This window comes from Methylobacterium sp. CB376 (assembly GCF_029714205.1).
Taxonomy (GTDB): Bacteria; Pseudomonadota; Alphaproteobacteria; order Rhizobiales; family Beijerinckiaceae; genus Methylobacterium.
In genome coordinates, this window is record NZ_CP121648.1 from 2,103,516 (window position 1) to 2,214,051 (window position 110,536).

General features: G+C 68.0%; 106 protein-coding genes, 1 tRNA gene and 14 pseudogenes. 57 read left to right on the plus strand and 64 right to left on the minus strand.

Going from position 1 to position 110,536, the window contains the following annotated elements; translation table 11 throughout:
• The first annotated feature begins 56 nt into the window (after positions 1 to 56).
• The 3 genes and pseudogenes from QA634_RS09315 to QA634_RS09325 all read left to right on the plus strand — a co-directional run bounded on the left by QA634_RS09315 (position 57) and on the right by QA634_RS09325 (position 3,842).
• Complete coding sequence (locus tag QA634_RS09315) at positions 57 to 2,774, plus strand: bifunctional diguanylate cyclase/phosphodiesterase (protein WP_012331738.1); 2,718 nt, start codon at positions 57 to 59, stop codon at positions 2,772 to 2,774.
• Positions 2,775 to 2,955: 181 nt separating this feature from the next.
• A pseudogene (locus QA634_RS09320) lies at positions 2,956 to 3,150 on the plus strand (hypothetical protein); the annotation flags it as partial.
• 128 nt (positions 3,151 to 3,278) lie between these two features.
• On the plus strand, positions 3,279 to 3,842 hold the full coding sequence (locus QA634_RS09325; protein ID WP_012331739.1) for a cysteine hydrolase family protein: 564 nt from the start codon (positions 3,279 to 3,281) through the stop codon (positions 3,840 to 3,842).
• Here QA634_RS09325 and QA634_RS09330 read toward each other — a convergent pair.
• The 5 genes from QA634_RS09330 to QA634_RS09350 form a co-directional block, all read right to left on the minus strand.
• The gene (locus QA634_RS09330) at positions 3,782 to 4,786 is read right to left on the minus strand and encodes a hypothetical protein (protein WP_283027437.1); all 1,005 of its coding nucleotides are present in this window, start codon (positions 4,784 to 4,786) and stop codon (positions 3,782 to 3,784) included. The two genes, QA634_RS09325 and QA634_RS09330, sit on opposite strands and share 61 nt — an antisense overlap.
• Entirely contained in the window at positions 4,776 to 5,678 is a 903-nt protein-coding gene (locus tag QA634_RS09335; RefSeq protein ID WP_012331742.1) for a ParA family protein, read from the minus strand. The genes QA634_RS09330 and QA634_RS09335 overlap by 11 nt, the downstream gene beginning before the upstream one ends.
• A 150-nt stretch (positions 5,679 to 5,828) precedes the next feature.
• Positions 5,829 to 6,212 carry a hypothetical protein gene (locus QA634_RS09340; protein ID WP_283027438.1) on the minus strand — a complete coding sequence of 128 codons (384 nt, stop codon included), beginning with the start codon at positions 6,210 to 6,212 and terminating at the stop codon, positions 5,829 to 5,831.
• A complete protein-coding gene (locus QA634_RS09345) occupies positions 6,209 to 6,499 on the minus strand; it encodes a hypothetical protein (protein ID WP_283027440.1) in 291 nt (96 codons plus the stop codon). The genes QA634_RS09340 and QA634_RS09345 overlap by 4 nt, the downstream gene beginning before the upstream one ends.
• 168 nt (positions 6,500 to 6,667) lie before the next feature.
• A complete protein-coding gene (locus QA634_RS09350) occupies positions 6,668 to 7,300 on the minus strand; it encodes a 2OG-Fe(II) oxygenase family protein (RefSeq protein WP_012331744.1) in 633 nt (210 codons plus the stop codon).
• A gap of 235 nt (positions 7,301 to 7,535) precedes the next feature.
• On the opposite strand from QA634_RS09350, the gene QA634_RS09355 reads away from it, so the two are divergent.
• Complete coding sequence (locus QA634_RS09355; protein ID WP_012331745.1) at positions 7,536 to 9,326, plus strand: ABC transporter ATP-binding protein/permease; 1,791 nt, start codon at positions 7,536 to 7,538, stop codon at positions 9,324 to 9,326.
• 85 nt (positions 9,327 to 9,411) lie between these two features.
• Here QA634_RS09355 and QA634_RS09360 read toward each other — a convergent pair whose 3' ends face one another.
• From QA634_RS09360 to QA634_RS09375, 4 genes are read right to left on the minus strand one after another with little or no spacing between them, the layout of a single operon-like run.
• Complete coding sequence (locus QA634_RS09360) at positions 9,412 to 10,128, minus strand: LrgB family protein (protein WP_012331746.1); 717 nt, start codon at positions 10,126 to 10,128, stop codon at positions 9,412 to 9,414.
• Complete coding sequence (locus tag QA634_RS09365) at positions 10,125 to 10,496, minus strand: CidA/LrgA family protein (RefSeq protein WP_012331747.1); 372 nt, start codon at positions 10,494 to 10,496, stop codon at positions 10,125 to 10,127. Before QA634_RS09365 ends, QA634_RS09360 begins: the two co-directional genes overlap by 4 nt.
• Positions 10,493 to 11,242: a glutamine amidotransferase gene (locus QA634_RS09370; protein WP_012331748.1), complete on the minus strand. Its 750-nt coding sequence runs from the start codon at positions 11,240 to 11,242 to the stop codon at positions 10,493 to 10,495. Before QA634_RS09370 ends, QA634_RS09365 begins: the two co-directional genes overlap by 4 nt.
• Positions 11,239 to 11,739, minus strand: a complete 501-nt coding sequence (locus QA634_RS09375) for a tellurite resistance TerB family protein (protein ID WP_036270901.1) — start codon at positions 11,737 to 11,739, stop codon at positions 11,239 to 11,241. The genes QA634_RS09370 and QA634_RS09375 overlap by 4 nt, the downstream gene beginning before the upstream one ends.
• A gap of 175 nt (positions 11,740 to 11,914) precedes the next feature.
• Between QA634_RS09375 and QA634_RS09380 the strand changes: the two genes are divergently transcribed.
• A tRNA-Thr gene (locus QA634_RS09380) sits at positions 11,915 to 11,990 on the plus strand.
• A gap of 248 nt (positions 11,991 to 12,238) precedes the next feature.
• Here QA634_RS09380 and QA634_RS09385 read toward each other — a convergent pair.
• The 3 genes and pseudogenes from QA634_RS09385 to QA634_RS09395 all read right to left on the minus strand — a co-directional run.
• Positions 12,239 to 12,712, minus strand: a pseudogene (locus QA634_RS09385) (DDE-type integrase/transposase/recombinase); the annotation flags it as partial.
• Positions 12,713 to 12,845: 133 nt separating this feature from the next.
• Entirely contained in the window at positions 12,846 to 13,097 is a 252-nt protein-coding gene (locus QA634_RS09390; RefSeq protein WP_150108612.1) for a hypothetical protein, read from the minus strand.
• A gap of 34 nt (positions 13,098 to 13,131) precedes the next feature.
• Complete coding sequence (locus QA634_RS09395; RefSeq protein ID WP_012331750.1) at positions 13,132 to 13,338, minus strand: CsbD family protein; 207 nt, start codon at positions 13,336 to 13,338, stop codon at positions 13,132 to 13,134.
• Positions 13,339 to 13,449: 111 nt separating this feature from the next.
• Here QA634_RS09395 and QA634_RS09400 point away from each other — a divergent pair, with 111 nt between their 5' ends.
• From QA634_RS09400 to QA634_RS09420, 4 genes and pseudogenes are all read left to right on the plus strand, one after another.
• Positions 13,450 to 13,581 (plus strand): hypothetical protein, encoded by a 132-nt coding sequence (locus tag QA634_RS09400; protein WP_415926904.1) that lies wholly within the window; start codon positions 13,450 to 13,452, stop codon positions 13,579 to 13,581.
• A gap of 1,638 nt (positions 13,582 to 15,219) precedes the next feature.
• A pseudogene (locus tag QA634_RS09410) lies at positions 15,220 to 15,990 on the plus strand (IS256 family transposase); the annotation flags it as partial.
• 142 nt (positions 15,991 to 16,132) lie between these two features.
• Entirely contained in the window at positions 16,133 to 16,342 is a 210-nt protein-coding gene (locus QA634_RS09415; protein ID WP_265576571.1) for a hypothetical protein, read from the plus strand.
• A gap of 508 nt (positions 16,343 to 16,850) precedes the next feature.
• Positions 16,851 to 17,087, plus strand: a complete 237-nt coding sequence (locus tag QA634_RS09420) for a hypothetical protein (protein WP_012331753.1) — start codon at positions 16,851 to 16,853, stop codon at positions 17,085 to 17,087.
• A gap of 400 nt (positions 17,088 to 17,487) precedes the next feature.
• On the opposite strand, the gene QA634_RS09425 is transcribed toward QA634_RS09420, so the two are convergent.
• The 3 genes from QA634_RS09425 to QA634_RS09435 form a co-directional block, all read right to left on the minus strand.
• Positions 17,488 to 17,619, minus strand: a complete 132-nt coding sequence (locus QA634_RS09425) for a hypothetical protein (RefSeq protein ID WP_018261856.1) — start codon at positions 17,617 to 17,619, stop codon at positions 17,488 to 17,490.
• A gap of 1,854 nt (positions 17,620 to 19,473) precedes the next feature.
• Positions 19,474 to 19,719 (minus strand): hypothetical protein, encoded by a 246-nt coding sequence (locus QA634_RS09430; RefSeq protein ID WP_012331755.1) that lies wholly within the window; start codon positions 19,717 to 19,719, stop codon positions 19,474 to 19,476.
• An 88-nt stretch (positions 19,720 to 19,807) separates the two neighbouring features.
• Positions 19,808 to 20,017 carry a hypothetical protein gene (locus QA634_RS09435; RefSeq protein WP_012331756.1) on the minus strand — a complete coding sequence of 70 codons (210 nt, stop codon included), beginning with the start codon at positions 20,015 to 20,017 and terminating at the stop codon, positions 19,808 to 19,810.
• A 1,371-nt stretch (positions 20,018 to 21,388) separates the two neighbouring features.
• On the opposite strand from QA634_RS09435, the gene QA634_RS09440 reads away from it, so the two are divergent.
• The 3 genes from QA634_RS09440 to QA634_RS09450 all read left to right on the plus strand — a co-directional run bounded on the left by QA634_RS09440 (position 21,389) and on the right by QA634_RS09450 (position 23,066).
• Positions 21,389 to 21,595: a hypothetical protein gene (locus QA634_RS09440; RefSeq protein WP_236728750.1), complete on the plus strand. Its 207-nt coding sequence runs from the start codon at positions 21,389 to 21,391 to the stop codon at positions 21,593 to 21,595.
• A 345-nt stretch (positions 21,596 to 21,940) separates the two neighbouring features.
• Positions 21,941 to 22,165, plus strand: coding sequence for a hypothetical protein (locus QA634_RS09445; RefSeq protein WP_085984460.1), 225 nt, complete (start codon positions 21,941 to 21,943; stop codon positions 22,163 to 22,165).
• 148 nt (positions 22,166 to 22,313) lie between these two features.
• Positions 22,314 to 23,066 carry an IS6 family transposase gene (locus tag QA634_RS09450; protein WP_012331758.1) on the plus strand — a complete coding sequence of 251 codons (753 nt, stop codon included), beginning with the start codon at positions 22,314 to 22,316 and terminating at the stop codon, positions 23,064 to 23,066.
• Between the two features lie 553 nt (positions 23,067 to 23,619).
• Here QA634_RS09450 and QA634_RS09455 read toward each other — a convergent pair.
• Complete coding sequence (locus tag QA634_RS09455) at positions 23,620 to 23,802, minus strand: hypothetical protein (RefSeq protein WP_012331759.1); 183 nt, start codon at positions 23,800 to 23,802, stop codon at positions 23,620 to 23,622.
• 420 nt (positions 23,803 to 24,222) lie between these two features.
• On the opposite strand from QA634_RS09455, the gene QA634_RS09460 reads away from it, so the two are divergent.
• The 4 genes from QA634_RS09460 (at position 24,223) to QA634_RS09475 (ending at position 27,312) form a co-directional block, all read left to right on the plus strand.
• Positions 24,223 to 24,579: a DUF2382 domain-containing protein gene (locus QA634_RS09460; RefSeq protein WP_445928383.1), complete on the plus strand. Its 357-nt coding sequence runs from the start codon at positions 24,223 to 24,225 to the stop codon at positions 24,577 to 24,579.
• A gap of 3 nt (positions 24,580 to 24,582) precedes the next feature.
• A complete protein-coding gene (locus tag QA634_RS09465; protein ID WP_012331761.1) occupies positions 24,583 to 25,488 on the plus strand; it encodes a YsnF/AvaK domain-containing protein in 906 nt (301 codons plus the stop codon).
• A 935-nt stretch (positions 25,489 to 26,423) separates the two neighbouring features.
• A complete protein-coding gene (locus QA634_RS09470) occupies positions 26,424 to 27,107 on the plus strand; it encodes a hypothetical protein (RefSeq protein ID WP_012331762.1) in 684 nt (227 codons plus the stop codon).
• The gene (locus tag QA634_RS09475) at positions 27,100 to 27,312 is read left to right on the plus strand and encodes a hypothetical protein (RefSeq protein ID WP_012331763.1); all 213 of its coding nucleotides are present in this window, start codon (positions 27,100 to 27,102) and stop codon (positions 27,310 to 27,312) included. Before QA634_RS09470 ends, QA634_RS09475 begins: the two co-directional genes overlap by 8 nt.
• Before the next feature lie 487 nt (positions 27,313 to 27,799).
• Here the strand turns inward: QA634_RS09475 and QA634_RS09480 are convergent, their stop codons facing one another.
• The 3 genes from QA634_RS09480 to QA634_RS09490 all read right to left on the minus strand — a co-directional run bounded on the left by QA634_RS09480 (position 27,800) and on the right by QA634_RS09490 (position 29,480).
• Entirely contained in the window at positions 27,800 to 28,183 is a 384-nt protein-coding gene (locus tag QA634_RS09480) for a helix-turn-helix domain-containing protein (protein ID WP_083784653.1), read from the minus strand.
• A 450-nt stretch (positions 28,184 to 28,633) separates the two neighbouring features.
• Positions 28,634 to 28,813 (minus strand): hypothetical protein, encoded by a 180-nt coding sequence (locus QA634_RS09485; protein ID WP_018261847.1) that lies wholly within the window; start codon positions 28,811 to 28,813, stop codon positions 28,634 to 28,636.
• A 151-nt stretch (positions 28,814 to 28,964) separates the two neighbouring features.
• Positions 28,965 to 29,480 carry a hypothetical protein gene (locus QA634_RS09490; RefSeq protein WP_150108615.1) on the minus strand — a complete coding sequence of 172 codons (516 nt, stop codon included), beginning with the start codon at positions 29,478 to 29,480 and terminating at the stop codon, positions 28,965 to 28,967.
• Positions 29,481 to 29,546: 66 nt separating this feature from the next.
• Here QA634_RS09490 and QA634_RS09495 point away from each other — a divergent pair, with 66 nt between their 5' ends.
• Positions 29,547 to 29,804: a hypothetical protein gene (locus tag QA634_RS09495; protein ID WP_012331765.1), complete on the plus strand. Its 258-nt coding sequence runs from the start codon at positions 29,547 to 29,549 to the stop codon at positions 29,802 to 29,804.
• Between the two features lie 59 nt (positions 29,805 to 29,863).
• Here the strand turns inward: QA634_RS09495 and QA634_RS09500 are convergent, their stop codons facing one another.
• Complete coding sequence (locus tag QA634_RS09500) at positions 29,864 to 30,082, minus strand: hypothetical protein (RefSeq protein ID WP_236728748.1); 219 nt, start codon at positions 30,080 to 30,082, stop codon at positions 29,864 to 29,866.
• Positions 30,083 to 30,342: 260 nt separating this feature from the next.
• Here QA634_RS09500 and QA634_RS09505 point away from each other — a divergent pair, with 260 nt between their 5' ends.
• Positions 30,343 to 30,717 carry a hypothetical protein gene (locus tag QA634_RS09505; protein WP_265576573.1) on the plus strand — a complete coding sequence of 125 codons (375 nt, stop codon included), beginning with the start codon at positions 30,343 to 30,345 and terminating at the stop codon, positions 30,715 to 30,717.
• A gap of 385 nt (positions 30,718 to 31,102) precedes the next feature.
• Here the strand turns inward: QA634_RS09505 and QA634_RS09510 are convergent, their stop codons facing one another.
• Positions 31,103 to 32,410, minus strand: coding sequence for an MFS transporter (locus QA634_RS09510; RefSeq protein WP_012331767.1), 1,308 nt, complete (start codon positions 32,408 to 32,410; stop codon positions 31,103 to 31,105).
• Between the two features lie 248 nt (positions 32,411 to 32,658).
• Between QA634_RS09510 and QA634_RS09515 the strand changes: the two are divergent.
• Positions 32,659 to 33,412, plus strand: a pseudogene (locus QA634_RS09515) (IS6 family transposase).
• 328 nt (positions 33,413 to 33,740) lie between these two features.
• Complete coding sequence (locus QA634_RS09520) at positions 33,741 to 33,941, plus strand: hypothetical protein (protein WP_012331768.1); 201 nt, start codon at positions 33,741 to 33,743, stop codon at positions 33,939 to 33,941.
• A gap of 52 nt (positions 33,942 to 33,993) precedes the next feature.
• Here the strand turns inward: QA634_RS09520 and QA634_RS09525 are convergent, their stop codons facing one another.
• From QA634_RS09525 to QA634_RS09545, 5 genes and pseudogenes are all read right to left on the minus strand, one after another.
• Complete coding sequence (locus QA634_RS09525; protein ID WP_168169147.1) at positions 33,994 to 34,143, minus strand: hypothetical protein; 150 nt, start codon at positions 34,141 to 34,143, stop codon at positions 33,994 to 33,996.
• 804 nt (positions 34,144 to 34,947) lie between these two features.
• Positions 34,948 to 35,670, minus strand: a pseudogene (locus QA634_RS09530) (IS256 family transposase); the annotation flags it as partial.
• Positions 35,671 to 35,723: 53 nt separating this feature from the next.
• Positions 35,724 to 36,464, minus strand: coding sequence for an IS6 family transposase (locus tag QA634_RS09535; RefSeq protein ID WP_012331769.1), 741 nt, complete (start codon positions 36,462 to 36,464; stop codon positions 35,724 to 35,726).
• 41 nt (positions 36,465 to 36,505) lie between these two features.
• Positions 36,506 to 36,907, minus strand: coding sequence for an ABC transporter substrate-binding protein (locus QA634_RS09540; protein WP_012331770.1), 402 nt, complete (start codon positions 36,905 to 36,907; stop codon positions 36,506 to 36,508).
• A 76-nt stretch (positions 36,908 to 36,983) separates the two neighbouring features.
• Complete coding sequence (locus QA634_RS09545) at positions 36,984 to 37,475, minus strand: AAA family ATPase (RefSeq protein WP_012331771.1); 492 nt, start codon at positions 37,473 to 37,475, stop codon at positions 36,984 to 36,986.
• A 911-nt stretch (positions 37,476 to 38,386) separates the two neighbouring features.
• On the opposite strand from QA634_RS09545, the gene QA634_RS09550 reads away from it, so the two are divergent.
• Entirely contained in the window at positions 38,387 to 38,605 is a 219-nt protein-coding gene (locus QA634_RS09550; protein ID WP_150108616.1) for a hypothetical protein, read from the plus strand.
• A gap of 134 nt (positions 38,606 to 38,739) precedes the next feature.
• On the opposite strand, the gene QA634_RS09555 is transcribed toward QA634_RS09550, so the two are convergent.
• Positions 38,740 to 38,925, minus strand: a complete 186-nt coding sequence (locus tag QA634_RS09555) for a hypothetical protein (protein WP_150108617.1) — start codon at positions 38,923 to 38,925, stop codon at positions 38,740 to 38,742.
• 1,509 nt (positions 38,926 to 40,434) lie between these two features.
• Between QA634_RS09555 and QA634_RS09560 the strand changes: the two genes are divergently transcribed.
• Entirely contained in the window at positions 40,435 to 40,623 is a 189-nt protein-coding gene (locus QA634_RS09560) for a hypothetical protein (protein WP_150108618.1), read from the plus strand.
• A gap of 386 nt (positions 40,624 to 41,009) precedes the next feature.
• The gene (locus tag QA634_RS09565; protein ID WP_012331773.1) at positions 41,010 to 41,762 is read left to right on the plus strand and encodes an IS6-like element ISMtsp2 family transposase; all 753 of its coding nucleotides are present in this window, start codon (positions 41,010 to 41,012) and stop codon (positions 41,760 to 41,762) included.
• A 122-nt stretch (positions 41,763 to 41,884) separates the two neighbouring features.
• On the opposite strand, the gene QA634_RS09570 is transcribed toward QA634_RS09565, so the two are convergent.
• The 3 genes from QA634_RS09570 to QA634_RS09580 form a co-directional block, all read right to left on the minus strand.
• Positions 41,885 to 42,301, minus strand: a complete 417-nt coding sequence (locus QA634_RS09570; protein WP_150108619.1) for a hypothetical protein — start codon at positions 42,299 to 42,301, stop codon at positions 41,885 to 41,887.
• A gap of 591 nt (positions 42,302 to 42,892) precedes the next feature.
• Positions 42,893 to 43,351: a hypothetical protein gene (locus QA634_RS09575; protein ID WP_012331774.1), complete on the minus strand. Its 459-nt coding sequence runs from the start codon at positions 43,349 to 43,351 to the stop codon at positions 42,893 to 42,895.
• Positions 43,352 to 43,427: 76 nt separating this feature from the next.
• Positions 43,428 to 43,622, minus strand: coding sequence for a hypothetical protein (locus QA634_RS09580; protein ID WP_012331775.1), 195 nt, complete (start codon positions 43,620 to 43,622; stop codon positions 43,428 to 43,430).
• A 127-nt stretch (positions 43,623 to 43,749) separates the two neighbouring features.
• On the opposite strand from QA634_RS09580, the gene QA634_RS09585 reads away from it, so the two are divergent.
• Positions 43,750 to 44,220, plus strand: coding sequence for a MucR family transcriptional regulator (locus QA634_RS09585; protein ID WP_012331776.1), 471 nt, complete (start codon positions 43,750 to 43,752; stop codon positions 44,218 to 44,220).
• A 239-nt stretch (positions 44,221 to 44,459) separates the two neighbouring features.
• Complete coding sequence (locus tag QA634_RS09590; RefSeq protein WP_012331777.1) at positions 44,460 to 44,891, plus strand: MucR family transcriptional regulator; 432 nt, start codon at positions 44,460 to 44,462, stop codon at positions 44,889 to 44,891.
• Here the strand turns inward: QA634_RS09590 and QA634_RS09595 are convergent, their stop codons facing one another.
• Together QA634_RS09595 and QA634_RS09600 are read right to left on the minus strand one after the other, a co-directional pair.
• Positions 44,892 to 45,239 (minus strand): hypothetical protein, encoded by a 348-nt coding sequence (locus tag QA634_RS09595; RefSeq protein ID WP_012331778.1) that lies wholly within the window; start codon positions 45,237 to 45,239, stop codon positions 44,892 to 44,894.
• 78 nt (positions 45,240 to 45,317) lie between these two features.
• Positions 45,318 to 46,070, minus strand: a pseudogene (locus QA634_RS09600) (IS6 family transposase).
• An 862-nt stretch (positions 46,071 to 46,932) separates the two neighbouring features.
• Between QA634_RS09600 and QA634_RS09605 the strand changes: the two are divergent.
• The 3 genes from QA634_RS09605 to QA634_RS09615 all read left to right on the plus strand — a co-directional run bounded on the left by QA634_RS09605 (position 46,933) and on the right by QA634_RS09615 (position 48,582).
• Positions 46,933 to 47,178, plus strand: coding sequence for a hypothetical protein (locus QA634_RS09605; RefSeq protein WP_012331779.1), 246 nt, complete (start codon positions 46,933 to 46,935; stop codon positions 47,176 to 47,178).
• A gap of 783 nt (positions 47,179 to 47,961) precedes the next feature.
• Complete coding sequence (locus tag QA634_RS09610; protein ID WP_050777474.1) at positions 47,962 to 48,198, plus strand: hypothetical protein; 237 nt, start codon at positions 47,962 to 47,964, stop codon at positions 48,196 to 48,198.
• A 135-nt stretch (positions 48,199 to 48,333) separates the two neighbouring features.
• Positions 48,334 to 48,582 (plus strand): hypothetical protein, encoded by a 249-nt coding sequence (locus QA634_RS09615; protein WP_012331781.1) that lies wholly within the window; start codon positions 48,334 to 48,336, stop codon positions 48,580 to 48,582.
• A 1,015-nt stretch (positions 48,583 to 49,597) separates the two neighbouring features.
• On the opposite strand, the gene QA634_RS35840 is transcribed toward QA634_RS09615, so the two are convergent.
• From QA634_RS35840 to QA634_RS09645, 7 genes are all read right to left on the minus strand, one after another.
• Positions 49,598 to 49,846, minus strand: a complete 249-nt coding sequence (locus QA634_RS35840; protein ID WP_157182194.1) for a PilZ domain-containing protein — start codon at positions 49,844 to 49,846, stop codon at positions 49,598 to 49,600.
• Positions 49,847 to 50,328: 482 nt separating this feature from the next.
• On the minus strand, positions 50,329 to 50,526 hold the full coding sequence (locus QA634_RS09620) for a hypothetical protein (protein ID WP_012331783.1): 198 nt from the start codon (positions 50,524 to 50,526) through the stop codon (positions 50,329 to 50,331).
• A gap of 67 nt (positions 50,527 to 50,593) precedes the next feature.
• Positions 50,594 to 50,812 carry a DUF6481 family protein gene (locus QA634_RS35550; RefSeq protein ID WP_012331784.1) on the minus strand — a complete coding sequence of 73 codons (219 nt, stop codon included), beginning with the start codon at positions 50,810 to 50,812 and terminating at the stop codon, positions 50,594 to 50,596.
• A gap of 165 nt (positions 50,813 to 50,977) precedes the next feature.
• The gene (locus QA634_RS09630) at positions 50,978 to 51,157 is read right to left on the minus strand and encodes a hypothetical protein (protein ID WP_415926905.1); all 180 of its coding nucleotides are present in this window, start codon (positions 51,155 to 51,157) and stop codon (positions 50,978 to 50,980) included.
• 125 nt (positions 51,158 to 51,282) lie between these two features.
• Positions 51,283 to 51,492, minus strand: a complete 210-nt coding sequence (locus QA634_RS09635) for a cold-shock protein (RefSeq protein ID WP_018261828.1) — start codon at positions 51,490 to 51,492, stop codon at positions 51,283 to 51,285.
• 318 nt (positions 51,493 to 51,810) lie between these two features.
• Positions 51,811 to 51,942 (minus strand): hypothetical protein, encoded by a 132-nt coding sequence (locus QA634_RS09640; RefSeq protein ID WP_265576574.1) that lies wholly within the window; start codon positions 51,940 to 51,942, stop codon positions 51,811 to 51,813.
• A gap of 14 nt (positions 51,943 to 51,956) precedes the next feature.
• A complete protein-coding gene (locus tag QA634_RS09645; RefSeq protein WP_012331787.1) occupies positions 51,957 to 52,340 on the minus strand; it encodes a hypothetical protein in 384 nt (127 codons plus the stop codon).
• 133 nt (positions 52,341 to 52,473) lie between these two features.
• Here QA634_RS09645 and QA634_RS09650 point away from each other — a divergent pair.
• Positions 52,474 to 53,330 (plus strand): annotated as a pseudogene (locus tag QA634_RS09650) (transglutaminase family protein).
• A gap of 103 nt (positions 53,331 to 53,433) precedes the next feature.
• Here the strand turns inward: QA634_RS09650 and tnpC are convergent.
• The 4 genes and pseudogenes from tnpC to QA634_RS09670 form a co-directional block, all read right to left on the minus strand.
• A pseudogene (tnpC, locus tag QA634_RS09655) lies at positions 53,434 to 54,712 on the minus strand (IS66 family transposase); the annotation flags it as partial.
• 459 nt (positions 54,713 to 55,171) lie between these two features.
• Positions 55,172 to 55,423 carry a hypothetical protein gene (locus QA634_RS09660; RefSeq protein ID WP_236728744.1) on the minus strand — a complete coding sequence of 84 codons (252 nt, stop codon included), beginning with the start codon at positions 55,421 to 55,423 and terminating at the stop codon, positions 55,172 to 55,174.
• 350 nt (positions 55,424 to 55,773) lie between these two features.
• On the minus strand, positions 55,774 to 56,028 hold the full coding sequence (locus QA634_RS09665) for a hypothetical protein (protein ID WP_150108620.1): 255 nt from the start codon (positions 56,026 to 56,028) through the stop codon (positions 55,774 to 55,776).
• 527 nt (positions 56,029 to 56,555) lie between these two features.
• Positions 56,556 to 57,620 carry an alpha/beta fold hydrolase gene (locus QA634_RS09670; RefSeq protein ID WP_012331788.1) on the minus strand — a complete coding sequence of 355 codons (1,065 nt, stop codon included), beginning with the start codon at positions 57,618 to 57,620 and terminating at the stop codon, positions 56,556 to 56,558.
• Positions 57,621 to 57,956: 336 nt separating this feature from the next.
• On the opposite strand from QA634_RS09670, the gene QA634_RS09675 reads away from it, so the two are divergent.
• Positions 57,957 to 58,151 carry a hypothetical protein gene (locus QA634_RS09675; RefSeq protein WP_150108621.1) on the plus strand — a complete coding sequence of 65 codons (195 nt, stop codon included), beginning with the start codon at positions 57,957 to 57,959 and terminating at the stop codon, positions 58,149 to 58,151.
• Positions 58,152 to 58,409: 258 nt separating this feature from the next.
• Here the strand turns inward: QA634_RS09675 and QA634_RS09680 are convergent, their stop codons facing one another.
• The 5 genes from QA634_RS09680 to QA634_RS09700 form a co-directional block, all read right to left on the minus strand.
• On the minus strand, positions 58,410 to 58,679 hold the full coding sequence (locus QA634_RS09680; RefSeq protein WP_012331789.1) for a hypothetical protein: 270 nt from the start codon (positions 58,677 to 58,679) through the stop codon (positions 58,410 to 58,412).
• A 304-nt stretch (positions 58,680 to 58,983) separates the two neighbouring features.
• Entirely contained in the window at positions 58,984 to 60,183 is a 1,200-nt protein-coding gene (locus tag QA634_RS09685; RefSeq protein ID WP_012330728.1) for an IS256 family transposase, read from the minus strand.
• A gap of 174 nt (positions 60,184 to 60,357) precedes the next feature.
• On the minus strand, positions 60,358 to 61,380 hold the full coding sequence (locus QA634_RS09690; protein WP_012331790.1) for a lytic transglycosylase domain-containing protein: 1,023 nt from the start codon (positions 61,378 to 61,380) through the stop codon (positions 60,358 to 60,360).
• Between the two features lie 304 nt (positions 61,381 to 61,684).
• The gene (corA, locus tag QA634_RS09695; protein ID WP_012331792.1) at positions 61,685 to 62,689 is read right to left on the minus strand and encodes a magnesium/cobalt transporter CorA; all 1,005 of its coding nucleotides are present in this window, start codon (positions 62,687 to 62,689) and stop codon (positions 61,685 to 61,687) included.
• 445 nt (positions 62,690 to 63,134) lie between these two features.
• A complete protein-coding gene (locus QA634_RS09700; protein ID WP_012331793.1) occupies positions 63,135 to 64,505 on the minus strand; it encodes a phytanoyl-CoA dioxygenase family protein in 1,371 nt (456 codons plus the stop codon).
• A gap of 420 nt (positions 64,506 to 64,925) precedes the next feature.
• Here QA634_RS09700 and QA634_RS09705 point away from each other — a divergent pair, with 420 nt between their 5' ends.
• Both QA634_RS09705 and QA634_RS09710 read left to right on the plus strand, forming a co-directional pair.
• Positions 64,926 to 65,306: a hypothetical protein gene (locus QA634_RS09705; RefSeq protein WP_036270426.1), complete on the plus strand. Its 381-nt coding sequence runs from the start codon at positions 64,926 to 64,928 to the stop codon at positions 65,304 to 65,306.
• A 177-nt stretch (positions 65,307 to 65,483) separates the two neighbouring features.
• The gene (locus tag QA634_RS09710) at positions 65,484 to 66,593 is read left to right on the plus strand and encodes a PQQ-dependent sugar dehydrogenase (protein ID WP_012331795.1); all 1,110 of its coding nucleotides are present in this window, start codon (positions 65,484 to 65,486) and stop codon (positions 66,591 to 66,593) included.
• Between the two features lie 427 nt (positions 66,594 to 67,020).
• Here QA634_RS09710 and QA634_RS09715 read toward each other — a convergent pair.
• Positions 67,021 to 67,290 (minus strand): annotated as a pseudogene (locus QA634_RS09715) (IS3 family transposase); the annotation flags it as partial.
• A 47-nt stretch (positions 67,291 to 67,337) separates the two neighbouring features.
• Between QA634_RS09715 and QA634_RS09720 the strand changes: the two are divergent.
• A pseudogene (locus tag QA634_RS09720) lies at positions 67,338 to 68,737 on the plus strand (IS30-like element ISMtsp4 family transposase).
• A 7-nt stretch (positions 68,738 to 68,744) separates the two neighbouring features.
• On the opposite strand, the pseudogene QA634_RS09725 reads toward QA634_RS09720, so the two are convergent.
• A pseudogene (locus tag QA634_RS09725) lies at positions 68,745 to 69,661 on the minus strand (IS3 family transposase); the annotation flags it as partial.
• A gap of 778 nt (positions 69,662 to 70,439) precedes the next feature.
• Between QA634_RS09725 and QA634_RS09730 the strand changes: the two are divergent.
• Positions 70,440 to 70,592: a hypothetical protein gene (locus QA634_RS09730; protein ID WP_168169148.1), complete on the plus strand. Its 153-nt coding sequence runs from the start codon at positions 70,440 to 70,442 to the stop codon at positions 70,590 to 70,592.
• A gap of 300 nt (positions 70,593 to 70,892) precedes the next feature.
• Here QA634_RS09730 and QA634_RS09735 read toward each other — a convergent pair whose 3' ends face one another.
• A complete protein-coding gene (locus tag QA634_RS09735; RefSeq protein WP_018261800.1) occupies positions 70,893 to 71,135 on the minus strand; it encodes a hypothetical protein in 243 nt (80 codons plus the stop codon).
• Positions 71,136 to 71,391: 256 nt separating this feature from the next.
• On the opposite strand from QA634_RS09735, the gene QA634_RS09740 reads away from it, so the two are divergent.
• Both QA634_RS09740 and QA634_RS09745 read left to right on the plus strand, forming a co-directional pair.
• Positions 71,392 to 72,324 (plus strand): AEC family transporter, encoded by a 933-nt coding sequence (locus QA634_RS09740; RefSeq protein WP_012331798.1) that lies wholly within the window; start codon positions 71,392 to 71,394, stop codon positions 72,322 to 72,324.
• A gap of 466 nt (positions 72,325 to 72,790) precedes the next feature.
• Positions 72,791 to 73,237 carry a thiamine pyrophosphate-binding protein gene (locus QA634_RS09745; RefSeq protein ID WP_012331799.1) on the plus strand — a complete coding sequence of 149 codons (447 nt, stop codon included), beginning with the start codon at positions 72,791 to 72,793 and terminating at the stop codon, positions 73,235 to 73,237.
• Here QA634_RS09745 and QA634_RS09750 read toward each other — a convergent pair.
• From QA634_RS09750 to QA634_RS09780, 7 genes and pseudogenes are all read right to left on the minus strand, one after another.
• Positions 73,219 to 73,639 (minus strand): annotated as a pseudogene (locus QA634_RS09750) (IS66 family transposase); the annotation flags it as partial. The gene QA634_RS09745 and the pseudogene QA634_RS09750 overlap by 19 nt on opposite strands.
• 91 nt (positions 73,640 to 73,730) lie before the next feature.
• The gene (locus QA634_RS09755; protein ID WP_012331800.1) at positions 73,731 to 75,086 is read right to left on the minus strand and encodes an MFS transporter; all 1,356 of its coding nucleotides are present in this window, start codon (positions 75,084 to 75,086) and stop codon (positions 73,731 to 73,733) included.
• Positions 75,087 to 75,128: 42 nt separating this feature from the next.
• Positions 75,129 to 76,055: a hydroxymethylglutaryl-CoA lyase gene (locus QA634_RS09760; protein ID WP_012331801.1), complete on the minus strand. Its 927-nt coding sequence runs from the start codon at positions 76,053 to 76,055 to the stop codon at positions 75,129 to 75,131.
• Positions 76,052 to 77,293: a CaiB/BaiF CoA transferase family protein gene (locus tag QA634_RS09765; protein ID WP_012331802.1), complete on the minus strand. Its 1,242-nt coding sequence runs from the start codon at positions 77,291 to 77,293 to the stop codon at positions 76,052 to 76,054. Before QA634_RS09765 ends, QA634_RS09760 begins: the two co-directional genes overlap by 4 nt.
• Positions 77,294 to 77,321: 28 nt before the next feature.
• Positions 77,322 to 77,582 carry a hypothetical protein gene (locus QA634_RS09770; RefSeq protein ID WP_236728742.1) on the minus strand — a complete coding sequence of 87 codons (261 nt, stop codon included), beginning with the start codon at positions 77,580 to 77,582 and terminating at the stop codon, positions 77,322 to 77,324.
• A gap of 664 nt (positions 77,583 to 78,246) precedes the next feature.
• Positions 78,247 to 78,447 (minus strand): transposase, encoded by a 201-nt coding sequence (locus tag QA634_RS09775; RefSeq protein WP_043701033.1) that lies wholly within the window; start codon positions 78,445 to 78,447, stop codon positions 78,247 to 78,249.
• Positions 78,448 to 78,629: 182 nt separating this feature from the next.
• A pseudogene (locus QA634_RS09780) lies at positions 78,630 to 78,896 on the minus strand (transposase); the annotation flags it as partial.
• A gap of 434 nt (positions 78,897 to 79,330) precedes the next feature.
• On the opposite strand from QA634_RS09780, the gene QA634_RS09785 reads away from it, so the two are divergent.
• The 15 genes from QA634_RS09785 (at position 79,331) to QA634_RS09855 (ending at position 95,468) form a co-directional block, all read left to right on the plus strand.
• On the plus strand, positions 79,331 to 80,143 hold the full coding sequence (locus tag QA634_RS09785; RefSeq protein WP_012331804.1) for a GntR family transcriptional regulator: 813 nt from the start codon (positions 79,331 to 79,333) through the stop codon (positions 80,141 to 80,143).
• A complete protein-coding gene (locus QA634_RS09790; protein WP_012331805.1) occupies positions 80,140 to 81,360 on the plus strand; it encodes an ABC transporter substrate-binding protein in 1,221 nt (406 codons plus the stop codon). Before QA634_RS09785 ends, QA634_RS09790 begins: the two co-directional genes overlap by 4 nt.
• Before the next feature lie 4 nt (positions 81,361 to 81,364).
• Positions 81,365 to 82,237 (plus strand): branched-chain amino acid ABC transporter permease, encoded by an 873-nt coding sequence (locus tag QA634_RS09795; protein ID WP_012331806.1) that lies wholly within the window; start codon positions 81,365 to 81,367, stop codon positions 82,235 to 82,237.
• The gene (locus QA634_RS09800; RefSeq protein ID WP_012331807.1) at positions 82,234 to 83,190 is read left to right on the plus strand and encodes a branched-chain amino acid ABC transporter permease; all 957 of its coding nucleotides are present in this window, start codon (positions 82,234 to 82,236) and stop codon (positions 83,188 to 83,190) included. The genes QA634_RS09795 and QA634_RS09800 overlap by 4 nt, the downstream gene beginning before the upstream one ends.
• A 3-nt stretch (positions 83,191 to 83,193) precedes the next feature.
• Positions 83,194 to 83,937, plus strand: coding sequence for an ABC transporter ATP-binding protein (locus tag QA634_RS09805; protein WP_012331808.1), 744 nt, complete (start codon positions 83,194 to 83,196; stop codon positions 83,935 to 83,937).
• Positions 83,930 to 84,631, plus strand: coding sequence for an ABC transporter ATP-binding protein (locus QA634_RS09810; RefSeq protein ID WP_012331809.1), 702 nt, complete (start codon positions 83,930 to 83,932; stop codon positions 84,629 to 84,631). The genes QA634_RS09805 and QA634_RS09810 overlap by 8 nt, the downstream gene beginning before the upstream one ends.
• A 1-nt stretch (position 84,632) precedes the next feature.
• Positions 84,633 to 86,036 carry an MmgE/PrpD family protein gene (locus QA634_RS09815; protein WP_012331810.1) on the plus strand — a complete coding sequence of 468 codons (1,404 nt, stop codon included), beginning with the start codon at positions 84,633 to 84,635 and terminating at the stop codon, positions 86,034 to 86,036.
• A 63-nt stretch (positions 86,037 to 86,099) separates the two neighbouring features.
• Complete coding sequence (locus QA634_RS09820) at positions 86,100 to 86,999, plus strand: isocitrate lyase/PEP mutase family protein (protein ID WP_012331811.1); 900 nt, start codon at positions 86,100 to 86,102, stop codon at positions 86,997 to 86,999.
• Positions 86,996 to 88,681, plus strand: a complete 1,686-nt coding sequence (locus QA634_RS09825) for a hydantoinase B/oxoprolinase family protein (RefSeq protein ID WP_012331812.1) — start codon at positions 86,996 to 86,998, stop codon at positions 88,679 to 88,681. Before QA634_RS09820 ends, QA634_RS09825 begins: the two co-directional genes overlap by 4 nt.
• Positions 88,678 to 90,750 (plus strand): hydantoinase/oxoprolinase family protein, encoded by a 2,073-nt coding sequence (locus QA634_RS09830; RefSeq protein WP_012331813.1) that lies wholly within the window; start codon positions 88,678 to 88,680, stop codon positions 90,748 to 90,750. Before QA634_RS09825 ends, QA634_RS09830 begins: the two co-directional genes overlap by 4 nt.
• The gene (locus QA634_RS09835; protein WP_012331814.1) at positions 90,747 to 91,370 is read left to right on the plus strand and encodes a cysteine hydrolase family protein; all 624 of its coding nucleotides are present in this window, start codon (positions 90,747 to 90,749) and stop codon (positions 91,368 to 91,370) included. The genes QA634_RS09830 and QA634_RS09835 overlap by 4 nt, the downstream gene beginning before the upstream one ends.
• Positions 91,367 to 92,761: an FAD-dependent oxidoreductase gene (locus QA634_RS09840; protein ID WP_012331815.1), complete on the plus strand. Its 1,395-nt coding sequence runs from the start codon at positions 91,367 to 91,369 to the stop codon at positions 92,759 to 92,761. Before QA634_RS09835 ends, QA634_RS09840 begins: the two co-directional genes overlap by 4 nt.
• Positions 92,762 to 92,783: 22 nt before the next feature.
• Entirely contained in the window at positions 92,784 to 94,190 is a 1,407-nt protein-coding gene (gene leuC / locus QA634_RS09845; RefSeq protein WP_012331816.1) for a 3-isopropylmalate dehydratase large subunit, read from the plus strand.
• A 2-nt stretch (positions 94,191 to 94,192) separates the two neighbouring features.
• Complete coding sequence (gene leuD, locus QA634_RS09850; RefSeq protein ID WP_012331817.1) at positions 94,193 to 94,795, plus strand: 3-isopropylmalate dehydratase small subunit; 603 nt, start codon at positions 94,193 to 94,195, stop codon at positions 94,793 to 94,795.
• 226 nt (positions 94,796 to 95,021) lie between these two features.
• Positions 95,022 to 95,468 carry a DUF3617 domain-containing protein gene (locus tag QA634_RS09855; protein WP_012331818.1) on the plus strand — a complete coding sequence of 149 codons (447 nt, stop codon included), beginning with the start codon at positions 95,022 to 95,024 and terminating at the stop codon, positions 95,466 to 95,468.
• Positions 95,469 to 95,672: 204 nt separating this feature from the next.
• Here QA634_RS09855 and QA634_RS09860 read toward each other — a convergent pair whose 3' ends face one another.
• The 3 genes from QA634_RS09860 to QA634_RS09870 form a co-directional block, all read right to left on the minus strand.
• Positions 95,673 to 95,987 carry a hypothetical protein gene (locus QA634_RS09860; RefSeq protein WP_265576576.1) on the minus strand — a complete coding sequence of 105 codons (315 nt, stop codon included), beginning with the start codon at positions 95,985 to 95,987 and terminating at the stop codon, positions 95,673 to 95,675.
• Between the two features lie 275 nt (positions 95,988 to 96,262).
• Positions 96,263 to 97,855 (minus strand): hypothetical protein, encoded by a 1,593-nt coding sequence (locus QA634_RS09865; RefSeq protein WP_012331819.1) that lies wholly within the window; start codon positions 97,853 to 97,855, stop codon positions 96,263 to 96,265.
• A 492-nt stretch (positions 97,856 to 98,347) separates the two neighbouring features.
• A complete protein-coding gene (locus QA634_RS09870) occupies positions 98,348 to 98,530 on the minus strand; it encodes a hypothetical protein (protein ID WP_012331821.1) in 183 nt (60 codons plus the stop codon).
• Between the two features lie 486 nt (positions 98,531 to 99,016).
• Here QA634_RS09870 and QA634_RS09875 point away from each other — a divergent pair.
• Positions 99,017 to 99,203, plus strand: a pseudogene (locus tag QA634_RS09875) (DDE-type integrase/transposase/recombinase); the annotation flags it as partial.
• A gap of 251 nt (positions 99,204 to 99,454) precedes the next feature.
• Complete coding sequence (locus QA634_RS09880) at positions 99,455 to 101,440, plus strand: multicopper oxidase family protein (RefSeq protein ID WP_012331822.1); 1,986 nt, start codon at positions 99,455 to 99,457, stop codon at positions 101,438 to 101,440.
• Positions 101,441 to 101,912: 472 nt separating this feature from the next.
• On the opposite strand, the gene QA634_RS09885 is transcribed toward QA634_RS09880, so the two are convergent.
• Positions 101,913 to 102,206 carry a hypothetical protein gene (locus tag QA634_RS09885; RefSeq protein ID WP_012331823.1) on the minus strand — a complete coding sequence of 98 codons (294 nt, stop codon included), beginning with the start codon at positions 102,204 to 102,206 and terminating at the stop codon, positions 101,913 to 101,915.
• Positions 102,207 to 102,946: 740 nt separating this feature from the next.
• Between QA634_RS09885 and QA634_RS09890 the strand changes: the two genes are divergently transcribed.
• Positions 102,947 to 103,204, plus strand: coding sequence for a hypothetical protein (locus QA634_RS09890; RefSeq protein WP_012331825.1), 258 nt, complete (start codon positions 102,947 to 102,949; stop codon positions 103,202 to 103,204).
• Between the two features lie 806 nt (positions 103,205 to 104,010).
• Here QA634_RS09890 and QA634_RS09895 read toward each other — a convergent pair.
• Positions 104,011 to 104,301 (minus strand): hypothetical protein, encoded by a 291-nt coding sequence (locus QA634_RS09895; RefSeq protein WP_198293083.1) that lies wholly within the window; start codon positions 104,299 to 104,301, stop codon positions 104,011 to 104,013.
• Between the two features lie 108 nt (positions 104,302 to 104,409).
• On the opposite strand from QA634_RS09895, the gene QA634_RS09900 reads away from it, so the two are divergent.
• Positions 104,410 to 106,815 carry a M10 family metallopeptidase C-terminal domain-containing protein gene (locus QA634_RS09900; protein WP_283027462.1) on the plus strand — a complete coding sequence of 802 codons (2,406 nt, stop codon included), beginning with the start codon at positions 104,410 to 104,412 and terminating at the stop codon, positions 106,813 to 106,815.
• Between the two features lie 117 nt (positions 106,816 to 106,932).
• On the plus strand, positions 106,933 to 107,259 hold the full coding sequence (locus tag QA634_RS09905; protein ID WP_012331827.1) for a hypothetical protein: 327 nt from the start codon (positions 106,933 to 106,935) through the stop codon (positions 107,257 to 107,259).
• A gap of 110 nt (positions 107,260 to 107,369) precedes the next feature.
• Here QA634_RS09905 and QA634_RS09910 read toward each other — a convergent pair whose 3' ends face one another.
• Positions 107,370 to 107,918, minus strand: coding sequence for a hypothetical protein (locus tag QA634_RS09910; protein ID WP_236728740.1), 549 nt, complete (start codon positions 107,916 to 107,918; stop codon positions 107,370 to 107,372).
• A gap of 430 nt (positions 107,919 to 108,348) precedes the next feature.
• On the opposite strand from QA634_RS09910, the gene QA634_RS09915 reads away from it, so the two are divergent.
• The gene (locus QA634_RS09915) at positions 108,349 to 110,283 is read left to right on the plus strand and encodes a PHA/PHB synthase family protein (RefSeq protein WP_012331829.1); all 1,935 of its coding nucleotides are present in this window, start codon (positions 108,349 to 108,351) and stop codon (positions 110,281 to 110,283) included.
• The last annotated feature ends 253 nt before the right edge of the window (positions 110,284 to 110,536 follow it).

Here is a 110,536-nt window from a genome sequence, read left to right on the forward strand (position 1 = left end):
CTCTCCGGGGTGCCAGGTCGCCGCCGCCGGAGCCCCACTGACGCCCGGGAACGACGATGGATCGCGTGGCTCTCTCCTGGCTCAAGCGCGGCACGACGGCCCTCTGCGCGGCCCTGCGCTGGCGGCCGGTCTGGGTTCTGGCGGGTGCCGGGGCGCTGCTGGCCGTGCTGATCGCCTCCGCCGCGCTGCTGCTCGTCCGCGACCTGCACGCGCGGGCGGTGGAGGACGCCCAGCAGAGCCTCGCCGGCCTGTCGATCAGCCTCGGCGAGCAGGCCGACCGGGCCCTGCAGGCAATCGAGCTCGTGCAGCAGGGCATCATCGAGGAGATCCGCGCCAACGACGTGGTCACCGAGGAGGAGTACGTCGCGCAGGTCTCCTCGCGGGCGATGCACGACCTGCTGCGCGCCCGGATCGCCGCGCTGCCGCAGGTGAACGCCATCACGCTGATCGACGAGACCGGCAAGCTGCGCAACTTCTCGCGCTACTGGCCGATCCCCGACGTCACCATCTCCGACCGGGATTATTTCAAGGCCCTGGTGGCGGACCCCGCTTTGCAGCGCTTCATCAGCAAGCCGGTGCAGAACCGGGGCGACGGCGCCTGGACGATCTACATCGCCCGCAAGGTCTCGGGCTCGGACGGCCGCTTCCTCGGCCTCGTCCTCGGGGCGGTCGAGCTGCAGTATTTCGAGCGCCTCTACCGCCAGACCGCCCCGGCCCCCGACTACGTCCTGTCGATGTTCCGCCAGGACGGCGTGCTGCTGGTGCGCCACCCGGCCCGGGAGGGCACGATCGGCCGCAGCTTCGGCAATGCCGGCGCGGCGCTGATCGCGGCGCTGGGCTCGCGCAGCGGCGTGATCCGCAACGTGAGCCCGATCGACGGCCAGGACCGTCTCATCGCCGTGCGCGGCCTCGCCAATTACCCGGTGCTCCTCAGCATCAGCCGCACGGCCGAGGCCTGCCTCGCGGCCTGGAGCCGGCAGGCCGGGGCGCTCGGGGCCGCGGCCCTGGGCCTCGATCTCGGCCTCCTCGGGCTCGTCGTCCTGGGCGCGCGGCAGATCCGGGGCCGGGAGCGGCTGGCCGAGGCCGAGGCGGCCCGCGCCGCCGCGGAGGAGCGCGCGCGCGGCGAGTGCGACCTGCGCACCCAGTACGCCCGCTTCGGCATCGCCCTCGACAGCATGACCCAGGGCCTCTGCCTGTTCGACAGGGACGACCGGCTGATCCTGATGAACGCGCGCTTCGCCGCCATGCACGGCGTGCCGGCCGACCTCGCCCGGCCGGGGACGCCGCTCGCCGACCTCCTCGCCCGCCTCGCGGCGCACGGCACCGAGGGCGCGCTGCGGCGCCGGCCCGAGGGGGCGGACGACCCGGTCGCCTTCACGGTCGACCTCGCCGATGGGCGGGCGATCAGCGTCGTGCAGGCGGCGATCCCGGCCGGCGGCTTCGTCTGCACCCACGAGGACGTGACCGAGCGGCGCCGCAGCGAGGAGCAGATCGCCTATCTGGCGCGCCACGACGCGCTCACCGGCCTGCCCAACCGCATTCCCCTGCGGGAATGGATGGAGGAGGTCTTCGCGAGGCGGCCCTACGGGGATGTCGGGGCGGTGCTCTGCCTCGACCTCGACGGGTTCAAGGTCGTCAACGACAGCCTCGGCCACCCGGCCGGGGACGAGCTCCTGCGCCTCGTCGCCCGGCGGCTGCGGGGGGTGGTGAGCGCGACCGACCGCGTGGCGCGGCTCGGCGGCGACGAATTCGCCATCGTGCAGGTGGGGGCCGAGCAGCCCCGGCAGGCCGCCCTGCTCGCCGAGCGCGTCGTCGCGGTCCTGCAGCAGCCCTTCGAGATCCAGGGCCAGCAGGTGGTGATCGGCGCCAGCCTCGGCGTCGCCACCGCGCTCAGCGCCGACCCCACCCCCGACGCGCTCCTGCGCAGCGCCGACATCGCCCTCTACCAGGCCAAGGCCGCCGGCCGGGGCACGTGGCGGTTCTTCGACGCGGAGATGGACCTCGAGATCCAGCGCCGCCGCCGCCTCGCCGCCGACCTGCGCCGCGCCCTCGACGAGGGGCAGTTCGAGGTGCACTACCAGCCGCTCGTCGAGGCGCGCAGCCGCGCGCTGCGCGGCTTCGAGGCGCTGCTGCGCTGGCGCCACCCGGAGCACGGCAGCGTCAGCCCCGCCGTGTTCATCCCGCTCGCGGAGGAGACCGGCCTGATCCGGCCCCTCGGCGCCTGGGTGCTCGCCCAGGCCTGCGCCGAGGCCGCGAGCTGGCCCGAACCCCTCAAGATCGCCGTCAACCTCTCGCCCGTGCAGTTCGTGCAGGGCGACCTCGTCGCGGAGGTGCGGCGGGTCCTGGCCGAGACCGGCCTCGGCCCGGGCCGGCTCGAACTGGAGATCACCGAATCCGTGCTCCTGCAGGACAACGAGGTCACGCTCGCCGTGCTGCACGAGCTGCGGACGCTCGGCGCCCTGATCTCGATGGACGATTTCGGCACCGGCTACTCGAGCCTGAGCTACCTGCGCAGCTTCCCCTTCGACAAGATCAAGATCGACCAATCCTTCGTGCGCAACCTCGCCCGCGAGACCGACAGCGTCGAGATCGTACGGGCCGTGATCGGGCTCGGCCGCGCCCTCGGCATGGGCGTGCTGGCGGAAGGCGTGGAGACCACCGAGCAGCTCGACATCCTGCGCCAGGAGGGCTGCGACGAGCTGCAGGGCTACCTGTTCAGCCGGCCCCGGCCGGTCACCGAGATCCGCAGCCTCTTCAACGCGAAGGCGGCCTGAGCGGTCGCGCCCGCCTCGCCCGCGACCTGCGCGACCGGGATCCCCAGCACGGCGGCGCCGCCGGGCCGATGCGCCCGGTCGTCGAGGCGCACGCGACCGCCAGCGACGACGAGATCCGCGCGCTCGCCCGCTCCACCGCGAGCCTCTACGGGCCCCGCAGGGCCAGCGAGCGGAGCCGCCCGACCGGCCGGGCGCGCCCTTTCTCGGCACCGGCGAGGCCGCACAGGGCCCGACCGCCGCGGCGCTCGGCAACGCGATCCGTCAGGCGACGGGGCGGCGGCTGACCGACCTGCCGTTTCGGCCCGCGCGGATCAAGGCGGCGCGTGAGCGAAGCCCGAATCCGCCATCCCGAAGGGATCGATCGGATGTGGGATGAGGCCGGGCCCTGCCCGGCGCCGGCCCTGCCCGGCGCCGGCCCTGCCCGGCGCGGGCCTGGCGCGCGGGGGCGTTCGCGCGTAGGGCCGGGGCGGGGGTGGATCCCCCTGACCCGCGAGGCGCCCCCCGATGCCGTCGGACTCCCCCGTCCTGATCCCGATCGACATGCAGCGCGCCTTCGACGCGCCGCCCTGGCCGCGCCGCTGGAACGCCGACCTCGACCGCAACGGCCGCCAACTCCTCGCCGCGTGGCGGCGCGCCGGGTTGCCGATCATCCACGTGCGCCACGATTCGGTCGAGCCGGGTTCCACCCTGCGGCCCGGCCTGCCCGGTCACGCCTTCCGCGACGGATTCGCGCCCCTCGACGGGGAGCCGGTCGTGGCCAAGAGCGTGAACTCCGCCTTCATCGGGACCGACCTCGACTTGCGGCTGCGCCGCCTCGGTGCGCCACCCCTGGTGGTCTTCGGCATCGCCACCGACATGTGCGTGTCGACCACGGTGCGGACGGGCGCCAATCTGGGTTGGGCCATCACGCTCGTCGCCGATGCCTGCGACTGCTTCGACCTCCCGGACACCGCGGGCGGCGTGATCCGGGCCGAGCAGGTCCAGGCCGTGCACCGGGCGACCCTGGCCTACGAATTCTGCCGGGTCGTCTCGACGCGGGAGGCCGTCTCCGCCCTCACCGGCGCCTGAGCTGCCCGCCGGCTCCCCGGCCGTGAGGATGGGCGCGCGAGCCTCTCGCGCCGGCGGGGGCCGCGGCGCCTCACCCGCGCGGGATCGGCCGGCCGCGGCAGGCGGCCTTGCGGTCGGCCTTGCCGAGAGACTTGGTGCCCGTCGGTGGGATTCCGGTCGGGGTCGGCGCCCCGACGCTGCCCTGCGCCCAACACGCGGTGGCGGAGACCGCCCACAGGGCCCCCATTGCCGCGCTCCCCATTGCCGCGTTCCCCATTGCCGCGTTCCCTTGGCGTCCCCTCCGGCGCCGGGCACCGGCCCGACGGCCGCGCGCCGCCCTCCCGACCTCGGCCGCAGCACGTCGGGCGCCAGATGCTCGGCCCCGTCCTACGACGCGGGGGAACGGCGGCGGCGGGGCGGCACCGCCGCCATCGCGGCGGAGTCGAGGGCGTGTCCGGCGGGCGGGCGCGGCGTGGCGGGCTCCGGCGCGGGGGCGAGGCATCCCGGGCGGGGCCGGCCGATGCCCTGGCCGGCGCCCTGGCGGGCCGCTTGGCAATGGTCTTGGCCGGCGCCTTCGCAGCGTCCTTGGCCGAGTCCTTGGCCGCGTCCTTGGCCGCAACCTTGACCGGCTTCGCCTCGGGCGCGGCGCCGCCCGCGAGCGCCAGGAGGCGCCGGCGGAGCTCGACCGCGCCGCCGGCCTTGAGCGCCGCGCCGTGCTTGTCGAAGCGGGTGACGAGGGTCTTGACCTCGGCGTCCGTGAGGCCGTCGACCAGGAGGGCGAGGGGATGCGGGCCGAGCGCCGCCTGCACCCGGCGAAGGCCGTCGACCGTCATGTCCTTGGCCTTGAGCTGCCTGACCACCAGGGCCTGGGCCGCCTTGGCGACGTCGTGCCGGATCGCCGGGAAGGCCTGCGGCGTCTCGGCGATCGCGCACAGGATCGCGAGCCCGTCGATCTCAAGCGCCATGCAGCACCTCCTTCACCTCGGTCATCAGGGGCGCGATCGTGCCGCCGATCAAGTCGTGATAAGTGTCGTGATACTTGTTGCGGTAGGTCGTGTACTGCCGCGTGAGGGCGTTGGCGAGCGCGGCGGATTGCGGAACGCGGGTGGCGAACAGGCGGAAGACCGGGTTCTCGGCCGCCGCCCCCTCGGTCAGGGAGCGCAGGGTCGTCTGGTGCTGCTTCACGTTCTGCTGCAGGCGCGTGACCAGGACGTGCGGAAGGCGCCGGGGGGTCAGCATGCTCTCCGGGCCGCCCGGCGTCCCCCAGATCATCCGGTAGAAGCCCTTGAGCCCGTAGGTCGACAGGAAGTCGGGAATGCAGGCGACAATCACGAGGTCGGAGGCGCGGATCGCCACCTCGGTCATCGGTGAGATGCCGGGCGCGCAGTCGAACAGCACGTAGTCGTAGCGGTCGCGCAGCGGGGCGAAATCCTCGTGGAACAGCTTCCACAGGTGGCTCTCGATCGCGTGCATCGAGAACTTGCGGGTGGTGAGCGCGTAGATGATCTCGCGCTCGACGATGCGCAGGTCCGGCCCCGAGGGGAGCAGCGAGACGGCGAGGGGCTCGCCCAGATGGGTCGTGGTGCTGATGGCGGCGCGGACGAAGTCGGGCAGCACCGCCCGGTCGCGGTCGACGATGCGCAGGCCGAGATAATGGTCGAGGGTGCGGCCCTCCCGGATCAGGTCGGCCAGGATCTCGTCGCCCGCGAAGCAGATCGAGGCCGAGGCCTGCGGGTCGAGATCGACCACGAGCACGCTGGCCCCGCTCGCCGCGAGGGCGTCGGCGAGCATGACGACGGTCGTGGTCTTGCCGACGCCGCCCTTCATGTTGGCGACGGCGACCAGCTTGCCGCTCATCGGCGCCGTCCCGGCACCCCCCGCACGGCGGGGCGGGGCGCGAGGGGGTGAGGGGAGGGGCTGCGCGGTCCATGCGGGGCTCGTCGGTCGCCCCGTTCCACCACCGCGGGGCGAAGCCCGTCAAGGCCGGACGGCGGCCGTCCCGCCCCGTCACGCCCGCGAGCAGCGCACGTAGACCGAGGCGCCGCGCTCGCTCGACCAAGTGAGGCGGTTGCCGTCGACCGACAGGCGCACGTGCGAGGTCCAGCGCTGGCGCGCGTTGCGGCAGCTCGCCGCCATCGTCCAGGAATTGCCGGCCCGCTTCATGTCGCGGAAGACGCAGGAGGTCTTGCCCGCCCGCGCGCCGTCGTCGCGGATCACCGCCGGCAGGTAGCCGAGGCGGCGGGCCTGCCGCATCGAGCAGGCCGCCGCGGTGGGTCCCCAGACGCCCACGTAGGTGGCGTCCGGCTTCGGCGTCTCCTCCCCCTCGTCCTCGTCCGCGCGGGGCGGGGGCGGCGCCGCGGCGGCGGTCTCCCGCGAGGGCAGCGGGATCACCCGGGCCGGCCGGGCGGCGGGCGCCTCGGCGGGGGCGCCGGGGGCGGGGCGGCGGAGGTGGTCGCCGGGGGTGCGGGCGGCGGCGCCTCGCGGGGCGGCTCCTTCCAGGGCCGCCGGAATTGCGGCACCGTGGAGCGGTAGGGCTTCGACAGGACCGGCTCCTCGGCGACCGGGCCCTCGAGGTCGGATTGCGCCGCGGCCCGGCCGCCCGCACCCGCCACCCACGCCCCCGCGAGGGCCGCGAGTGCCGCCGCCGCCGCCCACCCGCTGCGCTGCCCCCTGGTCACGCCCCGCCCCCTTCCCGAACCCCGCCCGATTCCCCGGACGCGGCATCCCCGGACAATGTCCCTTGAGTCGCGCGCGGCGCGAATCCTGCCAGTTGTCGCGGCGTGCTTGTCGCGGTGCGGCCGTCGCGGCGCGTCCCCGGTGGACGCGGCGCCCCGGCCCCGGGCGGGTCAGCGCCCGAAGATGCCCTTCAGGAACTGGGCCGTGCGGTTGCGCTTCCTCTTGCGCTCCAACTCGGCGGCGTCGCGCACCCAGGCGACCTGCACCACCCGCCGCTCGCCCTCGAAGGGGTGGTGGCCGTGCCAGGAATTGTCGGCGCGCAGGAAGGCGAAGAGCGTGCCCATCGTGGGCGGCACCTCGACGGCGTAGGGCTCGAACTTCTGCCCGTCGTAGAGTACCCGCAGCCGCCCGCCCGCCGGCGCCTCCCAGGCGTCGTTCATGTAGACGAGGAGCGTCATCACCTTGGAGGGGCCGTCGGTGTGGATCGCCCCGTATTTCGGCTGCGAGCGCTTCATGATCGTGGTGAGGCGCGGGCAGGCGACGAGGTCGAGGCCGAACTTCTCGCTCATCACGGCCGAGAATTCGTCGCTCTCCAGCTCCTCGATCAGGTCCTTGAAGCGCCCCTTGAGCTGCACCTCGTCGACCGTGAGGTAGCCGGGCTTGGCGATGTCGGGGAAATCCCGCCGCAGCTCCTCGACCGCCTCGGGCCGCAGGACGCCCTGGCCGAGGATGTAGGAGTAGGGCTCGCGCGCGAGCGGGGCGGCGCGCACGGCGTCGACGTTCAGGATCGAAAGGCCCGGCATGGTGTCCGTGTGGTCCAGGGATGGGGCGCGGCGGTCCCGCCGGAACCGCCACCCGGCGTTCTTCTCCCGCGATTGCGGCGAGGCCGGGGCATCCTGGCCGCGGCCAGGATGCCCCGGCCTCGCCGCGATCCCGCGCGGGCGGGCCGGCGGATCGGTCGCGGGCCCCCCTTGCGGCGCGGCGGCCCGGGCGACATGAACACCAGGCGCGCGCCGCCGCGCCGCCCGGGAGACACGCATGCACGGACTCAAGCAGGGCCTCCTGCAGATCTGGCGTCTCGCTTACCCATATTTCGTCACGCGCGAGGAGACGCAGATCCGCATCTGGCCATTCGGAACCTTCCGGGTGCAGGAGCGGTGGGTCGCCGTCACCATGGCCGCCCTGGTGATCGGGATCGAGTTCGCCCAGGTCGCGATCAACGTGCGACTCTCCTATTTCAACCGCGACTGGTTCAACGCGATCCAGAACAAGGACGCGGTGGCGTTCTGGGCGCTGCTGTTCTCGGTGTTCTGCTTCTGGGCCGCGATCTACGTGGCCAGCGCGATCATCCAGTACGTGATCCAGTCGTTCCTGCGGATCCGCTGGCGGGCCTGGATGACGCGCCACTACGTCGACCGCTGGCTCGGCCACAACGTCCACTACCGGATGGGTTTCGCCGGCGCCCGGGCCGACAACCCCGACCAGCGCATCGCGGACGACATCGACCAGTTCACCCAGACGACGCAGACGATCACCATCAGCTTCCTGTCGGCGGTGTCGAACCTGGTCTCGTTCTCGGTGATCCTGTGGACCATCTCGGCGGCCTTCACGGTGCCGGGGACGGAGTGGCACGTGCCCGGCTTCCTGGTCTGGGGTGCGCTGATCTATTCGGGCCTGGTGACGTGGCTGACCCACCGGATCGGCCGGCCGCTGATCGCGCTGAATTTCGAGCAGCAGCGCCGCGAGGCGGATTTCCGCTTCTCCCTGGCCCGGCTGCGCGAGTACGGCGAGCAGGTGGCGCTGCTGTCGGGCGGGCCGGCCGAGCGGGCCTCCCTGCGCGACCGCTTCGGCGCCCTCATCGCCAACTTCTACGCCATCGTCGACCGCCGCAAGAAGCTCTCGGCCTTCACGGTCAGCTACCAGCAGGTCAACGTCGTCATTCCCTACATACTGGTCGCGCCCTACTACTTCACCGGGCAGATCCCGCTCGGCATGATGACGCAGACGGCCGGCGCCTTCGCGCGGGTCGAGAACACGATGTCGTTCTTCATCACGTTCTACGTCACGCTGGCCGACTACAAGGCCCAGGTCGACCGTCTCACGAGCTTCGACGCGGCGATGGACCGGGCGCTGGCCCTGCAGGCGGAGAGCCGGCTCGCGGTGGCGCCGGGCGCGGGCGACGCCCTGGAGGTGCGCGGCCTCTCCCTCGGCCTGCCGGACGGGCGGCGCATCGCCTCCGTCCCGGACCTCGCCCTGCGGGCGGGCGAGACGGTGCTGCTCACCGGTCCGTCGGGGTCGGGCAAGTCGACCCTGTTCCGGGCGCTCGCGGGCATCTGGCCCTTCGGCGAGGGGACGGTGCGCACGCCCGCGGGCGCGAGCCTGATGCTGCTGCCCCAGCGCCCCTACCTGCCGATGGGGACATTGCGGCAGGCCACCACCTACCCGGACGCCACGGAGCGCCACGGCGACGCGGCGATCCGCGCGGCCCTGGAGGCGGCGCGGCTCCCGCACCTCGTCGCGCGCCTCGACGAGGAGGCGCCCTGGGCCCAGACCCTGTCGCTCGGCGAGCAGCAGCGGCTCGCCATCGCCCGGGCGCTGCTCGCCCGGCCCGACTGGCTCTTCCTCGACGAGGCGACGGCGGCCCTCGACGAGCCGACCGAGGCCGCGCTCTACCGGATGCTGCGCCAGGAACTCCCGGGCACGACCCTGGTGTCGATCGGCCACCGCTCCACCCTCGAAGCCTTCCACCAGCGGCGCCTCGCCATGACGGCGCGGGAGGACGGCGTCTTCGAGCCGCGCGGCCTGCGCGAGGTAATGGCGGCCCAGTAGGAGCGGCCCCCCGAGCGGGCCCGCCCCGCGCGGGCCCGCTCGGCCGCGCAGGGGCATGCCGGCCCCACAGGGGCCCGGCCGGATGTCATTGCATCAGCGAGAGCGCCATCGGCACGATCACGGCGGTGAGCAGGGCGTTGAGCCCCATGGCGATCCCCGCGAAGGTGCCGGCGACATCGCTGACCTGGAAGGCCCGGGCGGTGCCGATGCCGTGGGCGGCGAGCCCCGCCGCGAAGCCGCGCGCGCGCCAATCGGTGAGGCCGAGCCGGTCGAACACGGGCGTGACCAGCACCGCCCCGATGATGCCCGTGAGGATGACGAGCACGGCCGTGAGGGTCGGGTCGCCGCCGAGGGCCTGGGTGATGCCCATGGCGACGCTCGCGGTGACGGATTTGGGGGCGAGCGACAGCAGCACGTCGTCCGGCACCTTGAGCAGCCGGGCGATGGCGAGGGCGGTGGAGACGGCGACGAGGGAGCCGATCGCCAGGGCCGCCAGCATCGGCCCCAGCGCCCGCAGCACCGTCGCCCGGTGCTCGTAGAGCGGGATGGCGAGGGCGACGGTGGCGGGCCCGAGCAGGAAGTGCACGAACTGCGCCCCCTCGAAGTAGACCGGGTAGGGCGTGCCGGTGGCGAAGAGCACGAGCCCGATCATCCAGATCGCGTGCAGCACCGGGTTGGCGAGGGGATGGCGGTTCGTCGCGAGCGAGACCCGGTCCGCCACCACGTAGGCGACCAGGGTGACGGTGAGCCAGAGCAGCGGGGAATGGGCGAGGAAGACCCAGAGGGCGAAATCCTGGCTCATCGGCCGACTCTTCGCGAGATCCAGGCGAAGGTCACGGCGGTCGCGACGAGCGCCGCGAGGGTCGAGACCACCAGGGTGACCGCGAGGGCGGGACCCTGCGCCCGCAGCACGTCGAGCCGCCCGACCACGCCGACCCCCGCCGGCACGAACAGCAGGGAGAGGTTGCCGAGGAGGCCCTTGCTGGTGCTCTCGAGGGTGCCGTCGACGAGGGGCTTGGGCAGGCCGCCGGGATGGCGGTCGCGCAGGGCCATCGCCCCGAGAAGGAGCGCCATGCCGATCACCGGCCCCGGGAGCGGGAGGGCGAGGCCGCGCGCCAGGATCTCGCCGAAGAGCTGGCAGAGCAGGAGAAGACTGAGGCTGACGATCATGCGGACGAGGCTCCGTTGCCGAGCGCAAGCCAATGGTCCAGGAAGCAGTCGAGCCAGCGGGCCACCTGGGGATCGTGCATGTAGCGGCCCTCGATCTGGCGGACGCGATCCTGGGCGCCGGGCAGGGCGAGGCGCTCGGCGGCCCGCACGGTCCAGCGGCAGAGCATGGCGTGGGTGACCTCCGGGTGGAATTGCAGCCCGAAGGCCGCCGGCCCGACCCGGATCGCCTGGGTGGGGAAGTCGTCCCCGGTCGCCAGCATCTCGGCGCCCGCCGGGCAGGTGAAGCCCTCGCGGTGCCAGTGATAGACGTGGGAGGGCCACGCCTGCCCGATCTCCCGCGCGAAGCCGCGCCCGGCCTCGGTCGGGACGAGCGGGTAGTAGCCGATCTCGGCCCGGCCCTCCGGGTGGGCTTGGACGCTGGCGCCGCAGCACTTCGCCAGCATCTGCGCGCCGAGGCAGAGGCCCAGATAGGGCTTCCGCTCGGCGAGCGGCACGGCGATCCAGTCGATCTCGCGGCGCAGGAACGCGTCGGGGTCGTTGGCGCTCATCGGGCCGCCGAAGATCACCGCGCCGGCATGCGCGGCGAGGGTGGGGGGCAGCGGATCGCCGTAGCGCGGCCGACGGACGTCGAGGGGATGGCCGCGCTCCTGCAGGAGGCGCCCGACCCGCCCGGGGGTCGAGAGTTCCTGGTGCAGGACGATCAGGACCGGTTTCCTGTCCGGCGCGCGACCGGGCGCAGCGCTCACGCGCCGGCCCCGGGCGGCGCGCCGGTCCGGCCGGCCGGGAGGGCGGCCAGGGCGACCGCGCGGGCGCCCGCGATGGCCGCCTCGTCGAAGCCGAGGAGCTGGCCGAGGCGCCAGACGAGGTCGTCCTCGAATTCGTGCACCTGCCCGTCGGCCGCGGCGACCGCCCAGGCCATGCCGAGAAGGTTGCGCCGCTCCGTCTCGGACGCGTCGCGCCCGGTCATCGCGACGAGGTCGGCGAAGTCGCGGGTCTCGTCGTCCACGTCGATCGCCCGCGCGATCAGCGCCTCGGCCTCCTGCTGGCTCCCGGCGAAGCGGCCGACCAGCAGCCGGGCGAGGCGGTCGCGCTCGACGGCCGCGAGCGTTCCGTCGACCCGCGCCACGTGGACGAGCAGGGCCGCCGCGGCGAGGTGCTCCTCGCTCACCGCCGCGCCGTCCTGGGGCTTGGGCGCCCCGAACATGTCGGCGGCGTAGGCGAGGAGGCGGGGCATCAGGGGCATCGGCGTGCGGCGCGGCAAGGGGTGGCCCCTCCGTGAAGCATTCCCCATGCCGCGGCGCAAGACCCGCGGGCGGCTCCGGGCCGAGACCTCGTCTGCCGTCACCCGGCTTGCCAAGCCCGACGCACCCGCGTATGAGGTCGCCCTGCCGGCGGCGGATCTCTCGCCCGCCTGCCTCGCCGCAATAGCTCAGCTGGTAGAGCATCTCATTCGTAATGAGAGGGTCGGGGGTTCGAATCCCTCTTGCGGCACCAGCTTTCCCATTTCAGCAGAAGCATTTACGCTTGGCAAGCGGATCCGATTAGGATCCGCTTTCAGGTTCGTGTGAACCCATTGTGGGCTGCTGAACCCGCAGTCGGCCGACCTCCAGCGCCCGAGAGGCGCGCCGCAGGTGATTCGGCGATAGCTTCGCGTAGACCCGTTGCGTGATCGCATCGTCGCTATGGCCCAGGTAGGTGGCGATCTCGGTCATGGTCGCGCCATCCTCCGCAATCCAGACGGTGTCTGGATGCGAGACCTCCTTGGCGCCGGCAACAACCTTGAGCGCTGCGGGGAGTGCGTCCGGATCAGGCGGCCTAGTGACGGGCTTGGCCAACTCCGGCTTCGCCTTCAGCCGCTCGCGCAGGACCCTGTCCGGTGAGCGCCCCTTCAGGACACGCTGACGGCGACCGTTGTAGGCCAGGTTGAAGCCGGCCAGCACTGTTTCAAGATCCTGATGGCTGTAGAGCGTGATACCCAGCACTTCACGCTGCACACGCCCGTTGAAGCGCTCCACCATCCCGTTCGTGCGCGGCGTATAGGGCCGCGTGGTGCGATGCGCGATCGTGTGCTGCCGGCAGGCTGCCTCGAAATCATCCGCGGTGAAGCAGGAGCCGCGATCCGTCAGCAGGTGCGTGACCCGGAAAGGTAAGGCCGCGAGCGCCTCCTCCAGGAAGGCCACGGCTGACGCGGCGGTCTCATCATCTTTGACGGGCATGTCGCAAAGATTTTGGCCGTAGAAAATTATGCTCCCGGCAGAGGCGCACCCCGGTCCGATGGGGCGATCTCAGGCCCGTCAAACCGCCTCATCAACCTCGTCGGTGGAGGTGAGCAGGCGGTGAGCAGACATCCTAATGCCCTGTTCGGAGAAGAATTTTTTGGCCGTTGAACGCTTGCGACACGCCCCGTTCCGGCGGGGTGCGGGCGATCTGCAGGAGCTTCGACTGGTTGTTGTTGAGCCGGGCGACGACCGCGGCCTGCTTCGCTTCCGGTACGATGGCGGCGATCTTGACGGTTGGTGGCGCGAAACGCGAATAGCGTGGCTGGCGTGGGTCGGCGCGTATTGGGGTCCGGCCGTTTGGACAGGAACGGGATTGCTTCAACGAGAAAGGGAGCCCGCGGGCTCCCTTGTTGTGGCTACGTGGGCTTGTTGTCCTTGTCGGACGAGAACGTGTCACGAATCGCGTCTTTTGCGCCTCCGACCGCGTTCTGGATCTTGCCGGAGACCTTGTCCATCGTCCCTTCACTTTTCAATTTCTGGTCACCAGTCAAGTCGCCGGCAGTCTGTTTGAGCGAGCCCTTCATCTGATCGGCGGAGCCTTCGATGCGGTCTTTGTCGGCCATGGCGATCTCCTCCTATGAGACCGTTAAACGGTTCGCGGCCGAGGCCCGTTCCGTGGCGGCATCGGTGGTGGCTGGGGTGTCTACTGTTCCCAGACAGGCGAGCCGGTCCGGGTGAACGGACGTCCGCAGACCGGACTGCCGCTTGAGACCGCCACCGACCTCGCCGAGTCCCTGAGGCTGCTGGCGTCGGCCGGGACCGAGACGATCGAGCGGCCGACCGTGGACCGCCGGTCAACCCACTGAGGGCCAGACGCACGAACGCCCGCCGGGACCTCTCGGCCAAAGGTCAATCGAGCGGCTACCGCCGAGCTGCGAGGATCGAAGGGCTTGCGCCGGGTGCGCACCGCTCGGAGCAGGCGGGCGGGTCGGGCGTCCTGCAGGCGTTGTGAAAGTCCGACCCGCTACCCCTTGGCAGGCTGTGCAGGCTCGACGTCCGCTGGGTCGGGAACGCAGGCGCACCAGGCGCACCGACCGTTCTGCTCGGCTGCCGGCGCGTTGCGCTGCGAGCAGATTGGGCAGACGTGAAGGATGATCCGGCCTCGCAGGAGCAAGACTTGGCCACGACCCCTGAACGTCACTTCCTGACCGGTAGGGGGTGTCCAGTAGTGCCGCCATTGAAAGCCGGACCGTATCCTCTCTAGCATAAGCTAAAAAGAGGGCCGCTTTCAGCAGCGGCCAGAAGTCTAGGGAGGAAACGGCCATGAGGGCTGCGAAACCGCGACTCAATCGCGATCTCGCAGTTACTTATTGCGCTGCACCGCAACAACTTGAAAGTTCAAATTTTGGCCAACATGCATGCGTTTTCAAATATGCATGCGTTTTCAGCATGGCTTGCCGGCCAAGCCTCACTACGTTTGCGATACGGGCATGCGTCTGGAACGCGCCCAAGCTTCAGGTTGGTACTGCTGGAATGTAGGTTGTGCTCGGCCTCGCGCGCTTGAGGGCGGCCCATTCGCATAAGCTTCAGTATGGGGTGAGAGGATCGCCGCTGCAGGACCGAGCGGGCCGAGACAATGATCGGTGTCTCGCTGGATCAAGCGGCACACGCTGCAGCATGACACAGCGCAGATGCGCCGCCGTGTCGGCGGCGTAGCGGTATACTCCCGCTAGAGTTTCCACTTTCGACTTCGGATCCCTCCGTACGGAGGGATCCTTTTTTGGCGTTCTTCGCGAAGAAGAGCGTTGAGCACGGCGATCAGGTCGAAGTCGTCGTCCGGCATGATACGCCCCATCGTCATCCAGGTAAGTAGAGTGTGCTACTCTTCGGTTTGGCAGATCAGTTCGGAGATGCGGGTGAGTAGAGAATTGTCGGATGCCAGACCGAGACAGGACGGTGTCTTGTATTGGTAATTCTATATGACCTATAGCTTAAATATGCATGATCCGCTCACTATTGAACAGCTGTACAAGAGCAAGCGCGTTACCGACGAGCAGCTCGACGCGGCCGTGACGAACTTCCTGAACGATCCGGAGCCCGGCGCGCGCCCGCTCGCGGAGGGCATCGCGATCGACGTCTGCGCGATCATGGCGGCCAACCCCCACGCCCGCGAGGTCCTGGCGGCAAGGAACTCCTCTGAGGCTCAGATGCGCGTAGCGGTCAGGACGGCGATCCTGCTGGCGCGGCCCGCCTGGTCCGTGGACGCGGCCGCTTCGCAGGAGGTCGGGGCTACATCTCCGGCGAAGGAACACCACATGCCCCGTCGCGAACGGCAAGGAAGGCGGTCGTGTCCCTGGATGTGGTGTAGCTCGACGAGAGCGAGAGAGCCCGCCTGCGCGCCCTCCACAGCGCTGAAGCAGGCGGGATCTCTCGCGGGGTGGTCATCGGCGGTTGCCGGGTAGGGTGGGGTTGCTGGCACCAACCGCGAACCCGAGAGACCTCCGATGACCGACGAGATGATGAGCCTGCGCGGGCTGCTGGAGAAGAGCGCCGACGCGGACCTGCTGCGCGAGATGATCGGCTTTGCGGCCGAGCGGCTGATGGAGCTGGAGGTAGGCGGCCTGACCGGGGCGGCCCACGGCGAGAAGAGCGCCGAGCGGCTGGTCCAGCGCAACGGCTATCGTGACCGGGACTGGCAGACGCGCGCCGGCATGGTCGAACTGCGCATCCCCAAGCTGCGCAAGGGCTCGTACTTCCCGGCCTTCCTGGAGCCGCGCCGGATGGCCGAGAAGGCGCTCACGGCGGTGATCCAGGAGGCCTACATCCAGGGCATCTCGACCCGCTCGGTCGATGATCTCGTTCAAGCCATGGGCGGCACCGGCGTGTCCAAAAGCCAGGTCTCTCGGCTCTGCCAGGAGATCGACGAGCGCGTGAATGCCTTCCTCGACCGGCCGATCGAGGGCGAGTGGCCGTCTCTCTGGATCGATGCGACCTCCGTGAAGGTGCGCCAGGCCGGACGCATCGTCTCCGTCGCCGTGATCGTGGCGGTCGGTGTGAACAGCGACGGCCGCAGGGAAGCGCTCGGCATGGACGTCGGCCCCTCCGAGGCCGAGACCTTCTGGACCGGGTTCCTGCGCAAGCTGGCGCGCCGCGGCCTGCGCGGTGTGAAGCTGGTGATCTCGGACGCCCACACGGGCCTCAAGGCGTCGGTCGCCAAGGTGATGAACGCGACCTGGCAGCGGTGCCGCGTCCCCTTCATGAGGACCGTGCTCGCCCAGGGCGTGTCGCAAAAATTTTTGGCGTAGAAGATTATGCTCCCGGCATGGGCGCACTCCGGTCCGATGAGGCGATACCGGGCCCGTCAATCCGCCTCGCCGACGTTGTCGAAGGAGGGTGAGCTGGCGGTGAGCAGGCATCGTGACGCGCTGTTGGGAGACGATTTTTTCGGTCGTTGAACGTTTGCGACACGCCCAGACCGAGGTCATCCAGCGCGCCGCCTACCAGTCCATCCACTTTACCGGCGCAACGCCCGCCCATCCTGACGGAGACCCAAAGGCCAAGCAGGAGGTCGCGGGTGTCCTGGACGAGCTTCTCGCGGTACTCGCCACTCAGCAGCAGGCGGCGTGACCATCATCACAAAGGCGACTTTCCAGCCTGCTCCACGGCCCCGTCCTCTCACGAGCCCTGCGGAGGCGGAGCAGCTCGCGGCAGCGGCAGGAGACCTGGGTTTTACCAGGGCTTCAACCGCACCCGAGGTCCGTGAGCAGGCACCATCTCGTGAGCCGCAACCCCCAAAGGCCCAAGTACCCAAATACCCTATTGCTCCTACCAGGGGGACTGCTCTGAAGTTTGAGGTTCCAGATCAGGTGTGGACCGCTCTCCGGCAGGAAGCCCTGAATCGACGCGTGACCGTGAAGTACCTCGTTCTCGAGGCTCTCGCTGCGAAAGGCTATAATGTCGACCTTTCAGCCGTTCCCGAGGATGGCCGACGCGTCCGCTGACATCGTTCGGAGAGACGGTGAGCTCCGTCCCTCGGACCAAGCCGCCGGACTTTGACCTGCCTCTGGGGGACAGCTACTTTCGATCCGGCGATGAGGAGCCAGCCGGCACCGAGCGCTGTCGAGAGGGCCGCGCAATGTCGAATGACGAAGTAGCGGGCACTGAGCACAAGCGGACAAACCGCATCCTGTACGTACTGACGCACCGCGACGGCACTGAGACGACCCACGATGGCGGGGTCGTCACGAAGGCTGATGTGCCTCACCTCGGCACCGGCAAATGGTTCAACGGCGTCGGCTACAAAGTCACCCGTGAGACCTTCACGCCGCACCTCGAGGTCACATGGACATGCTGGTGCCAGGAGTACGGCTGACATCGGTGAGGGCGGACGCGCGGCGTCGGCCTTGCCGGGATCGGGAGTGCAGATCCGGTCGAGGATCGGTGCAGGACTCCAGGATCGGCCGCCTCGGCGAGGGATAGGCCCTGGAGACCAAGAGCAGCCCCATAGACAGCCTCAGCAGGTCCAGAGGTGAGAAGCTCCGCAACCTGCAGAAGGGCGCTGACGGCCCGTGTAGAGGCGAAGACGGGGCCTCAGGACAGTAACCCGGGCAAGGTCCTAACCTTCCGCCGGGCGTTTGCGCGTCTGGACGCAGCGGCCGAGCCATCAGGCCGGATCCCAGTTCGGCTGATGGGTCACTCGGAGACGAGTGCTCGTAGAGCTTGGTCCCCGCCCGACCGGGCAACTCGGCCCATGCTTGGGTGACGATCGCTCCTCAAGCCTCGGCCCTGGCGGGGTCGAGCGCCCGCACCAGGTCGAGGACGAGGCGGAGCGCGTCCGGCCCCGCAGTCTCGGCCAGGGCGCCTCCCTGACGGCGGATACCGGCCCGGTAGGCGATCCGCGGCAAGCCCGGAGCCTCTTGTAGCCTTCAGGGCCCTCAGGAAGGCCACTACGGCCCACACAGCGGGCTCGACAGGGTCTCCTGGGGCGGTGCGGGCTGGCGGACCGATCGGCTCATGCGGCGTCCATACCGCGGGCCGCGCCCTCGATCTCAGCGGGTTCGACCGCCGGCGCCGCAACCTTCTCGCAACTGCTGAACTGTACAGGTTTATCTCATGAACGGCTGTCAGCAGATGCGACGAGGCCCCGGGTCATGCTGAACATCCTCCGGATCATTGCTGCAGGCGCCATTCTGGTCGCCTGGAGCCAAATCGCTCCCGTCCTGTCCATGTCCGATGCCGCTCCCGCGCGGGTGCAGATGATCAGCCGCTGAGGCGAATGATCTAGCGGGATGCCCGGCGGGAGTTGCGGCTTCAGCTCGCCGAAGCACAATAGCAATGTATCGGACTGGAGGTCGATGCCGGCGAGCCACATGCCGAAGTTCAGACCCTGAGAGCCAAGCTCGCTCAGGTCGAGGTAGAGCGGGATGTGTGGTGCAGCGGAGCGGAGAGGCACGGGATAAGCGCGGTGCAGAGCGGTGCGGGGCACCGGGCCACAATCTCACTCTGTTTAACGTCTACCTGAGCCCACCGCTTGAATTCGCGATGCTGACCCTGGTTGGTCGGGCAGTGGTGAGATGGATTGGTCGGGAAAGAGAACGCCCGGTGGGACGGCGATCCCCACCGGGCATTCTGCTGTCGGTAGGACTTCGTTAACCATCCCAAACCACGCTCTCACCTGCCGCGCTGAACACCCGACGCGGCATGGCGTCGGCCCGGTGCTCCGGGATGAGACCTCCGGGCCGTCGCCCTGAATTCCGAGACCGCCCGCTCTCGTCGTCGCAGGTTCGAGTGGGCGAAGGCAGCAGCCGGTTGACCGTCCGTGACCTCGACCGGGCCGGTTGCTGTAGCTGGCGGCCGGGCTCCACCCGCACAGCGAGCCCGGCCGCCACGTACATTACGGGCCCTCGCTCGTACGTGTCGAAAACCGCGAAGTGGGTGTGATTGTGTGGCCTCCTTGGGTGAGGGCCGGCGGGTGAGGGCCGGCCCCCCCCCCCCCCCCCCCCCCCCCCCCCCCCGTTACCCTGAGCGAAAACAAACCGAGTCCATCCCCGGCGGTGCTCACCGGATGCTACATGGTTTGTTAGTAGACTCCCAGTCGTCTGAAAGGGAGCAGAGTGGAAACACCCGAACCGGAGCCAGCGGCAGCCCGGTTAAGCATGAAGCTTTTGGGTTTCTGCTCGCCTCTCTTGATGCCGCAGTAAGGCCTCGCCCAGTGACTCGGATTATCACCCACAAGATATCTAAGGGTGTTGACAGTCTGCAGAAGGATCGGGACCCGCTGGATGCACCAGCCGTCATCATTATTGGTGCGATGCTCTTGTTCCTCGGGGTGCTGCTCAACGTTGTTGAGATGCTTTAGGCTGATTTGGCGGCTCGGCTTCCAGCCGGCCTGGCCGCCGCACCTTCGGGCGACAGCCCGCCATGGGACCTCGCGGGCATGGTGGCTTGCGCGGACCGGCCCAAGGCAAACTGATTGGGGGCGTGCCTTCCCCGGTCCGACTGGACCAACGAGAGTGTCATGGCGGCGTGGGACAGTGTTGATCTAGCTCACTCCGGAACGCCGCCCTCTACGGCCCAGCGGACAGCATGCCGGCAGCGTGGCGTTCCCCGTTGTCAGGCGACAGCATGCCCCGGAGGACCTGCGGGTGCTGGTGTACCGGTTCAGACGGACCAGGAATGTGCGGAGGTCGAGAAGACCATCCCACATGGCCAGCGTAACGGTCGGGGCGGGCGCGAGGCGCCCGAAGCGGCCGGACGGCTCACCCCGGCATCGTGGACACGAGCACCTCGAGAGCCGCTTCGAAGGTGGCCTCTGCTTCGCCTACCGCCTGGAAGGCGGCATCGTGCCAGCACTCGACCGTGAAGCACTCGCGGGTGAGTTCCCCGGGCACGGTGAACTGCCAGCGCCGCACGCGCCCGATCAGCAGCCCCTCGCGGTAGACCCGCTTGTCGCGCGCGACTGGGTCGCCCTCGTAGTGCCAGTGATCATCGACCCGGATCTGCATGACCGACGACGCTCCGAACGGAACGGCTATTCTGGCTCGACCACCCCAGGGCGCAACGCGAGGAATGCATTGGACACGGTGTCTGCGGTTACAGCCGCTCGAAGGCGGCTCGCCCGGCCTCATTGACTCGGACTACGCCGCGGAGCGCGTCATGATCCACCCAGCCTCGAGCGACCAAGCTCGGCACGAACAGATCATCGTTCGGGTGGAGGTACGGATCATCCTCCAACGCGAACAGCGGCACCCACCCGTCTATCTCGTCTAGGACGTTCAGCAGGCGGCTCTGCTCCACCCTCATCACGCGTTCCTCAGCCTCTCTGCCGCGGGTAGAACACAGAGCTTGGCCGGAAAGGTCTATCAGGGCCGGCTACGCACGGCCGGTCTGTACTATCGCGCCAGCGCTGCGAGCGCCTTATCCAAGCAGGTAAAGCCTGACAGTTGTAACTTCCGTTGGAGGTTAGATGTGCACCTAACTCTAGCCTGAGAAACAATCATTGCACTTTCCTCGTTGCCGTACATTGCCGTGTAAGCGCAATTTCGGAGCAGATCCCGTGCCAGATGTCGGCATGCATTCAAGCATTACATTTTAGGAACGCGGCAGTGCTTTCCTGAATGGAGAGAGGATCGCCCTGCATGTCTGCCCCTTGTGCTCGCAGCGGAATTTGTCCGCTGCCGCGCCGCAGGGGCGTTGCGTTTGGTGCGACTACGTCCCTGACGCACGTGATATCGAGCCCGCCGACGCGCCCGCGCCATGATGCGGCTTCGCATTCTCGATCCGAGTACAGGCGAAGTGGTCACAGTCACCGTGCTGGATCTTTCAACCCTTGAACCCTTCGACCGAGACGGAGCTTTGGCACAGGCTCCAGAAGCAGGTCCCGAGCGGACCGAGGCGGCTCCGTTGCCCTCCTCACCGGAAGGGTAAGACCGGCACTGCCGAAGCGGGCCGTGGCGCAAGTCGGACCATTAACGGATTCCTGCCTCAATCCGCGCACCCTGATTGTTCCTCCCAGGGGACCACATGGCGACGATCCGCATCCTCGACCCGCTGACTGGCCGGGTCGTCTTGGTCGACCTGCCGCTGCCGGCTGCCCCACGTCCTGCTCCACGCCCCGCCGTAGCCATTCAAGGGCCGCCTCGTGCGCCGGGGCACGGCACGACGGCGCCGGAGAAGACGCAGGTGATGCCGCCGAGCGCCGTCCCGGCAGCTTGACGACCGTTCCGCTTGCCGCCGCACCTCATGCACCAGTCCCTCGGCATAGCCGCTCCAGAGTTGGATTGAGGGACGACAGCGGTTCGGCCGATCTGGAGGGCCGTGGATGGACGCGGCGGTGCAGGTGGGAGCCTGTGTGTGGCCGGCGATCGTCAGAACGGGCGCCACGGGCCGCCTGAGCCGCCCTGCTGGGCTCGCGAACGCGATGCCATGGCGCCTCATCGTTCGGAGCGCACGCGCTGCGGGCCGGCTACATCACCACGGCCGCGGAGCGCGGGGCCGACATGGCCCGGATCATGGACCAGAGCGGCTATCGAGATCCGCGGACAGTGGTGGGCTCCATCCGGCGGGCGAATGCCTTCAAGGGGCACTCGGGGCAGGGTTTCTGTAATGGAGCGTCCACGTCGCGTCGGCATGGCTTGGTACCGGTCCGAGGACTACGCCCGGATGCGAGCGTTCATGCAGGACGCAGACCGGCTACCCACCAGCTACGAAGCTTGGCGGATCTCGGCGGAGCAGGTGGAGGGCGAGGTGACGCGCAGCGGCGTGACCATGGTCCGCGTCCTCGTCGAGCCCGATGAGTTCGCCGCCGGGTGCAACGAGCACGGATTGCAAGCCGATGGCGCCGCGCGAGCCCGGTTCGCGAACGAGAGGATCGCGGGCTGAGGCGCCTCATGGATCCATCAGGGTACCACGCCCTGAACACCTGCTCGGCCGTCGTCCATCCCGAAGGCGAGATCCGATATGCCTCTCCCGACCGAGCATCAAGTCCGCGCCCTGCCCGCCGGAGCCCGGCCGGCGCGCGAGGTCCGATGAGATCAAGGCGTCATCGCGCGGGGCCGCGGCAGGTTCCGGCAGCGCGGCGGCCATCAGGCTTTCCGTTTCTCCTCCCGGCCTTCGCAGAGCACCGTCATCGGCCTTCTGCCACACAAGGTTTGTGTGATCCGCCTCACGGAAGCCGATCTCAGCCGACGCCATCCTGCTCTCACCTGACATGAAGAGGAGCAGGACATGATCAAGACCATTCTGAGCGCTGCCATCATCTCCGGCGTGGCCGCTGTCGCCCTGGCCGGATCTGCCGAAGCACGTGGCTTCGGTGGGCGCGGGTTCAGCGGACACGGCTTCCATCACGGCTTCCACGGTGGTGGCTTCCATCGGTTCGGCGGCTTTTACAGCGGTTCTTACGACCGTTGTGGCTACGGCTGGGGCTACTCGCGTGTCTGCTATTCCCGCTAAGGCACTCTGAAGCCGGGCGGCTCTCATCGAGAGATGCAGGGCCGCCCTAACCCGCGTCAGATGGGCGTGTCGCAAACGCGGATGGGTCCGCATTCACAGGCCGTTAGGCATACCCGCCCAGCTTGCCGCTCCGCTTCGGAGCTGGCCCATGATCCTGAACGCTCTCGCCCTCAAGCTGAACAGAAAGGCCCGTGGCGACTTCCGGGGCCGGCACTTCGAAGCCGCCCTCATTGTCCAGGCCGGCTCCTGGTACCTGCGCTACGCGCTGAGCTATCGTGACATCGAGGAGATGCTCCTGGAGCGCGGCCTCACGGTCGACCACTCCACCGTCAACCGTTGGGTGCTCGCCTACGCGCCGGCCATCGAGCGCCGCCTGCGCCGGTTCCGCAAACCGCACTGTGGCTCCGTGCGCGTGGACGAGACCTACATCCGCGTCCGGGGTCAGTGGCGCTACCTGTACCGGGCCATCGACAAGCATGGCGAGGCGGTCGACTTCCTGCTCACCGCCAACCCCGACCTGGAAGCCGCCAAGCGCTTCTTCCGCAAGATGCTACAGGATCATCCGCTTCTCGCGCCCGACCGGATCGGCACTGACGGCGCCGGCCCCTACTCGCCAGCCATCGCCGAGAGCCGCAAGGAGGGCCTGCTGCCGCGCGCTCCGACCCACCACGTCAGCAAGCACCTGCAGCAGGGGATCGAGAGCGACCACTTCCGGGTGAAGCGGGCGATGCCGCGGGTGGGCGGGTTCCGCTCCTTCCACACGGCCCGGCGCACGATCCAGGGCTTCGAGGCGATGCTGTGGCTGCGCAAGGGCTTCGGGTTCGCGGGCGCGTGGACCGTGCGGGAGCAGAACCACTTGCTCGCGCACTGCTTCGGCCTTCCCGTCGCGAACAAAGGGTGAAAGCGGGGCGGCAGAGGTCCTTCCGCGGCCTGCAGCCGGGTTTGCGACAGGCCCCCGGACTGCACGAACTCGCCGAGCGCCTGGCGTAGGGCGGTGTAGCGAGCACTGACGGCGTCCTCCCGCGTAGAAGGAGTTTCGGTCGGGGCACGCCGGAACACGCGCATGGCTCTCGTCGCGTGAGCGGGAGGTCGGTGAGCTTGTCCTACACCGACAAAGATTAAGGCCATCTGGCAGATGAATGGAACCTGCTCACGCTCGCGGCCCGGCCCTCCTGCGCTCGCATCTGTGCCCAGCGGCGTCAGCGCCGCTGGGCAGTCGTCCGCGCCCGCAGAGTATGACGGCAGCCTTGGCCAGCCAGCCGCGGCAGCACGAGGCGAGCTGAAGGTCGTCCTGGGTAACCACCGAGATCGCGCTGTCAGAGCGTCTCGCACCCCGTCGACCAGGGAGATCGGAGCGCAGATCACCAGCCGATGGAGGGCCAGGCCTTTCGTCACGCGCTCACCGTCAGCAGGATCTCCTGCCCGTGCGGGTGAACCTGGCGAAGCTTGGCTCCTCAGACAAGGAGCGCGATCAGCAAGTCGGCCACGACGCCGCCGGTCACGGCGAGGCCCAGCAGAACAACGCTGCTCAGCTGATCGAGAGTGTTCACGTCCCGGCTATCCCGGTGGAGCACCTGGTTGGCGGGCCCGTTGCTGGCAGAGGTCGTCTTCACGTTGGGGTAAACGCGTACGGTCATGAGCGCCTCCTCGGGGTGAAACGTCTCTCTCCAGCAAAAGTGTCAGCTCGGCGTCGGCCGTGCTGGCTCCACTTTCGCCAGGCTTGAGGGCTGCCCAAAACAGCAGAGTCCGGAACTTTGATCTGTTTCGGATAATTCACCCAAGCTCTCCACTGTTGCGGAAAACCGGACGAAAACAGAAGCCCTTTACATACGTTGGAACCCTGGCGTCAGTCCCTAGTTCCTCCGCCGAGCAGGTGGTGAACGATGACGCGAGGCTCTGACCCGAACGAAGGCGTGAATGGCGACGATCAGCCCAGCTCTGTTCATCATGCAGAGATGCGGGCGGAGACACCCGTAAGCACAAACAGGTCGGCTGATCGCTCAGGAATATACCAAAGCATTCCGCTGGCTGAGGAAAGCGCCCGGATCGACAAGCGCGTGGTCGAGACGGGTCGGGTGCGGGTGCGGACCCACGTCGCGCTGAGCGAGCAGGTGCTGCGCGAGACCCTGCGCAGCGACGCCGTCGGGGTGAGCCGCGTCCCGATCGACCGCGTCATCGCCGACGGCGAGCCGGCCCCTCAGGTTCGCACCGAGGCGGGGGTGACCATCATCCCCGTCCTGGAAGAGGTCCTCGTGGTCGAGAAGCGCCTCATCCTCAAGGAGCAGGTGCATATCCGCCAGACGACCCGGTGGGAGGACGTGGAGCTCCCCGTCACCCTGCGCCGCCAGCACGCGACCATCGAGCGTCTCCGGCCCGATGGCACCCCCAATCCCGATTTCCCCACGGAGGAGTAGAGCATGTCGCAGACCATCACGGCCCTCTTCGACAATCGCCGCGAGGCCGAGGCCGCCATCGAGCGCGTCGTCGCGCTCGGCGTGCCCCGCGCGCGCATCCGCCTCTCCCCGGAGACCCAGAGCAGCACCACGGCGACGGGCACGTCCTACGACCATCGCCGGGACGAGGGCGGCTTCTGGGCGTCCCTGAAGGACATCTTCATGCCCGACGAGGACCGCTACGCCTACGCCGAGGGCATGAGCCGGGGCGGCACCATGGTGATCGTCACGGCCGAGCCGGGCGATGCCAGCCGGATCGCGGACGTGCTCGAGGGCGCGGGCGCGGTGCACATGGACGAGCGCGAGGCGGCGTGGCGCCGCGAGGGCTGGACCGGCTACCCCGCCGCTGCCTCGGGCACCGCCGCGACGACCGGAACCGCCGCTTCGGCCTCCATGGCGACGGCCGGGCCCGCCGCGACCGCGCGCGGTGGCACGGTGGCGACCGGCACGACCGCGGGCCGCGATGAGACGATCCCGGTGGCCGAGGAGCGGCTGCGGGTCGGCAAGCGGGTGGCCGAGGCCGGCCGCGTGCGGGTGCGTTCCTACGTGGTCGAGACGCCCGTGCAGGAGCAGGTGGCTTTGCGCGAAGAGCGCGTCCATCTCGAGCGCCGGCCGGTGGACCGGGCGCTGACCCAGGCCGACGAGCGGCTGTTCGCCGAGCGGACGATCGAGGCCGCCGAGCGGGCCGAGGAGGCGGTGGTCTCGAAGGACGTCCGCGTGAAGGAGGAGATCGGGTTGCGCAAGGACGTCGAGCAGCGCACCGAGACCGTCTCCGACAAGGTCCGCCGGACCGAGGTCGAGATCGAGGACGAGCGCGGCAAGGTCACCCGCACCGGCACGACGGACACCCCCACCACGCCGCGGCGCTGACCACCTCGACGGCGATGGCGCGGCCCGGGTGTGGCCGCCCCACAACGGCGCCACCCGTCCGCACAATGGCCCCTCGCTCAGACTGGGCGAGGCGCCGTGCCGCATGTCCGTGCACCGGATCCTGAACCCGAAGGCGGCGTGACGGGCGGGCCGCAAGGAGACGTGACAGCCACCCTCGGCCCGGTGGCGACGCGGCCGGAGCCTACCTGCACGCTGAACGGTTCGGCCGCGCCACGGGGACACCTTCTCGGGTCCTGTCTCCGGCGCAATTCGCGTCGAGTGCGGACAGGAATAGCGGCCCGGGTGGCGCGATTAACCCATGTTGTCGAAGCCATCCCTTCGGCACACCCGCATCGACACTGAGCCGGCCGGGCCACCACCCCCGCGCCGGCTTCTCTTTGCGACGAGGAGCCTGGCGCAGGCCAAGATGTTGGTCGATCGGACAGGCACCAGTTTCCCCTGTGAACGATGCCCGGCAAGGTCCTAACCCTCCGCCGGGCGTTCGCGCGTCTGGATGCGGGCCATTCAGCGCGGAACTTAAGCATTCAAGGAAAGTTCCTGCTCCGCTCAACCGCCCGGCGGGAGATCCTTCATGAGCCTCGGCACCGACGGTAAGCGCGCCAATCAGGCGCCTTAAACTTTGGTTAAAACACAGATACGCCGCGGCTGTGCTTAGTGCAGCAGAAGCATGCTTATAGCAAGGCTTACGCTTGCCGTGCTGAGAAGGCCGATACTTGCTACCGTTTCTGCGATCATCGCCGCCTCCCTATGCTTGTTGAGACTGGCCATAGCGGGCATCAGGTGATTTGGCAACTCGGAGAGGCGGCCTAATTCATGCTCAGGTCACACATATCTAGCCAGTAATCAGCTTGCACACGGTCCAATCGACGGCCTTAAGTGCCTCGGATTGTTAACTGCCAATGACACGCGACCGGATGCCGAGGGAACTGGCCGGGCAGTACGCTGCCGCCCGGCTGAGCGACGCCGAGTACGAGAGATTGGACCGGGAGATCCGCGCGAACGTGCCGGTGCAGAGCCGGCGCTTCTGGGCCAAGCGGGTGAGGCCAAACCTCGGGAGACGTGCCGCCTCCCACCACCGCAGGATCGCCTGTAGCGGCCCGCTGCCGCCCACGCTCGCCGCCCGCTACACGCCCCACAAGCTCGCCGTCCTTGGCGTCATGGGGGACGCGCTGCGGTCCGAGATGTCGGTAGCCGAGATTGCCGCTAGAGCAGGTGTCTGCATCCGAACGGCGCAGTCTGCGTTGGGACTCGCGGAGAGGGGCGGCCTGCTCACCATCACAGAGCGGCCGAGGAAGGGCGCCAAGTCGATGACCAACGTGATCGACGTGACAAGTCGCGAGTGGCAGCAGTGGTTGAGCCATTCCCGGCGGCGGAGAGGAATAGGGTGCAAGCCGCTGCACCCCTCAGGTATGCAGAGTTCTCCTAATACGCCGGAACGGGTCGGAGACGTCGTTCGGCTCTCGGTGAAGCGGGCGGCGGCACCCTCGGTGCGCGTCCCAGCGATGGTGTTGCCAGCCCCGGAGGAGCCGAAGGAAGGGTCAAAGGCCGCCCTGGCGCGCTTTCAGCGGGCCTTCGTCAGGAACAGCGACGATGTCTGAGTTCTCTCGGATCAAAGAGACTGTCGATCGCGTCCTGGTTTCGAGTCAGTCAGACGAGGTGACGCGCATGCTCGCGACAGCTTTGCGCCAGATGGCGGACATCGTAGAGCACCAAAGCTGGCGTATCGCGACACTGGAAGAAGCGAACCGCGAGACGGAACGTCGTCTCTCTCCGCGGGATGATGAAGAGCCGCCCGTCCCGTGAAAGAGGGTACCGGCCGCGCCTCTCACCATGTCGATGACCGCCGGCTCTCGGTGTTGTTGCGGTCACTGCCGAGTGGGCCGTGCCAAGCTATCGTCCAGACCTGGCAGACGGGCGAGACTACTTGGGCGCGACCGGCGCGCAACTCGTTGGGAGCGGAGAGAAAAGCCCGCCGCAGCAGGGCCGGGCGGGCTGAAGTACAGCTCAAGACGCTCACACCAAAGCACGATGTTCCCGGCAACGAAACTATCATCATGCTGCGCTGTGCTGGATTGTGTGGTTTCAGACAATTTGAGCGGTGCGATTATAGCCAAGCAAGTCCACATTTCAACGTAAGCTAACGGATTGCCCGCTGCACGTTCCTCAGGTCAGTGCCGTCTGCACATTGCGCAGGTTGAGCGCTGTCATGTCGGAGAAGCCGGTCGTTCGCATAATCGGTAGTATGGGGCGAGAAGCGTCCACTACGGCGGAACGGCACCAGGTGGCGCATTCACTCAGGCAAACGCCTGCGCTGACGAACACGAGCACCGTCTGGACGCTCCGCACAACAAAGCGGTTCAACCTGCTGGTGCTTCTTCCGCCATGCGCTTGGCGTCGTGCCGGTCCAGCGCCGGAAGGCGTGCGTGAACGCGGCCGGCTCCGAGAATTCCAGCGCGTCCGAGATCTCCGCCAAGCGCATGTCGGTGTTAACCAACAAATGCTTCGCAACTTTAAACCGCGCTTCGTTGAGAACTTTCGTGAAAGTTGTACCCTCGGACTTCAGCCGGCGGCTTAGTGTGCGCCGAGTGAACCCAATCACCTCTGCGATTTCTACTTCACTGATTGGCATTTCAATCACAAAGGCGCGCAAACGTTGAGAGAATGTGTCTGCCATGTCTGGAGCGGATACGATAGTCTCGGAACGCATAGCTAAGCAAGCCCAACAGACTTGTGAGTATGGAATCAATACTATCCATCGCGTGATAGCGCAACCAGCGGCCGGATCAACGAACCCTGTCGGGCCGGCATCTCGCGCGCGGGGCGGCGCGGGGCGCGTAATGGCCTGTATGGGACCCGTTATGGCGCCTTTGGACAGTCTCCGAAAGCATTCCGGCGTGCCTCAGACTGGCCGTCAGTCGAGGGCCAGTCTATCGTCCTCCGGCGGGACCTTGCGGGCCACCATCTCGACTGTGCTAGTCTTTGGGCGTCCGCTCCAGGCCCGCACGCCCGGAGCAGGGCCGCGGGCCGGGTCCGAAAGCGGCACTGAAGACCCGGCCCGCTCAAAGGAACGCCGGCTCGGGAGGGGGAAGCCCGGCCGGCGTCGAAGGGGGAAGGTCCATACTCCTCATTCATCGCGTGGCCGCCCGGTCGGTTCCGGCCGCTGAGCCGCGCCGGCGTACCTCTCCGCGATGCCCTCCACGATGGCCCGGAGGTTCGCGACGACCCACGAGCAAGCCGGCGGCCGGCCGGCGTTGAAGAACCAATCGCCCGTGTCGGTCGGCTCGATGATGAGCGCCTCGGGCACGCGGTCGAGGTCGCCATCCCTGCCTGCCAGTGCTGGATACGGTTGCCGGGGCCCTGGTGAGATCGGCGAGCCGGCCGGCACCGAAGTGCTCCGCCGGCACGGGATCATGGGCGGTCCAGTTTATGGCTCCAGCTCGTCGGCCATTTCGGCGCTACGCATTGTCGGGATCTTGCTTGCCGCCTTCGATGACCGAAAAATTCATCCGATGATGTATCGAGTATGTTTGTTTGATCGCTTGCAGAAAAGATGCGTGTCCAGGATCAAGGTTTGCAAGAAATCCATCGAGGGCCGACTCTGTTTCTTTCTCGTTGGTAAGGCCACTGCGCTCCAATACACGCAAAATGTGCCTGAGGATCAGAGCGGTTCCTATTTGAACAGCGTCAACGGAAACCGGCTCTTGATCGGCCATTGACGCATTCTCCCTCTTGTCCTCAGCCGCGGCGTTGGCGGGCATTGTCCACCTTGCTGGGAATAGTTCGGTCGAGGCTGGCGTCATACGCCTGGAGCCCGGCCCCACACCGCTACTCACCATTTCGTGGATCTCAGTGTTGCCCTTGGCGCCGGTCACGTCGACGTTGATCGCTACGCAGTTCGGCGCGGTCGACTGGTTCGAGTTGGCGCCGACCTGCATCGTGACAGGGATCCACTTGCCGTTCGGGAGCGGCACGTAGGCTTCCGGCTTGCGCTCCTCGCCGATCTCGCTCCGGCCCGGCCGTACGCCTACATCCCCGCCATGCCCGACACGCCCACCGTCGGCGAGCTGTTCAAGCTCAACGCTGTCACCGACGAGCAGCTCAACACCGCTGTGCGGGAGTACCTGGACGACCCCACGCCCGACATGCGCCTGATCGCGAAGGGCGTGGCGATCGACATCGCCGCGGCCGTGGCGAACCACGAAATCCCCAGAGACGTGCTGGAGGATCCCGGCCTCGGCGACCGGGCGCGCCGCATGGTGGTCAGGACGGCGATCCTGATGGCGCGGGCCGGTTGAGCGAGACAATCATGGGCCTGATGGGGCCGTCCACCCCATCAGGCCCATCGTCCTCGCGGTCACGGCTGAGCCTGCATGGCCTGGAGATAGGCCCGGCGGCAGTGCAGAGCCGCCAGAGTCTCCTCGATCTCCCGCAGCACTTGGCGCGCCTCCGCGGTGTCCTGGCCGCGGCGCTCCTGGGCCTCAACCAGTAACACCTGCTCGGCTTGGCGCGCGGCCCCCTCGGCGATGAGCTGCTCGATGACGTCGAGGGCGGTGTCCTCGGGAAGCTCGGCCATGGCGGGCTCCATGGGGTCTGACCCTGGATACTCGGCGAGTATGGCGATCAGGGGCGCAATCCGGGACATGAGTGCACCCTTTCCTGCAGTACTTCGTCAACCATCCTGCGGCAGGCTGATCTAGCCGAGCTGATGCCCCATCCTGCTCGGCCCTGGCGGCGGCCCGACACTAACCCGTTCGCAGAGTCTGTCGGGTCGTCGCCTCCGGGATTTCGAGACCGCTCACCCCCGTTGCGTCTCCGGTGCGTCCAGGTGGCACCGTGATCATCGGAGTGCCGCACGTGCCGGCGGCGCACGCCCGGATCCCGAACTACCTGATCAACGCGGTGCCGCATCACCTCACGTGGTGGACAAAGGCGGCGCTGGAAGCGGTCGCAGCCCGGGCCGGTCTGGTCAGCGCCGCGGTCGAGATCGCGCCCTGGAGCGACGTGGATGCGATCGTGTACTGGATGGAGCGCTGCTCACCGGTGAAATGCTGCCAGGTTCATTATCGGCACTCCTGGGCGTGGCACGCCTCCGCGCTGATCGGCTTCATGGGTGGGTTCGTGATGCGGAAGCTCAAGCCGGAGCCGTTCCGCCCCGATGATGAGGGTGCATCACTGCTGCTGGTGGCGCGCAAGCCCGCAATCGCATGATCGATCCGCCTTAAGGTGCACTCAATGCACCAGTTGTGTCTGCATGGGCATTCCCATACGAACTCTTGGGACGGCAGTAGACACCAACTGTGGGCCGGCACCGAACGTTAAGGCGGCGCTCAGCACCCCGTCAGGCCCTCATCTAGCCCAAAGTAAGGCACGCGACCTGCGCTCCCTCCCGGACAGAATTGTCAACAAAACGACGGTTTTTCAGCCACTTAATCCTGTAAGGATTGTGTGCCAGGAAATCAAAATCAGACGCCGGCGGTGTCTTGCCCGCCTGCCACACCGAGGTCGCTCGCATAAGAGCGGCGTATGGAACCAGCTCGCAAATCCGCCTTGCGGACTACGCCGCGCTGCCCATCCGCAGCGCGGCAAATATCCCCTACGCCGTCGTACTCGGTGCAGTAGAAACTGCCTCACGCCCGCGCTCTGGCACGAGGGACAGGGCTGCCGAGATTAGCGCGAACAGCACGAGCGGCAGCAAGCTCATCGTGAAGCTGCCACTGGCATCCTTGATCGCGCCGATCAGGTAGGGGCCAAGGAAACCGCCGAGATTGCCTACCGCGTTGATCGCCGCGATGCTGGCGGCGGCGGTAGCAGGACGCATCTGCTCGGTCGCCAGTGCCCAGAACGGCCCCTTCAGCATGTAGACACCGACCGCTGCGACCGTCAGCGCGCAGATGACGGGGACAAGGCCCGACAGCACCGTGCCGCCGGCGAGCCCGAGGGCAAGCACTAGGAAAGAGAGCGCGAGGTGCCAGCGACGCTCTCGCGTCTGGTCGCTGTGGCGGCCCCAGAGGATCATCGCCACCGAGGCGAAGCCGTAAGGGATGCTGTTGAGCAGGCCGGTCTCGAAATTACCGAGGCCGAAACTCTTGACGATCTGTGGCGTCCAAAACGAGAGCCCATAGCTGCTTGCCGTCGAGCCGAAGTAGATTGCGGCGAACAAGATTAGTCGGCGGTCACGCAGCGTCTCCCGCATAGGGGGCTTCGCCTCTCCGCCGCTAGCGTTGTTCCGCCCCGCCTCGCTCCGGAGGCGCAGTTCGAGCCAATCGCGCTCGGCTGGAGGCAGCCACGCGGCTTTGTGCGGACCGTCGGGTAGGACCACGAGCACGACACCTGCCAGCAGCACGGCGGGCAACCCTTCGAGGATGAACAGCCACTGCCAGCCGGCCAGGCCGAGCCCGGTCACGTTGAGCAGCGCGCCGGAGATCGGCGAGCCCAGGAACGACGAGATTGGGATCGAGATCATGAAGATGCCGACGATCCGCGCCCGGTACTCGGACGGGAACCAGTAGGTCAGGTAGAGGATCACGCCCGGGAAGAACCCGGCCTCCGCTACGCCGAGCAGGAAGCGCATGGCGAGGAACGACCACGGCCCCTGCACGAACGCCATGGCGACGGAGATCAGGCCCCAGGTCGCCATGATCCGGGCGATCCACAGCCGCGCCCCGTAGCGCTCCAGCATCAGGTTGCTCGGTACCTCCATCAGGAAGTAGCCCAGGAAGAAGATCCCAGCGCCCCAGCCGAATACGGTGGCAGAAAGGCCGATGTCGTGGTTCATCTGGATCGCGGCGAACCCAACGTTCACCCGGTCCAGGAATGAGACGAAGTAGGCAAGGATCAGGAACGGCACGAGCCGCCATCCGATCCGCCGCATCGCCGAGCGTTCCAGTTCGGCATCAACCATGGCGTTCCTCCTCGTTGGCGGCCGTTTCGAGGCCGTTTATGGATGCAGGACCTGTTTATAGAGGTGGCCTGTTCATCTGTTAATTGACGCGACTCCACACTCTGCCGAGAAGGAGACGATTTTGTCGATCCAGCTTGACGACCTCAGGCTCAAAGCCGCGAGGGGCCTGTCGCCTACGCGAATGAGCCGACGTTCACGGGTCGTTAGCCATGCCCGCCCAGCTTGCCGCTCCGCCTCGGAGCCGGCCCATGATCCTCAGCGCCCTCGCCCTCACGCTGAAGCGGCAGGCCCGAGACGACTTCCGAGGCCGGCATTTCGAGGCCACCCTCATCGTCCAGGCCGTCTCCTGGTACCTGCGCTACGCCCTCAGCTATCGTGACATCGAGGAGATGTTCCTGGAGAGGGGCATGGAGGTCGACCACTCCACCATCAACCGGTGGGTGCTCGCCTACGCGTCCACCATTGAGCGGCGCCTGCGCCGGTTCCGCAAGCCGCACTGCGGCTCGGTGCGCGTGGACGAGACGTACATTCGGGTCCGGGGTCAGTGGCACTACCTGTAGCGCGCCATCGACAAACACGGCGAGGCGGTCAACTTCCTGCTCACCGCCCAGCGCGACCTCGACGCGGACAAACGCTTCTTCCGCAAGATGCTACAGGATCAGCCGCTGCTCGCGCCCGACCGCATCGGCACCGATGGTGCTGGCCCTTACCCGCCGGCGATCGCCGAGAGCCACAAGGAGGGCCTGCTGCCGCGCACGCCCACCCACCACGTCACCAAGCACCTGCAGCAAGGGATTGAGAGCGACCACTTCAGGGTGAAGCGGGCGATGCCGCGGGTGGGTGGGTTCCGCTCCTTCACCACGGCCCGGCGCACGATCCAGGGCTTCGAGGCCATGCTGTGGCTGCGCAAGGGCTTTGGCTCCTCAGGGGCGTGGACCGTGCGCGAGCAGAACCAGCTGCTGGCCACCTGCTTCCGGCCTCGCCGTCGCGAACAAAGCGTGAAAGCGGGGACGGGGAGCCCCTTCTGCCGCCTGAACCCGAGTTTGCGACAGGCCCCTGTTGAGTTGGTCTATTCAGGGGATGCGCTCAACCGCGTCCTGTGTAGGACCGGGTTGCTGCACTCTCCGGTGTCCTCCGCCGAGTGCGGCAGGCGGCCGGGCTTGCCGAGAACCTTGAGCCCGGCCGCCGCCCTCAGGCCCGCTCCAAGATTTTGTTCTTAGTAGCAAAGAAGTGCTGGTGATTGTCCGGGTGTGCGACAGAGCACACCCGTGCACCAGAAAGCCAGATACGTCTTCTTCATCGCAACAACGTGAGAGATGAGGAGGATGTCATGAACGCCCACGACAGCACCTTCGAGCAGCACGACGACCGCCAGACCGCCGAGTGCGCCACGGACGAGTTGTCCGCTCACGATCTCGACGCGGTGGTCGCCGGAGCCGGGATCGGCACGGTGGCGCCGGAACAGTTCAAGCCGGGAGGCTACGCCGGGCTCAAGGGATTGTGGTGGGAGTGGACGCACCAGCTCTTCTAATGAAAAAGGCCCGGGTCTCCCCGGGCCTTCTCGTATCAGGTGGGAGCGAGGGTCAGGCGGCGGCGTGGGCCGCCTTCAGGGCCGGGACCTTCTTGTAGTGCTGGACGATCCCATAGGTGACCATCACGCCGCCGCGCAGCGAGAGAGCGACCAGGGCTACGCCGCCCGTTGGAGGATGGGCTGTACCTGGACGGCCGACCACGTCCGGCCCCGCGCCGCCGTGACACTCTCCCTGGTCCAGTCGGACCGGGGAAGGCACGGCCTCCACTCACCCTTGCCCTGTGCCGGTCCGCGCAAGCCGCCATGCCCGCGAGGTCCCATGGTGGGCTGTTGCCTTGAGGTGCGGCGGCCGGGCTCGCTGTGCGGGTGGAGCCCGGCCGCTGGCTGCAACGACCGACCGCTGGATCGGGGATGTCAGGCGGTCGCTGCCTTCGCCCTCGCCGGGGAGAGAGGTCGGTCTCGAATAGAAGGGGCGACGGCCCGGGATCTCTGCAAGCGAGAACGAGGTGAACCCGGGTCGCCGCCGTGCCAGCTGGGTGTTCAGCGCGGCAGGCGAAAGGCTGGGTCGGGATGGTTAACAAAGTGCTACCGGCAGCAGAACGCCCGGCGGCTGTCCCCTACCGCCAGGCGTCTGTTCGGCTCAGACCCATGAGACTCACGCAAGTCTGACCAACCCGAGCTCGATTGGCGAGTTCAAGCGTTGCCTTTCCGACTGGCGTTAAATGGCGTCAGATAACGGCCCGGTGCTCTGGGGTCTGTCGCAAACGCGAACGCGCCGTCGTTCACCCGCACGCGCCCGGAGCGCGAGACCGGCCGGAACACGGGCCCTGAGGCGATGCTGGCCGCCCCCAGCCAGTCGGGGCATGTCGCAAAGATTTTTGGCGTAGAAAAGTATGCTCCCAGCATGGACGCACTCCAGTCCGACGGGGCGTATCGGGGGTCGTGTCCCCAGGGGTGGTGTAGCTGCGGCGTGGCGGCCACGGTCACCGGGCGTGGCCGGGGACGATCAAGCTGCCAGGGTGGGCAGGCTGACAAGGGGATCATTGCCGATCGGGGCGATGCTTTCCAGGGTCATGGAGCGGGCGCGCTGGACGGCCCACTCATCGTTCTGCTCGAGCAGGAGCGCGCCGACGAGGCGGGTGATGGCCGCCTCATCGGGGAAGATGCCGACCACCTCGGTGCGCCGCTTGATCTCGCCGTTGAGGCGCTCCAGCGGGTTCGTGGAGTGCAGCTTGACCCGATGCTGGGCGGGAAAGCCCATATAGGCCAGCACGTCGGGCTCAGCGTCGTCCATCAGGGCTGCGAGCTTGGGCACCTTGGGTCGGAGCTGATCGGCCACCCGCCGCCATTGCTGACGGGCTGCCTCGGCGTCGTCCTGGGCGAAGGCGGTGGCGATGAAGGCCGACACGACGCGCCGCCCGCTGCGGCCGGCGTGGGCGAGCACGGTCCTCATGAAGGGGACGCGGCACCGCTGCCAGGTCGCGTTCATCACCTTGGCGACCGACGCCTTGAGGCCCGTGTGGGCGTCCGAGATCACCAGCTTCACGCCGCGCAGGCCGCGGCGCGCCAGCTTGCGCAGGAACCCGGTCCAGAAGGTCTCGGCCTCGGAGGGGCCGACGTCCATGCCGAGCGCTTCCCTGCGGCCGTCGCTGTTCACACCGACCGCCAAGATCACCGCGACAGAGACGATGCGCCCGGCTTGGCGCACCTTCACGGAGGTCGCATCGAGGGCTTGTCGCAAACTCGGCTGCGAGCAGCAGAAGGGCGTCTGCCGCCCCGTTTTCATGCTTTGTTCGCGACGGGAAGTCCGAAGCACTGCGCGAGCAGCTGGTTCTGCTCCCGAACGGTCCATGCCCCTGAGAACCCGAAGCCCTTGCGCAGCCACAGCATCGCCTCGAAGCCCTGGATCGTCCGCCGCGCTGTGTGAAAGGAGCGGAACCCGCCCACCCGCGTGACCCGGAAGTGGTCGCTCTCAATCCCTTGCTGCAAGTGCTTGGTGACGTGGTGGATGGGCGCGCGTGGCAGCAGGCCCTCCTTGCGGCTCTCGGCGATCGCCGGCGGGTAAGGGCCAGCACCATCGGTGCCGATGCGGTCGGGCGCGAGAAGCGGCTGATCCTGTAGCATCTTGCGGAAGAAGCGCTTGGCCGCTTCCAGGTCGGGGTTGGCAGTGAGCAGGAAGTCGACCGCCTCGCCATGCTTGTCGATGGCCCGGTACAGGTAGCGCCACTGACCCCGGACCCGAATGTACGTCTCGTCCACGCGCACCGAGCCGCAGTGCGGCTTGCGGAACCGGCGCAGGCGCCGCTCGATGGTGGACGCGTAGGCGAGCACCCACCGGTTGATGGTGGAGTGGTCGACCTCCATGCCCCTCTCCAGCAGCATCTCCTCGATGTCACGATAGCTGAGGGCGTAGCGCAGGTACCAGGAGACGGCCTGGACGATGAGAGTGGCTTCGAAGTGCCGGCCCGTGAAGTCGCCGCGGGCCTCTCTCTTCAGCGTGAGGGCGAGGGCGTTCACGATCATGGGCCAGCTCCGAGGCGGAGCGGCAAGCTGGGCGGGTATGGCTAACGACCCATGAACGCGAGCCCGTTCGCGTTTGCGACAGGCCCCTCGAAGACGACCGGGATCGTCCCCGTCGCCGCGCGCGCCGCAGGCACCACGGGCGCACCCCCGGGGGCGACCAGGACCGCGATCCCGCTGCCCGCCAGCTCCTTGGCGAGCGCGGGCAGCTGCTCGTAGCGCCCGTCTGCCCAGCGGTAGGCGATCGCGACGTCGCGGCCCTCGACGAACCCGGCGTCGGCGAGCCCCCTGCGAAAGGCCTCGAGCCGGCTGGCAACGCGCTCGGGCGTCTCGGAGCCGAGATACCCGATCATCGGCAGCGTCGGCGACTGCGCCCGCACAGCGCGGGCCATTACGCCGCCGAGCAGGGCGCCGACAGGCCCGATGAGAATGTCGCGTCGTCTCATCGCTCGCTCCTCGACGAGCGCCGGGCATCACGCCGCGTCCGGCGCTGGCTGGTCATCAGCATCCCGTCCGGCCGCGCTACTGGTTGTGCAGAACAACTTCGAATGCCTCGTCGGGGGACGGTGGAACGAAGAAGCTTGTGAAGAGATCATAATCTTCGTCACTGACGATGAACTCGTGCTCTCCACTCTCATTTCTGCGACGCAGGCGGGATTTGCAAATCTCATCTGTAACGTTGAGATAGTGAAGCTGGTGCGCGCATCCCGCGTCCTCGAACAAGGTGCGCATCCATGCTCGACTGCTTGGTGTATTTGCAGGAAAGTCAAGCACAAGTGAGAGCCCGTTACGGAGCAAATCTACCAAATGCGGCGCGATGGCATTCCGCAACCGTGTGGAATTGCGAACATAATCAGCCAAGCTGTTCTGTTCTCCGGGATAAAGGCGGGAAAGCCAGTGATCTTCTCTCACGATCACCGTGCTTGGGCGACGGCCCAATTCCACGACGAGAGTTGATTTTCCAGCCGCGATCTTACCGCACACAAGGTGCAGCGTGGGTTTGTTCAAAGACATGCATTTCGACCTTGAGAGACGCTAAGCGCATGATGTTCACATACGGACGGTCCCGGCCCGACGCATCAGGCCGGGCGGTTAATTCGCCCCATGCTCGCGGTCGCCGCGATGTGAACAAGGAAGGTCATGCCTCGATGATGCCAGCGCGTGCGCTTTCAGTCCAGCGCTCGCGTGTCTGGTTTCATGTTCTGCATGCCTTTGTGTGAGCAGCAAAGTTGGGTCGGATGCGGAACATCCGCTTCGTGGCCAGAGGTCAAGGTCCGGTTGCCACCCTGAGCAGCCGGTTCGTGTGGTACGATTTGGGTGTAGCCCTGCCGGACCAGCCCGGAGCCGGTTCAAAAAGGCGCGCCGACCATTCAAAGCGAACCGTCGATCAGGAGACCATCCGGAGCGAACCGACCGGCCCGCCCGTGTAGGTCAGAGCCGATCTCCGCGCCTCCATGGACGAGCAGGACACCCAGAGCGCTTGTCAGCAACTCGAAGCCTTCGCCGTCGAACGGGGGCACCGTCCGGCATCCGGGTCCCGTTCGGGATGTGGGTCGCCCGCACCGCATCCGCGTAGCGGTTCATCAGGGCGAGCTCGTCGGGCGAGAACAGGGTCTGGGCCGGCGGGAAGCAGCGCCATTCGCGTAAGGCGGGCCTATGGAACGAGAAGAGCCCGCCATGGTGGAAGCCGGACGGTCTGAAGAGGTCAATGTGTGGCCGCATAAGGGCTTGAGGTCCTCAGGCGCCTGGGGCGTGCGGGAGCACAACGAGTTGCTCGCGCACTGCTTCGGATTTTCCATCACGAACAAAGCGTAAAGCGGGGATAGCCGAGCACCTTCTGCCTCCCGAGCCCAAAGGTGCAATCTCGCACAGATTAAGGCCGGGTAAGTCTTATCGTACTCCAATCTCTAATGAGGAATACGGCCATGTCTCGCACCCTCATTACCATCGACCTTCAGCCCTCTGAACTGTCCGATGATGACCTCGAGCATGTCGCGGGCGGTCTGACCCCGGAGGGGCTGGGCAAGATAGCGACCACGGTCATCAAAGCGACGGTTGCGTTCGGCACAGCGGTCGCTGATGGTTTCGCGCTTTCTGGTGGGCCGAAATTCCCAGGTACGTCCAACTGTTCGCACTGTCTGTGAATAGCCTAGCAGCACTATAATAACCGAGGGGTCAATGGGTGTAATACTCATAGCCCCTCTGCCGCGAAGACCGAGAACTGCTTTTTCTAGCCACACTCGTGCAAATAAATTCACACTGTCACTAGAATTGCAAACTAATATCCTGAGATCATACTATTGGAAATTGTGATTTTTAAAAAATCGGCCTGACTATCTACCGATTTTATGTTTGCTGATGTTTTATGAGAAGTTCCACCGGCTGCGATTTCAAGCTCCTCATCTGTAATAGCGTCGATTTCGTTATGATCATTGGCTATAATTTCTGGCTTGTCTGTCGGCATATTAGATCTCCAGATCTGTGAGCCGGATGCCGTCACCTCATCTTGCGACAAGTATCTAGGCCATGAAATTCATAGCATGGCTGACCCAACATATATGTGCTCGACCGCACAATGATCGTGATGCGCACCTCAGCCATTAGTGGTGCCTCTCTAAGGTATGCCTAAACGGACATGCTGCCGCCGCATGGCGAGTGGCGGCCGGGCGACAGAGGGGAGAGAGCACCTGGCTGCCTGCCGCGTCCGCGAGCCGTGCGGTACAGCCCTCAGGCGCGGCACGCGCAGTATGCCGAGGTCCAGTGCACGGTGGATGACGGCCAGGCCACCCCACGGAGGGCCGGCTGCCTGCCGCGCTGCAAGGTGGCGGTCTCCAAGAGCGACGGGCGCAGCATCGCCAACTCAGTGCGCCACGCAAGGGTGGCGGCCGGACCGGTTCCACCTATGCGCCCGGTCGCCTGCCGCGCGACAACCGGCGTGAAGACAGCAGCGCAGCAGGCGCGAGGACGGCGGAGGCGGTGCGGGCACGCGACAGCCGGCGTGAGGCAGTGCCGGGCTCGCCGAGGCGAAGGCATGGCTGCGCTCCGCCCCCCCCCCGCTCCGGTTGGGTCCCTTGGGGGCGGCCCTCGCACGAAGGCAGGGTCGCGCTACGGGGCGAATTACCGGCCCGCTATCGCGAAGGCGAGACAGCCCCCACCCGGGTGACTTCGCCTGACAGGGGTGTCAGCATTTCAGCAATTGGCGCCGTGTTCAAAATAAGGCGATACCGCACATAGATATCTTGTAGACTTGCATCTAGTCGAGTGGCGGGCCTTTCCGGTCCCTTCCGCCTCGATACAGGAGCTGTATGTTCCTGCGTGCAACCTTTTTGGAGGTAGAGCGTGGGTAACAACATGTTCGACGGCTGCCCGGACGACCTTTTTGTTGATCCGGGCGGTGGACATGCGGGTCGGGTGCTGAGTGAACGCGGGGCGGCGGGTCACCTCGGCGTGTCGGACCGCTATCTGCGCAGATGGCGCAGCAGGGGTGAGGGTCCGCCGTACGTCCGGCTAGGCACTCGAGTCGGCTACCGCATCGGGGACCTGAATGCGGCGAGCCTCCGCGCGCGCAAGGCGCACCCAGAACTGGCCCCTCTCGACCTCCCTGCGCACCCGCTCATCCTCGGCATCCGCCAGGGCCAAGGCGCTGCGCCAGCTCCAGGAGCTGCTCGCGGACCTCGCTGACGGACAGCCACGCCGCCCGCTCGCGCATCCTGGGCTTGCTGCCGGTACTCGGCTGCCTTGGCGACGGGGTCTGCATGCGTGTCCCGACGCGATGACGATCCGCGTTCGCGTTAGCGGTCGACTGGTGTGGGAGCACCACCTGCGATGCGCGCAGCCCCTAATTCGGGCGCGCGCTGAGGGTGCGCCTGCACACATATGGCGTGTGAAGGATTGTTTATACTCCCGATTGCTGGATACGGCTCATGATATCGAGCGCAGATCAGCATCCATGCGCAAAACTATAGGTGCGCACATGAGTGAGAAAAAAGAACCCACACACCACGATCTTGATCGTCAAGGCTCTGAAATGGCCTGCGAACTCAAGGACCGTGATCTCAACGATTGTGAGCTTGATAATGTTGTCGGCGGATTAAGTAGTTCAGTTAGTGAGGTGATGAAAAATTTCGGGAGTGCCCTGCAGACCGCCGGACGAGGTGGTTAAAGTTTCCGGGAATGCCCTGCAGACCGCCGCACGCAGATCATATTGGAACTGATCGCGATGCTCGCCGGTGTTGCCGGTGCCCTAACGCTCGTCGTTGCCGCTCATCCGCGCGCAGAGCGCCTCTGGATCCGTCGGCTACGGTGACGAGCGGGCAGCTGTCGAATCTCGTAAGCCGATCCGGTCGATACCCCCTGCCGTCTCAGCAGCCCTTGCGACGGTTCCGCTGGCCTCTGCCTCACAGGCCTAGCTCTCTCCCGAGCCGTGCGAGAGCAGCTTCGAGAGGGCTGTCTGCTCCACCGGGGCCTGTCGCAAACACGAACGGGCCCGCGTTCACGGGTCGTTAGCCATAGCCGCCCAGCTTGCCGCCTCCGCCTCGGAGCCGGCCCATGATCCTCAACGCCGTCGCCCTCAAGCTGAAGCGACAGGCCCGCGGCGACTTCCGGGGCCGGCACTTCGAAGCCACCCTGATCGTCCAAGCCGTCTCCTGGTCCCTGCGCTACGCCCTCAGCTACCGCGACATCGAGGAGATGCTGCTGGAGCGGGGCATGGAGGTGGATCACTCCACCATCAATCGCTGGGTGCTGTCCTACGCGCCCGCCATCGAACGGCGACTTCGCCGCTTCCGCAAGCCGCATTGCGGGACCGTGCGCGTGGACGAGACCTACATCAAGGTGCGGGGTCAGTGGCGCTACCTCTACCGGGCCATCGACAAGCACGGGCAGGCGATCGACTTCCTGCTCACCGCCAATCGCGACCTGGAGGCCGCCAAGCGCTTCTTCCGCAAGATGCTGCAGGATCAGCCACTGCTTGCCCCTGACCGCATCGGCACGGACGGCGCTGGCCCGTACCCGCCGGCGATCGCGGAGAGCCGCAAGGAGGGCCTGCTGCCACGGGCACCGACCCACCATGTCACCAAGCACCTGCAGCAGGGGATCGAGAGCGACCACTTCCGGGTCAAGCGGCCGATGCCGCGGGTGGGCGGCTTCCGTTCGTTCCACACGGCCCGCCGCACGATCTGCGGCTTTGAGGCGATGCTGTGGCTGCGCAAGGGCTTCGGCTTTGCCGGCGCGTGGACCGTGCGCGAGCAGAACCAGCTCCTCGCCTGCTGCTTTGGTCTTCTCGTCGCGAACAAAGTGTGAAAGCGGGGCGGTAGACGCCCTTCTGCGCCTCACAGCCGGGTTTGCGACACGCCCGCGCGGATCAGGCCGCTACGGGATGCCGCTCGAACTCTGATTGACCTGCTTCGGCGCGCCCGTCACCCTCAGATAGGCGAGTCAGTATGGGTATTGTCGTGAATATGCTGAATTGCACCGTCTGTTCTCACGAGTATGTTGATATTTGAACCACTATCACCATAGTTTAGTATACTATGCTGCTGTGTTATTATCCCTAAAGCGTCGCTATAGAGAACTGATGTATTTTGATGATAGTGATTTGCGTTGCTTACTATATTTCCCGTCGCCTCTGTTGTAAATAACAAGGCGTAAGTCGTATAATCGTACTGCGTAACAGAGTGATCATTTCCATGATTGTTATGAACACCGCCGTCTAAGATATTTGTGTCGTACTGAAAATCCTCAAACTGTGTTTGTGTATTCACAATCTCATTGTTGAATTCCGTGACATCTGTACGTGTGCCGCCATTCGGGCCGGGCGTGACCACAACCGTTTTCGCCATGTTAGCCTCCTGGACGTCGATAGATCAGCGGCTGTTTTCACAATAAAACTTGCAGAAAAAGTATCATTATTCATTATCTCAATCGAGGAGTTCATATGCACCTCAGTATAATCGCAGGGTGCCAGATAAAAATAACCTATGATAATATCCTAGATGAACGGCAGAGGAGCTCATTTTGTCGGCGGATACGCCCCGCGGAGGCGCGCGGCGCCCCCTGCCCGCCCGCAGGCGGACCGGCAGCGATGATCAGGATCTCGCGCCATGGCCGCCGGATCGCCGGCGTGCGGTAGCCCCGCGCATCGCATGTCAGTGAACAACCCGATCAGCTGCAATGGTCAATACCCAATCAGCCAGGCCGTTCTGAGGTCCGCTGTCCACCGAGGCCGTGTGAAAACTCAGGCGCGCTCCGAAATCGGAGAATAATCTTCTACACAGCCGTTATCCGAGCATCCTGGATGGCGGCCGAGATGCCAACTGGGTGCCTATTCCGGCGCTGCCCAGGGTTATCGAGGGAAGATCCTCCTGCCGCCTTTGCGTTTTCACACAGCCTCCACCCATAGCGACCCTGCCCCGGAACCGGACCTACGATGCCTAGACCAGCCCCGCCTTGATCGCGTCACCGATCCGGCTCGCCGCGGCGCGGCCGGGAGGACCGTTCTTGAGGTCGTTCACGACCTCGTCGTCGCGCAGGCGCGAGTAGCCGCCCGCTGTCGACTTGACCCACTCGACCCGCTCGGACATCGGGACGCCCGTCGCGCCCTCGAACGGGGTGGTCGCGGCGTTGAACTTCGCGAGGGCCCAGCGCTCGGTCGTGTGTAGCTCGTGCGGGGCGTGCTGGAGCCGCGCGTTGAAGCCGGCGTAGCCGCGTATCGAAGCCAGACGGTCCCGAGATAGACACTGCGCGATCCCGAACGCCCCCGAGCGCGGGTTCACCGAGGTCGGGCCGCCGCGGGCCTCCACGGCCGACCAGCGCGCCACCAGGGCCTTCGCGCCCAGCTCCGAGGCGCCGCCCTTCGCAAGCACGTCGACCGCGTGTTGCTGCCGCTCCACCGTCCACCAGCTGCCGATGCCTGCGTTGCTCCGGAGCCGCGTGAGAGCGCCGTCGAGGGTAGGCGCGGAGCCGCCGCTACCTCCGCCCCCCGCCGGCCTCCGGAACGCCGCCGACCTTATCGACGGCCCGGCCGACCTCGGTCCATTCCTCGCGGAACGACACGACGCTGTCGTCCTTGGCGACGCGCTGAAGGGCGCCCTGAAGCTTCGCCAGCGGCGCCGAGAACTGATCGTCGACGCTAATCCTGAAACGTAAGCTCTCGTCTGTCATCGTCTAATTACCTATGTGAAGACTGGGGCAGCATCTTAGACTAACGTCTTGCGTATGTGCTTGCGCACATTGTCGATTTTGCTATATAGAACCATTCTAGCATGGCAGGGCAAAACGGAGTAAAGAAATGGAAAGAGGTCAACATAATAACGCTAACGTCAATGCCAATCTTGCCGATACTGAGGCCGCAGGATCTATAAGCTTAGTTGCTGGTATTGTAGCCGCTTACGTGTCCAACAACTCGGTTCGGCCAGACGACCTGCCGAGCCTGATCGCTGCTGTAGGTGCCACTCTCGGCGATCTCGGAAAGCCCGCCGCGCCTCCGGTCGAGGAGAAGCCGAAGGCCACCCCGACCCAGATCCGCAAATCGATCACGCCGGACGCTCTGATCAGCTTCATCGATGCAAAGCCGTACAAGTCCATGAAGCGGCATCTCACCAAGAACGGTCTGACGCCTGACGAGTATCGGCAGATGTACGGCTTGCCGAGGGACTACCCCATGGTGGCGCCAAACTACGCGGCCCAGCGCTCCGAACTTGCCAAGAGCATGGGCCTCGGGGCCATCCGTCGAGGGGGCGCGAGGGGTACGCCCAAGTAGTTCGTGCACCTCATACGCCCGCCCCTCCCGCTCACGCGAGCACGGGAGGAGGCGGGCGGCCGAGTGCTGGCCGCCCGCCTCTCCCCATACCAAAACAAGTCCAAAGATGGGCACAGAACATAGCGGCTACATACCGTAATCGTGCGGCAAAGACTGTCAGTGCCGCTTGACTTTGCCAGCTTGATTGCCGATCTAGCGCGGCTTCAAATCGTTCGAAGCTTCAACAAAGATGGCAAAAGATGGCCGAGATGCGAGAAAACGCTTCCGAGACTGACGCGATCGAACTGACCGCCGCGATCATCGCCGCGTACGTGTCGAAGAACGCGACCCCGATGGGCGACCTGCCGGGGGTGATCGCCTCGGTGCACGACGCGCTAATCCAGCTCTCCAAGCCGTCGGCCGCCGAGCCCGCACCCCTCGTCCCGCCCGTGCCGATCAAGAGGACGGTCACGCCGGACTTCATCATCAGCCTTGAGGACGGTCGGCAGTACAAGTCGCTGAAGCGGCACCTCAGGACGCGCGGCCTCACGCCCGAGCAGTACCGGCAGAAGTGGGGCCTGCCGCCCGACTACCCGATGGTGGCGGCGAACTACGCCGCGCAGCGCTCCGAGCTTGCCAAGAGCATCGGCCTCGGCCAGTCCCGCCGCGCCGCGGGCCAGAAGGGCAAGTAGCTACTCGTCGGGGTCGCGGTCCGCCTCCGCGTCTGCCGACCGGATCGGCGACGTCACCGCGACCTCGATCCCGTCCAACTCGATCAAAATGTCTATCAACTCGCCGCGGATCAGGGTGGCGACCTCGGCCGCGGTCCTCATCGTGACGACCCGCGGCGCCGTTTTGGCGGGCAGGGCGAGCAGCCGGGATCGCATCGCGCCGACCGCCGCGCCCCAGGTCGCCTCGATGTCGTCGGCGGGCACCAACTCGCCGCGGAGCTGCGCCAGCTCCAGCCCGGCGAGGTCGGCCCGCGCCGCGGTCAGCCGCGCCCTCTCGGTCACGTAGTCGTCCGCGGCCGGCTCGTCCACGGCAGCCCGCTTCGTGAGCCAGCGGGGCGTGTCGCAAACTCGGGTTCAGGCCGCAGAAGGACCTCTGCCGCCCCGCTTTCATGCTTTGTTCGCAACGGGAAGGCCGAAGCAGGTGGCCAGCAGGTGGTTCTGCTCCCGCACGGTCCACGCGCCCGCGAACCCGGAGCCCTTGCGCAGCCACAGCATCGCCTCGAAGCCCTGGATCGTGCGCCGGGCCGTGTGGAAGGAGCGGAACCCGCCCACCCGCGGCATCGCCCGCTTCACCCGGAAGTGGTCGCTCTCGATCCCCTGCTGCAGGTGCTTGCTGACGTGGTGGGTCGGAGCGCGCGGCAGCAGGCCCTCCTTGCGGCTCTCGGCGATCGCCGGCGGGTAGGGGCCGGCGCCGTCCGTGCCGATCCGGTCGGGCGCGAGAAGCGGCTGATCCTGCAGCATCTTGCGGAAGAAGCGCTTGGCGGCCTCCAGGTCGCGGTTGGCGGTGAGCAGGAAGTCGACCGCCTCGCCATGCTTGTCGATGGCCCGGTACAGGTAGCGCCATTGGCCGCGTACCTTGATGTACGTTTCATCCACGCGCACGGTCCCGCAATGCGGCTTGGGGAGCGGCGAAGTCGCCGCTCGTTGGCGGGCGCGTAGGACAGCACCCAGCGGTTGATGGTGGAGTGGTCGACCGTGAGACCCCTCTCCAGGAGCATCTCCTCGATGTCGCCGTAGCTCAGCGCGTAGCGCAGGGACCAGGAGACAGCCTGCACACTTCAGCGTGGCTTCGAAATGCCGGCCCCGGAAGTCGCCGCGGGCCTGCCGCTTCAGCTTGAGGGCGAAGGTGTTGAGGATCATGGGCCGGCTCCGGAGCGGAGGCGGCAAGCTCGGCGGGCATGGCTAACGGCCCGTGAACGCGGGGCCCCATCGCGTTTGCGACAGGCCCACGAATAGTCAGGCGGCGCCCCGGCCCATGTGGCTCTTCGCGTTCGGCCAAGCGGACGCTCGCGATCCGTCGCATGACGGCTACGCATGAGCTTCCGGCCCTGCCGCGCCCGGCTTCCGCGAATCCTGACCCGAACCTCTAGGTAGCGGTGGCGGGTCTGCGACCTGCCTCCCGGCAGCCTCACCCGGGTTCCGCGGCCCTGGATTCACAGATCTATCCCTCTCAGTAGGCGTGCCCTGCGCAGATCTGCACCCTCCCCCCACGGGCGAGGTGGCGGGTCTGCGGGGCGTGTCGCAAACGTTCAACAGCCGAAAAGATCTTCTCCGAACAGCGCGTTACAATGCCTGCTCACCCCCCTTCGACGAGGTCGGCGAAGCGGTTTGACGGGCCTGATATCGCCCCATCGGACCGGAGTGCGCCCGTGCCGGGAGCATGATTTTCTACGCCAAACATCTTTGCGACACGCCCGGTCAGGCTGCCGGGAGGCAGGGTCGCAGGCCCGCCGGCGCCACCTAGAGATGCAGCAGCGCCATCGCGGGAGCGGGGCGCGGCAGGGCTGGAAGCTCATGCGTGCGCGTCATGCGACGGGCCGCGAGCGTCCGCTTGGCCGAACATAGTGGGTCACGCCCGGCAGCATGCCGCCGACCGATCGTTAACCATTTCGCCGGGCGGACCCTGGCTCGTCCTTGGAGGCGGCGCTGGAGCCGCCGCGAAGGGGCATCGGTGCCTGAAATTTCCTGGCCTTCGTGCCGGGGCACCCCGTAGGAGGGCGGGATGACCTACACTCTCGTCCCTCTGGCTCCCGGCTCCTACGACGTCCTGCTCGACGGTGAGATCATCGCGAGCCTCGTTCGAGATGTGCAGCCGCACCGCCGCTCACGTGACTGGCACATCGAGTTGCTGACGTGGTCGCCGGGCGTGACACCGCCGGTGCCGTTCCTCAACCCGGTCCACACCTTTCCAAGCTTCCCGGCCGCGCTGGAGTGGCTCGGCGTTCCCAACACTGGATGGGTGAACTGATGCGGTAGGCGGACATTGTTGCACCGCAATATGAGTGCATCGTACAATGCATGAACAGTAAGCTGAGCAATGGGCCCGAAGGAGTGGCCTCGAACCGAAGCCGTTGTCTGGCGGTCACCTGCAAGCGTTGTGGCGCACTGCCGGCCAGCCAGGAGGAACGCGAGCACGTCTACCAGGACCTCTTCTGCCACGCTTGTAGCAAGCAGCAGGAGGTGGACGTGGATGACTAAACCCGCATTTCGCCTGTGGAACCCTGGATCTCAGCAAGCCCATGCGGCGGGACGAGCACTCTGGGCTTCGTGGCGCTCCAGGCCGGCCTTGTCAGGGGGGGCGGGGATGTCCGCCGCACCCCAGATCCGAGGTTAAGGGCAGGGCGGGCGTTCCATGAGGGATCGGGCAAGGCTCGACGTCAGCCGGATCAGGCACGTAGGCGCACACGCGCAGTGGTGGCTTGAGGAAGCGTCTGGCGGGCAGAATTCTGAACATGTACCGGACGCATGCCAGCTAAGTAGATCGACGTAGCTGGTGCACACGTTCGGAAATGAGGAGCCCTGGCGACGAGCGCCTTAAAGCTCAAATCCGCACCGCGGTTGGCCTTCCGAATAGCTAAGTTGCCATAAACATGGGCAAAAATCACATTCTGCCTGTGGCATTCCTGCACATATGAACGATAGTACTTAAAATATTTAGCCATGCACCATATTTCTTGCTCAAATAACCTATTGTGCAATGCAGCAATCGGTGCTCATCTGGCGCGAGAGATTTCAAAATTCGGAGGTTCCGATGCGCACCACGCTCTGCGTGTGCATGTTCGCCATCACTGCCGCTGCCGCCCCCGTCCGCGCTGGCGACACAAGTATGACGGTCTCCCCACCTCTCTTCCGTGAGATGGCGCGCGAAACCGCCAAGGTGCGGCCTTCGTCCGAATTGAGTGTTTCCCCGCAGCCTGTCGCCGCCTCGCGCCAGCCCCAGCTCGGTGCCGCGCCTGAGGCGCCGGCCCGTACGGGTTCGATCGACTAGCGAACGAGAACGGCTCGACGCGTCCGGCGCCAGAGACCCCACGCGCGGGCCGGGCTGCTCCGTGTCCCGTTGGCCAGCCCACGCTTCTCCTCCCGCACAAGGAACACCAATTTGCCAGCTTCGAACTTCGGCCCCGTGTGGAAGCTCGGCGTCAACCTGATGATGCTCGGCGTTGAGGCTCAGACAGTGATCAGTCTGCGCCTCGCCAAGATCGCGCTGGGCGGACCCGCCGCGGTAACGGAAGGGCAGCTCATGGTGAGCGAGAAACTGCTGGCGGCTATTGAAGCCGCGATGCAACTCGCGACCGGCAAGTCGCCCGGCCACGTCGTGAGCGGATACCGCCGGAAGGTCCGTGCGAATACGCGTCGGTTGCGCAGGGGGTGAGAAGCAACACGTCGGCTCTCGCCATGGTGGCCGGCCACACTGCGCCTGATCCCGCTCAGAACCCCGGCAGAGCCCCGAACGCCCGGATGAAGTCCGCTGGCCGCCCCCGCGCCCGCTGTAAGGGCCGGGGAAGGCGCCTGCAGCGGCGGCAGCACCCTCGGCGCTCCGCCCCTGAACGACTGCGAGGCCCGCAGCGCGTCGACGCCATCATCCAGCACCCGCTGTGGTCCATGCGCAGCTGCGGGCCCGGCCTGGACGGCTCTGGGGCTCAGGCGGGGGCGTGTACGGCGTTCCGGTGGCCGGCGGGGCGGGGAGGTAGCGGCGGCTCCGCGCCCACCCTGCGTGGTGCTCTCCCGCGGCTCCGGGGCAACGCGGGCATCGGCGGCTGGTGGACCGCGGAGCGGCAGCAGCACGCGGTCGACGTTCTGGTGAAGGGGGCGGCTCTCGGAGCTGGGCGCGAAGGCCCTGGTGGCGCGCTGGTCGGCCGTGGAGGCCCGCGGCGGCCTGACCTCGGTGAACCCGCGCTCGGGGGCGTTCGGGATCGCGCAGTGGCTGTCTCGGGACCGTCTGGCTCCGATCTGCGGCAACACCGACTTCGACGCGCAGCTCTGGCACGCCCTGCGCAAGCTGCACACGACCGAGCGCCGGGCGCTCGCGAAGCTCAACTCCGCCAAGACCCCGCTCGAGGCCACGACCGGGGCTTCGAGGTCCGAGCGGGCGGAGGACTACAACGCGCGCATGGGCGTCGACCTATTCACCGGCCGAACCGCCGCGGCGATGGCGGGGCCGAAGGTTGGCCCTGGGGGCGAGCCGGCGCTGGTCGCGATCGGTGGCGACGTGCTATGGTCTGGTGCGCTCCCTGGTGCAGCAGATCGAGGGCGAGATCGACATCCGCAGCGACGCTGGCGTGACCGTAACGATCTCATTCCCGGACCTGCCGCCGCAGGGGACTGCAAGTTAGGGCCTGCTGGCCGGAGCGGATGCCCCCGTTGCAGTGGCGGTCGAGCCACAGGTCCTATGTCAGGAATGCCACGCCTAACTGGCCTGGAGCCCGCCAAACGACGCTGCAACGGACCCTGATCGGACGCGGGCCGAACATGAGGTCCAGGTCGTCTGGGAACTCCGCCTCAGGCGGCACGAGCAACCGTGCCCCGCCAGGTGAGATCTCGCGGAGACCACATAGGGAAATCCCAACAGAGTCAACCGTTGAGATGGTTCCAAATTCAGGACCGAACAGCCCCGCATCGGAATTCAGGTCGGGCACAATCAATCCTAGGAGCTCGAGATTAAGCCCTCACGCTCACAGTCGCACAGCGCAGAAGGTTTGGATACAGCTCAGTTTCTAGGGTGAATCTTCAAATGGCCAAGGCCGTCCCACAACGACACGTTTGTGCAAATCACCAGCGATTGGCTCTAACGACTCCAGGAACATTCTGGCTCTATGCGGCGGGTAGGCGCTCGTGGCCGTCCGGCGCGGCTTGAACCCCGCACCGGAGGAAATGCGGGCTGCCCCCGTAACGAGTTCTTGGCCCTGGCCGTTTCTCCTCCAATCGTCCAATCAAACATACGCAATGGGGAGGCGGGCCTGGATCGATAAGGACAGTTCAGGTGGGGGTTGGTGCGGCCTTCCCATGCCGTCAGCCGGCGATCCAACATCCAGGTTCCAGACAAACGATACTCATGAGTGGAGGCCGGGCCGGATGAACAGCCGTGCTTGGTCGCCGCGTTCCGGTTGAGAACGCATGCTCAAAGAGCCGGAGCGATCTCGCTCTCCCGAACCGCACGCTCACCCATGCGGGAGCGAATGCGGTAAGTCGCTTCCCCAGTGCGATCCTCCGGCATCAGCCGCACGATCTCGAAGACCTCGCCGCTGCTCACGAGCTTGTCGGAGAATCCGGCCGGACGCATCTTCACGTTCTGATGAAGCTTGAGTTTGTGCGACATTGATTATTCCTGATGTTGGCGGACGACGTGTCGTTCTCAAGCACGCTGCGGCGTTGGCGAAGCTCGCTCAGCCGCGTTGGCGCGCCTTGCGCGCCGCGTACCGGGCATCCCGCGCGGCTTTCTGCTCGGCCTGGAGCGTCGTCGCGCGGGCCGACGCCTCAGCGACATCCCGCGCCTGATCCGCGGCCTCCTTCTCGCGCAGCACAGCCTCCTGCTCGCGTAACGCGGCCTGCTCGGCCTGTACGCGGGCCGCCTCCGCCTGGCGGGCGGCTTCCCGTTCGACCAACCGCGTGATGCGCGCCTCGGCGACGGCCTGCCGCTAGGCGCGCCGCGCCGTGAGCGCTACATCGTCCGCTGCGCTCCGCGCGGAGCGGACAAGCATGGCGCTTCTGGCCTCGGCGGAGGACTTCAGCCGCTCGCCGAACGAGGCCTCCTTGAACCCGCCCATCCGTCAGACTCGGCTCAGGCTGAGCGAGTGGACCGGGCCCGAGAACCGGTCGGCGAGGTGCCAGCGCAACTCCCGCACCGAGTGGTAGCGGTAGGTGCGGTCGATCAGGTGACTGACATCCAGCCGTTCCTGAGCCTGCTGCCTCCAGATCTGCTGTACCTGAAACGTTTCGACTTCGATCAAGACGGGCTGGCAATTTGCGACTGAAGTGAAAGTAAAATCCACGTTGTGAAATCCATTCGAGTTCGGACTCCTCGTGAGGAGCAGGGGGTACGGACGACGAGGTCCGCACCCCGGTGCAAACCGGACTACTCCGCCCGGAGATTGCCGGCCGACTGCTTGCCGCTCCGGCGATCCGTCTCCATCTCGTAGGAGACCTTCTGGCCCTCAGACAGCGTCTGCAGGCCCGCGCGCTCGACGGCGGAGATGTGAACGAACACGTCCTTGCTGCCATCCTCCGGCTGAATGAAACCGAAGCCCTTCTGGCCGTTGAACCACTTCACGGTGCCGATGCTCATAGTCGTATCCATAGTTTCGTAAGTGCAGGCGTGAGCTTGGCGCGCGATCAGCAGCGCCAAGGCTCGGATGATCGATAGGATTTGGAGAGAGTGTCAGAGCATGCGCCCCGCTCAGCAGGGCGACGAGGCCCGGAAGTCCGGCCAAAGATCGATACGCTTAGTATGGGCCGCTTCAGCACCGATGGCAAGGCGCCCAGATGAAAAGACCTCGCTACCCTGCTCCGCTTGTGGCCAAACGCGCGTTCGGACGGGCCTATTCGGCAACCACATCCGGCGGCACGCCGGGACGAGTGCGGCACGGTTAAGCAACTGGCTGCGCTAGTGTTTCGCCCCGGACTTGGCGGTTGTAACCGCCTGGCCCTTGGTGCTCGGGGCAGCCGCAATGGTCTTCGGCTTTTCCTTCTTCGGCTTCTTGGCTTCGCGGTTTCCGCGCTTGCGATCGTCACTCATGAGGATCCCCCTGGTCAGACGTCGGGGGCCGCCCCGTCTCGTCCATCTGACGTGACCGACTCCGACAGGCGCGTGAAATCAGCCAGCACGGCAGCCACCATGCTGTGCAAGCGAGGATCGTCGCAGGACAGCGAGGCGGAGAAGCGCTCCAGCAGGTATCGCGCCTTCTGAACCGCTTCCGGCCACGTCGCGGCTTCCGCCGAGAACAGGTTGGCTTCGAGGTCGTGCTGGCGCGCGACAAGGTCCGCGTGTTGTGCTTTCACGGCGGCCCGCCTGCGGCGGAGCGTCGTGGCCTTCTGAGCGGCCATCCCGCGCCGCTCGTCCAGTTCGATCGAGCGGTCCGTCATCCGGCCAACCTTCATCTTCGCGCGGCTAACATGACAGCTTTCCTCGTCCATGTCCGTTAACTCGGAGGCGCCGCGAGTCGCAGTTTCGAGGATCGCCGGAGCAAACCGATCGGTTTGGAGGCGTGGTGATGGGGATCGCGGCCGGAAGCATCGGTGCTGTTCCGGCCGGCACGAGGAGCAAGCGATGGTCGACCTGCACATCCAGCACCGAACTCTCTACCGATTTCGGCACCCCGTGACACTCGGGGCGCATCGGCTGATGCTGCGACCGCGCGAAAACCGCGACGTGCGCTTGGTGTCCAGCAACATCACTTTGACGCCCTGAGCCACGCTGAGCTGGGCCAACGACGTGTTCGGCAATGCCGTGGCAACGGCCACGTTCGGCCAGCCATCGGATACGCTCGTGATCGAGAGCGTCGCGCAGGTCGTTCTTTCGGCTGCAGCCTACCCGGTCTTTCCGATCGCTGCTTCCGCCATCTCCTATCCCTTTCGCTACTCCGACGACGAGTGGGGCGACCTCGGCCTCCTGACGGTTCAGCAATACCCTGACGATGGAGGGCTGAGAGCCTGGGCGCAGGGCTTCGTCGCGGGGAACCCGACGGATACCCTGTCGCTGCTGCAGGATCCGAGTGCCGGTGTTGCCCGGTGCGTTGCCTACCAAGCCCGCGAGGACGAAGGCACGCAGTCGCCGAGCCAAAGCCTGTCCTTCGCACAAGGGTCCTGCCGAGATCTCGCGACCCTGTTCGTCGAAGCCGTGCGCAGCCTCGGCTTCGGGACCCGGATCGTCTCCGGTTGCCTCTATCACCCGACCCAGACCCTGGTAGGCTCGGCGAATGCCGGCTCGACGCACGCGTGGGGCGAGGTCTACGTGCCAGGCGCGGGCTGGATCACGTTCGACCCAACCACAGCATGGGCGGCGCGAACCTGATCCCGGTCGCCGTCGCCCGCGACATCCGGCAGGCCATGCCGGTGGCCGGCAGCCTTCTTGGCGCAACGAACGCCTTCCAGAACATGAGCGTCGAGGTCAGCGTCGCCTCGTGATGAGCGATCCTGCTGGCGGAGGTAATTACCCAGGGGGGTCCGGCCCGGTGTCGGAGCCGGCTGAGCTTATCTGCGATGAGGTGGGCGGCGCGGGGCACGATCGGGCGCCGATGGTCTTGAGGAGGGTGGCGAAGGTGCCGGCCCCCGAGAGGCGAGCGGTGTCGACGACCGTGCGCACGTCCGCCTCGCCTGCGGCCGCCCACATAGCACGGTAGCCGTTCGTCACCTTGCGTTGCACCACTGCCGGGCGCAGAGCGCGCTCACACCCGTTGTTGGTGACCGCCACGCACCCGGGATGGTCGAGGAAGACCAGGAGTTGATCACGGGCCCTGCCGATCTTGGCTTGCAGAGCGCGGCTCAGGTCGCAACGGCTCGGGGCGGACAGGATCTCCGACAGCTGCCGCTCCAGTGCCCGGCGCTTGGCCGAGAGCGTCGAGGCCGCCAAGTCGATGACGCGCTCGGCCAGGCTGAACACGGACCCGAGCCACAACTGCAGGCGCAGCGGCACCGGATCTTCGCTGACCTCGACCGCGTAGGCGACGTCGCGCCAGACGCGCCAGGCAGGTCTGGTGCCGCGCGCCGTGGCCCCCCTGCTGGGCGGTGTAGCGGTCCGACAGCCACACCGCGGGCCGGTGCCCGTCCATCATCGCGTGCACCACCGCGGCGGCGCGCGTCGGGGCGGCGTGATGAACGACCGCCTCGTCCGAGCGGAAGACCCAATGGTACGCGTTGCTGCCTTCGATGCGTACGCCGGTCTCGTCCGAGGCGACCACCGCGGCCCGGCGCAGTGCCGAGACCGCCGCCTCGCGACCAACGCGGAACTGCCCCTGGGCCCGCCGCAGCAGGTTCATCAGCCCGCCCTGGCTCAGGGTCAGCCCGAACAGGTCGCCCAGCGCGGCTTGCAGGCGCTCGTAGGACAGAGCCTGGAAGGTCTTCAGGTACACCGCCACCGCGTGCAGCCGCGGACCGAACGGTGTGCCGCACGCCTCCCGCGGCACCGGAGCGACGACGCGGGTGCCACATGAGGGGCAATGCACCGCGAGCCGCTGATGCCGGGTGACGAACGGCGTCACCGCGGGCAACTCGATCTGCTCGCACACGCTGACGATCTCGGCGGGCAGGTCGGCCGCCAGGGTACCGCCGCAGCAGGGGCACTGACCTGGGCGGTGGGCGACGACCTCGTCAGGATCGGGACTGAGCGCGCGGCTATGCCCCTCGTGACCCGGCTTGGCGCCGCCAGGCTTGGCCTGCTCGCGCCGCTCCTTGCGATCCGTGGAGGGCGGCTTGGAGGAGGTGCGCGAGGTCTTCTCCGGCCGCTGCAGGCGCAGCACCAGTTCGATCAACTCCTCTTTGCTCAGACGTTCCAAATCGTGGCGGCCCATCTCCCGAGGGAATCAGCCAAAGCGGCTCCGGGCAAGAGGCGCCGCGAGCGCCCCCATCGGCTCCTCGCCGGCGTCACGCCGCGACCGAGCGCACCCCCTGGGTAATTGCTGGCGGAGATGGTCCGCTCCAGCATCAGGCCGAGTTGCCCCCGAGCGGTCCGGCCATGCTATTGGTGAGGGGGATGTTGTGCCTGTGCGGTGAGCCTTTGAGGCCGGGCGTGTCGCAAAGGTTTTGGCCGTAGAGAATTATGCTCCCGGCAGAGGCGCACCCCGGTCCGACGGGGCGATATCAGGCCCGTCAAACCAGTTCACTGACCTCGTCGGAGTGGGTGAGCAGGCGGCGAGCAGGCATTGTAATTCTCTGTTCGGAGGAGATTTTTCGGCCGTTAAACATTTGCGACACGCCCCGGCACGACCCACCCTCTCGTGATCGATAGCTTCGAGGGCGACATGCTAAAGCTAGTGTACCGTAAGCGAGCTGATCTCGTACTCGCGGCTGTAATGACTCATCAGCTCGACCACGGTTTGAGCGAACGCGCGGCTTTCGTCCGCTGAATTGGTTGCTGTCTGAATGGAGAAGCCCGGAAAAACATTGCCAGCCGCGACTGGATTAAATCGGAGTGCAATCAGATTTTCGCCTCCTGGGCGACCCTGGATCTGTATCAAGATCATTCGCGCGACTTGCGCCCACGTCTTCCGCTCACGCTGCATCGAAGGCGCCTCCGGCCAAGAACGGAGTGTGCGCCAGAAGCAGTCCTCTGTCCCCCACATTCGGGGAGGGCCGATGGCCGGCTATTACCGCCGGGGAGATCGAGGACGGGCTCCACATTGCCATCGCCACAGCAGCGTGCGCGGTAGGAGCGGATCGCCACGGCCGGATGAGCGTGCCTGCCCTACGTTCCGACCTTACTGACCTCCTGCTCAACGGCATCGACCGCCGCCCGAATGCGCGAGGCCTGCCGCGGTACGCCGTGCGTCGACCTCTACGGCATCGCTGTGCCAGGGTGAGGCCGCTGGCCTTCATTATCCGAAGCCGTCCATGATGAAACCTTCTTCAGATCTCAAACCGGCTTTAGATTGATCAGCTTTCGACCAATATTGTATAGTCTATTACTATCTTCGTGCGCACATCTCAAAAAATTTGCCAACTTGTGATTATCTCGCTGCCCTAATTTGAACGCTTCATTAGCCGAGCTGATGGCTTTAGCGTCTCCTTTGCTGAACGCTTCCTTCAATTCAGCTCGCCCCTTCACATCATTCCCTTTATTCAGGCTCCAATCCAAGTCTTCTTTAACTGCCTTCCAATTCGCAGACATCTGATCCTCCCGCACCTGGTTTGGGCAGATTACAGCATATGATCCTTCTTCATTCCCTCGAGTTTAAGCGTGTGATCGGGTTCCCTCGGGCGGTGCGCCCCTGACCCGGGCCCGCACCTGTTCTGTCCCGAATGGAGGCTGTCGGACGTTGGGGCGCGAGCCTGCTGCGATCAAGACTAACCTCCCGGGGAGGCGCTTCGCGCGACAAGGACCGTCCCGCGCCGCGCCCTGCTGCTCGGTTGCTGGTTGTACAGCATCCTCACCTGACTCTTTGTCCGCAGGATGGACGTGATCACTGCGATTGCGCTTTCAGGGTGCCTCGCGCCTGCTCGATCGCGTCCTCAACGGCGATATGTCGGTCCTCGGCCTCGCCGCTGACGGCGAGGGAGGCGCAGCGTTCCGCTAACTCGTCCTAAAGATCGTCAAGGGCGAGAACTTGCGCCTGCAGGTCTGGCAGGCCGGCCAGATAGGCGAGGATGCTTCCTGCTGCCGTACCGGCCTGCTCCACCTGCCCGCTCTGAACGAATTCAAGCAGCAGGCTTGGACATTCGGAATGAGGCTTCATTCGCACCGACCTTGACTGGTCTCCGCTCGTGGCCAGCTTTGACGCTGGTTTGCTCCGCCGCACGCGCGACGGCTTTGATGACCTGATCGGGCGCCAGGTGATGGATCATGTGCCCCATTCCCGGAACGACGATGAGTTCGCTGTCAGGCAACTCCCGATGCAGCCGCTCGGACTGCCGGCCAACATCCGCGATCTGATCGTCCGCACCCGTCACGATCACCACCGGCAGCATCAGGTCGCGGTAGTGCTCCTGAAGCCCCACCGTGACGGGCGTCATCAGCGCCGCATCTTCGGCCGCAGCTCGGAGCTGAGAGGGGCGTAGCATCAGCTCCTTCGGCATCTGCTCGTCAAAGCGCTCCGGCACCGCGGCAGGCGCGAACATGGCCTTGAACAACCCCGGCAGGATGAGCCGGGAGACGACCGGTGACACCGTGTAGCGCATGACGTCGCCAACCACCGGGATCGCCGGCGGCGAGAACAGAACCACATCGGCCCGCAGCGTTGGATAATAGTAGCCCGAGGCGAGCACGAGGCTGCGTACGAGGTGCGGGGCCTGCAGCGCGAGGGCGACGGCGACCAAGCTGCCCCACGAATGACCGAGCACCACTGCCTGCGACACGCCGAGACGCTTCAGCGCCTTCTGGAACAAGGTCGCGTGTGCCCTCGGCGTCCAGAGAGCCCGCGGCCGCGCGCTGTAGCCGTAGCCGGGACGGTCGATAATGATGACGCGGTGGCGCGTGGCGAGATCCTCGACGATGCCGCTGACCAGGAAGTCCTGGATCATGGTGCCGTTGCCGTGGATGAGCACCAGGGGGTCGCCCTGCCCGCGTTCGACGTAGTGCAGGCGCACGCCATCGACGGTCATGAAGCGGCCGATGGGCGGGTGACGGCGCTCGGCCTCACGGGCTTTCGCGACAGTGTACAATGCCGACGCGCCGAGGGCTGCTGCGGACCCGATCAAGGCGGGTGCCAGCCAGGTCCGGCGGTCGATGTCCGGCTTCGTGGCGTCAGTGCGGTCGTCGTGCATGCATCCTCGCTTGGTCCAGGCCGGATCAAGCTGATGCTGTGCGGTTTGTTCCGCCGAGATGACACAGCGCAATCCAGCACGGTCGAGCATGGACGTGTCCGACTAGAGGCAACTGTCTATATAATTGAGGAACGTCTGATCAGACTCTCAGCTTTTTTAATTGGTTTACAACAGGCTGATCCTGCTTGCTGTCGCGTTCAGCCTTGAGTTCACCTGTCCTGACGCCACGCCGATCAGGTGATGGCGTCCGGTTCGGCACCCTCGACGCAATCACCACCGCTGGCTCGGGCTGCTGACGCTGACCGAGGCCGGGCGGGCCGCGGTTGGAGTTGCCGCATGACCCGCCCCCTCGCGATTGACAGCCTCGCGAACCATCAACGATCTTCAGTGAAGCATGAAGGTTCGCATCTCGTAGATGCGAAAAAGCTGCCAGATCATCTCGGCAACTGTCTGCACCATATTGAAATGCTCTTCTTCGCTACCCCCCTTAAAATCGAGGGCAAAGCCCGGGCTATCCTTCCCGCCTGGTGAAGGAGTGAACCGAAACCCGACAACGCACGCCCCACCGGGGCTGCTGCGGGCTTCCGCCAGGATGAGGGCTTCGATCTGAGCTCGGGACCTCGGCAACCGTTGCATGACGGGCTTTCCGACGGGAGCCAGGGTGTGCGCCTCCTTCGCAGAGGCGTCCCCCACATAGGTGAATCAGCAACATCGGCGACCTGTAAGGAGACAGCGCGACAAGCTGCCGACGTCCTTGTGATCGACGGCCTCGCGGGCGGACCGCGGACCCTAACGCAGCGTGAACGACGTGACGTCGTACTCACGGCTGTAGTACCTCATCAGCTCGACGGCGAACCGTGCGAAGACGCGACTTCCGTTCACGGAGGCGGTCGCCGTTCCTGTAGAAAATCCCGGGGACGCCTTACTCTCGGCATCACGGTCAAACCGGAGGAAGATCAGGTTTTCGCCGCCCGGGTGACCCCGGATCTGGTTCACGATCAGTTGCGCGACCTGCGCCCAGGTCTTCCGCTCACGCTTCTTCGAGACGCCCCCGACCAACGTCCCACCCTAGGCAGGAAGCAGACCGGCGTCTTTTACGTGGGAGGCGGAGCGAGCCGATGACCGCGGAATGATTTCAGCCTGGACGACGCGGCTGAGAGCTGTGGTTCGGGCTGAGAGCTATGGTTCGCGCGCGAGCCTCATGGGCGGACCGCCGCGGCGCGTAGACCACCCGGACTTCTGCAGCTTCAGCCAACTCGGCTTGCAGCAGGTTGGTCCGCTCGTGGTGGGGGATGGGGTCGTGTCCCCAGGCGTGGTGTAGCTTCGGCGTGGTCACCCCGATCACCGACTGGGGCCGGGACGATCAGGCTGCCAGGGTGGGCAGGCTGACGAGGGGATCATCGCCGATGGGGGCGATGCTTTCCAGGGTGATGGAGCGGGCGCGCTGGACGGCCCACTCGTCGTTCTGTTCGAGCAGGATCGCGCCAACAAGGCGCGTGATCGCGGCTTCGTTGGGGAAGATGCCGACCACCTCGGTGCGCCGCTTGATCTCGCCGTTGAGGCGCTCCAGCGGGTTCGTGGAGTGCAGCTTGACCCGATGCTGGGCGGGAAAGCCCATGTAGGCCAGCACGTCCGGTTCGGCCGCGTCCATCAGGGCGGCGAGTTTAGGGACCTTGGGCCGGAGTTGATCGGCCACGCGCCGCCACTGCTGACGGGCGGCCTCCGCGTCGTCCTGGGCGAAGGCGGTGGCGATGAAGGCCGACACGACGCGCCGCCCGCTGCGGCCGGCGTGGGCCAGCACGGTCCTCATGAAGGGGACGCGGCACCTCTGCCAGGTGGCATTCATCACCTTGGCAACCGAGGCCTTGATGCCCTCGTGCGCGTCCGAGATCACAAGCCTCACGCCGCGCAGACCGCGCCGGGCGAGTTTCCGGAGGAAGTCGGTCCAGAAGGTCTCGGCCTCGGAGGGGCCAACGTCCATGCCGAGCACTTCTCTGCGCCCGTCGCTGTTCACGCCCACCGCCACGATCACCGCCACCGAGACGATACGACCGTCCTGGCGCACCTTCACGGAGGTCGCGTCGATCCAGAGAGACGGCCACTCGCCTTCGATCGGCCGGTCAAGGAACGCGCCCACGCGCTCGTCGATCTCCTGGCAGAGCCGCGAGACTTGGCTCTTGGACACGCCGGTGCCGCCCATGGCTTGAACGAGATCATCGACCGAGCGGGTCGAGATGCCCTGGATGTACGCCTCCTGGATCACGGCGGTGAGTGCCTTCTCGGCCATGCGGCGCGGCTCCAGGAAAGCCGGGAAGTACGAGCCCTTGCGCAGCTTGGGGATGCGCAGCTCGACCGTGCCCGCCCGCGTCTGCCAGTCCCGGTCACGATAGCCGTTGCGCTGGACCAGCCGCTCGGCGCTCTTCTCGCCGTGGGCCGCCCCGGTCAGGCCGCCTACCTCCAGCTCCATCAGCCGCTCGGCCGCAAAGCCGATCATCTCGCGCAGCAGGTCCGCGTCGGCGCTCTTCTCCAGCAGCCCGCGCAGGCTCATCATCTCGTCGGTCATCGGAGGTCTCTCGGGTTCGCGGTTGGTGCCAGCAACCCGACCCTACCCGGCAACCGCCGATGACCACCCCGCGAGAGATCCCGCCTGCTTCAGCGCTGTGATGGGCGCGCAGGCGGGCTCTCTCGCTCCCGGCGAGCTACACCACCAGTAGGGACACGACCGGTCTGCTGCCCTTCAGGTTTTCAGGACCAGGCAGGCACCACCGGCTGTGCGGATCTTCCCGCAGAGTGCGGTCGCTTCCGCTTGGCTCTGGGCCGGAATGCGGACCCGGTAGAACGCCCCGCCGCCCCGGCTCAGCAGGCGCGTCCCGATGATCATCGGGCGAGCCTCCCCGATCACCTTGGCATAGGCGGAACGCGTGCGCACAAAGCTCTCGAGGGCCTGCTCCTTGGAGAAGTTGCCGGCCAGCTGAACGCCCCAGGGTCCCCACGGCGGCGGAGCTGGCGGGACGACAATGGGCTCAAGAGCAAGGGGCGAGGCACGTTCGGGGCGTGACGGGACACGCAGCCCCGCGGTGACTTGTGCGCAGCTCGGACCCGTCTCCGCTCCCCGCCCGGCTGCCGCCAGAGCGGCTGAGGGGGCGGCGCGCTTCGCCCCGCCAGTCTCCGCTGCCTTGCCCACCGCGCGAGTGTTGCCCGCGTCCCCGGGAGAGGTCGCACCAGATATCTCACCGGTGAGCGTATCGGGTCTCGCCATTGCCGGGGCACGCCACTCCTCCACTGCTCTGCCCGTGACCGCGTGGACGTAGGCCCGCGTCTCGGCGGGGAGGCTGCCCGAGCCAGCAAGCCAATTGGCCACACGGGTTGGGCCGCCGTTGTAGGCGGCGGCAGCAAGGCCAAGGTTGCCGAACCGCTTGCGCAGATCGGCCAGGAGATGCGCCGCGTGCGGGATGGCCTGCTCCGGGTCAAAGGGGTCAGAGAGGCCGCGCTCGCGCGAGGTGCCGGGCATGAACTGGGCCACACCCTGCGCGCCCGCTGAACTAGTGGCGCTGGTCCGGAAGCCGCTCTCCCTCCAGATCAGGCGGGTGAGAAAGGGCACCGGCAGCCCTCTGGCTCTGGCGGAGCTCTCGATGAGACGGCAGAGCGCCTGCCCGACCGTCTCCATCGTGGCCGTACTCGGAGCGGATCGCACTGGTGCGGCGGCCAGCGACGCCCCGATCACGCCGGTCAGGAGTACGCGCGCAAGCTTCTCGATCACGCAGCCGGTTCTAGCTGCTGAAGGCCGGAGTTCAACATCGGACCAATGCCCGAGGCGATGCGATACCTGGCTCCTACGATCATCGGAACACCGGAGGAGGGCGGCTGCCCCTGGATCATGCTTGTCTGCTCACATGGGAGTAGAGCTGAACAGTTGGCCGGAGTACCGGACGGAGCACCGCTCCGCCCGAGATCGGCGTCGTTGATCCCCACCTCGACGGCCCAGCACGGGTCAGAACCGGCCGTGATCAACTCGCCGAAGCTGATCGTCAGAAGGCGCACCGACGCCCGTGGTGCGGCCGTGACTACAACCACCCGAACTTGCGGAAGCGCTGGTAGAGCACCCCGCACACCAGTACGATCGCGCAGAGCACGATGAAGTAGCCGTATTGCAGCTCCAGCTCTGGCATGTTCTTGAAGTTCATGCCGTAGATGCCCGCCACGGCGGTCGGTACTGCCAGGATGGCAGCCCAAGCGGCGAGGCGCCGCGCGATGTGGGTCTGCTGCGTCTGGCCGATCATCAGGCTCGCCTCGAAGGCGAAGGCCAGCACCTCGCGCAGGCCGTCGATCTCCTCCTGCACGCGCCGGATGTGGTCGGACACGTCGCGGAAGAGCACCTGCATGTGGGCGTCGATCGCCAGCGTCTCGGCGTGTTCGAGCTTGCGGCAGACTTCCACCAGAGGGACGACGGCATTGCGCAGGCGCAGGAGGTCGCGGCGCAGCATGTAGAGGCGCTCGATCTCCGCCTGCTGCAGCTCGCGGGCGAGCACGACGTCCTCGATCGCCTCGACCTCGTCGTGGATCGTCTGGATCACGGGGCCGTAATCGTCCACGATGTAGTCGAGGATGGCGTAGAGCATGTAGTGCTCGCCCTGAGCGAGCGTGGTCGGGCAGGCTTCGCAGCGCTGGCGCACGGCGGCGTAGGAGGTCGAGGCGCCGTGCCGGACCGTCACCACGTAGCCGCGCCCAAGGAAGACGTGTGTCTCCCCGAAGGCGATGCGGCCCTCGACGAGCTGAGCGGTACGCGCCACCACGAACAGTCCGGTATCGTACTGCTCCGCCTTCGGGCGCTGGTGGGCGTTGCCCGCATCCTCGATCGCGAGAGGATGCAGGTTGAACTGCGCCTGCACCTCTCTCAGGAGCGCGTCGGAGGGCTCGTAGAGCCCGATCCAGACGATGTGGCCGGGCTTGCGCGCCCAGGCCCCGGCTTCCACCACGGTGGTCTCGGCGATGCGGCGGCCTGCCGCATAGACGCCGGCTGCGACGACGCCCGGGGTCGGTGCGGGAGGCGGTGGAGTGGGAGCGAGCATGGCGTGTCCCCCAGACAATTGCCGGCTCGAAGTTGCGCCCGAGCGGTCTCGCGGCGCAACCGGAGTTCGCGAGACGACGGCGCCACCTGCACTCGGTCGCAGGCTGGCCTGTCCAAAAAACGACCGTTTTCCTTACATAGAGGGGATGAGGGTGCCGACGGCCTACTCGCTCGAGAGCACGGGCCGGCAGCTGTCGGCAAACCGTGTCAGGAAAACATCCACGTCTCTGATGCCACCACGGTTGCAGGCGCCTACGCGCGCGTGGGGCACCCACGCTACATGTTGCCACCCCTCGCTGGGAGGCGAAGCGCTCGATCCAGGCGTGGCATCATGGGCACGCGCCGGCGGAAGAGCGGCAACTCAGCTTGACGAACAGAAAGAGAACAAGTATGGCCCCGCTATAGCCCGCTCCCCTATGGAGCCGTGGTCCGGGTGACTAACCAGGTCAGGTCCGGGCGACCGCGCAACAAGCCGGACGGCACCGGCCAGCAAGCGGCCTCCGGGCCGCAGGAGTGGGACTGGGTCGCCCCGACCCCACGGACAGCCGGGTCGCTGATCGATGGCCCCCCGGCTCGCTCCGCGTCAGACCTCCTCGGAGGTGAAGCGGCGAGTAAAGGCCGACCGCCTGACCGCGGCCTCCCCGACAGGGTTTCGTCCATTGCTCCGTGACCGGCTCGTACGGCGGCTCCGGCCCGTCAGGTCTGTCAGGCTTCGCCCCACACAGGCGAAGCCATCCCCTCTCCCCAGCCCACCATCCCATCAGGGATGGACAGATCGACCACTGGCAGAACCGGGTCGCCGGCGCGAACTCGACCGCCGTTCCGCCACTGGCTCCGAATGACGCCGACCCGCCCCCCAGCGCCAGCAAGCTCCAGAACAGGGGGATCTTGCGGCGCCGGAGGAGAGGTAGAGACCACGGATCGAGCCCGACGAAGGGCAGGAACGGGTTGCGGCGGTTGGCGGCGTAGATCTCGATGCGGACGCCTGGACGGACCGTTGCGCCCCGGGCGTGGAAGCCGCACGTGTCGCCCACCACCAGGGTGTTGCCCGGGACCGCGAACTTGACGGGGGCCGAGAGGCCCAGACGGGGCAGCTCCTCCGGGCGGATCCGGAATGCGCCGCCCCCTCCCGCCTTGGTTGGATCACAGGCCTCCACGCTCTTGCGCCGCTCCCAGGCAAGGCGCCGCTTCGAGCGGGTGGCCGAGCCGCGCACATAGGTGAAGGGACCCTCATCCTCCGGCACGTCGTGCAGGAACAGCCACGCCTTCATGGTTGGATGAAACGTGTCCATGTGGAGGTCGAGCTGTGGATCGGCTTGTGAGCCGTCGAGCTGGGAGAAGATCGTCTGGATATAAACCTCCGGCTCCACGTCGAAGCTCGCCACGTAGCGCAGCCGACCCTGGAAGCCGGGCATTTCGAGGAGCCGCCGGCAGGCCGGGAGTTGGCGCAGGGTTGCCAGGGTCAGCGGGACGCGTCGCGTGACGGCGTCTCCCTCGCGAAACTGTCTGGCGGGGAGTGCGACCGAGGTGACCTCCTGCACGAGGTCGGCGAAGTGCCCCGGTTCGAGGAAGTCGCGCACCTCGAGGTAGCCCTGCTCATCGAGCTGCCGCTGGTCCTCCGCGCTCACCAGCGAGGCCAGGCGCCGTCGTCTCCGCGCCGTGAGGGCGGTGGCCGTGTTGACGCGCCAGACGTGCAGCCCGCGGCGGTTCAAGGAAGCACTGCCGAGGATCGGATTGCTTCGGAAAGATTTTGCCCCGGTGAGCACCTGGATGGCGTGGATCGGAGCCAGGAGGAGGCGCGAAACTGTAGCAGCCATGTTCGTCACGAAAGTTGCCCAGTGGCAGGCTTGAGCGCCCAGGGCGGCATAATAATGGCGTGAAGGCGCCGTGAACGTACTAACGATACGATGTTTCAGGCTTGCAACTGACCACATCCCATGTAGATAGATATTAACATACGTCATAAGCCCTACAGCTCAACGATTAACATGTGTCGCGAATTGCAGCCGTAGAGCCTACTCGGCCGGATTAGGGGCTCCGTCGCGATCTCGGCGAGGACGCACCGCTCAAGCTTGCCACGGCGTTCGGCATGATAGGCGGCCTTGGTTGTAGCTCCCGCTCTCAGCAAGGGGGAACGCACTTGGGCAAAATCACCGCAACACTCGTCCAAACGGACGGGTCCGGAGTTTCTCGCGCGGACCGCACTTGGCAGCTGCGTCCATGCGTGAGGTAGGACAATGAACAAGTGTGTACGGACTACTCTGAGTGCCGCCGTGCTCGGAAGCGGGGTGCTCCTGGGCATCGCGTCTGCTCAGGCCATGGGGTATGGCTATGGCGAGTTCGACGCGCCCGAGACCGTCGTAACGCGCCGGACCATCGTCGAGCGGCAGGTTGTTGCCCCACCTCGGCGCGTCGTGCGGGAGGTGATCGTGGAGCGGCCAGTGATCCGCCCCCACCGTGTTGTCCGTAAGGTCGTGGTCGAGCGCCCGGTCGTGTACCGGCCCCGGCGCATCGTTCGCGAGGTCGTGGTCGAGCGGGACGGCTTCTATGGGCCGCGCCGGTTCGGACCACGACCGGTTGGCTACGGCTACGGCCCGGCCTTCGACGCGTACGATTGAGGGCTGGCGCTACACCGAGGCCGGCCCCCGCTGACGGGGCCGGCCGCTCAGTCCTGCGAGGGCGGCGGGCCCTGGGCCGCGAGTTGGGTGTCCTCGCGATCCTGGTCGCGCACCAGCCAGCGCACGGCTCCGAGCGCCAGCGTTGCGGGTTGAGGTGCCGGCCGGAGAAGCGCCCTAATGCGATCTATCCTTCTCGCCACTGCCACGCTCGTGGTGACTTCCCTCCCTGTTGCGGGTCAACCAGCGCAGCGCCTCAGAACAGAGAAGGCCGAGATCATCGTCGAAACCGTCGCGGGCGGTCTCAACCATCCCTGGGGTCTCGCCTTCCTGCCGGATGGACGCATGTTGGTCACCGAAAAGCCGGGGCGCCTGCGCATCGTCTCGGCCGAAGGGGAGATCTCACCTCCGATCGCCAAGACGCCGCAGCCGTCCATTCAGTTTTTGGACGTAGCACTCGATCCCAATTTCTCTGAGAACCAGCTCGTTTACCTTACGTATGTCGAGCCGCGTGGGGGCGGCTTGGCCACGGCGGCAGGACGTGGGCGGCTCAGCACGACCGGTACGACTTTGGAGGGCTTCGAGGTCATCTTTCGGCAGCAGCCGGCCTCGCCGATCGAGGATCACTTCGGATCGCGCCTCGCCTTCACGCCCGACAGCAAGCTCTTCATCTCGACAGGAGACCGTGACGAGCCTGACTCGGCTCAGGATCTCTCCACCCACATGGGCAAGCTCGTCCGCGTCAACCGGGACGGCTCCGTGCCGGCCGACAACCCATTCGTGCATCGTGCAGGAGTTCGGCCAGAGATCTGGTCCTACGGCCATCGAAACATCGAGGGCCTCGCCGTCCAGCCGGGTACAGGCGTCCTCTGGGCGGGGGAGTTCGGGCCGACCGGCGGAGATGAAATCAACATTCCCAAGCCGGGCGGCAACTACGGTTGGCCCTTAGTGAGCTGGGGTGATCACACGGATGGGCGCGTGATCCCGCGGCCGCCGACCCGGCCTGACCTGACGGACGCCATTTATCACTGGACACCATCGGTCTCGTTCTCTGGGATGACGTTCTACACGGGGGCTGCGTTTCCGGCCTGGCATGGAAACCTGCTGCTGGCTGGACTGGCTTCACAGGCCTTGATCCGTCTGACGCTCGCCGGGGCACGTGTCACTGGGGAGGAGCGCATCCCGATGGACGCACGCATCCGGCATGTTGCCCAAGGACGGGATGGCCTTCTCTACCTTCTGACCGACGAGGACCAGGGGCGGATCCTACGTTTCAAGCCGGGCGGCTAAAACTCAGCTTCGACTGTTAGGGTATACCCTCGCGAGCATGCCGCCAGTACATGGCCGTGCCCGCAAGACGGTGGCCCGGCTAGCCTGAAGACCGGCCGTCCATCGCACCGCCTCTGGCCAGGAACGATCATCGGCGCGATGGAGACGGTCGGGGAATGCTGACCGTATCGCATCCTGTCATCGAGCACCCCGTCCTCCGGCTTGGGCCGGAGACCCCGTACTCTCAGCGGCCCGCCACGCCAGCTGCCTGCAATCCGGATGATTTCATCACCATTTCCCTTCCATGGTCCGCCGATCAGTTCGGGCGCAGACGGCTGAGAGACTGAGCGTGCTGTTGCCCCACATGGGAGCGGAGCCGTGTCTTAGTAGTGCATGCAGCGCAGCGGGATTAACCTGATCCTCCCCTGATTTCGCGGACACGGGGAGTTTAGCTCGCGGTCCGTTCGGCTTGCTCGGGCGTGAGATAACCGAGTGCCGAGTGGATGCGCTGCCGATTGTAGTAGCCCTCGATGTAAGCGAACAGGTCGCGGCGCGCCTCATCCCGGGTCGCCCATCGTCGCTGATGGACGAGCTCGACCTTGAGGGTGTGGAAGAAGCTCTCCATCGGGGCATTACCGTAGCAGCAGGCCGTCCGGCTCATGGACGGCCTGGCCGCCATGCCGGCGAGCTGCCTCCGGTAGGCCTCGGCCGCGTAGTGGGTGGATTCAAGTGGTCGTCGCAACGGCTTGGCGGAGGGCGGTTGTGATGGCAGGTCGGCGGCGTTCGGATCGGGCACTTCGCGAGAAGCTGCGGTCACCGGGTCGTCCCGGGGTCGGTCTGCGCGAGACGCGGCGGGGGTTCTGGGCGTTCCTCGCGCAGGGTCTCTCCAGCGAGGTCGCAGCGATGAAGCTCGGGATCTCGCCACCGGTCGGCTCGCGGTGGTTCCGGACAGCAGGCGGAATGGCACCTTCCCACCTGTCACCATCATCCAAGTCGCCTTCTGCGCGCTACCTGTCGTTGGCTGAGCGGGAGGAGATCGCGATCCTACAAGCGCAAGGTCACGGGGTCCGGGACGTCGCTCGGCGTCTGGGACGGGCGGCGTCGACCATCTCGCGGGAATTGCGCCGCAATGCGGCGACCCGCAGTGGCGGCCTGGACTATCGCGCCACGACCGCGCAGTGGCACGCTGAACGCGCGGCACGCCGGCCCAAGCCAGCAAAACTGGCGGGGAACGCAGCGCTGCGGACGTACGTGCAGGAGCGGCTCGCCGGAACTGTCGCGACACCGGGCGGGAGCGCTCTGCCTGGCCCTAGCGTTGCCTGGAAGGGACGGCGGCACGGGCGACGCCAGAGCCGGCGATGGGGTCGATCCTGGAGTCCGCAGCAGATCGCCGAGCGCCTACGGCTCGACTTTCCGGGCGATACACGATGCGCATCAGTCACGAGGCGATCTATCAGGCGCTCTACATCCAGGGCCGGGGCGCGCTGAAGCGTGAGCTGACCGCGTGTCTTCGCACAGGACGGGCTTTGCGTGTGCCGCGGGCCCGCAGCCTGGGCCGAGGCAGGTCGTTCGTCACCCCCGAGGTGCTCATCAGCGAGCGTCCGCCCGAGGTGGAGGACCGCGCGGTGCCGGGGCACTGGGAAGGAGATCTGATCCTGGGTCTGAAGAGTTCGGCGATCGGGACCCTGGTCGAGCGCACGACGCGCTTTACGATGCTGCTGCATCTTCCGCCGATGGACGGCCATGGGGTGACACCGCGTGCGAAGAACGGCCCGGCGCTGGCGGGGCACGGGGCCCAGGCGGTGCGCGAGGCGATCGCCGGCACGATCGCGCGCTTGCCCGAGCAGCTGCGGCGCTCGTTGACCTGGGACCAGGGTACCGAGATGGCCGAGCACGCGCGCTTGCGGATCGACGCGGGTCTGCAGGTCTACTTCTGCGATCCACGCTCACCCTGGCAGCGGGGGACGAACGAGAATACGAACGGGTTACTGCGACAGTACTTCCCGAAAGGAACGGATCTGAGCGCCCACAGCGCGAACGATCTTGCTGCTGTGGCCGCAGCCCTCAACAGCAGACCGCGCAAGACGCTGAACTGGAAGACGCCGGCAGAGGCGCTCGACGCTGTGCTGGCTGCCGTGCAAGATGGTGTTGCGACGACCGCTTGAACCCAAGCTGGCTGCCGTGATCCGAGTGGCAGATAAGCCCGGCGGCCGGTCGCTGCCGCTGGGCGGCCATCATCAGCGCAGCCACGCTCAGCTCGGTGCGCATATGATCGCGCATCGACCAGCCGACGATCTTGCGCGTGGCCAGATCGAGGACGGCAGCCAAGTAGAGCCAGCCCTCGCCGGTCGGCAGGTAGGTGATGTCGGCCAGCCAAACCGTGTTCGGCCGCGCGGCCGAGAAGTCCTGCCTCAGGAGGTTCCGGGCGATGGGGAGATCGTGACGGCTGTCGGTCGTGCAGGGCCGGAACCGACGCCCCGCCAGGGCACGGATGCCGTGCCGGCGCATGAGACGCTCCACCCGCCCGCGGCTGGCTGAACGGCCCTCGGCCCGCAGGGCGGCATGCACGCGTGGGGCACCATAGCGCCGGTGGTGGGCGGCATGGATGCGCCGGACATCGTCCAGGAGCTGGCGGTTGGAGGCCGAGCGGGCGCTCTCAGGCCGTGACCGCCACCCGTAAAAGCCGCTGGGGGAGACGTCGAGCACGCGGCACATGAGACGCACCGGCCAGGTCCGCGCATGCTGCTCGATGAAGGCGTAGGTCACGTGGGCATCTCCGCGAAGATGCCGATGGCTTTTTTTAGGACGTCGCGCTCCATGCGCGTGCGGTCGAGCTCACGCCGCAGACGGGCAATCTCGGCGGCCTGATCGGACGGCGAGGCGATCGGGCTTGATGGCAAGGCCCCGGTCGATCCTGCCGGCCGCGGTCGGGGCGGTGCCCCGTTCAGCGTTGCACGCCACTGCCGCAACATCGAGGGCTGGATCCCGAGCTCGGCCGCGATCTGCATCTGCGGCCGGCCGCTGCTCTCCAGCAGGGCGACCGCTTCGCGTTTGAACTCGGGCGTGAACTCCCGTCTCGTCTTCGCCATCCGACACCTTCCCCGCTCCGCCAGAGCGTATCAGAGGTGTCCGTGAAACCGAGGGAGGATCATTTGGTCGCTACACCTATCCAGCCCCTCGCGGGCTTGAGACCCCTTCAGGCGCCAACCTGAAGGGGTCTTGCTTTGTGGTGTCGTGCTGCTGCGGCAGGTTTCTCCTGCTGTTGCAGCCCGAGAGTTCTCCGCCCCGACGATGATGCGCTCACAGGTTCACGTGAACCTGTGACGCTGCGCGAAAAAGCACTTTCGTGGCGCAGAGCGCGGAACGTGTCGCGCACGGAGCGCAAACGATGCGCGAACATGAGCCGAAAGTGCTTTTTCGTAATGAGAGGGTCGGGGGTTCGAATCCCTCTTGCGGCACCACCACTTAGCTCAGATTTCGGGTCTCACCCATTTCGCAGCGCTCCCCGAGCGCTCCCCGCATGCAGAGCCGTGCTCATCCACAGGAGGGTGAGGGGAGCGCTGCAGGATCCCCGGCGGCTGACGTCGCGCCTGCCGCTCGCACTGCCGCCGTGCCCGACCGTCATGCCCGCTCCGTGGCTGACGCCGCAGCATCCGCCGCGCTCACGCCTGCCGTCATGCCCGAGCCCTGCCTTGACCTGCGTGGCTGACAGGCAGGGAGGCATCGCCGAGCCTCCCCCGGGTCTCGTCGGGTCCCTCGGGGCGCCCGCCAAGGCAGGTGGGCTGTCCCGCTGCACGCCATGCCCAGGGCGCGCATCCTGTGGGTCGGGCAGTGGGGCCGCCCGACAGCCGCCTACAATCCTACTGCATGACCGCAGCGCTGCCCGCATGCCTCGGCCTCGCGCCCGCCGAGAGCCTGCCTCGCGGTTCAAATCTGACGCTTGATACCCGCCGTGAGGGGCCGCTCGCGACCGATGCTGTTGAAGAACTCAGCGATGATGCTTGCAGCGTCGCCCTATGACTCACCGTGAGGAAGGCTCTTCTCTTTTGTCGCACGGCGCTCGGATTTAAATCGGCGCGCGCGACCCCGCGCGGAAGATTTTTCTTCGGGCGTCATGGTGTGGAGTACCGCGTCGGCTGCGTCCCGAGTTTCTCCATGACCCTGGAAAGCATCGCCCCAATCGGCGATGATCCCCTCGTCAGCCTGCCCACCCTGGCAGCCTGATCGATCCGGCCCCGGCCGGTGATCGGGGTGGCCACGCCCAAGCTACACCACGCCAGGGGACACGATCGGCTATAATGCCTCCGGCCTCAATCCATCTCAGACCTCTGTCTCGAGGCGCGCGTCAAGAAAATTGGCAGCGGCAAGGACGAAGTACGCGAGCGCAGATTTCAAAGTGGATTCGTGGTCGCGGGCGAGCGTGCGGCAGTGTCCGATCAAACAGAGTATTTGCCCTCTCATCCAACGCCGCTGTTGCGCGGCAAGGCCCACCCGCCCCTCATTCGGCATGATGAGCTCTGTGCTCAGTCCCGTGCTGCGCCTCTCGATCGACGGTACGTTCATTCGAAGTATTCGACGCCATCTACACGCCAATACATGCAGCCGATAAAACTGGATAATGCGATTTGTCTGCAAGTCAGTAAAGCTGCAGCCTCAGGAGTCCCCTAGTGTGGTTGAGCCCTGATGAAGGAGGACCCGACCTAAGCGTCCGGGTCCCGACGATCGCGTTCCAGTTTCCTGATCTTGCCGCGGGCCTGAATTTGCATCAGAGCGGGATGCCCGGCTTCGTGTTCAAGGGCTCTCTCATCCGCGTGACACGATGCAGGCCGTCCTCAACGCAGCCCTTCCGATCTTCGCCCTTATCCTGACGGGCTTCCTGTGCGGCCGCACCGCCCTGTTCGGGCCGGCCGCGACCGACAGCCTGAACCGGTTCGCGATCTATCTCGCGCTTCCGGCCCTGATATTCGGCGCCATGGCGAAGATCACCCCCGAGCAGGTCGCTCAGGTCGGGTTCTCCGTGGCCTTCCTGGGCGGGATCGTAGCGGCCTTCGCCGCGGCCTACATCCTTGGGATCCTTAGGGGCGCGGGCATGGCCCAGGCCTGCATCGAGGGCCTGGATGCCGGCTACAGCAACGTCGGCTTCATGGGCATCCCGCTCTGCCTGCTGGTCTTCGGGTCGGCAAGCCTGCCGGCGGCGGTGATCGCGACGCTCTTCACCGCCTGCGTGCTGTTCCTGTTCGCGGTCGTGCTGATCGAACTCGACCTTCAGAAGGGCGCCGGCCGGGCCGGCACGGCGCGCAAGGTCGTACTCGCGCTCGTGCGCAATCCTCTGTTGATCGCGCCTCTCGCCGGCCTCGCGGTTGGTCTCACGGGGGTAAGCGTCCCGGCGCCGGTCGAACGCTTCGCCTCGCTCCTCGGCGGGGCGGCCTCGCCCTGCGCGCTCATCTGCATTGGGCTGTTCCTGGCCCAGGAGCGGGTCGTGCTCGCCGACGTCCGACCGATCGCCGCCCTCGTCGGTTTGAAGCTTCTGCTGCAACCCGCCGTCACAGCGCTCCTGGTCTTCCACGTGTTCGAGATGCCTTCGCTCTGGGCCCGCGCCGCCGTGCTACTCAGTGCGCTGCCGATCGGATCGGGGCCCTTCACGCTGGCCAAGCTCTACGGGCTGGAGGCAGGCGTGACCTCCGGCGCGATCCTGCTGTCGCACATCGCCTCGGTGCTCACGGTCTCGCTGCTCGTGGCATGGCTCGCCTGAGACGGCACCTCAGCGACGCACGCGGCGGCTGCGGGCCTCGGCGGCCGCGGCATCCTCTTGCGCCTGCAGGCGGGCGACGAACACCGTGGCGGCGCGCGATGTGCTGCTGCGAGAGCCGGTCCGCCCGCTCCCCGTCGCAGCTGAACCAGGCGGCGCTCAAGGAGCGCGATGACATCGCCAAGGCCAACGTCGACCTGCAGAAGGGGCTGGAATGAAAAGCCCTCGTCTTCAACACCGTAGACCCGGCAGCCTTCCAGGCGGCCCTGAAGAGCACGAAATTCTACAGCCAGTGGCGCGAGAAGTTCGGTGCCGACGCCTGGGCGCTGGTGCAGAAATACGCTGGCGACATCGGCTGAGCTCGGCACGCGGGGTCGCCGTCCGGCACGGACCTGCGCCGCGCGGCGACCGGCGCTATCCCACGCGGGCGCCCGCATGGGCCCCGACCTCGACACCCGGGAGGACGAGCATGGGTCAGCCCGCGCGCACCGTCGTGGACCTCAATGCGGACGCGCATTCCTGCGCGGCCTGGATCGCGCGATTCCTCGAGGCGCGCGGGGTCGCACGGATCTACGGCCTCCAGGGTGGCCACATCCAACCGATCTGGGACCACGCCGCCCGGCTCGGCATCCGCATCGTCGACGTGCGCGACGAGGGCGCGGCCGTGCACATGGCCCACGCCCACGCCGAACTCACCGGCGAACTCGGCGTCTGCATGGCGACGGCGGGACCCGGCGTCACCAACTGCGTCACCGGCATCGCCAACGCGGCGCTGGCGCGGGTGCCGGTGCTGCTGATCGGCGGCTGCACCTCGCGGCCACAGGCCAATCTCGGGCCGCTGCAGGACATTCCCCGCGTCGACATCCTGCGCCCGGTGACGCGCCAGGCGCGCCCGGCGCGCGTCGGGGCGGCGTGATGAACGACCGCCTCGTCCGAGCGGAAGACCCCGTGATACGCGTTGCTGCCCTCGATGCGCATGCCGGTCTCGTCCGAGGCCACCACCTCAGCTCGGCGCAGCGCCGAGACCGCAGCCTCACGGCCCTCCACGAACCGGCCCTGCGCCCGCCGCGAGCCCGTTCATCAGCCCACCCTGGCTCAGGGTCAGCCCGAACAGGTCAGCCAGCGCGGCTTGCAGGCGCTCGGAGGACAGAGCCTGGAAGGTCTTCAGGGAGGTCGCCACCGCGTGCAACCGCGGGCCGAACGGCGTGCCGGCCGCCACTTGCGGCACCGGGGCAACGACCCGAGTTCCGCAGGACGGCCAGCGCACGGCGAGCCGCTGATCCTGAGTGACGAGCGGCGTCACCTCCGGAAGGTCGATCTACCCTCCGTTCTGCCTCGCCACCGCACGATGGCGAGCCGCGGGAAGAGGCTCGCACGCGCGTCCGCCACCTGCGGCGGCTGTCCAGAAGCTATTCCGGCAGCGGCCTGCCGGTGGTCTCGGGCATGAACCAGGGCACGATCAGCCCGAGCACGTAGACGCTGCTCATGATCAGCGCCGCCCGCGCCACGCCGCCGAACGAGGTGACGATCTGGCCGGCGATGATCGGGAAGATCCAGGCGATCAGGCGGGCGCCGTTGAACACGAAGCTCGCGGCGGTCGCCCGCACGGCCGGCGTGAACAGCTCCACGAGGTAGATCGCCATCCAGCTGAACGAGAAGCCGAGCGTGAAGACCCCGTTCAGGAAGGCGATGACCATGAAGGTGGTCAGACCGCCGGTCCACACATAGGCGAGCACCGAGGTCGCGAGGCAGCCCGCATAGGTCAGGATCAGGAATTTGCGCCGCCCGATCGCGTCGGCGAGGAAGCCCGAGACCAGGTAGGCGGCGATCGCCCCGATGTTGTAGATGATGCCCATGCGCGGGCCCCAGACGTTGGCGGGCTCGCCCGCCGCCTTGGCCAGCGCCTCGGTGTAGGCCGGCAGCCAGGACGATACCGCCCACCAGCCCACCGTCGTGGCGAAGGACATCACGGTGGCCAGCAGCACGCGCCGCCGGCTCTCCGGCTCGCGGAAGATCTCGGTGAGCGTGAAGGGGCGCTGCGCTGTCTTGTGCACGCGGCCGCTCTGCGCGTCCTCCGTCGTGGCGGCCCAGCGCTGCTCCTTGAGCGCCGTCATCCAGCGCTCGGATTCCTCCAGCGCGCGGCGCAGGTAGAGGCAGACGAAGGCCGGCAGCGCGCCGAGCGCGAACATGATGCGCCAGCTCTCGGAGCCGAGCGGGTTGGTCGCCGCCAGCACCGCCCAGACGATCGCCGCCAGCACCGCGCCGCCGCCGAAGCCCGATTGCAGGAAGCCGCAGCCCTTCGGCCGCGCCCGGTTCGGCCAGGTCTCGGCGACGAGCGCGATGCCGGTGCTCCATTCCGAGCCGATCGCCAGGCCGGTGATGAAGCGCAAGAGCGCGAGCTGCGCGAAGCTCCCGGCGAAGGCGGTCAGCCCCGTGAAGATGGCGTAGCCGAGGATGGAGAGCATCATCATGCGCTTGCGGCCGATGTAATCCGCCGCGATGCCGCCCAGCATGCCGCCGATCCCCCAGCCGAGCAGCGTGATGCCGATCGCCGCGCCGACGTAGAAGGCGGGCGCCTGCGCCTGCTCGGGCGTGAGGATGGAGTTCAGCGCCGGGCGGAGCGCGTAGACCAGCGCCACCGCCTCATAGCCGTCGAAGATCCAGCCGAGGTAGCTGCCCCAGAGGATGCGCCAATGTCGCGCCGTCAGGCCCGCGTACCAGGGAGCGGAGGCGTCCTCGCGCAGGACCGCATCGCCGGCTGCCATATGTTCCTCCCTCGTCTCGCTGCGCTGCGCCCCCGTCTCGCCTCAGGTGACAGCCTGCGCGAGGCAGGCCGTGCCGGCGCCGTAGGCGTCGCGCACCCGCCCGCCGGCGAGGCCGCCCGGCAGTGCCGCTCCCTCGCGTGCCACCGCGACGAGCGCGTCGAGGTCGATCCCGGTCCCGACGCCCATCCGGGCGAACATCCAGGCGAGGTCCTCGGTCGCAACGTTGCCGGTGGCGCCGGGCGCGAAGGGGCAGCCGCCGAGGCCCGCGAAGGAGGCGTCGAAGACCCGCACGTCCTCGCGGTAGGCCGCGTGCACGTTGGCGAGCCCGAGCCCGTAGGTGTCGTGCGCGTGCAGCGCCCAGGCCTTCGCCTGGGGGAAGCGAGCTTTGGCCCGCGCGAACAGCCGCCCGACATGCGCCGGGTCGGCGCGTCCCGTCGTGTCGCACAGGCAGATCTCGGCGTCGGGCTTGAGCGCGACCAAGCGGTCGAGCAGCGCCAGCGCCTTCTCCTCCGGGACGCGGCCCTCGAAGGGACAGTCGAAGGCGGTCGCGAGGTCGAGGCGGATCGCGACCTCGCCGGGGATCGCTCGCAGCAGGCGGTCGTACTCGTCAGCCGATTCCCCGGGCGAGCGCCGGACGTTGTTGCGGTTGTGCGCCTCGGACACCGAGAGCACGAAGACGAGGCGGCGCGCGCCGGCCGCTACCGCGTCGCGCCCGCGCCGCTCGCTCGGCACCAGCACCTGGGGTTCGAGGCCGGGGAAGCGCGCGCAGGCGGCGAGCACCTCCGGCGTGTCGCGCATCTGCGGCAGCGCCGTCGCGCTCACGAAGGAACCGATCTCTATGCGCCGGAGACCCGCGGCGACGAGGCGTCCGAGGATCTCGATCTTGCGCTCTGTCGGGATGAAGGGGCCGATGCCCTGGTAGCCGTCGCGCGGCCCGACCTCGACGATCTCCACCACGTCGTGCGTCATGCCGCCACTCCGTCCTCGCGCAGCTTCCCGATCGCGTCGGCGTCGAGCCCGGCCACATCGCGCAGGATCGCGTCGGTGTGCTCCCCCGCGCGGGGGCCGGGCCAGCGGATGCGGCCCGGATCGTCGGGCACGTGCGGCACGATGCCCGCGTGCAGCACCGTGCCGAATTGCGGGTCCTCGACCTCCTGCACCATGCCGCGGGCGCGGAACTGCGGGTCGGCGGCAATCTCGGCGGCGGTGTAGGCGATGGTCGAGGGCACGTCGGCCTCGGCCAGCATCCGCTCCAGGTCGGCAGCGGAATGCGTGGCGCTCCAAGCGCCGATCATCCGGTCGAGGTCCTCGACGTTCGCCACGCGCTTGCCGTTGCCGATGAAGCGCGGATCCTGCGCCAGTTCGGGCTGCCCCATCAGGGCGGTCAGGCGGGCGAAGATCGGCTCGGAATTGCCGGCGATCAGAATCCACTTGCCGTCCGCGGTCGGGTAGGCGGAGGAGGGGGAGGCGGTGGCGATGCGCGCACCCGTCGGATGCCGCACCGAGCCGAATACGCCGTATTCGGGCAGCATGCCCTCCATCATCGAGAGCACGGATTCGGTCAGCGCCACGTCGATGGCACGGCCGCGCCCGTCCCCGCCCTCCTTCCGGTCGCGCGCCCACAGGGCCGCCACGATGCCGAAGGCCGCGTAGAGCCCGGCGATCGAATCGCCGATCGAGACGCCGACGCGCACGGGCGGCAGGTCCGAGACGGAGGGCGGGTGGTTGGTGAGGTAGCGCAGGCCCCCGATCGCCTCGCCGATCACCCCGAAGGCGGCGCGGTCGCGGTAGAGCCCGTCCTGCCCGTAGCCGGAGATGCTGGCGACCACGATGCCGGGCCGCGCGGCCTCCATCGCCTCGCGGCCAAGGCCCATCTTGGCGAGCTGGCCGGGGCGGAAGTTCTCGATCACCGCGTCGCAGGTACGCACGAGGCGCAGCACGACCTCGACCGCGCGCGGATCCTTGAGGTTCAGCACGAGGCTGCGCTTGTTGCGCTGGTGCATCGAGGTCCAGGGCGCGCCCGCGCCCTCGACCTGCCGTCCCCACTGGCGCACCGGGTCTCCGCCGGGCGCCTCGACCTTGATCACGTCAGCCCCGAGGTCGGCGAGCAGCCGCGACCCGAACGGGGCGGCGACGAAATGGCCGAGTTCGAGGATGCGCAGGCCCGTCAGGGGGCCGCTGGAGGGGGCGGAATCGTGTGTCGGCATCGCGGTTCGACCGGCTCTGGGGGAAGGGTCAGGCGACGTGCTGCGCGGAACCGGCGCCGAGCCGCTCGCGCAGCCAGTTGATAACGCCGCCCTTCAGCAGCAGTTCGGTCTGGCGCCGCGACAGGTCGTGGCGAAGCTGGATCTGCCGCTTGCCCCCGACGATGGCGACGATTTCGCGGCCCGCCTGCAGCGCGGCGGCGATGCCCGCGATCTCGATCTCCTCGCCCGGGTCGGGGCGGCCATCGACGAGGTGCGAGCGGACGAGCTTCTGCGTCAGGTTCAGCGGCACCGGCGCACCTCCCTGGTTCAGCGCCGGCGCTCCCGCCATCCGAAGAACGCGCGGAGGCAATCAGGTCGGCGCAGCCTGAGTATTTAGCTCAGGCGCATGATTGCAGGCAGGGAAGCAGAGAAGTGGGTTTAGCACAAGTGAGTTTTGTGCGGTTCGTCCATGGCAACGCTTGACCGCACGTGCCATCTATTGCTTAGTTTATCATTCCGCGAGCCCGTCCCCCGGCCGGGGTAATACAGGCCGCATATCCGGGGGTCAGTTCCGGCGGTCGCTGGACAGGCGGCAACTTTCCGCCGGGCGAGGCGGCGACAGGCGTTCCACGCCTCCAGGTCGTGCTCACCCACTGCTGGGCGCTGCTGGCCGGCCTTCTCCGGCAGCGCGTCCTCGCGGGAGTCGGTCCCGTGGATCTCGCCCTGCTGTCACATGGAGGGGTGAGCCAGCTAGCCGCACGCTTACGAACCTGATGCGAAAGCTCCGCGTGGCGGTGGATGTCAGGGAAGCGTGTCAGGAAATCATATGTCCGGACAACCCTCACAACCGGACATTCCAGACAGATGCTGCGAGGGGCCGCTTTGGGTCACGAGCAGTCGGCCGCGATAACGGCGGATCTGGGTCGCGTCCACCGGAGTGGTGGCAATTGGAGGAGGGCCACCGGTGGGATCGGTCAGGCCGCCGCGGGTGGAAGGTGAACCGGCTCGGCGGGTGGAGCAAGCAGGCTTGGCGCGTCGTCGGCGCCGGAGGCGAGACCGTTCAGGGGCTCCAGGCCGAGATAGCGGTGCTGGAGCGACCACTCGTCGTTGGCCTCGATCAGCACGGCACCGATCAGCCGGACGATCGAGGCTTCGTTGGGGAAGATGCCGACCACGCCCTTCCATCGCCCGGGCCAGCTTCGGCAGGCTGCTGTGAGCAGAGGCGGCAATGGCGCGCCATAACTCGCGCGCCTTGTCCTGTGTCGGCTGGACGAAGACCTCGCGGATGGCTGTGGCGACGCGGGATTGCTGGGCTCTGGGAATGGGAGATGGCGAAGCAATCAACCGGATGGCGTATGACGCGCTCGTCGATCTCCTTGCCCAGCTTGGAGACCTGGCTCTTGGAGAGGCCGCTCATGCCCATGGCCTGCACCAGGTCCTCCACCCGGCGGGTGGACACGCCTGAGATCCAGGCCTCCTGGATCACGGCGGTGAGCGCCTTCTCGATCGTGCGCCGGGGCTCCAGGAACGGCGGAAAGGCGGAGGGGCCGCTCCTGAGCTTGGGCACCTTCAGCTCAAGCGTGCCGAGCCGGGTCTCCAGGGTTCGGTCGCGATCGCCCTGGCGCTCTCGGACCATCCAGATCGCTCGCGCCAGATCGCTCGCGTGGCTCCTCCCGAAGAAGAGTGGCTTATGCGGCGCCACGGCGCGGTCCTCCCGACAAGCGGAGTCTCCGGGAGATCCGGGGCGGTTCACGCCGAAGGCTCACCGTCCGCCTGGTGATCGGGATTCCCGGGTTCGGGGTTCGTGCGAGCAAGCCGATCCGCACCGGTCACCGTCGGTGACCACCCTCGCGAGAGATCGGGCCTGCAGCCGTGCCCTGCAGCGCGCGGCTGCAGGCCCGATCTCTCGCTCCGCCTCGGCAACGCCGCTCCACGGGGCGCGGCCCCTGGAGAGCGGAACCGTGCCTGTCCGAATTGACAGACAGGAAGCTGTTCGCATAACCGTACAGATGACTGACCCGCTCTCGGCCCGGCAAGGCGTGAGCCAGGGAGTTCCGCATGGCGGCGGCCATCGAACCGCACAAGGCGCGCAGGCTCTACCTGCTCCTGCGCGAGCGCATCGCCGGGGGCCGCCTGCCGAACGGCGCGCGACTGCCCGGCGAGCCGGCGCTCGCGGCCGAGCACGGCCTGTCGCGGGCGACGGTGCGCCGCGCCCTCGACCTCCTGTCGAGCGAGGGGCTGGTGGAGCGGCGCGCGGGATCGGGCACCTTCGTGCGCCAGGAGGGCGCGGCGCGGCCCGTGGTCGCCGATCTGCCGAACCTGCTCTCGGGCCTGATCCAGATGGGCCGCGCGACCGGCGTGCGGCTGCTGTCCTTCGGCTACGAGCCGGCCCCGGCGGCGATCGCCGAGGCGCTGGTGCTGGCGCCGGGCGAGCGGGTGCAGCGCTCCGTTCGGGTGCGCCTGATCGACGGCAAGCCGTTCTCGTACCTCACCACGCACGTGCCCGAGCGGATCGGCCTGTCCTACTCGGAGGCCGACCTCGTCACCACGCCGCTCCTCGAGCTGATGGAGCGCTCGGGCGTCGCCGCCGCGCGCGCCACGCAGGCCATCACCGCGACGCTCGCCGGGCCCGAGGCCGCGGAGGCGCTGGACCTCGGCCTCGGCGCCCCCGTCATCGACCTCACCCGCGTCGTCTACGACCCGCAGGGACGCGGCGTCGAGCACCTGCACGCCCTCTACCGGCCCGACCGCTACGCCCTGCGCATGGACCTCGTGCGCACCGGCGAGGCGGGCGAGCGGCACTGGGCGCCCGCCGCGCCACCCCCACCCAGACCTGCCCGCGCCGCCGCGCAGAGGAGACCCGCCCGATGATCGCGTCCGATCGCGTCCCGAACCGCCGCCGCGTGCTCACGGGCGGCGCGGCCGCCGCCTCGCTCCTCGCGATGCCGGCGGTGCTGCGGGCCGAGCCCGCGCCGGTGAAGATCGGCATCCTCCAGCCGCTCACCGGGGCGCTCGCCGGCGACGGCGACCTCGGCCGCCTCGGGGCGGAACTCGCGGTGGCAGACCTCAACGCCGCGGGCGGCCTCAAGGCGCTGGGCGGCGCCCGGATCGAGGCGGTGATCGCCGACAACCGCTCGAACCCGGAAGCCGCCGCCCAGGAGGCCGAGCGCCTCGCGGGCGAGGGCGTCGCCGCGATCGTGGGCGGCTTCGGCAGCGGCCTGTGCGCCACCGCCAGCCAGGCGGCGGCCCGCTACGACCTGCCCTACCTGATCGATGTCGGCGTCGCCGATTCGCTCACGCAGCGCGGCCTCAGGAACACCTTCCGGTTCTCCCCGAGCTTCAGCATGGTCACGACGAGCGCCCTGGAGCGCCTCGTCGCCCTCAATGACGGGGCCGGCAAGCCCGCCCGCACGGTGGTGATCGTGCACGAGGACGGGCTGTTCGGCTCGGGCCTCGCCAAGCTGCTCCAGGCCGAGCTGCCCAAGCGCGGCTTCGAGATCCTGGAGACGATCGCCCATCCGACTCCGGCCCGCGACATGGCCAACGTCGTGCTGCGCATCCGCTCGCTGCAGCCCGACCTCGTCGTTCCGTCGAACTACTACGGCGAGTTCGTTCTCCTCGCCCGCACCCTGCAGCAGCAGCGCGTCCGCCCCAAGGGCATCTACGCCATCCTCGGCGGCGGCGCGTCGAGCCTCCGCTTCGTCAAGGAGTTCCCTCAGGCCGCCGAGGGGGTGATGGATTGCAACCACTGGCCCGATCCGAAGAACCCGGCCGCGGCCGAACTGCGCCGACGGACCGAGGCGGCCGGCCGCGCCTTCGCCTACAACGTGCCGATGAACTACTCGGCCGTGCGGCTGATGGCCGAGGCGATCGAGAAGGCCGGCGCCCCCGACCGCGCCCGGATCATCGAGGCGCTGGCCACGCAGAGCTTCGGCAGCGGCGTGATGCCCTACGGCCAGTCGCGCTTCGCCGGCGGCCAGAACGCCAGCGCGCTGCCCCTCAACACGCAGGTCCAGGGCGGCGACGTCAAGGTGATCGCCCCGGACGGCTTCGCCGAGGCCAAGCCGAACTTTCCCCTGAGGGCCTGAGCCGATGTACGCGCCCCAGATCCTGATCGAGGCGGCCCTCAACGGCCTGATGACCGGGGCCGTCTACGCGCTGATCGCGCTCGGATTGACCTTGGTCTACGGGGTGCTGCACATCATCAATTTCGCGCACGGCGCCCTGCTGACCTGCGCGATGTTCGCGGTGTGGGGCGCCTCCGCCACCGCGCATGTCGATCCCTACCTGGCGCTGATCGCCGTGGTGCCGCTGATGTTCGGCCTCGGCTACGGGCTCCAGCGCCTCGTCATCGGCCCGGCGAGTCACGGCAGCGACGACAACGTGCTGCTCGTCACCCTCGGTCTCTCGATCGTGCTGGAGAACGCGCTGCTGGCGGCGTTCCGCTCCGACACCCGGGCGATCGAGTCCGACGCGGCGCTCCAGGTGGTCGAGGTCGGGCCGCTGTTGCTCTCGACCCCGCGGCTGATCGGCCTCGCCGGCTCGCTCGTGGTCACGGGCCTGCTCTGGCTGCTCCTCAACCGCACCGACACGGGCCGGGCGATCCGGGCGGTCTCCCGCGAGAAGCTCGGGGCCCGCCTCGTCGGCATCGAGGTCGACCACGTCTACGCGGTCACCTTCGGCCTCGGCTGCGCCTGCCTGGGCGTGGCGGCATGCCTCCTGATGCCGACCTACTACGTCAATCCGCGCTCGGGCGCCGCCTTCGTGCTCGTCGCCTTCACCATCGTTGTGCTCGGCGGCATGGGCTCGATCACCGGCGCGCTGGTGGGCGGCCTGGTGATCGGGGTCGTCGAGAGCTTCTCCGGCCTCATCCTCGGCGACAGCCTCGGGCAGATCGGCATCTTCCTGATCTTCATCCTGGTGCTGCTGGTGCGGCCGACCGGCCTGTTCGGGGCGCGCGCATGACCCTTCGCGACGTCCTGCCCCCGCTCCTCGCCCTGGCGGCGCTGGGAGCGCTGGCCTTCCTCGGCCTCTCGGGCAGCGCCCTCAACTTCCTCATCACGACGCTGATCATCGCGCTCGCGGGCCTCGGCTGGAACGTGCTCGGGGGCTTCGGCGGCCAGTACTCCTTCGGCCACGCCGCCTTCTTCGGCACCGGCGCCTACGCCACGGCGGTGCTCCAGCTCAGGTTCGGCTGGAACGCCTGGGCCGGGCTCGCCGCCGGGATCGGCCTCGGCACCGCGACGGGGTTCCTGATCGGCACCCTGAGCTTCCGGGCCGGCCTGCGCGGCTCCTACTTCGCCCTTGTCACCCTCGCCTTCGCGGAAGTGTTCCGCATCCTCGCCAACGCCGCCGACCTCACCGGCGGGGCGGCGGGACTGCTCCTGACGCTCCAGCCCGGTTTCGGCACCATGCAGTTCGCCGACCGGCGCCTGTTCTGCCTGCTGGTGCTCGGCTTCGTCGGCGCGGCGCTCCTCGCCTCGCGCTGGATCGAGCGCTCGCGCTTCGGCGCCCAGCTGATCGCCGTGCGCGAGAACGAGGAGGCGGCCCGGGCGCTCGGCGTCGACGCCCTGCGGGTGAAGCTCGGGGCGATCGCCCTCTCCGCGGCGATCACCGCGGCGGCCGGGGCCCTCTACGTGCAGCACTTCCTCTACCTCGACGCCGGCGTCGCCTACGGCACCTGGATCTCCGTCGAGGCGCTGCTCGCGCCCATCGTCGGCGGCATCGGCACCGCCTTCGGGCCGCTCGTCGGGGCGCTCGCCCTCCAGGGGCTCGGCGAGGCGACCAAGCACCTCTCCGGCGGCGTCCCGGGCCTCGACCTCGTCGTGTTCGGCATCTGCCTCGTCGCCGTCATCGCCTTCGCGCCGCAGGGGCTCATCGGCCTCCTCCGCCGCCGGGCCGCGGCCGCGGGAGCCTGAACGATGCTCGCCGCCCAATCCCTCACCAAGCGCTTCCAGGGGCTCGTCGCGGTGAGCGACGCCTCGCTCGCGGTGCCGGCCGGCTCGATCACCGGGCTGATCGGCCCGAACGGGGCCGGCAAGACCACCCTGTTCGGGATGATCTCCGGCTTCCTCGCCCCGAGCGCCGGCCGGGTGCTGTTCGAGGGCCGGGACGTCACCGGCGAGGCGCCGCACCTGCGGGCGCGCCGGGGCATCGCCCGCACCTTCCAGATCGTCCAGCCCTTCGCGGGCCTCACCGTGGCCGAGAACATCGCGGTCGGCGCCTACCTGCGCCATCCGCGCCGGGCCGAGGCGGTGGCGCGGGCCCGCGAAGTCGGCACCCGCGTCGGGCTCGGCGCCCTGCTCGACCGGCCGGCCGCCAGCCTGACGGTGGCCGGGCGCAAGCGCCTGGAGGTCGCGCGCGCGCTCGCCACCGAGCCGCGGCTCCTCCTGCTCGACGAGGTGCTGGCCGGGCTCAACCCCTCGGAGATCCGAGACATCCTGCCGGTGGTGCGGGCGATCCGCGCCGAGGGGGTCACCATCCTGATGATCGAGCACATCATGCAGGCCGTGATGACCCTGTGCGAGGAGGTCCACGTCCTCGCGCAGGGGCGCATGGTCGCCTCCGGCCCGCCGCGCGAGGTCTGCCGCGACCCCCGGGTGATCGAGGCCTATCTCGGCCGGGGCGCCGCCGCCCGCCTGGAGGCGCAGGCCTCCGATGCTTGAGGTGACGGGCCTGCGCGCCGGCTACGGCGCCACCGAGGTGCTGCGCGGCCTCGACCTCGCGGTGGCGGCGGGAGAGATCGTCGCCGTGCTCGGCGCCAACGGCGTCGGCAAGACCACGCTCAACAAGGTCCTGTCCGGGGTGCTGCCGGCGCGCGCCGGCACGATCCGGTTCGACGGCCGCCCGATCACCGGCCTCTCCGCGGCCGCCATCGTCGAGGCCGGCCTGATCCACGTGCCGGAGGGGCGCCGGATCTTCCCGAACCTCAGCGTGCGCGAGAACCTCGAACTCGGCAGCTACCGGCGCGGCCGGGCGCGGCGCGGCGCCAATCTGGAGCGCGTCTACGCCACCTTCCCGCGCCTGAGGGAGCGGGCGGGGCAGGCCGCCGGCACGCTCTCGGGCGGCGAGCAGCAGATGCTCGCCATCGGCCGCGGCCTGATGGCCGAGCCCCGCCTGCTCATCCTCGACGAGCCCTCGCTCGGCCTCTCGCCGCTCCTCGTCGAGGAGATGTTCGCCCTCGTGGCGCGGCTCAACCGCGAAGGATTGCCGATCATGCTGGTGGAGCAGAACGTGGTGCAGTCGCTCGATCTCGCGACCCGCGCCTACATCCTGGAGAACGGGGCCGTCTCGCTGCAGGGCGAGGCCGCCGCGCTCGCCGCCGACCCGGCCCTGCGCCGGGCCTATCTGGGGCTCTGAGATGGGCATCGTCACCCCCGGCATCATACCGGCCTCGGAACTGCTCGGCCCCGGCGCGGCGCCCGCGCCGGCCTGGCTCGCGCGCTGGACCGGCTTCGCGGCGGATCTCACCCCCGCCGACTTGCCCGCCGCCGTAGTGGAGCGCACCAAGCTCGTCCTCCTCGACAGTCTCGGGGTGATCGCGGCCGGCCTGCAGGAGCCCGAGTGCCGGGCGCTGGCCGAGCGCCTCGCGGCCCGCCGCCCCGGCCCGGCGCCGGCGCCCGGCAGCGGGCTTCGCCTCGATCCCCGCGACGCCGCCCTCGTCAACGGCTGCGCCGGCACCGCCCTCGAACTCGACGAGGGCAACCAATATGCCCGCGGCCATCCGGCGATCCACGTGGTGCCGGCCGCCCTCGCCGCCGCGCAGGACCGCGGGACCGGCGGCCCGGCGCTGCTCGCCGCCATCGCCCTCGGCTACGAGATCGGTGCGCGCATCGGCATCGCCTCGCGCCTCGCCGTGGCGATGCACCCGCACGGCACCTGGGGCACGGTCGGCGCCGCCCTCGCGGTGGCGCGCCTCAACGGCGCCGACGCGGCCGGGATCGGCCGGGCGGCCGGCATCGCGGCGACCCTCGGGCTCGCCACCAGCCGGCGCACGATGCTGGAGGGGGCGACCATCCGCAATGCCTATGCGGGCTTCTCGAACCAGCTCGGGCTCACCGCCTGGGACCTCGCCGAGAGCGGATTCCTGCCCGAGCGCGACGGCATCGCCACCGTCTACGGGAGCGTCATCGCCGAGGGCTTCAGCGCCGCGGCGATGATTGAGGATCTCGGCACGCGCTGGGAGATCGCCCGCAACTACTTCAAGCGCCACGCGGCCTGCCGCTACACCCACGCTGCCCTCGACGCCCTGGCGCGGATCCGCGCCGAGGCCGGGCCGATCGATCCCGGAGCGGTGCGCGCCGTCGAGGTCGCCACCTATGTCTGGGCGGCGCAGTTCGACCACCCGGCCCCCGCGACGATGCTCGCCGCCAAGTTCTCGCTGCCCTACACGCTCGCCGCCGCCCTGATGCGCGGAGAGGCCGATGTCGCGGCCTTCCGGCCGGAGGCCCGGGCCGATCCGCGCATCCTGGCGCTCGCCCGCCGGGTGAGCGTGCGGGAGGATCCGGCCATGACCGCGCGGCTGCCGGCCTTCCGCCCGGCTCGGGTCACGCTGAGCCTGGCGGATGGGCGCCGCCTCTCGGCGGAGGTCGAGACCAACCGCGGCGACACCGAGGATCCCTACGCCCCCGAGGAGGTCCGCGCGAAGTTCCGCGCCCTCGCCGGCCCCGTCTGGGGGAGCGCCCGGGCGGACCGCATCGCCGCGGCGGTGGCGGAGATCGACCGCGCCGCCGACCTCGGGCCGCTCCTCGCCCTGATCGCGTAGGCCGCTTTCCCCGCCGCGCGCCGAGACCATCCGCCAAGGACGACAATCAGGAAGTCCCGCGTCATGTCCCTGAAGTCCCGCCTCGCCGAGGACCGCGTCCTCGTCGCTCCCGGCGTCTACGACGCCCTCACCGCCTCGCTCGCGACCGACGCGGGCTTCGAGGCGCTCTACCTCTCGGGCGCGGCCATCGCCTATACCCGGCTCGGCCGGCCCGACATCGGCCTCGTGTCGATGAGCGAGGTCGCCGAGACCATCGCGCTGGTGCGCGACCGGGTGGCGACGCCCCTCGTGGTCGATGCCGACAACGGCTACGGCAACGCCCTCAACGTCGAGCGCACGGTGCGGCTGTTCGAGCGGGCGGGGGCGAGCGCGATCCAGCTCGAGGACCAGAGCTATCCCAAGCGCTGCGGCCATCTCCAGGACAAGAGCCTGATCGGCGCGGCCGAGATGGTCGGCAAGATCCGGGCGGCGCTCGATTCCCGGCGCAGCGCCGAGACCCTGGTCGTCGCGCGCACCGACGCGGTGGCGGTGGAGGGGTTCGAGCGCGCCGTCGAGCGGGCCCGGGCCTACGCGGAGGCCGGCGCCGACGTGCTGTTCGTCGAGGCGCCGCGCTCGGCCGAGCAGCTCGCCGCGGTCACGGCGGCGCTCGGGCCGGTGCGCCCCCTCGTCGCCAACATGGTCGAGGGCGGCGACACGCCGCTGTCCTCCGCGGCCGATCTCGGGCGCCTCGGCTTCCGGCTGGTGATCTTTCCCGGCGGCATCGTGCGGGCGCTCGCCCGCACCGCGCAGGCCTATTACGGCTCCCTGGCGCGCAGCGGCACCAACGCGCCCTTCGCCGACCGGATGTTCGACTTCGCGCAGCTCAACGCCCTGATCGGCACGCCAGAGATGATCGCCCGCGGCCGCTCCTACGAGGGGCCCGCGGGACCGCAGACCGTCCCCGGCCGGGAGGCCGGCCGATGACCGCGATCGATCCCGTCACCCTGGCGGTCCTGAAGGGCCGCCTGGAGCAGATCGCCGACGAGATGGACGCGACGCTCTACCGCTCGGCCTTCAACCCGATCATCGCCGAGGCCCGCGACGCCTGCCACGGCCTCTACCACGCCGAGACCGGGGACACCCTGGTCCAGGGCACCCGGGGCCTGCCGATCTTCGTCGGCGCCATGGCCTTCGCGGTGCGCGCGGTGATCGCCAAGGTGGCCCGCGAGGGCGGCCTGGAGCCGGGCGACACGTTCCTGTTCAACGACCCCTACGCGGGCGGCACCCACCTCAACGATTTCCGGCTGGTGAGGCCGGTCTTCCGCGAGGGCCGGCTGTTCTGCTGGCTCGCCTCGGTCGGCCATTGGCTCGACATCGGCGGCAACGTCCCGGGCGGCTACAACCCGAAGGCCACCGAGAGCTTCCAGGAAGGCGTGCGCGTCCCGCCCGTCAAGCTGATCGCGGCCGGGCGCCTCAACCAGGACCTCGTCGACCTCCTCGCCGCCAATTCGCGGGTCCCGGTCTCGAACTGGGGCGACCTCAACGGTCAGCTCAACGCCCTCGACCTCGGCGAGCGCCGCTTCGCCGCGCTCCTCGACGCGTACGGCGACGCCACGGTGGCGACGGCCTTCGCGGCCTTCTCGGACCGGGCCGAGGCGCTGATGCGCGCCGCGATCCGGGCGCTGCCGGACGGCACCTTCGCCTTCGCGGACGTCCTCGACAACGACGGCATCGTGGACGCGCCCCTGACCATCGCCCTGGACCTCACGGTGGAGGGCGACCGGATGAGGCTCGACTTCTCGCGCTCCTCGCCTCCCGCGCAGGGGCCGATCAACATCTCCTACGCGACCGCCGTCGCGGCCTGCTACGTGGCGCTCAAGCACGTCTTCACCGACGTGCCGGCCAATGCCGGCTGCCTGCGGCCGATCACCTTCGTGATCCCGGACACCACGCTGCTGGGTGCGGGCGCCCCGAGGCCGATGGCGGGCTACACCGAGACCATCCTGCGGCTGATCGGGGTGGTGTTCGGCGCCCTCGCGCAGGCCGATCCGGCCCGGGCCACCGCGGCGCCCTTCGGCACGATCAACGCCCTCTCGCTCGCCGGGCACCGCCCGGACGGCAGCCGTTGGGTGATGTTCTCGTTCTTCGGGGGCGGGCTGGGCGGCAACCCGGAGACGGACGGGCTCAGCCACGCCAACAACCCGATCTCCACCGCGACGATCCCGCCGGTGGAGATCCTCGAGGCGGCCTACCCGGTCCTGTTCACCCAATGGGCCCTGCGCCCGGACAGCGCCGGGGCAGGGACCCATCGCGGCGGCCTCGGCGCGGTCTACGAGATCGAGGCCCTGACCGACGCCGACGTGTTCCTGATCGGCGAACGCGGCACCGTCCCGCCCTTCGGCGTGGCGGGCGGGCGCCCGGCCGCCCTCAACCGCTTCGCCTGGCAGACGCCGGGGGGCTGGGCGAGCCCGCCGATGATCTCGAAGGTCACCGACGTGCGCATCCGGGCCGGCGAGCGCGTGCGCCTCGAAACGCCCGGCGGCGGCGGCTGGGGCCCGCCCGCGGAGCGCGCCCGCGAGGCCCTGCGCCGCGACCTGCGCCTCGGCTACGTCACGCCGGGAGCCGCCGCCCGCGACTACGGCGTCGAACCCGGAGAGGCCCGATGAGCGATCCCGCCCGCGCCATCGTCGGCGTCGACGTCGGCGGCACCTTCACCGACCTGTTCCACTACGACGAGGCGAACGGCCGCTTCCGCACCGGCAAGGTGCCCTCGCACCGCGGCGACGAGGCGGTCGGCTTCCTCGCCGGCCTCAAGGGCTTCGGGCCGGTGGCGGGCCTCGCCTCGATCGTGCACGGCACCACGGTGGGCACCAACGCGCTCCTGGAGCGGAAGGGCGCCCGCATCGGCCTCATCACCACGGCGGGCTTCCGCGACGTGCTGGAGATGCGCCGGCGCGACCGGCGCCACACCTGGGGCCTGTGGGGCGACTTCGTGCCGGTGGTCGAGCGCGACCTGCGCCTCGAGGTCGATGAGCGCACCCTCGCGGACGGACGCGTGCGCAGGCCGGTGGACCCGAAGGAGGTCGCGGCGGCCGCCCGCCGGCTCCTGGACCTCGGCGCCGAGGCGCTGGCGATCTGCTTCGTCAACGCCTACGCCAACCCGGAGAACGAGCGCGCGGCGCTCGCCGCCGCGGCCGCCGTCTGGCCGAACGGGCACGTCGCCTGCTCGTCGGACATCCTGCCGGAGATCCGGGAATTCGAGCGCACCTCGACCACGGTGCTCAACGCCTACCTTCAGCCGGTGGTCGGGACCTATCTGGGCAAGCTCGACGCGGCGCTCGCCGCCGAGGACTTCGCCGGCCGCTTCCACATCGTCCAGTCGAACGGCGGCGTGATGTCCACCGCCACCGCGCGCCGGCTCCCGGTGCGCACGGCCCTCTCCGGGCCGGCTGCGGGGGTCATCGCGGCGGCGGCGATCGCGCAGGCCGCGGGCTTCCCGAACGTGATCACCGGCGACCTCGGAGGCACCTCGTTCGACGTCTCCCTGGTGGTCGGGGGCGAGACCGCCCTCGCGGCCCAGACGGTGATCGATTTCGGCCTCGTGATCCGCACGCCGATGATCGAGATCAGCACGATCGGGGCCGGCGGGGGCTCGATCGCCCGGGTCGATGCGGGCGGGCTCCTGCAGGTCGGGCCCGAGAGCGCCGGCTCGCGGCCGGGTCCGGTCTGCTACGGCCAGGGCAACGCGCGGCCCACCCTCACCGACGCCAACGTGGTGCTCGGGCGCATCAACGCCGAGCGGCCGATCGGCGGGGCGCTCGCCCGCCTCGACGTGGGGGCCGCCCGCGCCGCCATCGCGGCGCACGTCGCCGAACCCCTCGGCCTCGACGTGATGGCGGCGGCCGAGGCGATCGTGCGGGTGGCGGACGCCAAGATGGCGGGGGCGATCCGCCTCGTCTCGATCGAGCGCGGCTACGACCCGCAGACCTTCGCGGCGGTCCCGTTCGGCGGCGGCGGCGCCCTGCACGTGGGGGCGCTGATCAAGGACGTCGGTCTGAAGGGAGCCCTGGTGCCGCGTTTTCCCGGCGTCACCTCGGCGCTCGGCTGCGTCATCGCCGACATCCGCCACGATCAGGTCCGGACCCTGAACCTCGCCCTCGACGGCCTCGATGCCGCCTCCCTCGACGCCCGCATGGTGGCGGAGGCCGGTGCCGCCCGCGCGGTGGTCGAGGCGGCCGGCCTGACCGTGTCGCGCATCGACACGGTGTTCGCGCTCGACATGCACTATGCCGGCCAGACCCACACGGTGGCGGTGCCGCTGCCCGTCCGGGTGACGGAGGGCACCACGGGGGTGAGCGCGGCGCTGATCCACGCGGCGTTCGAGGACGCCTACCGGACCTCGTTCAGCCGGCTCCTGCCCGGGGTGCCGGCCCGGATCGTCAACCTGCGCACCGCCGCCATCGGCCGGCGGCCGCATTTCGATCTCGCGGCCCTGGCGCCCGGCCCGGACGCCTCGTTCGAGGCCGCCCGCCGCGGCAGCCGGCCGGTGTGGTTCGACGGCGCGTGGCACGAGGCGGCCGTGTTCGCGCGGCTCGACCTGCCGGTCGGGGCGGAGATCCCCGGCCCGGCGATCCTGGAGCAGCCGGACGCCACCACGGTCATCGATCCCGACCTGACCGCGCGGATCGACCGGCTGGGCAACGTCGTGGTCACCCGGACAGGCGAGGCCGCATGAGCGACGCCACGATCCCCCTGGCGCGCACCGCGCTCCTGATCTGCGATCTCCAGAACGACTTCCTGCACCCGGACGGCGCCTACGGCCGGGCCGGGCAGGCGGCGCCCGAGATCGCCGCCCTGCCGGCGCGGCTGAAGCCCCTCGCGGACGCGCTCCGGGCGCGGGGCGGCTTCGTCGTCTCGACCCACTTCACCCTGGTGCCGGGCCGGGGCGGCGAGCCGTTGATCTCCCCCCACCTGCGCGCACTGCGCCCGTTCCTGACGCGGGGCGACTTCCTGCCCGGCGCCTGGGGACACGCCCTGGTGGACGACCTGCAGCCCGCCGACCTCACGGTCGAGAAGGTCGCCTACTCGGCCTTCTACATGACGCGGCTCGAATGGGTCCTGCGCAAGTGCGGCATCGAGCGGCTGATCGTGTCCGGCATCGTCACCAACGGCGGCGTCGCCTCGACGGTGCGTGACGCCCACGTGCGCGACTTCGCGGTGACGCTGCTGTCGGATGGCTGCGCGGCCTTCTCGGCCGAGGTCCACGAGACCGCCGTCGAGGCCCTGCGCCCGGTCTGCCGGGTGGCGACGGTCGCCGAGATCCTGGCTGAGATCATGGCGGAGACCGGCGCATGACCGTCGCCTGCGCCGAGGGCGTCGCCTTCGCCGCTGCCGTGCCGGTCGCGGTGATCGGCGCGGGTGCCGCCGGCCTCGTGGCGGCGCTCGCCGCCCGCGAGGCCGGCGCCGAGGTGCTGGTGCTGGAGCGCGATCCCGTGCCGCGCGGCTCGACCGCGCTCTCGGCCGGCCTGATCCCGGCCCCCTTCACGCGGTGGCAGCGGGCGGCCGGCATCGCCGACAGCCCGGAGGACTTCGCCGCCGACATCATGGCGAAGGCCGGGAGCGAGCCCGACCCCGGTCTGGTCCGCCTCCTGACCCGGACCATCGGCCCGGCCCTCGAATGGCTCGCCGACCGCCACGGCCTCGACCTGTCGGTGATCACCGACTTCCGCTACCCGGGCCACCGCGTCCATCGCATGCACGGCCTGCCGAGCCGCTCCGGCGAGGAATTGGTCGACCGCCTGCGCGCCGCCGTCGAGGCCGCAGACATCCCGATCCTGTGCGGGGCCGCCGTCGACACCCTGTTCGCCGGGCCGGGGACGATCCGGGGGCTCGGCCTCGTGCGCCCCGACGGCACGCGGGACACGCTCGCCTGCGCGGCGCTGGTGCTCGCCTGCAACGGCTACGGCGGCAACAAGGCCCTGGTCGCCCGCCACGTGCCGGAGCTCGCGGGCGCCCTGTATTTCGGCCACGAGGGCAATCGCGGCGACGCGCTGCTCTGGGGCGAGGCGCTCGGCGCGGCGACCCGCCACCTCTCCGGCCACCAGGGCCATGGCTCGGTGGCGCACCCGCACGGCATCCTGATCACCTGGGCGACGGTCACCGAGGGCGGCTTCCAGGTGAATGCCGAGGGCCGCCGCTTCGCGGACGAGAGCCGCGGCTATTCCGAGCAGGCCGCCGAGGTGCTGCGCCAGCCCGGCGGCACCGCCGTGACGGTGTTCGACGCCCGCATCGCCGGCATCGCCGCCCAGTTCGAGGATTTCCGCCGGGCGCAGGACGCGGGCGCGATCGTGGCGGCCGACACCGTTGCGGATCTCGCCGCCCGCCTCCACCTCCCGGAGGACGCGCTGGCCGCCACCCTGGCCGAGGTCGAGGCGCTCAAGGAAGCGGGCGGGCGCGACGCTTTCGGACGCTCCTTCGCGGGCGTGCCGGCGCTCGTTGCGCCCTATCGGGCGGTGCGGGTCACCGGCGCCCTGTTCCACACCCAGGGCGGCCTCGTTGTGGACGACGCGGCCCGGGTGCTCACGGCGGCGGGCGGCGCGATCCCGAACCTGTTCGCCGCCGGGGGCGCGGCCTGCGGCGTGTCGGGGACCGGGCCGGGCGGCTACCTGTCGGGCAACGGGCTCCTGGCGGCGGTGGCGCTCGGCCGCGTCGCCGGGGCGAGCGCCGGCGCGCTCGCTGCCGGCTGACGAGACACCGGGAGGAGGCTCCATGACCCAGACGCCCCGCACCCTGTTCGACAAGGTCTGGGACGCGCACGTGATGGCCGCGCGCCCGGACGGGCAGGCCCTGCTCGCCATCGACCGGCACCTGCTGCACGAGGGCTCGTTCCACGCCTTCGGGATGATCGACCATGCCGGGCGGGCGGTGCGCCGGCCCGACCTGACCTTCGCGATCGCCGACCATTACGTGCCCTCGCGCGGGCGCGACCGCCCGATTCCCGATCCCGAGATCGCCGCCATGGTGTCGGGCCTCGCCGAGAACGCGGCCCGCCACGGCATCCGCCACTTCGGCCTCGACGATCCGGGCCAGGGCATCGTGCACGTGCTCGCCCCCGAGCAGGGCCTGACCCTGCCGGGCCTCACGATCGTGTGCGGGGATTCCCACACCTCGACCCACGGGGCCTTCGGGGCGCTCGGCTTCGGGATCGGGGCGACCGAGGTCGCGCACGTGCTGGCCACCCAGGCGCTCTGGCAGCGCCGGCCCAAGACCCTGCGCGTGACCATCGACGGGACGCTCGGCGTCCACGTCACCGCCAAGGACGTCATCCTGGCCATCATCGGCCGCATCGGGGCGGGCGGCGCGGTCGGGCACGTGCTCGAATACGCCGGCAGCGCGATCCGCGCCCTGTCGATGGAGGGGCGGCTGACCATCTGCAACATGTCGATCGAGGCGGGTGCGCGCGCCGGGATGGTCGCCCCGGACGACACGACCTTCGCGTTCCTCGACGGGCGGCCCTTCGCGCCGAAGGGCGAGACCTTCGCGCGGGCCGTGGCGGCGTGGCGGCGCCTGCCGAGCGATCCCGGCGCGCGCTTCGACCGCGAGGAGAGCCTCGAGGCGGGCGCCATCGCCCCGACCGTCACCTGGGGCACCAGCCCCGAGACGGCGGTGCCGGTGACCGGCACCGTGCCCGATCCGGCGGCCGAGTCCGATCTCGGCCGCGCCGGCCAGATGCGGGCGATGCTCGACTACATGGCGCTCGCGCCCGGGACGCCCCTCGAAGCGGTGACCATCGACCGGGTGTTCATCGGCTCCTGCACCAATGCGCGCATCGAGGACCTGCGCGCCGCGGCCAGCGTGCTGCGCGGCCGGCGCGCGGCGGTGCCGGGCCTCGTGGTGCCCGGCTCCGGCCCCGTGCGCCGGCAGGCGGAGGCCGAAGGGCTCGACGCGGTGTTCCGGGAGGCCGGCCTCGAATGGGGCGAGCCGGGCTGCTCGATGTGCGTCGGCATCAACGGCGACCTCGTGCCGCCGGGCGAGCGATGCGCCTCGACCACCAACCGCAACTTCCCGGGCCGCCAGGGCCCGAACGCGCGCACCCACCTGATGAGCCCGGCCATGGCGGCCGCCGCGGCCCTGACCGGCCGCCTCACCGACGTCCGCCGCCTCGGAGCGCCCTGACGATGCAGCCCTTCACGACCCTCACGGCGGTGGCGATCCCTCTCGGCGTCGCCAACGTCGACACCGACCAGATCCTTCCCGCCCGCTTCCTCAAGAAGCCGCGCAGCGCCGGCTACGGCGCCTTCCTGTTCCACGACGAGCGTCGCCGGGGCGACGCGATGCTCCTCGACGCGCCCGCCTACGCGGGCGCCGGGATCCTGGTCGCGGGTCGCAATTTCGGCTGCGGCTCCAGTCGCGAGGGTGCGGTCTACGCCCTCGTGGACGGCGGCATCCGCTGCGTGATCGCCCCGAGCTTCGGCGACATCTTCGCCTCGAATGCCGCCAAGAACGGCCTCCTCACCGTCGCGCTGCCGGAGGAGGTCGCGGCGGCGCTGAGGGCGCGCCTCGCCGCCGCCCCGGGCGCGACGCTCACGGTCGACCTGCCGGCCGAGCGCATCACCGATCCCGACGGTGCCGTGATCCCCTTCGCGATCGACCCGTTCCGCAAGCGCTGCCTCGTCGAGGGGCTGGACGACATCGACCTGACCCTGGCGCACGCGGCGGCGATCGACGCCTACGACGCGCGGGCAGAGCGCGAGACGCCGTGGCGGATCCCGCCGATGTAGACGGGCGGCGGAGCGGCCGTCGCCGGGCCTGCCCGGTCGCGAGGCCGGGCAGATCGCGGGACGCCGCCGGCGACGGAGCGCCGCGCATCTCGGGCCTGCTCCCGGGCGAAGGCCGCACGCGCGGCCGGCGCGAATGCGGACGCAAGAACCGGGATGCGCTGCGGGCTCCGCCGTGGTCCGCTGCGGTCGGGCGACGGGAGGGCGAAGGATGCGGCGGGGGAGAGCAGTGGGGATCGGCTGCGGCCTCGCGCTGGTGGCGCACGCGCCGCTCGCGGCATCCGGCGTGCCGGAAAGCGGACGCTACGAGGTCGAGGTGAGGCTGGAACTGCCGCATGTCGAGAGCGCGGCGGCCAGGAAGACGGTCCGCGTCTGCCTGGCGGGCGGCCCCGTCGTCGGCGACCATGGCCTGGCGGTGCTGAGCGACAACAACCCGCTCGCCACATGCCCGGCCTCGAACGTCCGGCAGGACGGTGACGAACTCACCTTCGACATCGCCTGCGCCGGCAGGAATGCCGGCTGGGCGACCGCGCGATTCCTGCTGGCGCCGACGGGCTTCCGCGGCCGCATCGCCATGTGGCTGGGCGGCAAGAACATGACCATGGCGGAGGTCCAGGCCGGTCGCCGGATCGGCGACTGCCGCGGCCCCGGTGCCGAGTCAGCGCCTGAGCCGTGACACCGTCGTCCACCCGCCACCGCCCTCCGAAGATGAGCGGCCGCGTCATACCACCGGTCATTTCCAATGACCGGTGGTGCTGCTCTCGAATTTTCGCCAAGCCTTTGGTTCGCAATCGAAAATTCGAGATGGAGCAGCGGCTCGATGCGTCGGCATCCTGAGCCGTTGGGATCAGATGGTCGTGCGCCCGAACCGGCCCGAGCGCTACAGTCCGAGCGTCACCTCGGCCCAGCGCGTGACGGCGTCGCCGCGGAGGAATTCGATCACGGCCTGCTCCTGCCTCGCCGGCTGGTCGACACCCAAGGCCGCCGTGGCAACGATCATGTCGCACCGCTCATGCAAGGCCACCGCGATCGCCGACTTCGCCGCCGCACCGCGGCCTCCGAGGGCGTAGCTGCGGCTGCGCCCCTTCATGGAGCGCACCGCTATGGCCTGCCCCGGACCGAGCGCCGTGCGCTCGGGGGCGATGAGATCGACGTCGCCGACGCGGTCGACGTCGTCATCGTCGATCGTCGTCACGCACCCGCACAACCCGAGCTTTGCCCGGACGGAGACGACAATCTCTGCGCCGCAGGACTCAGCTGGGCAGCGATAGGCCTTGCCTTTTCCCCACGGATCCGCCGGAAACGGCCATGCCGTCTCGGCCCAGGCGGGGGTCGGAGTGGCGTCGGTGGTCTCGGGATGCGCTGTGCGGCTGACGAGCAGGCCGACTGCCCCGAGCGCCCCAGCTGCAGCCAGGACAGCCGCCGCCGTGGTCAGGGTGGTCCTTCTCGCTGGCCTCGGCATGACCGTGCCTAATTCATCGCGACGAACGTGCGTGCGGCTCCGATCTCCGGCCGTTCAGAGGCCGAATTCGCCGCGAGCGCCAGCAGCTTCTCGTAATTCGCCTTCGCAGTTGTTCTATCGCCAAGCATCTCGGCGGCTTTGGCAGCGCCGAAGAAGCCGCGGAAGCGGTTCGGCTCCCTGACCTGACTCGCCTCGAAAGCGGCAAGCGCCTCCCTTGGCATGCCGCGCTCGAGCAGCATCTCGCCGTAGAGTTCCCGCGCCGGTGCGAGCGGCCCAGGCGTGACCACGTGCTTGTTCGTCCTGTCCTCGAGATCCGCCGCGGCGCTCATGGCCTTCAGCGCCTCGTCGTGCCGGCCTTGTGCGTGGAGCACCCAGGCGGCTGCGACCTGTCGCTGGATATCCACGATCTCCGCCCAGTAGACATCCTTCGCGTCGCGCAGGTTGTCGCGCAGCCCGGCGAGCGTCGCGATGTCGGGCGCGGCCGCCTCAGGCTGGCCCGAGCGCGCCGCGCCGAGCGCGCGAGCGAAGTGCGTGATCGCCGTCACGTACGCGAACGGGCTTGGCCGCACGGAGAGTTGCGACGCCGCGGACCACTCGCCGCGCTCGACGGCGTAGCGCGCCGGCGAGGCCGCGAGCGCGTAATGGGCAGCCAGCACGGTCGCCTTGAACTCGGTCTCGTGCATCATGTCTTCCACGACAGCACGCGCCTGATCATCCTGGCCGAGCTGCAGATAGGCATAAACCATGTAATCCTGTGCATGCAGGTAATTGCCGATCGACTTCTCGGCTCGCGCAGCCTTCCAAGAGGCGGTGTTCGAGTCAATCGAGTCTTTCCAGTGACCGACGCGCGTGTAGATGTGAGATGGCATGTGCTGCGCGTGCGGCGCGGCCGGCGCGATCTGCGCGTATCGATGCGCCGCCTCGAGTCCTCTGGCGGCAAGTTCCGGGTAATCGTAGAGGTGGATGAGGTAGTGCGTGACGCCAGGATGCCGAGGCAGGCGCTTTGAGAGCGGATCGAGGATCGAGATGCCTTTCAGCTGCTGGGCGTAGGTCTTGTCGTTGAGGTCGGCCGAGGTGTTGAGCGTGATGGCGTAGGCGATCTGTGCCTCGTCATCATGCATGTATTTTGCTGCCATCTTCTCCTGGGCGTCGCGGAAGAGCCGAATGCGGTGGCCATGGCTGAGCTTATCAAAGTCGGTGTACATCAACGCCAGCGCGTCAATGTAATCGCGTTCGCGCTCAGTCCTCGGATCCAGCGCCTTGGCGCGCTGAATGGCGGCGAGCCCCGGAGCGAGGTTGGGCTGCGGGATCGGGTTGTGAGGGTTGTCCAGGTAGGTCAGGGCGATGCCCCACTCGGCGATGGCGCAAGCGGGATCGGCTTTGAGGGCTTCCTCGAAGACCTCCCTGGCGGCCGAATACCAGTAGGAGTGCTGGTAGCGCATGCCGCGATCGAAGCGACGCTGCGCGACCTCGTTGCAGGACGTCTCGAAGTGAACGCTTCCGAGCTGCTGGTCGACCTCAGCCTGCGCGACGGCCGCCTGGCCGGACGCGAGGGCGATGACAGCAACGCTGGCGGCGGCCGCGAGCAAGAACGTGCGCATCGGATCACCCTCCTGTCGGCTGCGCCGCTGTCGGCTGCGCCGCGACCTCCTCCGGGCGTCCCGGCACTATACGCTCCCGCGACCGCTTCGCAAGCATCCAAGTCCTGTCGGCAAAGTTGCACAAAGTTATAATGTCAACTGTGCAAGTTATTTGAATGAGGAATTGCGCTGAAAAACGTATGTGCTTCAACGCACAGTGCTGCCGGTCCGTATCTGCGACCTCATAGGAAACGCGGAGCAGCGGAAATGAGTGAGCAAGCCCGACTGAGATGGATCTCTGTTGTGTTCGCGCTGCTGTGGACAGCAGCGATGCTGTGGTGGTCTGCCCCGCTCGAGGCGGCGGCGGTCGTGATATGGATCATTGCGGGCGCGGTCGTCGGCTTTCTCTGGCATTGGCTGATGAGCCGATGGCAGAGATGGTACCTCGGTTCAGGACGCGGGTCCTGACATCCGGAGCCCATGAGACGCGGCGAACGCTCCCGGACCTCGTGCTCAGGCGAGGTGGCGGCGAGCCATGGCGATCAGGATCGCCATGCCGATCACCAGATAGATCAGCGCCAGCGTGGGAGAGACGCAGATCCAGAGCCAAACGAACCCGAGCGCGAAGGGAAGCTTTCGCAGGCGCGGGATCGCCGCGAGCGCGAAAGCGGCGACGAAGCCGAAGAACCACCACATCGCGTCCCTCCCAGCATGACCACCGAGGTCGCGAGAGGCAGTCTGGCCCGCTCGAAGGTGAATGCAAGGGGGCACGTCACCGCGACGGCGTGGCGGCGGATGGGTCCACCCGCCAGCAGGTCCGCTAGAGCAGCACCCGATCACGTTGCAATCGGGTGCTGCTCTAGGTCTTTGATTTTGCCGATTTTGTGCGACGAACCGGCATCCACTTCGTCGGAAAATGCTCTGGGCCGTGCGACACTGCGCCTCCGCCGCCCTCGTTCTCACCGTCGCGGTCCGCGTCGGGAGTGCCGACGCAGCCTCCCCGACGCAGTCCGACCGCAGGGCCCTGAAACGGCCTGCACAGGGGATTGCGCCACCTGCCGCGGCAACCTCCCGCCGGACGGCGAGGAGGTGCGCGCCTGCTTCCGTGAGAACATGGCCAAGCGATCACCCCCGTGCCGAGCCGAGATCGGCCGCTACGAGGGGAGCGGCAGGACGGGCTGACGGGCCAGCGACCAGCGCGGGGACGCGGTCGACTTCCTGCTCACCGCCAGCCGCGATCTGCACGCCGCCAAGCGCTTCTTGCCGCGTCCTGCGCAAGATGCTGCAGCCGCAGGCGCTCCTCGGGCCGGACCGGATCGGCACCGATGACGCTGGCCCCGATTCGCCGGCGACCGCCGCAAGTCGCAAGCAGCGGCGCGGCGCACGATCCAGGGCTTCGAAGTCATGCTGCGACCACGCAAGCGCTTCGGGTTCTCAAGAGTGCGGACTCGTCGGAGGTAGAACCCGGTGCTCGCGCCAAGCTAAGCTTTATAGCTGGTCCGCTAGTGTGGCACTCGCTCCTATCGGGATTTGATACACTTATTTGACAAAGATCAATGTCAGCTATGTCATGCGATATTATTTATGCGCATTCTTGGGCTCGGAAATGGAGAGAACTCCATGTCTAGGAAGCGGGATACCTACGGCACATATAGCGCCCAGATGCAATTCACACAACACGCATATCAGAACAGTCTGCCCATACCGCAAACTATTGACACGGCCACGCGCGATCATATTACACTTCAAGTTCGACAGACAAACCAGTTTTTAGGCCTCTACGACTCATTCGGAAACATTATCGAGACAACTGTTTGGGGATACGGCACTGGTCAGACCGTCACTTACCCCGGACCAACTATTCTGGCCTACGAAAACCACCCGGTGACGGTGACATGGCAGAACAAACTGCCAAAAACGGGACACATCCTGCCGGTTGATACCTCGATCAACATTGCGGACTCAAATACTCACCCGCTTTCTTCTGGGTTCGTACCAATCGTCACTCACTTGCACGGGGGGCACAACGATTCAAAGTATGACGGCCTACCAGACCAATGGTTTACACAGAACGGAGGCCGTGGAAGCACCGGACCCCGCGATGTCGGTGCGATGTTCGAGACTTCAACCAGCGTATATCAGAATGATCAACACTCTGCTACTCTGTGGTATCATGACCATGCGCTGGGAATAACCCGCCTTAATGTGTACGCGGGCCTTGCTGGGTTCTACATCCTCCAGGATCAAGAGCGAGCCAACCTGGTGAGCGCCGGAGTCCTGCCGAGTGGGGCAAACGACGTCGGGGTAGCGATCCAGGATAGAGCTTTCACCAGCACCGGGCAGCTCTATTATCCAGCGTACCAGAACGACATACTGCCGGGCCAATTTAATGATGATGGCACACAAATGCGCGTAAAGGATGTTGTTCCGCAAGAGTTCTATGACGCGCATGGTGCAAATGCACCTTCCGTGGTTCCAGAATTCTTCGGAGATACCATTCTTGTCAATGGCATGGCATGGCCTAATCAGGATGTTGCCGCAGGAACACAAGAGCTCCGTCTGCTCAACGGTTCGGACTCCCGATTTTATGTGCTGAAGCTCGATGATCCTAATGTCAAAGTGACCTTGGTCGGCACAGACGGCGGCTTGCTGCCGCATGCTGTGACGATCATGGACGGCGATGGTGTGCAGGAGGACGATGAGTTCCTGGTTTTGGCCCCTGGCGACCGCACCGATCTCGTCTTCGATTTCAGCAACGTCCACCTTGATCCAGGAGAGGCGACCCACGCCGTACATCTCCAGAATGTGGGGCCCGCTTACTCGCCGTTTCAAGGCCTGAACGATGATGGGTCCCTCGCGGGTGACGGACGGGCGGCCACAGCCTCGGATCCGATCGGCAACATCATGCAGTTTACGGTCGATGCGCGCCTGGTGGCCGGCCATGCCACCGTGACGGATGGTACCGTGCTGTCGAGCAACTTCCACGACTTGGCGGTCGATAGCGACCACGACGGCATCGCAGACGGTGCCACGCAGGTCCGCAAAGTCGGATTGTTCGAGCAGGCAGATGAGTACGGCCGGACGATGCCCCTGCTCGGGACGGCTGAAGAAGGTGCCGTGCGCACCAGTCGAACCGAACTACATGCAGGGGAGACTTTTGGCCCGTTGGCCTATGATGCACCTGTGACTGAAACACCAGCTTTGTTCTCAACAGAGGATTGGCAGGTGTTCAATTTCACAGCAGACAGTCATCCAATACATCTCCATTTGGTGCAATATCAAGTAGTCGAAAAGCGCCATATCGATTTTCAAGACGCTAACGATGATGGTGTCCCGGACGACACGAATCATGACGGTGTCATCACTTATGGACACGACTCAGTGCCGGACTACAACTCAGCCGACATCTGGATTGGGGATCCAATGGCGCTGCGGCCTGAAGAAAGCGGCTGGCAGGATACGGTTGAGGTAGACCCGCATCAAATGATGTCGATTGTAGCGACGTTCGACAAGCCAGGAGAATACGTGTGGCACTGCCACATTCTTTCCCACGAAGACAACGAAATGATGCGACCTTTTACCGTGAATGATCCACTGCTCGCGTGATCTTTATCAGCACGCAAATCGAGCAGGGCCGCGATCAGAATGGCGTTCCGGATCCCGGCCTCGATCTTGAGGATGACCCCGGGGCTTGAAGCCTCGAGGCAGCTTAGGGTATTTCCCGCTGAAATGTGCCAGTTCAGCGGGACATGCAGCAAAGTCAGAAACCTAGAGCAGACGTCATGCCTCATCCTGAGCGAAGCCTGCTCTCGTCCTGATCTGCCTGGCGCTTCAGGCTGTGTCCGTGGCGGAACGAGGTGTCAAGAAGACGACCGATCCTATGACCTGGCCGCCCTCGCGGCCGGCGGCGTGCCAAGCTGAGAGCGCGGCCGGGGAACGCGCGCGGGAGCGCGGGGCGCACGGCTTCCAGGCTCCGCCGCCGGGACGGCCGGCGCGCGTCCCGCATCCTCCCCGACGGCGCGTGCCCGGGATCGAACGTCACGGCGCGCCGAGCCGGGTCGCCCACGCGCCGCGGACGCTACCTGCCGCTCGGCGCGGCCGTGCTCCCGGTGGCGGCATTGCCGCGGCTGTAACCCGCCGGTGCACCGCGGGTGACGTTGTTGAAGTGCCCTCCGCCGCGCATCATGCCCCTGCGGTGGTGGCGGTGGTGCCGCACGTGATGGTGGTGACGGCGCACGCGCGCTTCGCTGACGATGCCGTTGGGCGCCGCGAGCGCCTGGTCGGGGCTGACCGGCAGGGCAGCGGCGGGCTCGGAAAGGGTCGCCGCGCCGATCCCGGCGAGGAAAGCGGCTGTGATGATGGCAATCCGCACGCGATCGAACTCCTCTGTCCGTCCCTGATGACGGCACGTCCCGGCCGAGAGGTCGGAACACGTGCGGGCTAACGCGAGGTGGCGACTTTGGATCCGGTCACGCACCCGGCCGCGGTCCGGGAGCGGCGGGCGCTCCGCCGGCGCCTCCGGCCGGTCGCGCGGCGATCGTCCGGCCGCCTCTGCCGGGCAGGGGCCTTCCGGGCAGGACGGGCGCGTGATCGCCGACCCGGCCGGGCCCTCCCAAGGCGGCGGATCCGCTGCCCGCGCCGGGTCAGGTCACGACGGACCACGCGGCCTCGGCCGCGCGAGACCCGTTTTCGGCGAACGGCCCCCACCACCGACAAGAGTTGCGCAGTGTTCCGAGGTGAGATGAGCGCGATCCTGCGGCGCCTCTCCAGCAGACACCGCATGGAACCGATATCTAAGGTTTTCGTTGGATCAGCGAAACGGATGTGGCAGGTAATCTATGCTTGCGCTTGTTGCAGCGGCTGTCGTCGGCGGTCCCCTCACCGCGGCTTTGTTCTGGCACGAGGGGGTGTTGACGGCGATCATGGCTGCGCCTGTCGGGGGGAGCCTGTGTGCCGCGGCGGCAGCCGCCTATCTCGGTCTGCGGTCCGGGGCGGCGGCGGGACGCCGCCGCGCCGCGCGGGCCGTGTCCGCCCGCTTCGGGTCGGAATGGCACGCGACGGCGCATTGAGCCGCGATCCGGCCTTGACGACGATGCCGCCGGGACCGCCATCATGCCGCTCTATGACCACGACGAGCCCGCCACGGCCTTCGGCACCGTCGGGTGGCAGATTCCGTTCCGCACCTCCGCGGGCGACCTCGTTCTGGTCAATGTCACGTCCGGCGCGGTCCAGGACGCCGGATTCGGCGACAGGCCGGACGACTTCCTCCCGCTCTATCGTCCCGCAATCCAGTTCCTCGCGGGCCTCAAGTACGATGAGGACCACAAGCTCCGCGAGATCACGATCGGGACGGATGATCTGAACACGTGACGGCGGGCACGCCGCCGGCGGCGTGCCGGTGACCGTTCGCGCGTCCGGCGCGGGCGGCCCTTCCGCGTCGGGGCACGCCCGGCGCCCGGGAACCGCGAGCAGGCCGCGCGGCGTCCGGAGGCGGGCCCGGCCGTCCGCGCCGGGCCGCCGACGCGCCCGGCCGAAGGCCGCGGTCCCGCGCCCGGCCTCCCGTCGAGATCTCACGATTCGGACCTGCCCGGAGCTCTGAGCCAGCAATCCGCCAGGATTCTCGCCGCATCGGGTGCTGGATAGCTTCCCGGTGCGGACGATGCACTGTGGCGCCCGTTGTGCGACTACGCACATCGCGGTGTCGGACCCGGCGCGATGGTTTCTCTCGACGTCGGCGGACTGGGGCAATTCGGATCTGCAACAGGTAACCATTTTGAAATAGGCGGCGGGACAGATGGCGCGCGCCCTAATGGAAGCCCGGTTCCCAAGGCCGTCAAGATGATGAGTGCCCTTATGTGCAGGGAGCTTGCAGGAGCGCTTGTTCGGCAAGAAAGAGTCTGACGTGGTGACTCTGTGCGCAGATGCAGGGATTCGTGGAAAAGACGTAATTGCGGCGGGCCAGATTGTGCAAAGAAATATGTTCTTGAGCATTATTGATCTAATGCGGATCTTGGCTTGACTTTTACACCGATTTGCGTAAAAATACAACCTGGCTGACAGTGGAGGCCACGATGAATAAGAAGTTGCAGTTCAATTCTAATAATTCAGATAGCGATATTATGAATGACATGTCCAACAGCATGTCTTGGGCGATTTATTCTTCAAGGTTAAATCCGTCAGATGTAGATGATCGTGACAATATTGTCGGCTCGGTTATAAATATTTCTGACAGTGGTTTGTCTGCGTTGGACGATTTTATCTTGAGTGATGCCGACGCAGCTGCTCCAGCTGCCAGTGGGCATGATCATGATGACATCAAGATTAATGGGGATGACATTGGAATTGCGACGTTCTTTGGGGAAACCGTGATCCAGGCGGACGGCGCCGATGATGGAATGCCGCGGACGATCCCGGTCGCTTTCGACGACGTGGCGGCCCTCCTCACGGCGAGCACGCCTCCCGATCATGGCGGGACCTCCGCGCCAGCCCTGCTCCCGACCGGGCCGATCGCCGAGGCGCCGGCATGGGTCGGGGGCGCGGCCGGGCCGGGTTCGTCGGGCGGTTCGCGCGATCCGGTGATCGCGGCTCTCCTCGACCCGACGGGGACCGGCCTCAAGGACGGCGCCGCCGCCTACGACCCGATCTTCGCGAACGCCTACGACGGCGAGGTCAGCTTCATCTCCGGCGTCGACGCGACCAAGAAGGTCGTGGGCACGAGCTTCTGGACCTGGAACAGCAACAACCCGGCGACCTACGCCACCACGTCGAAGGCCCACAAGTTCGGCTCGACGGCGATCGGCAGCGCCGGCGGCACCGTGACCTACTGGTTCGACACCAACTCGAACTGGACCACGACGGAGCGGAACGCCCTGATCTCCGGCATGGGCCTGTGGTCGGCCGTCGCCAACATCCAGTTCGCGCAGGCCGCCAGCGCCGCGACCGCGAGCTTCACCTTCATCCGCGGCAGCGACGGCAGCGCCTACGAGAACAACGGCATCGTCGCCTCGGCGATCGGCAGCACGACGATCAACAACCCGACCGGCGCCATCATCTCGATCGACACCAGCGTGGCCGGCTTCGGCCCGATCGGCGGCTCGTTCGACACCTACGGCGGCTACCCCTACCAGACCCTCGTCCACGAACTCGGACACCTGATCGGCCTCGGCCACGGCGGCGCCTACAACGGTAACGTCAACTCGGCCACCCAGCAGTTCAGCGCCTACGACACCCGGCTCTGGACGCTGATGTCCTACATCGATCCGTTCGACACGTCGGCCAAGTACTATAACCAGTATCCCGTCACGGGAACGTCCTGGGGCACCAGCCCGACCAATGGGCTCTACTATTATCGCGAGCCGACGACGCCGATGTTCCTCGACATCCTGGCGGCCCAGCAGATCTACGGGGCGCCGACGACGAGCACGCTCAACAACGTCACCTTCGGCTTCAACAGCACCGTGCCGGGGCTCATCAACCAGTACTTCAACTTCACCGTCAACCAGCATCCCGTCGTCACCCTGTTCGCGACGGGAGCGAGCAACACTCTCGACCTCTCCGGCTGGTCGAACGGCGCCACCATCAGCCTCACCCCCGGCACCTTCACCAGTGCCAACGGCATGATCAACAACATCGGCATCGGGCCGAGCACCATCCTCACCAAGGCGATCGGCACGACCGGCAGCGACACCTTCCTGCCGAACCCGAGCTACGTCACCACCATGACGGGCAACGGCGGGAACGACACCTTCAAGTCGACGATGTTCGGCCTGTCGCTGGACACGATCACCGACTTCGCCCAGGGCGACAAGATCATCCTCACCGACGGCGCGTCGTCCACCTTCACCTACCGCCACACCGGCACCGTCCTGGCCTACGGCAACGGGGCCACCTCCTACAGCATGAACCTGACGGCCCCCCTGGCCGGGCGCCTCGTCAAGTCCGCCGACCCCTCCGCCGGCGTCGACCTCACCGTCACCCGCATCGACCAGGACGACCTCAACAACGACGGGCTCAGCAACATCGTCTGGCGCAGCTCCGCCGGGCAGCTCGTGTCCTGGGACGTCTCCGGCGCCCAGATCACCGCCTCCCAGGCCCTCACCTCCAACGGCACCCCCGTCGCACCCGACGCCTCCTGGACCCTGGCCGGCACCGCCGACGATTTCGGCACCGGGCGCGCCAGCCTGATCTGGCGCAGCAATGCCGGCGGCCTCGTCAACTGGACCATGAACGGCGCCCAGGTCCAGGCCAGCAGCCCCTTCACCTTCCAGGGCGTCGCGGTCGCCCCCGACGCTTCGTGGTCGATCGCCGGCTTCGGCGACTTCAACGACGACGGCAAGACCGACATGCTCTGGAGGAACAGCGCCGGCTTCCTCACCGAGTGGCAGCTCAACGGCACGCAGATCACCGCCAGCCAGACCATCACCTCGCAGGGCACGGCCGTTCAGCTCGACCCGTATTGGACGGTGGCGGGGATCGGGAACTTCGACGGCGATCCCTACTCGGACCTGCTGATGCGCAACACCTCGACCGGGCAGCTGGTCGAGTGGCTGATGAACGGCTCGCAGATCGTGTCGAGCAGCGCGCTGACCTACCAGGGCACCGCGATCGCGCCCGACCTGTCGTGGTCCGTGGCGGGGGTGGGCGACTTCGACGGGGACCACGAGGCGGACATCCTGTGGCGGGGCAGCGACAGCACGCTGGCGCTGTGGAAGATGGACGGGTCGCAGGTGGGGTCGAGCAGCGCGCTGACCTACCAGGGCGGCGCGATCCGGCCGGACGCGTCGTGGAGCATCCAGCAGGTCGGGGACTACAACGGCGACGGGAAGTCGGATCTCCTGTGGCGGTCGACGGGGAACACGCTGTCCGAGTGGATCATGAACGGCAGCCAGATCGCCTCGACGGGCCTGCTGACGTCGAACGGCACGCCGGTGCAGCCGGACGGCGGCTGGTCGATCCAGAGCGACCCGCACAACTTCGTCTGAGGTCATCGGCGAACCTGGCCGGCGCAGATCGGCCGCAGGAGCCGCGCCCGGGGCCGGCCCGGGCGCGGAACCGCTCCGAGGGGACGACGTTGCCCCAACCCGCATCAGGAGCGCCGCATGGGAAACGCCAAGGTTTTGGCACTGCCGCTGGTTGGGATCCTGGCCCTCGGCGGGTGCTACGACGAGAAGAAGGAGAGGGCCGAGACGGGGGCGGCGGGCACGACCGCGACGAACACCGCCACAACCCTCTCGAAGAAGGAGACCGGGGCGGACCCGGTCACCGGCCCGTCGACGGCGAGCCCCGCCGAACAGAAGGCCCGGGACGCGACCACGACCGGCTCGACCACGGCCGCGACGCCCCCGGCCCCCACCACCTCCGCGGCGCCGGTCGCCGGCCGCGCGGCGGATCAGGGCGTGGCCCCGGCGGACGGCAAGAAGCACTGAGCGCCGCTCGCCGAACCGGCGAACGGGCCCGTCGCGCGGCCCCACGGGCGGGCCGCGCCGTCCCGGCGGGCCGCCGCAGCGCGGTCACGGTCGCCGGGACGGCCGGGCGCTCAGGAGCGACGGGCCGGCGGGACGCGCGCGCCCGCCTCGCGCCCCGGTGCCGCGCCGCGCTTTCGGCCGACCGTCCCGAGGGAGAGCCCGCGCTCGGATTGCGACCAAGCCCGGCGCCGCGGCGGTCCCGAGGAGCCTGAGGGAGGTCCGACGCTCATCTCGTGCAGGATGGCGCCGACGACGAACGCGGCCGTCTCCCGCGAGATCGGGTGCGCCGTCATCGCCTTCGAGATCAGCCGCTCGGTCCGCTGCGGCGCCTCCGCGGACGGGTCCGGCCCGGCCGAAGCCCGACTCGGCTCCGAGGCGAGCGAGATGTTCTGGAGGGCGACAGAGCTCGTGACCGACCTGTAGTTGATCCAGAGCACGTAGACGGCGACATGGCCGCCTTCGAGGTACATTCGAGAGGTGTTTCCGTCCTTGTCGAAGAATTTCCAGGACGCGATCAGGCCGCGTCGCGCCCGATAATGCGGTCCATCGAGGCCGGGCTGCGACAGAAAGAGGTCCGAGTACACTACCGGCGCCGAGACCGCGAGATCGGACATCTGCATCGGCGGGCGCATCGCAGGTTTCCCTTCGGGCCGAACCCTATCGGGAAAGTGCCATCAGACTCTTAAAGGCGCGGCGCGGTGCGGGCAGGCCCGCATCCCGGCTTCGCGCCGGTCTCGAGAAGCTTTGGGCCGGGACGCTCCCCAGGGCTCCGGCCGCGGCCGAACGCGCGGCCCGGCCGCGGCCGGGGAGGGGCCGGCATCGTCTCGGCGCGAGGGGGCGCCCCCTTCCGGCGCCTCGACAACCGGCGGAAGCGTCCCGCGCGCGGCAACGATCGCCCCACCTGCGCGGTTGTCCCCGGCCCGCCGCGCCGGCGTTGCGACGGAGGGAGCCTCCCGGCCGGGGCCGGACGACGGGCCCGGGGAACGGGAGGGTGTGACCGAGAGACGTCGCGCGCCTACAATGAAGCAACACGACATCGGAGGATACGCCATGGTCGACCGAGTCACCGGCACGGGGGCGCCGCCGGCCCCCGATCACGCGCGCAGCACCTCGCCCCTGCACAGCCCCGACCAAATGCTCGGCCTGTGGGCGGGATGGATGGAGCAGGTCTCGGCGGCGCCGCAGGCGGTCCAGGCGCAGGCCTGGGCGGCGCCGTTCCCGTCCGTCCTCCTGTCGGAGGGCGAACTCGCCCAGCGCCTCGCCCAGGACCCGCTGCTGCGCTCGATCGATCAGATCTGGAACGCCAACCCGCTGCGCGACGTGGTGCCGATCGACTGGGGCGGCATCGCCTGGGCCCTGCGCACGGTCTGGCTGCGCGCCATGAACAAGCCCGAGGCCGCCGCGTCGCTGATGGATCTCGGCCAGGGCGTGTGGCAGTCGCTCCTGACCAGCTGGGAAGAGGCCGGGCGGACCTGGCTCGGCCTGTTCGGCCTCGCTCCGGAGCAGAGCCGGCCGGGCGGGCGGACCGACAAACGGTTCTCCGCCCCGGAATGGCGGATGAACCCGGCCTACCTCGCGCTCAAGGAACTCTACCTCCTCGCCTCCGACTGGCTCCTGGAGCGGGGCGACATCGACGACCTCGATCCGGCCGAGCGGCACCGCCTGACCTTCCACCTGCGCCAGTTCGTCGACGCGATGAGCCCGGCGCTGGTGCTGATGTCGAACCCCGTCGCCCTGCGCAAGGCCCTGGAAACCGGAGGCGCGAGCCTCGTCGACGGGGCCCGCCACCTCGCGGAGGACATCGCGGCCGGGCGCCTCAGCATGGTCGACGCCGACGCCTTCGCCCCGGGCCGCAACCTCGCCCTCACGCCCGGCAAGGTCGTCCACCGCAACGCGCTCATGGAACTGATCCAGTACGCGCCGGCCACCGAGCAGGTCCGCGAGATCCCGCTCCTCATCGTGCCGCCCTGGATCAACAAATACTACATCCTCGACATGCAGCCGAAGAACAGCATGGTGCGGTACCTGGTGTCCCAGGGCTTCACGGTGTTCCTGATCTCCTGGCGCAACCCCGACGCGTCGATGGATGCGATCGGGATCGAGGACTACATCGATCTGGGGCCGATGGCGGCGAGCGAGGTGATCCGCGAGATCACCGGCAGCGAGCGCGTGAACGCGATGGGCTACTGCATCGGCGGGGTGCTGCTCACGCTCACCCTGGCAATCCTCGCCGCCAAGGGCGATCAGCGCTTCGCCTCGGCGAGCTTCATGGTCTCGCCCCAGGATTTCTCGCGGATCGGCGACACCGCGGTCTTCATGGACGAGCCGACCATCGACCTCGTCGAGCAGCAGATGATGGAGCGCGGCTACCTCGACAGCCGCGCCATGAGCAACATGTTCAACCTGCTGCGCTCGAACGATCTGATCTGGTCGAACGTCGTCAACAACTATCTTCTCGGTAACAGGCCGCCGGCTTTCGACCTGCTCTACTGGAACAGCGACAGCACTCGGATGACGCGTGCGGCGCACAGCTGGTACCTGCGCAACACCTACGTCGAGAACAACCTGATCGTGCCGGGCAAGATCCAGCTCAAGGGCGAGGCCGTCGACCTCGGGCGGATCCGGCAGGACACCTACGCGGTGGGCTGCGAGCGCGACCACATCGTGCCCTGGGACTCGGCCTGGCGCATCACCCAGCTGTTCGGCGGGGCCGTGCGCTACGTTCTGGCGTCGAGCGGCCACGTGGCCGGCATCATCAACCCGCCGGGCGGCAAGGGCCAGTACCGGACGGGGCCGGCAGGGCAGCCCGCCGCCTCCCCGGAGGCGTGGCTGAAGGCGGCCGAGGCGCATGCCGGGAGCTGGTGGCCGGACTGGTCGGCGTGGCTGGCGGAGCGCTCCGGCGCCCTGGCGGCGCCCCCGCAGCTCGGGAGCGCGCAGAACCCACCCCTGCACGACGCACCGGGCACCTACGTGCTGCAGACCTGAGCGCCGGGGCGGCGGGCGGCCGAGGGCGCCTCGGCCCGCCCGTCAGGCGTCGAGGGCGTGGAAGAGGGAGAAGCCGGCCGCGCGGCTCGCCGGTCCCGCGCCGGCGCCACCGCGCCCTGCCCCACCGCGCCCTGCCGCGGGGCCCGGGCCAACGTGCGCCCGCCCGAACGGTTCACGGCACCTCGCGCGGCCCGGCGTTACATGATGTGAGGCGGTGATGTCGCCGATGCGGCTCGCATTCGATCGATCGCGC

What these genes read in the sequence shown, in the direction of transcription:
- QA634_RS09315 (WP_012331738.1), top strand. Translation starts at nt 57, where the DNA reads ATGGATCGCGTGGCTCTCTCCTGGCTCAAGCGCGGCACGACGGCCCTC.
- QA634_RS09325 (WP_012331739.1), top strand. Translation starts at nt 3,279, where the DNA reads ATGCCGTCGGACTCCCCCGTCCTGATCCCGATCGACATGCAGCGCGCC.
- QA634_RS09330 (WP_283027437.1), bottom strand. Translation starts at nt 4,786, where the DNA reads ATGGCGCTTGAGATCGACGGGCTCGCGATCCTGTGCGCGATCGCCGAG.
- QA634_RS09335 (WP_012331742.1), bottom strand. Translation starts at nt 5,678, where the DNA reads ATGAGCGGCAAGCTGGTCGCCGTCGCCAACATGAAGGGCGGCGTCGGC.
- QA634_RS09350 (WP_012331744.1), bottom strand. Translation starts at nt 7,300, where the DNA reads ATGCCGGGCCTTTCGATCCTGAACGTCGACGCCGTGCGCGCCGCCCCG.
- QA634_RS09355 (WP_012331745.1), top strand. Translation starts at nt 7,536, where the DNA reads ATGCACGGACTCAAGCAGGGCCTCCTGCAGATCTGGCGTCTCGCTTAC.
- QA634_RS09360 (WP_012331746.1), bottom strand. Translation starts at nt 10,128, where the DNA reads ATGAGCCAGGATTTCGCCCTCTGGGTCTTCCTCGCCCATTCCCCGCTG.
- QA634_RS09365 (WP_012331747.1), bottom strand. Translation starts at nt 10,496, where the DNA reads ATGATCGTCAGCCTCAGTCTTCTCCTGCTCTGCCAGCTCTTCGGCGAG.
- QA634_RS09375 (WP_036270901.1), bottom strand. Translation starts at nt 11,739, where the DNA reads ATGCCCCTGATGCCCCGCCTCCTCGCCTACGCCGCCGACATGTTCGGG.
- QA634_RS09395 (WP_012331750.1), bottom strand. Translation starts at nt 13,338, where the DNA reads ATGGCCGACAAAGACCGCATCGAAGGCTCCGCCGATCAGATGAAGGGC.
- QA634_RS09420 (WP_012331753.1), top strand. Translation starts at nt 16,851, where the DNA reads ATGTCGAATGACGAAGTAGCGGGCACTGAGCACAAGCGGACAAACCGC.
- QA634_RS09430 (WP_012331755.1), bottom strand. Translation starts at nt 19,719, where the DNA reads ATGCAGATCCGGGTCGATGATCACTGGCACTACGAGGGCGACCCAGTC.
- QA634_RS09435 (WP_012331756.1), bottom strand. Translation starts at nt 20,017, where the DNA reads ATGAGGGTGGAGCAGAGCCGCCTGCTGAACGTCCTAGACGAGATAGAC.
- QA634_RS09440 (WP_236728750.1), top strand. Translation starts at nt 21,389, where the DNA reads ATGCAGGACGCAGACCGGCTACCCACCAGCTACGAAGCTTGGCGGATC.
- QA634_RS09445 (WP_085984460.1), top strand. Translation starts at nt 21,941, where the DNA reads ATGATCAAGACCATTCTGAGCGCTGCCATCATCTCCGGCGTGGCCGCT.
- QA634_RS09450 (WP_012331758.1), top strand. Translation starts at nt 22,314, where the DNA reads ATGATCCTGAACGCTCTCGCCCTCAAGCTGAACAGAAAGGCCCGTGGC.
- QA634_RS09455 (WP_012331759.1), bottom strand. Translation starts at nt 23,802, where the DNA reads ATGACCGTACGCGTTTACCCCAACGTGAAGACGACCTCTGCCAGCAAC.
- QA634_RS09465 (WP_012331761.1), top strand. Translation starts at nt 24,583, where the DNA reads ATGTCGCAGACCATCACGGCCCTCTTCGACAATCGCCGCGAGGCCGAG.
- QA634_RS09470 (WP_012331762.1), top strand. Translation starts at nt 26,424, where the DNA reads ATGCCGAGGGAACTGGCCGGGCAGTACGCTGCCGCCCGGCTGAGCGAC.
- QA634_RS09475 (WP_012331763.1), top strand. Translation starts at nt 27,100, where the DNA reads ATGTCTGAGTTCTCTCGGATCAAAGAGACTGTCGATCGCGTCCTGGTT.
- QA634_RS09480 (WP_083784653.1), bottom strand. Translation starts at nt 28,183, where the DNA reads ATGGCAGACACATTCTCTCAACGTTTGCGCGCCTTTGTGATTGAAATG.
- QA634_RS09495 (WP_012331765.1), top strand. Translation starts at nt 29,547, where the DNA reads ATGCCCGACACGCCCACCGTCGGCGAGCTGTTCAAGCTCAACGCTGTC.
- QA634_RS09500 (WP_236728748.1), bottom strand. Translation starts at nt 30,082, where the DNA reads ATGGCCGAGCTTCCCGAGGACACCGCCCTCGACGTCATCGAGCAGCTC.
- QA634_RS09510 (WP_012331767.1), bottom strand. Translation starts at nt 32,410, where the DNA reads ATGGTTGATGCCGAACTGGAACGCTCGGCGATGCGGCGGATCGGATGG.
- QA634_RS09520 (WP_012331768.1), top strand. Translation starts at nt 33,741, where the DNA reads ATGAACGCCCACGACAGCACCTTCGAGCAGCACGACGACCGCCAGACC.
- QA634_RS09535 (WP_012331769.1), bottom strand. Translation starts at nt 36,464, where the DNA reads ATGATCGTGAACGCCCTCGCCCTCACGCTGAAGAGAGAGGCCCGCGGC.
- QA634_RS09540 (WP_012331770.1), bottom strand. Translation starts at nt 36,907, where the DNA reads ATGAGACGACGCGACATTCTCATCGGGCCTGTCGGCGCCCTGCTCGGC.
- QA634_RS09545 (WP_012331771.1), bottom strand. Translation starts at nt 37,475, where the DNA reads ATGTCTTTGAACAAACCCACGCTGCACCTTGTGTGCGGTAAGATCGCG.
- QA634_RS09550 (WP_150108616.1), top strand. Translation starts at nt 38,387, where the DNA reads ATGTCTCGCACCCTCATTACCATCGACCTTCAGCCCTCTGAACTGTCC.
- QA634_RS09555 (WP_150108617.1), bottom strand. Translation starts at nt 38,925, where the DNA reads ATGCCGACAGACAAGCCAGAAATTATAGCCAATGATCATAACGAAATC.
- QA634_RS09560 (WP_150108618.1), top strand. Translation starts at nt 40,435, where the DNA reads ATGAGTGAGAAAAAAGAACCCACACACCACGATCTTGATCGTCAAGGC.
- QA634_RS09565 (WP_012331773.1), top strand. Translation starts at nt 41,010, where the DNA reads ATGATCCTCAACGCCGTCGCCCTCAAGCTGAAGCGACAGGCCCGCGGC.
- QA634_RS09570 (WP_150108619.1), bottom strand. Translation starts at nt 42,301, where the DNA reads ATGGCGAAAACGGTTGTGGTCACGCCCGGCCCGAATGGCGGCACACGT.
- QA634_RS09580 (WP_012331775.1), bottom strand. Translation starts at nt 43,622, where the DNA reads ATGACAGACGAGAGCTTACGTTTCAGGATTAGCGTCGACGATCAGTTC.
- QA634_RS09585 (WP_012331776.1), top strand. Translation starts at nt 43,750, where the DNA reads ATGGAAAGAGGTCAACATAATAACGCTAACGTCAATGCCAATCTTGCC.
- QA634_RS09590 (WP_012331777.1), top strand. Translation starts at nt 44,460, where the DNA reads ATGGCCGAGATGCGAGAAAACGCTTCCGAGACTGACGCGATCGAACTG.
- QA634_RS09605 (WP_012331779.1), top strand. Translation starts at nt 46,933, where the DNA reads ATGACCTACACTCTCGTCCCTCTGGCTCCCGGCTCCTACGACGTCCTG.
- QA634_RS09610 (WP_050777474.1), top strand. Translation starts at nt 47,962, where the DNA reads ATGCGCACCACGCTCTGCGTGTGCATGTTCGCCATCACTGCCGCTGCC.
- QA634_RS09620 (WP_012331783.1), bottom strand. Translation starts at nt 50,526, where the DNA reads ATGTCGCACAAACTCAAGCTTCATCAGAACGTGAAGATGCGTCCGGCC.
- QA634_RS09635 (WP_018261828.1), bottom strand. Translation starts at nt 51,492, where the DNA reads ATGAGCATCGGCACCGTGAAGTGGTTCAACGGCCAGAAGGGCTTCGGT.
- QA634_RS09640 (WP_265576574.1), bottom strand. Translation starts at nt 51,942, where the DNA reads ATGAGTGACGATCGCAAGCGCGGAAACCGCGAAGCCAAGAAGCCGAAG.
- QA634_RS09645 (WP_012331787.1), bottom strand. Translation starts at nt 52,340, where the DNA reads ATGGACGAGGAAAGCTGTCATGTTAGCCGCGCGAAGATGAAGGTTGGC.
- QA634_RS09660 (WP_236728744.1), bottom strand. Translation starts at nt 55,423, where the DNA reads ATGCAGCGTGAGCGGAAGACGTGGGCGCAAGTCGCGCGAATGATCTTG.
- QA634_RS09665 (WP_150108620.1), bottom strand. Translation starts at nt 56,028, where the DNA reads ATGTCTGCGAATTGGAAGGCAGTTAAAGAAGACTTGGATTGGAGCCTG.
- QA634_RS09670 (WP_012331788.1), bottom strand. Translation starts at nt 57,620, where the DNA reads ATGCACGACGACCGCACTGACGCCACGAAGCCGGACATCGACCGCCGG.
- QA634_RS09675 (WP_150108621.1), top strand. Translation starts at nt 57,957, where the DNA reads ATGACCCGCCCCCTCGCGATTGACAGCCTCGCGAACCATCAACGATCT.
- QA634_RS09685 (WP_012330728.1), bottom strand. Translation starts at nt 60,183, where the DNA reads ATGACCGACGAGATGATGAGCCTGCGCGGGCTGCTGGAGAAGAGCGCC.
- corA (WP_012331792.1), bottom strand. Translation starts at nt 62,689, where the DNA reads ATGCTCGCTCCCACTCCACCGCCTCCCGCACCGACCCCGGGCGTCGTC.
- QA634_RS09700 (WP_012331793.1), bottom strand. Translation starts at nt 64,505, where the DNA reads ATGGCTGCTACAGTTTCGCGCCTCCTCCTGGCTCCGATCCACGCCATC.
- QA634_RS09705 (WP_036270426.1), top strand. Translation starts at nt 64,926, where the DNA reads ATGAACAAGTGTGTACGGACTACTCTGAGTGCCGCCGTGCTCGGAAGC.
- QA634_RS09710 (WP_012331795.1), top strand. Translation starts at nt 65,484, where the DNA reads ATGCGATCTATCCTTCTCGCCACTGCCACGCTCGTGGTGACTTCCCTC.
- QA634_RS09730 (WP_168169148.1), top strand. Translation starts at nt 70,440, where the DNA reads ATGACCGCAGCGCTGCCCGCATGCCTCGGCCTCGCGCCCGCCGAGAGC.
- QA634_RS09735 (WP_018261800.1), bottom strand. Translation starts at nt 71,135, where the DNA reads ATGAACGTACCGTCGATCGAGAGGCGCAGCACGGGACTGAGCACAGAG.
- QA634_RS09740 (WP_012331798.1), top strand. Translation starts at nt 71,392, where the DNA reads ATGCAGGCCGTCCTCAACGCAGCCCTTCCGATCTTCGCCCTTATCCTG.
- QA634_RS09745 (WP_012331799.1), top strand. Translation starts at nt 72,791, where the DNA reads ATGGGTCAGCCCGCGCGCACCGTCGTGGACCTCAATGCGGACGCGCAT.
- QA634_RS09755 (WP_012331800.1), bottom strand. Translation starts at nt 75,086, where the DNA reads ATGGCAGCCGGCGATGCGGTCCTGCGCGAGGACGCCTCCGCTCCCTGG.
- QA634_RS09760 (WP_012331801.1), bottom strand. Translation starts at nt 76,055, where the DNA reads ATGACGCACGACGTGGTGGAGATCGTCGAGGTCGGGCCGCGCGACGGC.
- QA634_RS09765 (WP_012331802.1), bottom strand. Translation starts at nt 77,293, where the DNA reads ATGCCGACACACGATTCCGCCCCCTCCAGCGGCCCCCTGACGGGCCTG.
- QA634_RS09785 (WP_012331804.1), top strand. Translation starts at nt 79,331, where the DNA reads ATGGCGGCGGCCATCGAACCGCACAAGGCGCGCAGGCTCTACCTGCTC.
- QA634_RS09790 (WP_012331805.1), top strand. Translation starts at nt 80,140, where the DNA reads ATGATCGCGTCCGATCGCGTCCCGAACCGCCGCCGCGTGCTCACGGGC.
- QA634_RS09795 (WP_012331806.1), top strand. Translation starts at nt 81,365, where the DNA reads ATGTACGCGCCCCAGATCCTGATCGAGGCGGCCCTCAACGGCCTGATG.
- QA634_RS09800 (WP_012331807.1), top strand. Translation starts at nt 82,234, where the DNA reads ATGACCCTTCGCGACGTCCTGCCCCCGCTCCTCGCCCTGGCGGCGCTG.
- QA634_RS09805 (WP_012331808.1), top strand. Translation starts at nt 83,194, where the DNA reads ATGCTCGCCGCCCAATCCCTCACCAAGCGCTTCCAGGGGCTCGTCGCG.
- QA634_RS09810 (WP_012331809.1), top strand. Translation starts at nt 83,930, where the DNA reads ATGCTTGAGGTGACGGGCCTGCGCGCCGGCTACGGCGCCACCGAGGTG.
- QA634_RS09815 (WP_012331810.1), top strand. Translation starts at nt 84,633, where the DNA reads ATGGGCATCGTCACCCCCGGCATCATACCGGCCTCGGAACTGCTCGGC.
- QA634_RS09820 (WP_012331811.1), top strand. Translation starts at nt 86,100, where the DNA reads ATGTCCCTGAAGTCCCGCCTCGCCGAGGACCGCGTCCTCGTCGCTCCC.
- QA634_RS09825 (WP_012331812.1), top strand. Translation starts at nt 86,996, where the DNA reads ATGACCGCGATCGATCCCGTCACCCTGGCGGTCCTGAAGGGCCGCCTG.
- QA634_RS09830 (WP_012331813.1), top strand. Translation starts at nt 88,678, where the DNA reads ATGAGCGATCCCGCCCGCGCCATCGTCGGCGTCGACGTCGGCGGCACC.
- QA634_RS09835 (WP_012331814.1), top strand. Translation starts at nt 90,747, where the DNA reads ATGAGCGACGCCACGATCCCCCTGGCGCGCACCGCGCTCCTGATCTGC.
- QA634_RS09840 (WP_012331815.1), top strand. Translation starts at nt 91,367, where the DNA reads ATGACCGTCGCCTGCGCCGAGGGCGTCGCCTTCGCCGCTGCCGTGCCG.
- leuC (WP_012331816.1), top strand. Translation starts at nt 92,784, where the DNA reads ATGACCCAGACGCCCCGCACCCTGTTCGACAAGGTCTGGGACGCGCAC.
- leuD (WP_012331817.1), top strand. Translation starts at nt 94,193, where the DNA reads ATGCAGCCCTTCACGACCCTCACGGCGGTGGCGATCCCTCTCGGCGTC.
- QA634_RS09865 (WP_012331819.1), bottom strand. Translation starts at nt 97,855, where the DNA reads ATGCGCACGTTCTTGCTCGCGGCCGCCGCCAGCGTTGCTGTCATCGCC.
- QA634_RS09870 (WP_012331821.1), bottom strand. Translation starts at nt 98,530, where the DNA reads ATGTGGTGGTTCTTCGGCTTCGTCGCCGCTTTCGCGCTCGCGGCGATC.
- QA634_RS09880 (WP_012331822.1), top strand. Translation starts at nt 99,455, where the DNA reads ATGTCTAGGAAGCGGGATACCTACGGCACATATAGCGCCCAGATGCAA.
- QA634_RS09890 (WP_012331825.1), top strand. Translation starts at nt 102,947, where the DNA reads ATGCCGCTCTATGACCACGACGAGCCCGCCACGGCCTTCGGCACCGTC.
- QA634_RS09895 (WP_198293083.1), bottom strand. Translation starts at nt 104,301, where the DNA reads ATGATCGGGAGGCGTGCTCGCCGTGAGGAGGGCCGCCACGTCGTCGAA.
- QA634_RS09905 (WP_012331827.1), top strand. Translation starts at nt 106,933, where the DNA reads ATGGGAAACGCCAAGGTTTTGGCACTGCCGCTGGTTGGGATCCTGGCC.
- QA634_RS09910 (WP_236728740.1), bottom strand. Translation starts at nt 107,918, where the DNA reads ATGCAGATGTCCGATCTCGCGGTCTCGGCGCCGGTAGTGTACTCGGAC.
- QA634_RS09915 (WP_012331829.1), top strand. Translation starts at nt 108,349, where the DNA reads ATGGTCGACCGAGTCACCGGCACGGGGGCGCCGCCGGCCCCCGATCAC.